Origin of the sequence: Lacisediminihabitans sp. H27-G8 (genome assembly GCF_046156175.1) — a bacterium.
Lineage (GTDB): Bacteria > Actinomycetota > Actinomycetes > Actinomycetales > Microbacteriaceae > Lacisediminihabitans.
Genome location: NZ_JAYLVL010000001.1, coordinates 112,924 through 228,266 on the forward strand (window position 1 = coordinate 112,924; position 115,343 = coordinate 228,266).

Annotated in this window: 103 protein-coding genes and 1 tRNA gene (2 of these 104 only partly in view); 26 read left to right on the plus strand and 78 right to left on the minus strand. The window is 66.5% G+C overall.

The window, feature by feature from the left end; genetic code table 11:
• Together VLI63_RS00545 and VLI63_RS00550 are read left to right on the plus strand one after the other, a co-directional pair.
• A protein-coding gene (locus VLI63_RS00545; RefSeq protein WP_409154972.1) for a DNA polymerase Y family protein crosses the window boundary here: on the plus strand, window positions 1–1,316 show its 3' portion. It extends 292 nt beyond the left edge of the window; the window shows 1,316 of its 1,608 coding nt (coding positions 293–1,608); its start codon lies beyond the left edge, outside the window; the stop codon is at window positions 1,314–1,316.
• A 175-nt stretch (window positions 1,317–1,491) separates the two neighbouring features.
• A complete protein-coding gene (locus tag VLI63_RS00550; protein ID WP_409154973.1) occupies window positions 1,492–4,971 on the plus strand; it encodes an error-prone DNA polymerase in 3,480 nt (1,159 codons plus the stop codon).
• A gap of 22 nt (window positions 4,972–4,993) precedes the next feature.
• Here the strand turns inward: VLI63_RS00550 and VLI63_RS00555 are convergent, their stop codons facing one another.
• The gene (locus VLI63_RS00555) at window positions 4,994–6,028 is read right to left on the minus strand and encodes a glycoside hydrolase family 6 protein (protein ID WP_409154974.1); all 1,035 of its coding nucleotides are present in this window, start codon (window positions 6,026–6,028) and stop codon (window positions 4,994–4,996) included.
• Between the two features lie 184 nt (window positions 6,029–6,212).
• On the opposite strand from VLI63_RS00555, the gene VLI63_RS00560 reads away from it, so the two are divergent.
• A complete protein-coding gene (locus VLI63_RS00560) occupies window positions 6,213–7,187 on the plus strand; it encodes an SDR family NAD(P)-dependent oxidoreductase (RefSeq protein ID WP_409154975.1) in 975 nt (324 codons plus the stop codon).
• Between the two features lie 9 nt (window positions 7,188–7,196).
• On the opposite strand, the gene VLI63_RS00565 is transcribed toward VLI63_RS00560, so the two are convergent.
• Together VLI63_RS00565 and VLI63_RS00570 are read right to left on the minus strand one after the other, a co-directional pair.
• The gene (locus VLI63_RS00565) at window positions 7,197–8,996 is read right to left on the minus strand and encodes a DEAD/DEAH box helicase (protein WP_409154976.1); all 1,800 of its coding nucleotides are present in this window, start codon (window positions 8,994–8,996) and stop codon (window positions 7,197–7,199) included.
• A gap of 101 nt (window positions 8,997–9,097) precedes the next feature.
• Window positions 9,098–9,367 carry a GlsB/YeaQ/YmgE family stress response membrane protein gene (locus VLI63_RS00570; RefSeq protein ID WP_409154977.1) on the minus strand — a complete coding sequence of 90 codons (270 nt, stop codon included), beginning with the start codon at window positions 9,365–9,367 and terminating at the stop codon, window positions 9,098–9,100.
• Window positions 9,368–9,527: 160 nt separating this feature from the next.
• Here VLI63_RS00570 and VLI63_RS00575 point away from each other — a divergent pair, with 160 nt between their 5' ends.
• Window positions 9,528–10,319, plus strand: coding sequence for an SGNH/GDSL hydrolase family protein (locus tag VLI63_RS00575; RefSeq protein ID WP_409154978.1), 792 nt, complete (start codon window positions 9,528–9,530; stop codon window positions 10,317–10,319).
• Here the strand turns inward: VLI63_RS00575 and VLI63_RS00580 are convergent.
• The 3 genes from VLI63_RS00580 to VLI63_RS00590 all read right to left on the minus strand — a co-directional run bounded on the left by VLI63_RS00580 (window position 10,316) and on the right by VLI63_RS00590 (window position 13,663).
• Window positions 10,316–11,413, minus strand: a complete 1,098-nt coding sequence (locus VLI63_RS00580) for a fatty acid desaturase family protein (RefSeq protein ID WP_409154979.1) — start codon at window positions 11,411–11,413, stop codon at window positions 10,316–10,318. The genes VLI63_RS00575 and VLI63_RS00580 overlap by 4 nt on opposite strands.
• 149 nt (window positions 11,414–11,562) lie before the next feature.
• Complete coding sequence (locus tag VLI63_RS00585) at window positions 11,563–12,822, minus strand: D-alanyl-D-alanine carboxypeptidase family protein (protein ID WP_409154980.1); 1,260 nt, start codon at window positions 12,820–12,822, stop codon at window positions 11,563–11,565.
• A gap of 37 nt (window positions 12,823–12,859) precedes the next feature.
• Window positions 12,860–13,663, minus strand: coding sequence for a TrmH family RNA methyltransferase (locus VLI63_RS00590; RefSeq protein ID WP_409154981.1), 804 nt, complete (start codon window positions 13,661–13,663; stop codon window positions 12,860–12,862).
• 159 nt (window positions 13,664–13,822) lie between these two features.
• On the opposite strand from VLI63_RS00590, the gene VLI63_RS00595 reads away from it, so the two are divergent.
• Together VLI63_RS00595 and VLI63_RS00600 are read left to right on the plus strand one after the other, a co-directional pair.
• The gene (locus VLI63_RS00595; protein ID WP_409154982.1) at window positions 13,823–14,674 is read left to right on the plus strand and encodes a Sir2 family NAD-dependent protein deacetylase; all 852 of its coding nucleotides are present in this window, start codon (window positions 13,823–13,825) and stop codon (window positions 14,672–14,674) included.
• 64 nt (window positions 14,675–14,738) lie between these two features.
• Entirely contained in the window at window positions 14,739–15,425 is a 687-nt protein-coding gene (locus VLI63_RS00600; RefSeq protein ID WP_409154983.1) for a histidine phosphatase family protein, read from the plus strand.
• Here the strand turns inward: VLI63_RS00600 and VLI63_RS00605 are convergent.
• Window positions 15,419–16,501, minus strand: coding sequence for a glycosyltransferase family 4 protein (locus VLI63_RS00605; RefSeq protein WP_409154984.1), 1,083 nt, complete (start codon window positions 16,499–16,501; stop codon window positions 15,419–15,421). The genes VLI63_RS00600 and VLI63_RS00605 overlap by 7 nt on opposite strands.
• A complete protein-coding gene (locus VLI63_RS00610; RefSeq protein ID WP_409154985.1) occupies window positions 16,498–17,466 on the minus strand; it encodes an alpha/beta fold hydrolase in 969 nt (322 codons plus the stop codon). The genes VLI63_RS00605 and VLI63_RS00610 overlap by 4 nt, the downstream gene beginning before the upstream one ends.
• A 118-nt stretch (window positions 17,467–17,584) precedes the next feature.
• Between VLI63_RS00610 and treS the strand changes: the two genes are divergently transcribed.
• Together treS and VLI63_RS00620 are read left to right on the plus strand one after the other, a co-directional pair.
• The gene (gene treS, locus VLI63_RS00615) at window positions 17,585–19,309 is read left to right on the plus strand and encodes a maltose alpha-D-glucosyltransferase (RefSeq protein ID WP_354575482.1); all 1,725 of its coding nucleotides are present in this window, start codon (window positions 17,585–17,587) and stop codon (window positions 19,307–19,309) included.
• Window positions 19,310–19,315: 6 nt separating this feature from the next.
• The gene (locus tag VLI63_RS00620) at window positions 19,316–20,047 is read left to right on the plus strand and encodes a 3'-5' exonuclease (RefSeq protein WP_409154986.1); all 732 of its coding nucleotides are present in this window, start codon (window positions 19,316–19,318) and stop codon (window positions 20,045–20,047) included.
• 79 nt (window positions 20,048–20,126) lie between these two features.
• Here the strand turns inward: VLI63_RS00620 and VLI63_RS00625 are convergent, their stop codons facing one another.
• The 3 genes from VLI63_RS00625 to glgA form a co-directional block, all read right to left on the minus strand.
• Window positions 20,127–20,375, minus strand: a complete 249-nt coding sequence (locus VLI63_RS00625; protein WP_185203826.1) for a type B 50S ribosomal protein L31 — start codon at window positions 20,373–20,375, stop codon at window positions 20,127–20,129.
• An 83-nt stretch (window positions 20,376–20,458) separates the two neighbouring features.
• Window positions 20,459–21,250: an ABC transporter ATP-binding protein gene (locus VLI63_RS00630; RefSeq protein ID WP_409154987.1), complete on the minus strand. Its 792-nt coding sequence runs from the start codon at window positions 21,248–21,250 to the stop codon at window positions 20,459–20,461.
• A gap of 78 nt (window positions 21,251–21,328) precedes the next feature.
• Complete coding sequence (glgA, locus tag VLI63_RS00635) at window positions 21,329–22,510, minus strand: glycogen synthase (protein ID WP_409154988.1); 1,182 nt, start codon at window positions 22,508–22,510, stop codon at window positions 21,329–21,331.
• Window positions 22,511–22,572: 62 nt separating this feature from the next.
• Between glgA and VLI63_RS00640 the strand changes: the two genes are divergently transcribed.
• Both VLI63_RS00640 and serB read left to right on the plus strand, forming a co-directional pair.
• Window positions 22,573–23,811 carry a glucose-1-phosphate adenylyltransferase gene (locus VLI63_RS00640; RefSeq protein ID WP_409154989.1) on the plus strand — a complete coding sequence of 413 codons (1,239 nt, stop codon included), beginning with the start codon at window positions 22,573–22,575 and terminating at the stop codon, window positions 23,809–23,811.
• 49 nt (window positions 23,812–23,860) lie between these two features.
• A complete protein-coding gene (gene serB, locus VLI63_RS00645) occupies window positions 23,861–24,499 on the plus strand; it encodes a phosphoserine phosphatase SerB (protein ID WP_409154990.1) in 639 nt (212 codons plus the stop codon).
• A 29-nt stretch (window positions 24,500–24,528) separates the two neighbouring features.
• Here the strand turns inward: serB and VLI63_RS00650 are convergent, their stop codons facing one another.
• On the minus strand, window positions 24,529–25,251 hold the full coding sequence (locus VLI63_RS00650; RefSeq protein ID WP_409154991.1) for a beta-ketoacyl-ACP reductase: 723 nt from the start codon (window positions 25,249–25,251) through the stop codon (window positions 24,529–24,531).
• Window positions 25,252–25,365: 114 nt separating this feature from the next.
• Between VLI63_RS00650 and VLI63_RS00655 the strand changes: the two genes are divergently transcribed.
• Genes VLI63_RS00655 through VLI63_RS00665 form a run of 3 tightly spaced genes read left to right on the plus strand, consistent with a single transcriptional unit; the run spans window position 25,366 to window position 26,821 of the window.
• Complete coding sequence (locus VLI63_RS00655; RefSeq protein ID WP_409154992.1) at window positions 25,366–25,659, plus strand: DUF3099 domain-containing protein; 294 nt, start codon at window positions 25,366–25,368, stop codon at window positions 25,657–25,659.
• A gap of 11 nt (window positions 25,660–25,670) precedes the next feature.
• Window positions 25,671–25,967, plus strand: a complete 297-nt coding sequence (locus tag VLI63_RS00660; RefSeq protein ID WP_409154993.1) for a hypothetical protein — start codon at window positions 25,671–25,673, stop codon at window positions 25,965–25,967.
• Window positions 25,964–26,821 carry an SURF1 family protein gene (locus VLI63_RS00665; RefSeq protein WP_409154994.1) on the plus strand — a complete coding sequence of 286 codons (858 nt, stop codon included), beginning with the start codon at window positions 25,964–25,966 and terminating at the stop codon, window positions 26,819–26,821. The genes VLI63_RS00660 and VLI63_RS00665 overlap by 4 nt, the downstream gene beginning before the upstream one ends.
• Before the next feature lie 24 nt (window positions 26,822–26,845).
• Here VLI63_RS00665 and VLI63_RS00670 read toward each other — a convergent pair whose 3' ends face one another.
• The gene (locus tag VLI63_RS00670; RefSeq protein ID WP_185204058.1) at window positions 26,846–28,444 is read right to left on the minus strand and encodes an ABC-F family ATP-binding cassette domain-containing protein; all 1,599 of its coding nucleotides are present in this window, start codon (window positions 28,442–28,444) and stop codon (window positions 26,846–26,848) included.
• A gap of 110 nt (window positions 28,445–28,554) precedes the next feature.
• Between VLI63_RS00670 and VLI63_RS00675 the strand changes: the two genes are divergently transcribed.
• Window positions 28,555–29,166, plus strand: a complete 612-nt coding sequence (locus VLI63_RS00675; protein ID WP_409154995.1) for a biotin transporter BioY — start codon at window positions 28,555–28,557, stop codon at window positions 29,164–29,166.
• A gap of 98 nt (window positions 29,167–29,264) precedes the next feature.
• On the opposite strand, the gene VLI63_RS00680 is transcribed toward VLI63_RS00675, so the two are convergent.
• The 7 genes from VLI63_RS00680 to VLI63_RS00710 all read right to left on the minus strand — a co-directional run bounded on the left by VLI63_RS00680 (window position 29,265) and on the right by VLI63_RS00710 (window position 35,521).
• Complete coding sequence (locus VLI63_RS00680) at window positions 29,265–29,594, minus strand: metal-sulfur cluster assembly factor (protein WP_185203835.1); 330 nt, start codon at window positions 29,592–29,594, stop codon at window positions 29,265–29,267.
• A 4-nt stretch (window positions 29,595–29,598) separates the two neighbouring features.
• Window positions 29,599–30,363 carry a Fe-S cluster assembly ATPase SufC gene (gene sufC, locus VLI63_RS00685; protein WP_409154996.1) on the minus strand — a complete coding sequence of 255 codons (765 nt, stop codon included), beginning with the start codon at window positions 30,361–30,363 and terminating at the stop codon, window positions 29,599–29,601.
• Between the two features lie 19 nt (window positions 30,364–30,382).
• Window positions 30,383–30,700 carry a non-heme iron oxygenase ferredoxin subunit gene (locus VLI63_RS00690; RefSeq protein WP_370543708.1) on the minus strand — a complete coding sequence of 106 codons (318 nt, stop codon included), beginning with the start codon at window positions 30,698–30,700 and terminating at the stop codon, window positions 30,383–30,385.
• A gap of 27 nt (window positions 30,701–30,727) precedes the next feature.
• Window positions 30,728–31,933, minus strand: a complete 1,206-nt coding sequence (gene sufD / locus VLI63_RS00695) for a Fe-S cluster assembly protein SufD (RefSeq protein ID WP_409154997.1) — start codon at window positions 31,931–31,933, stop codon at window positions 30,728–30,730.
• A 21-nt stretch (window positions 31,934–31,954) separates the two neighbouring features.
• The gene (sufB, locus tag VLI63_RS00700) at window positions 31,955–33,373 is read right to left on the minus strand and encodes a Fe-S cluster assembly protein SufB (protein WP_185203839.1); all 1,419 of its coding nucleotides are present in this window, start codon (window positions 33,371–33,373) and stop codon (window positions 31,955–31,957) included.
• Window positions 33,374–33,597: 224 nt separating this feature from the next.
• A complete protein-coding gene (locus VLI63_RS00705; RefSeq protein WP_409154998.1) occupies window positions 33,598–34,488 on the minus strand; it encodes a COX15/CtaA family protein in 891 nt (296 codons plus the stop codon).
• Window positions 34,489–34,594: 106 nt separating this feature from the next.
• Window positions 34,595–35,521, minus strand: a complete 927-nt coding sequence (locus tag VLI63_RS00710; RefSeq protein ID WP_409154999.1) for a heme o synthase — start codon at window positions 35,519–35,521, stop codon at window positions 34,595–34,597.
• A gap of 283 nt (window positions 35,522–35,804) precedes the next feature.
• On the opposite strand from VLI63_RS00710, the gene tkt reads away from it, so the two are divergent.
• Genes tkt through pgl form a run of 6 tightly spaced genes read left to right on the plus strand, consistent with a single transcriptional unit; the run spans window position 35,805 to window position 43,991 of the window.
• Window positions 35,805–37,898, plus strand: a complete 2,094-nt coding sequence (tkt, locus tag VLI63_RS00715) for a transketolase (protein WP_409155000.1) — start codon at window positions 35,805–35,807, stop codon at window positions 37,896–37,898.
• A gap of 25 nt (window positions 37,899–37,923) precedes the next feature.
• Window positions 37,924–39,051, plus strand: coding sequence for a transaldolase (tal, locus tag VLI63_RS00720; RefSeq protein WP_409155001.1), 1,128 nt, complete (start codon window positions 37,924–37,926; stop codon window positions 39,049–39,051).
• Complete coding sequence (locus VLI63_RS00725; protein WP_409155002.1) at window positions 39,048–40,646, plus strand: glucose-6-phosphate isomerase; 1,599 nt, start codon at window positions 39,048–39,050, stop codon at window positions 40,644–40,646. Before tal ends, VLI63_RS00725 begins: the two co-directional genes overlap by 4 nt.
• A gap of 39 nt (window positions 40,647–40,685) precedes the next feature.
• The gene (zwf, locus tag VLI63_RS00730; protein WP_409155003.1) at window positions 40,686–42,227 is read left to right on the plus strand and encodes a glucose-6-phosphate dehydrogenase; all 1,542 of its coding nucleotides are present in this window, start codon (window positions 40,686–40,688) and stop codon (window positions 42,225–42,227) included.
• Window positions 42,228–42,249: 22 nt separating this feature from the next.
• Window positions 42,250–43,224, plus strand: coding sequence for a glucose-6-phosphate dehydrogenase assembly protein OpcA (locus VLI63_RS00735; RefSeq protein ID WP_409155004.1), 975 nt, complete (start codon window positions 42,250–42,252; stop codon window positions 43,222–43,224).
• Window positions 43,221–43,991 (plus strand): 6-phosphogluconolactonase, encoded by a 771-nt coding sequence (gene pgl / locus VLI63_RS00740; protein WP_409155005.1) that lies wholly within the window; start codon window positions 43,221–43,223, stop codon window positions 43,989–43,991. The genes VLI63_RS00735 and pgl overlap by 4 nt, the downstream gene beginning before the upstream one ends.
• An 816-nt stretch (window positions 43,992–44,807) precedes the next feature.
• On the opposite strand, the gene VLI63_RS00745 is transcribed toward pgl, so the two are convergent.
• From VLI63_RS00745 to polA, 24 genes are all read right to left on the minus strand, one after another.
• The gene (locus VLI63_RS00745) at window positions 44,808–45,173 is read right to left on the minus strand and encodes an RNA polymerase-binding protein RbpA (RefSeq protein WP_409155006.1); all 366 of its coding nucleotides are present in this window, start codon (window positions 45,171–45,173) and stop codon (window positions 44,808–44,810) included.
• 11 nt (window positions 45,174–45,184) lie between these two features.
• Entirely contained in the window at window positions 45,185–45,436 is a 252-nt protein-coding gene (gene secG, locus VLI63_RS00750; RefSeq protein ID WP_185203850.1) for a preprotein translocase subunit SecG, read from the minus strand.
• Between the two features lie 98 nt (window positions 45,437–45,534).
• Window positions 45,535–46,320: a triose-phosphate isomerase gene (gene tpiA / locus VLI63_RS00755; RefSeq protein WP_354575455.1), complete on the minus strand. Its 786-nt coding sequence runs from the start codon at window positions 46,318–46,320 to the stop codon at window positions 45,535–45,537.
• Entirely contained in the window at window positions 46,317–47,537 is a 1,221-nt protein-coding gene (locus VLI63_RS00760) for a phosphoglycerate kinase (RefSeq protein ID WP_409155007.1), read from the minus strand. Before VLI63_RS00760 ends, tpiA begins: the two co-directional genes overlap by 4 nt.
• A gap of 9 nt (window positions 47,538–47,546) precedes the next feature.
• On the minus strand, window positions 47,547–48,554 hold the full coding sequence (gene gap, locus VLI63_RS00765; RefSeq protein ID WP_409155008.1) for a type I glyceraldehyde-3-phosphate dehydrogenase: 1,008 nt from the start codon (window positions 48,552–48,554) through the stop codon (window positions 47,547–47,549).
• 127 nt (window positions 48,555–48,681) lie between these two features.
• Window positions 48,682–49,308 carry a superoxide dismutase gene (locus VLI63_RS00770; protein WP_185203854.1) on the minus strand — a complete coding sequence of 209 codons (627 nt, stop codon included), beginning with the start codon at window positions 49,306–49,308 and terminating at the stop codon, window positions 48,682–48,684.
• Between the two features lie 157 nt (window positions 49,309–49,465).
• Window positions 49,466–50,446, minus strand: coding sequence for a DNA-binding protein WhiA (gene whiA / locus VLI63_RS00775; RefSeq protein WP_185203855.1), 981 nt, complete (start codon window positions 50,444–50,446; stop codon window positions 49,466–49,468).
• Window positions 50,447–50,553: 107 nt separating this feature from the next.
• Window positions 50,554–51,459 carry an RNase adapter RapZ gene (rapZ, locus tag VLI63_RS00780; RefSeq protein WP_409155009.1) on the minus strand — a complete coding sequence of 302 codons (906 nt, stop codon included), beginning with the start codon at window positions 51,457–51,459 and terminating at the stop codon, window positions 50,554–50,556.
• A gap of 43 nt (window positions 51,460–51,502) precedes the next feature.
• Complete coding sequence (uvrC, locus tag VLI63_RS00785) at window positions 51,503–53,428, minus strand: excinuclease ABC subunit UvrC (protein WP_409155010.1); 1,926 nt, start codon at window positions 53,426–53,428, stop codon at window positions 51,503–51,505.
• Window positions 53,429–53,437: 9 nt separating this feature from the next.
• On the minus strand, window positions 53,438–56,362 hold the full coding sequence (gene uvrA / locus VLI63_RS00790) for an excinuclease ABC subunit UvrA (RefSeq protein WP_409155011.1): 2,925 nt from the start codon (window positions 56,360–56,362) through the stop codon (window positions 53,438–53,440).
• Between the two features lie 46 nt (window positions 56,363–56,408).
• On the minus strand, window positions 56,409–58,124 hold the full coding sequence (locus tag VLI63_RS00795; RefSeq protein WP_409155012.1) for a type III PLP-dependent enzyme: 1,716 nt from the start codon (window positions 58,122–58,124) through the stop codon (window positions 56,409–56,411).
• Window positions 58,125–58,214: 90 nt separating this feature from the next.
• Window positions 58,215–60,284: an excinuclease ABC subunit UvrB gene (gene uvrB / locus VLI63_RS00800; RefSeq protein ID WP_185203859.1), complete on the minus strand. Its 2,070-nt coding sequence runs from the start codon at window positions 60,282–60,284 to the stop codon at window positions 58,215–58,217.
• Window positions 60,285–60,346: 62 nt separating this feature from the next.
• Window positions 60,347–60,958, minus strand: coding sequence for a dephospho-CoA kinase (gene coaE, locus VLI63_RS00805; RefSeq protein ID WP_409155013.1), 612 nt, complete (start codon window positions 60,956–60,958; stop codon window positions 60,347–60,349).
• 91 nt (window positions 60,959–61,049) lie between these two features.
• Window positions 61,050–62,495, minus strand: coding sequence for a 30S ribosomal protein S1 (rpsA, locus tag VLI63_RS00810; protein WP_185203865.1), 1,446 nt, complete (start codon window positions 62,493–62,495; stop codon window positions 61,050–61,052).
• 252 nt (window positions 62,496–62,747) lie between these two features.
• Window positions 62,748–63,719, minus strand: coding sequence for an epimerase (locus VLI63_RS00815; RefSeq protein ID WP_409155014.1), 972 nt, complete (start codon window positions 63,717–63,719; stop codon window positions 62,748–62,750).
• Window positions 63,720–63,886: 167 nt separating this feature from the next.
• Entirely contained in the window at window positions 63,887–65,572 is a 1,686-nt protein-coding gene (locus VLI63_RS00820; protein ID WP_409155015.1) for a DUF885 domain-containing protein, read from the minus strand.
• Between the two features lie 43 nt (window positions 65,573–65,615).
• Window positions 65,616–65,885 (minus strand): HPr family phosphocarrier protein, encoded by a 270-nt coding sequence (locus VLI63_RS00825; protein WP_354575444.1) that lies wholly within the window; start codon window positions 65,883–65,885, stop codon window positions 65,616–65,618.
• Between the two features lie 48 nt (window positions 65,886–65,933).
• Entirely contained in the window at window positions 65,934–66,974 is a 1,041-nt protein-coding gene (locus tag VLI63_RS00830; RefSeq protein ID WP_409155016.1) for a zinc-dependent dehydrogenase, read from the minus strand.
• 5 nt (window positions 66,975–66,979) lie between these two features.
• Complete coding sequence (locus VLI63_RS00835; RefSeq protein ID WP_354575442.1) at window positions 66,980–67,444, minus strand: PTS sugar transporter subunit IIA; 465 nt, start codon at window positions 67,442–67,444, stop codon at window positions 66,980–66,982.
• A gap of 3 nt (window positions 67,445–67,447) precedes the next feature.
• Entirely contained in the window at window positions 67,448–67,756 is a 309-nt protein-coding gene (locus tag VLI63_RS00840) for a PTS lactose transporter subunit IIB (RefSeq protein WP_185203871.1), read from the minus strand.
• 31 nt (window positions 67,757–67,787) lie between these two features.
• Window positions 67,788–69,020, minus strand: coding sequence for a PTS transporter subunit EIIC (locus VLI63_RS00845; RefSeq protein WP_409155017.1), 1,233 nt, complete (start codon window positions 69,018–69,020; stop codon window positions 67,788–67,790).
• Between the two features lie 62 nt (window positions 69,021–69,082).
• A complete protein-coding gene (locus tag VLI63_RS00850) occupies window positions 69,083–70,024 on the minus strand; it encodes a 1-phosphofructokinase family hexose kinase (RefSeq protein ID WP_409155018.1) in 942 nt (313 codons plus the stop codon).
• Between the two features lie 8 nt (window positions 70,025–70,032).
• The gene (locus VLI63_RS00855) at window positions 70,033–70,794 is read right to left on the minus strand and encodes a DeoR/GlpR family DNA-binding transcription regulator (RefSeq protein ID WP_185203874.1); all 762 of its coding nucleotides are present in this window, start codon (window positions 70,792–70,794) and stop codon (window positions 70,033–70,035) included.
• Window positions 70,795–71,150: 356 nt separating this feature from the next.
• Complete coding sequence (gene polA, locus VLI63_RS00860; protein WP_409155019.1) at window positions 71,151–73,829, minus strand: DNA polymerase I; 2,679 nt, start codon at window positions 73,827–73,829, stop codon at window positions 71,151–71,153.
• Between the two features lie 54 nt (window positions 73,830–73,883).
• Here polA and VLI63_RS00865 point away from each other — a divergent pair, with 54 nt between their 5' ends.
• A complete protein-coding gene (locus VLI63_RS00865; RefSeq protein WP_409155020.1) occupies window positions 73,884–74,309 on the plus strand; it encodes a hotdog fold thioesterase in 426 nt (141 codons plus the stop codon).
• Between the two features lie 3 nt (window positions 74,310–74,312).
• Here VLI63_RS00865 and VLI63_RS00870 read toward each other — a convergent pair whose 3' ends face one another.
• Window positions 74,313–74,450 carry a hypothetical protein gene (locus VLI63_RS00870; protein WP_409155021.1) on the minus strand — a complete coding sequence of 46 codons (138 nt, stop codon included), beginning with the start codon at window positions 74,448–74,450 and terminating at the stop codon, window positions 74,313–74,315.
• A 93-nt stretch (window positions 74,451–74,543) separates the two neighbouring features.
• Complete coding sequence (locus VLI63_RS00875) at window positions 74,544–75,149, minus strand: ANTAR domain-containing response regulator (protein ID WP_185203877.1); 606 nt, start codon at window positions 75,147–75,149, stop codon at window positions 74,544–74,546.
• A 39-nt stretch (window positions 75,150–75,188) separates the two neighbouring features.
• Here VLI63_RS00875 and VLI63_RS00880 point away from each other — a divergent pair.
• Window positions 75,189–75,271 (plus strand) — tRNA-Leu (locus VLI63_RS00880).
• Between the two features lie 30 nt (window positions 75,272–75,301).
• Here the strand turns inward: VLI63_RS00880 and VLI63_RS00885 are convergent.
• On the minus strand, window positions 75,302–76,102 hold the full coding sequence (locus VLI63_RS00885; RefSeq protein WP_409155022.1) for a class I SAM-dependent methyltransferase: 801 nt from the start codon (window positions 76,100–76,102) through the stop codon (window positions 75,302–75,304).
• A gap of 89 nt (window positions 76,103–76,191) precedes the next feature.
• Here VLI63_RS00885 and VLI63_RS00890 point away from each other — a divergent pair, with 89 nt between their 5' ends.
• Both VLI63_RS00890 and VLI63_RS00895 read left to right on the plus strand, forming a co-directional pair.
• Window positions 76,192–76,818 carry a DUF2510 domain-containing protein gene (locus VLI63_RS00890; protein ID WP_409155023.1) on the plus strand — a complete coding sequence of 209 codons (627 nt, stop codon included), beginning with the start codon at window positions 76,192–76,194 and terminating at the stop codon, window positions 76,816–76,818.
• 55 nt (window positions 76,819–76,873) lie between these two features.
• Window positions 76,874–77,209, plus strand: coding sequence for an ATP-dependent DNA ligase (locus VLI63_RS00895; RefSeq protein WP_409155024.1), 336 nt, complete (start codon window positions 76,874–76,876; stop codon window positions 77,207–77,209).
• Window positions 77,210–77,293: 84 nt separating this feature from the next.
• Here VLI63_RS00895 and VLI63_RS00900 read toward each other — a convergent pair whose 3' ends face one another.
• From VLI63_RS00900 to fdhD, 18 genes are all read right to left on the minus strand, one after another.
• Window positions 77,294–78,190 carry an FHA domain-containing protein gene (locus VLI63_RS00900; RefSeq protein WP_409155025.1) on the minus strand — a complete coding sequence of 299 codons (897 nt, stop codon included), beginning with the start codon at window positions 78,188–78,190 and terminating at the stop codon, window positions 77,294–77,296.
• Window positions 78,191–78,192: 2 nt separating this feature from the next.
• Window positions 78,193–78,465: a hypothetical protein gene (locus tag VLI63_RS00905; protein WP_185203882.1), complete on the minus strand. Its 273-nt coding sequence runs from the start codon at window positions 78,463–78,465 to the stop codon at window positions 78,193–78,195.
• Window positions 78,466–78,573: 108 nt separating this feature from the next.
• The gene (gene pyk / locus VLI63_RS00910; RefSeq protein WP_409155026.1) at window positions 78,574–80,019 is read right to left on the minus strand and encodes a pyruvate kinase; all 1,446 of its coding nucleotides are present in this window, start codon (window positions 80,017–80,019) and stop codon (window positions 78,574–78,576) included.
• A 53-nt stretch (window positions 80,020–80,072) separates the two neighbouring features.
• Window positions 80,073–81,527: a glutamate synthase subunit beta gene (locus VLI63_RS00915; protein ID WP_409155027.1), complete on the minus strand. Its 1,455-nt coding sequence runs from the start codon at window positions 81,525–81,527 to the stop codon at window positions 80,073–80,075.
• Window positions 81,520–86,103: a glutamate synthase large subunit gene (gltB, locus tag VLI63_RS00920; RefSeq protein WP_409155028.1), complete on the minus strand. Its 4,584-nt coding sequence runs from the start codon at window positions 86,101–86,103 to the stop codon at window positions 81,520–81,522. Before gltB ends, VLI63_RS00915 begins: the two co-directional genes overlap by 8 nt.
• 155 nt (window positions 86,104–86,258) lie before the next feature.
• Entirely contained in the window at window positions 86,259–87,320 is a 1,062-nt protein-coding gene (lgt, locus tag VLI63_RS00925; RefSeq protein ID WP_409155029.1) for a prolipoprotein diacylglyceryl transferase, read from the minus strand.
• Between the two features lie 84 nt (window positions 87,321–87,404).
• Window positions 87,405–88,217 (minus strand): tryptophan synthase subunit alpha, encoded by an 813-nt coding sequence (trpA, locus tag VLI63_RS00930; protein WP_409155030.1) that lies wholly within the window; start codon window positions 88,215–88,217, stop codon window positions 87,405–87,407.
• Window positions 88,214–89,476, minus strand: coding sequence for a tryptophan synthase subunit beta (gene trpB / locus VLI63_RS00935; RefSeq protein ID WP_409155031.1), 1,263 nt, complete (start codon window positions 89,474–89,476; stop codon window positions 88,214–88,216). Before trpB ends, trpA begins: the two co-directional genes overlap by 4 nt.
• A 27-nt stretch (window positions 89,477–89,503) precedes the next feature.
• Window positions 89,504–90,274 carry an indole-3-glycerol phosphate synthase TrpC gene (gene trpC, locus VLI63_RS00940; RefSeq protein WP_409155032.1) on the minus strand — a complete coding sequence of 257 codons (771 nt, stop codon included), beginning with the start codon at window positions 90,272–90,274 and terminating at the stop codon, window positions 89,504–89,506.
• A 5-nt stretch (window positions 90,275–90,279) separates the two neighbouring features.
• A complete protein-coding gene (locus tag VLI63_RS00945; protein WP_409155033.1) occupies window positions 90,280–90,510 on the minus strand; it encodes a DUF6704 family protein in 231 nt (76 codons plus the stop codon).
• A gap of 52 nt (window positions 90,511–90,562) precedes the next feature.
• Window positions 90,563–91,192 (minus strand): Trp biosynthesis-associated membrane protein, encoded by a 630-nt coding sequence (locus tag VLI63_RS00950; RefSeq protein ID WP_409155034.1) that lies wholly within the window; start codon window positions 91,190–91,192, stop codon window positions 90,563–90,565.
• Window positions 91,193–91,195: 3 nt separating this feature from the next.
• Window positions 91,196–92,731, minus strand: coding sequence for an anthranilate synthase component I (locus VLI63_RS00955; protein ID WP_409155035.1), 1,536 nt, complete (start codon window positions 92,729–92,731; stop codon window positions 91,196–91,198).
• Window positions 92,724–93,116: a phosphoribosyl-AMP cyclohydrolase gene (hisI, locus tag VLI63_RS00960; protein WP_409155036.1), complete on the minus strand. Its 393-nt coding sequence runs from the start codon at window positions 93,114–93,116 to the stop codon at window positions 92,724–92,726. The genes VLI63_RS00955 and hisI overlap by 8 nt, the downstream gene beginning before the upstream one ends.
• Window positions 93,117–93,166: 50 nt before the next feature.
• A complete protein-coding gene (hisF, locus tag VLI63_RS00965; protein WP_409155037.1) occupies window positions 93,167–93,931 on the minus strand; it encodes an imidazole glycerol phosphate synthase subunit HisF in 765 nt (254 codons plus the stop codon).
• A gap of 2 nt (window positions 93,932–93,933) precedes the next feature.
• Window positions 93,934–94,773 (minus strand): ATP phosphoribosyltransferase, encoded by an 840-nt coding sequence (hisG, locus tag VLI63_RS00970; RefSeq protein WP_409155038.1) that lies wholly within the window; start codon window positions 94,771–94,773, stop codon window positions 93,934–93,936.
• A 44-nt stretch (window positions 94,774–94,817) separates the two neighbouring features.
• Entirely contained in the window at window positions 94,818–95,081 is a 264-nt protein-coding gene (locus tag VLI63_RS00975; RefSeq protein WP_185200648.1) for a phosphoribosyl-ATP diphosphatase, read from the minus strand.
• A 10-nt stretch (window positions 95,082–95,091) separates the two neighbouring features.
• Complete coding sequence (locus tag VLI63_RS00980; protein ID WP_409155039.1) at window positions 95,092–97,413, minus strand: FdhF/YdeP family oxidoreductase; 2,322 nt, start codon at window positions 97,411–97,413, stop codon at window positions 95,092–95,094.
• The gene (fdhD, locus tag VLI63_RS00985) at window positions 97,410–98,282 is read right to left on the minus strand and encodes a formate dehydrogenase accessory sulfurtransferase FdhD (protein ID WP_409155040.1); all 873 of its coding nucleotides are present in this window, start codon (window positions 98,280–98,282) and stop codon (window positions 97,410–97,412) included. The genes VLI63_RS00980 and fdhD overlap by 4 nt, the downstream gene beginning before the upstream one ends.
• A gap of 98 nt (window positions 98,283–98,380) precedes the next feature.
• Between fdhD and VLI63_RS00990 the strand changes: the two genes are divergently transcribed.
• Window positions 98,381–99,301, plus strand: coding sequence for an NTP transferase domain-containing protein (locus tag VLI63_RS00990; protein ID WP_409155041.1), 921 nt, complete (start codon window positions 98,381–98,383; stop codon window positions 99,299–99,301).
• Complete coding sequence (locus VLI63_RS00995) at window positions 99,298–100,482, plus strand: molybdopterin molybdotransferase MoeA (protein ID WP_409155042.1); 1,185 nt, start codon at window positions 99,298–99,300, stop codon at window positions 100,480–100,482. The genes VLI63_RS00990 and VLI63_RS00995 overlap by 4 nt, the downstream gene beginning before the upstream one ends.
• Window positions 100,483–100,554: 72 nt before the next feature.
• Here VLI63_RS00995 and VLI63_RS01000 read toward each other — a convergent pair whose 3' ends face one another.
• The 13 genes in view from VLI63_RS01000 to VLI63_RS01060 are tightly spaced (at most 54 nt apart) and all read right to left on the minus strand, a layout consistent with a single transcriptional unit that may run on beyond the window.
• Window positions 100,555–100,929 carry an FKBP-type peptidyl-prolyl cis-trans isomerase gene (locus tag VLI63_RS01000; RefSeq protein WP_185200653.1) on the minus strand — a complete coding sequence of 125 codons (375 nt, stop codon included), beginning with the start codon at window positions 100,927–100,929 and terminating at the stop codon, window positions 100,555–100,557.
• Window positions 100,930–100,964: 35 nt separating this feature from the next.
• Window positions 100,965–101,627 (minus strand): ribulose-phosphate 3-epimerase, encoded by a 663-nt coding sequence (gene rpe / locus VLI63_RS01005; protein WP_354575418.1) that lies wholly within the window; start codon window positions 101,625–101,627, stop codon window positions 100,965–100,967.
• Between the two features lie 52 nt (window positions 101,628–101,679).
• Complete coding sequence (locus VLI63_RS01010; protein WP_409155043.1) at window positions 101,680–103,110, minus strand: RsmB/NOP family class I SAM-dependent RNA methyltransferase; 1,431 nt, start codon at window positions 103,108–103,110, stop codon at window positions 101,680–101,682.
• Window positions 103,107–104,027 carry a methionyl-tRNA formyltransferase gene (gene fmt, locus VLI63_RS01015; RefSeq protein WP_409155752.1) on the minus strand — a complete coding sequence of 307 codons (921 nt, stop codon included), beginning with the start codon at window positions 104,025–104,027 and terminating at the stop codon, window positions 103,107–103,109. The genes VLI63_RS01010 and fmt overlap by 4 nt, the downstream gene beginning before the upstream one ends.
• Window positions 104,028–104,062: 35 nt before the next feature.
• Window positions 104,063–106,084, minus strand: coding sequence for a primosomal protein N' (locus VLI63_RS01020; RefSeq protein WP_409155044.1), 2,022 nt, complete (start codon window positions 106,082–106,084; stop codon window positions 104,063–104,065).
• Window positions 106,085–106,104: 20 nt separating this feature from the next.
• The gene (metK, locus tag VLI63_RS01025) at window positions 106,105–107,313 is read right to left on the minus strand and encodes a methionine adenosyltransferase (protein WP_409155045.1); all 1,209 of its coding nucleotides are present in this window, start codon (window positions 107,311–107,313) and stop codon (window positions 106,105–106,107) included.
• A 54-nt stretch (window positions 107,314–107,367) separates the two neighbouring features.
• Window positions 107,368–108,558: a bifunctional phosphopantothenoylcysteine decarboxylase/phosphopantothenate--cysteine ligase CoaBC gene (gene coaBC, locus VLI63_RS01030; protein ID WP_409155046.1), complete on the minus strand. Its 1,191-nt coding sequence runs from the start codon at window positions 108,556–108,558 to the stop codon at window positions 107,368–107,370.
• Between the two features lie 47 nt (window positions 108,559–108,605).
• Entirely contained in the window at window positions 108,606–108,872 is a 267-nt protein-coding gene (rpoZ, locus tag VLI63_RS01035; protein ID WP_185200659.1) for a DNA-directed RNA polymerase subunit omega, read from the minus strand.
• Window positions 108,865–109,788 (minus strand): guanylate kinase, encoded by a 924-nt coding sequence (gene gmk, locus VLI63_RS01040; RefSeq protein ID WP_409155047.1) that lies wholly within the window; start codon window positions 109,786–109,788, stop codon window positions 108,865–108,867. Before gmk ends, rpoZ begins: the two co-directional genes overlap by 8 nt.
• Window positions 109,776–110,711, minus strand: coding sequence for an orotidine-5'-phosphate decarboxylase (gene pyrF, locus VLI63_RS01045; RefSeq protein ID WP_409155048.1), 936 nt, complete (start codon window positions 110,709–110,711; stop codon window positions 109,776–109,778). Before pyrF ends, gmk begins: the two co-directional genes overlap by 13 nt.
• On the minus strand, window positions 110,671–113,988 hold the full coding sequence (carB, locus tag VLI63_RS01050) for a carbamoyl-phosphate synthase large subunit (protein ID WP_409155049.1): 3,318 nt from the start codon (window positions 113,986–113,988) through the stop codon (window positions 110,671–110,673). Before carB ends, pyrF begins: the two co-directional genes overlap by 41 nt.
• Window positions 113,988–115,160: a glutamine-hydrolyzing carbamoyl-phosphate synthase small subunit gene (gene carA, locus VLI63_RS01055; RefSeq protein ID WP_409155050.1), complete on the minus strand. Its 1,173-nt coding sequence runs from the start codon at window positions 115,158–115,160 to the stop codon at window positions 113,988–113,990. The genes carB and carA overlap by 1 nt, the downstream gene beginning before the upstream one ends.
• Window positions 115,157–115,343, minus strand: the 3' end of a protein-coding gene (locus VLI63_RS01060) for a hypothetical protein (RefSeq protein ID WP_409155051.1). It continues 329 nt past the right edge of the window; the window shows 187 of its 516 coding nt (coding positions 330–516); its start codon lies off the right edge, out of view; its stop codon occupies window positions 115,157–115,159. The genes carA and VLI63_RS01060 overlap by 4 nt, the downstream gene beginning before the upstream one ends.

A 115,343-nucleotide genomic window follows, 5' to 3' on the forward strand; every position in this document is an offset into this window, starting at 1 on the left:
TCGAGCCGGTGCTCGAGGCGATCGAGGAGACGATGCCCGGAGCCCAGGTGCTGCGTCCGGGCACCTGTGCGATGCGGGCCCGCGGACCCGCCCGCTATTACGGCGGCGAGGAGGAGGCGGCGCTGTGGCTGCTCGATGCGCTCGATGCGCTCGGCATCCACGGTTCACGGGTCGGTATCGCCGATGGACCCTTCACCGCGGAGCATGCGGCCCGCAGCCCCCAGCGGCAACGCATCCGCATCGTCCCGGAGGGGGGATCCGCCGAGTTCCTCTCGGGCATGCCGGTGGGGCTGCTCGGCGAAGAGGCCCTCGCCACCCTCCTGCGACGGCTGGGCATCCGCACTCTCGGCGAGTTCGCCCTGCTCGAACCACGGGATGTCGAGCAGCGTTTCGGAGACACCGGCGCCCGGGTGCATGCGCTCGCCCGCGGTCTCGACAGTCGTCCCGTCGTGCCCCGGATCGTGCCTGAGGAACTCGACAGCGCGGTGGGGTTCGAACCGCCACTCGACCGCATCGACCAGGTGACCTTCGGCTTCCGCGCATCCGCAGATCGCTTCATCGAGCAGTTGGTGCAGGCACGGCTCGTCTGCACCTCGATCCGCATCGAGGTGGACTCGGAGTCGGGAGAGCTGTCGGAGCGCACCTGGCTGCATCCGCGTTCTTTCACGGCGGCGGATGTCGTTGACCGGGTGCGCTGGCAACTGCAGGGCAGCGGCACCATCGCCGGAAACCCATTCGGCAGTGGTCTCAGCTCCGGGATCATCCGGGTGCGGGTCGTGCCAGAGAGCGTCGACGCCATCGGCAACCACGAACAGGGGCTGTGGGGCACCGGGCATGACGAACGGATCCACCACGGGCTCTCGCGGGTGCAGAGCATGCTCGGGCATGGCGCCGTGCTCACCGCCGCGATCGGTGGCGGGCGCACCCTGCTCGACCGCCAGAGTCTCGTGGCGTGGGGGGACCGCACCGAGACGGCGAAGCCCGACGGTCTTCCCTGGCCAGGGCAACTGCCCACCCCGACGCCCGGCACGGTGTTCGAGGCGCCCCAGCCGGCGATGGTGATCGACTCCGCGGGCAGTGCCGTCGACCTGGATGAGCGCGGAGTGCTCTCGGGCGTTCCCGCCAGGTTCTCCACCGATGGCCGCACCCTGCATCCCGTTGCGGCCTGGGCCGGTCCCTGGATCATCGACGAGCGCTGGTGGGACGCCGACACCTTTCGCCGGGCGAGCCGTTTCCAGGTCGTGGACGATGCCGGGGTGGCCTGGTTGCTCGTGCTCGACAGTCGCGTGTGGTGGGCCGAAGCGAGGTACGACTGATGGGCGTGGCGTGCTGCCCGTGCCGCCCGTACTCCTCGTCCTCCCCGTGCTGCCCGTCCTCCCCGCAATCCGGGCGAATGCGGTCATTCCGGGTCGGCATGCCAGCCCGGGATGACCGCATTCGCCCGCTTTCGCGCGCAGGCCGGCGGCACGCCAGCCAGCAGGGAGGCGACTGATGGGTTGGAACAACCCGCCGATCCCCTGGTCCGAGTTCGAGAAGGCGCTGTCCGACGTTCGGCGACCCCGAGAGGTGCCGGTGGGGGCGGATGGCGGCGACAGCCCCGGTTGGTCACACAAGCGCGGCGCCTATGAGGCGCCATCCGAGACCGTGCAGGCACCGGCGGGCGATCTGGTGCCGTATGCCGAGTTGCACGCCCACTCGAGCTTCAGCTTCCTCGACGGGGCGTCCTCCCCCGAACAGTTGCTCGAGGAGTCCTCCCGGCTCGGGTTGCACGCCCTGGCGATGACGGATCACGACGGCTTCTACGGGGTGGTACGCCTGGCGGAGGCGGCAGAGCAGCATCCGCAGATCGACACGGTCTTCGGTGCCGAGCTCTCTCTCGGCCTCAGCCGACCCCAGAACGGCTCCGCCGATCCGGAGGGGAGCCACCTGCTCGTGCTCGCCCGCCGCGAGGAGGGCTACCACCAGTTGGCCGGCGCGCTCACCGCGGCCCAGCTCGCCGGGCTCGAGAAGGGGCGTCCGGTCTACGACCTCGACGAGCTCGCCGCCCGGGCGGAGGGGCACTGGGCGATCCTCACCGGGTGCCGAAAGGGCGCCGTGCGGCAGGCTCTCGAGGAGTCCCCCGCGGCCGCCACCCGGCAGATCGACCGGCTCGTCGACCTGTTCGGCCACAGCAACGTGATCGTCGAGCTCTTCGATCACGGCACCCCGCTCGCCAGCGACCACAACGATGCGCTCTTCGAGATCGCGGGGAGGCGCGGGCTTCAGGTGGTCGCCACCGGCAACGTGCACTACGCCAGGCCTGAGCAGTACCGGCTGGCGTCGGCCCTTGCGGCAGTGCGTGCCCGTCGCAGCCTCGACGACATGGATGGCTGGTTGCCGGCATCCGGAGCGGCCCATCTGCGTTCCGGCGCCGAGATGGCCGCGCGATTCGCCCGTTATCCCGGTGCCGTCGAGCACACCGTCGTGATCGCTGATGAGCTCTCGTTCCAGCTGCGGCGGGCACGTCCCAAGCTGCCGAAACAGCAGGTTCCCGAGGGGCACACCCCGATGAGCTACCTCCGCTATCTGGTCTGGGATGCCGTGCCGGTGCGCTACCCGCAGCTCGCCCCCTCGGAGCGCGACCGTATCGCCCACGAACTCGACGTGATCGAGACGAAGGACTTCCCCGGCTACTTCCTCATCGTCTGGGACATCGTGAAGTTCGCGCGGGATCGCGGCATCCTCTGCCAGGGCCGCGGATCGGCCGCGAACTCCGCGGTCTGCTACCTGCTCAACATCACCGCCGTCGACCCGATCGGCTACAAACTGCCGTTCGAGCGCTTCCTCTCGAGCATGCGGGAGGAGGAGCCCGACATCGACGTCGACTTCGACTCCAACCGGCGTGAGGAGGCGATCCAGTACGTCTACGAGAAATACGGTCGGCAGAACGCGGCACAGGTGGCCAACGTGATCCAGTACCGGCCCAAATTCGCGGTGCGGGATATGGCGAAAGCGCTCGGCGCGAGCCCGGGGCAGCAGGATGCGTGGTCGAAGCAGGTTGAGCGCCACGGTGCGCTGCTCTCGAGTGTCGACCACGACATCCCGGATGCGGTGACGAGCCTCGCCCTCGAGGCATTGAAGCTCCCGAGACACCTCGGCATCCACTCCGGCGGAATGGTGCTCACCGATCGACCCGTCGGCGAGGTCTGCCCGATCGAGCACGGTCGCATGGACGGCCGGACGGTGCTGCAGTGGGACAAGGACGACTGCGCCTGGATGGGACTGGTCAAGTTCGATCTGCTCGGCCTCGGCATGCTCAACGCCATCCAGCACACGTTCGACCTCGTGCGCGAGCATCTGGGTGAAGAGTGGGAGCTCGCCACGATCCCCAAGGAGGAGCAGGGCGTCTACGACCAGCTCTGTCGCGCTGACTCGATCGGAGTGTTCCAGGTGGAGAGCCGAGCCCAGATGGGCCTGCTCCCCCGGTTGCAGCCGCGCAAGTTCTACGACCTCGTGGTGCAGATCGCGATGGTGCGGCCGGGGCCCATCCAGGGTGGGGCGGTGCATCCCTTCGTGCGGCGCAAGCTCGGCGAGGAGGCGATCACCTACCAGCATCCGAAGCTGAAGGAGCCACTGGAGCGCACTCTCGGCATACCGGTGTTCCAGGAACAGCTGATGCAGATGGCCATGGCCGTCGGAGGCTGCAGCGCGGATGACGCGGACCTGCTGCGCCGCGCGATGGGATCCAAGCGCGGGCAGGAGAAGATCGCCTCGCTCAGGGCCACTCTCTACAAGGGCATGGCGAGCAACGGCATCGTGGGAGAGGTCGCCGACGACATCTACGCCAAGATCGAGGCCTTCGCCAACTTCGGTTTCGCCGAGAGCCACAGCCTCAGCTTCGGGCTGCTCGTGTACGCGAGCTCCTGGCTGAGACTGCACTATCCCGGGGCTTTTCTCGCATCGCTGTTGCGCGCCCAGCCGATGGGTTTCTATTCGCCGCTCTCCCTGGTGGCGGATGCCCGCAGGCACGGTGTCGAGGTGCGGCGCCCCGACATCCTGCGGTCGGGGTGGCAGCCCGGGCTCGAGGGTCTCGATACGGGCGCGGAGTGCCCTACTCGACCACCGGGCACCGCCGGTCGAGTAGCGAGCGCCAGCGAGCGTATCGAGACCCCACCACCGACCCAACCCACCGGCAGCGATTCCTGCCTAGACCCCCACCAGCCCCCGGTCGGCAGCTACGACCGCAAAGCACACTTCGACACCGACGACCACCGTCGCGACGGAGCCCTCGCGGTGCGACTCGGTCTCGCCGAGGTCACCGGCATCGGGGAGACTCTCGCGAAGAAGATCGTCGCCGATCGCGAGGAGAACGGCGACTTCACCCACCTCGCAAACCTCGTGCGCCGCGTGGGGCTCACCACCCCCCAGCTCGAGGCTCTCGCCGCTGCCGGCGCCTTCGAGTCCCTCGGTCTCAGCATGCGGGAAGCGCTCTGGGCCGCGGGAGATGCCGCGCGGGATCGGGAGGAGTTTCTCGCCGGCAGCATGGTCTCTGTTCAGCCGCCGCTGTTCTCCATGCCCAGCACCTCGGAGGTGCTTGCGTCCGACCTCTGGGCCACCGGCATCTCCCCCGACGATCATCCGCTGCGTTACCTGCGTGACTCGCTCCGGCAACGCGGGGCTCTCCGCTCCGATGACCTGAAGACGGCGGAATCCGGTCGTCGCATCGAGGTGGCCGGCGTCGTGACCCACCGGCAACGGCCCGCCACCGCGAGCGGCATCACCTTCATGAACCTCGAGGATGAGAGCGGGCTCGTCAACGTGATCTGCAGCGTCGGGGTGTGGAACCGCTACCGCCGTGTCGCCCGGGACTCCCCCGCGCTCATCGTGCGCGGCATTCTCGAGCGCTCACCCGAGGGCGTCACGAACCTGCTCGCCGACCGTCTCGAAGCGTTGCCGATGTCGACCCGCACGGCTTCCCGCGACTTCCGCTGAACACGCGAGCGACCGAGAAGCCCTAGCGGGCGCCCCGATTTCTCACGAGCGAGAGGGCGGATGCCTCGAACCAGGCGCCTGCGGCAGGACTGCCGTTGCACGATCCGTCACTCACGCCCGGGTTCTTCACCCAGAGCAGGGCGTCGAGCGCTGTCGTGCCGGCGCTCACGTGCGGATTCTGGCCGAGTGCCGCGCCGGGCGGGTTGCACCAGACGCCCTGCCAACCGGCGCCATTGCGCGAGACATCGATCACGAAATGCGTGCCACCGAGCAGCGCACTGACAGAGTCGGCGTAGCTTCGCTCGGCGTCGACCCGTGAGAAGTTGGCCACATTGGTGAAGAACCCACGGGTGTACCGCACTCCCGCCGTCGAGAGACGGGCAGCCATGACGGCAGGCGCAACCCAGTGGCTGTTCCCTCCGTCGAGGTAGACGGGCACCCCGGCGTCGAAGAAGATCTTGGCGACCTGGGCCAGCAACTGAAGCCGCGCACCGGCGACGGCGGCGCAGCGTGCGTCACCCAGCATCGCGATCGAATCGGGTTCCATGAGCACGACCGCCGGATGCCCGTGAAGGGATGCGGCGATCGTCTGGTTCCACTGCAGGTAGGCCGCATCGCCGAACCCACCCGCGGAGTAGCCTCCGCAGTCGCGATCCGGGATGGCGTACGTGACGAACACCGGGGTACTGCCGGCGGCCGCCGAAGCTGCGAGCATCCCGCGCAGTTTGGAACTGAGAAGGCTGGGGCTCCACCAGTCACCGAGCCAGGTCGCACTCGGCTGGGACGAGATCTGGCGCACGAGAGCGGCATCCGCGGTGCGACCGGAGGCGGTGAGCTGAGCGGTCGCGGCCGAAGCGAGAGTCTGCGGATTGGTCCAGAGTCCCCCCGGGAAGACCTCGGCGTTCGACGCCGAGCCCGGCCACCCGGTGGGCGTCGTGGCCGCCGTAGCGGCCGGACCGAGCCCCAAGAGGGCGCTGACGGCGGTGCACGCCGCGACGATGACCAGAACACCGCGACGGGACCACCGTCGACCGAAACGCACGTTCACTCTCGACATGCCGTGCCCCCGCACTCACGCCCGGCTCCGGACCCGATTCCGAAACACGCCAGCGGCTCCATTCTGCGCGACTGTGCCGCGGCAGGACCGCCCCAGTTCGGGGACGCATTCGCTGCCGGCGGATGGGCTGAGAGGCTCGCCAACCGGCCATGAGACGTCGAGCCTGCAGGGTTAGCATGACCTCATGAACACTGCACAGCATCCTCTTCCCTCCAGTTTCGGACCCCGGACGACAGCGGCGGAGGTCGTGGCCGGCATCGATCTGAAGGGAAAGCTGGCCATCGTCACGGGCGGGTATTCCGGGCTCGGCATCGAGACGGTCGCCGCCCTCGCCGGCGCCGGAGCCACCGTGATCGTGCCGGCTCGCCGCCCGGAGGTGGCCCGAGCCGCACTCGACGCGCGCGGCTTGGCTTGCGTCGAGGTCGCCGCGCTGGATCTCGCCGACCTCGACAGCGTGCGGGCGTTCGCCGAGGACTTCCTCTCGACCGACCGCAGCGTCGACATCCTGATCGACAATGCCGCGATCATGGCCTCCCCGGAGATGCGGGTCGGCCCCGGCTGGGAGTCGCAGTTCGCAACGAACCACCTCGGGCACTACGTGCTCGCGAACCTGCTCTGGCCCGCGCTGAAGCGTGACGGCGGCGCACGGGTGATCGCGCTCTCCTCCACCGGGCACAAGCTCTCGGGAATCCGTTTCGACGACCCGCAGTTCGAGACGGGCTACGACAAGTGGCAGGCCTACGGGCAGGCGAAGACGGCCGACAGCCTGTTCGCCATCCGACTCGATGCGCTCGGTGCCCCGTTCGGAGTGCGTGCCTTCGCCGTGCATCCCGGCGGAATCATGACGGAGCTGCAACGCCACCTCCCTCGTGAGGAGATGATCGCCTCCGGATGGATGACCGAAGACGGCACGGTGAACGATCGGTTCAAGACTCCCGAGCAGGGCGCCGCCACCTCCGTCTGGGCCGCGACATCGCCGCAGCTGGACGGCGAGGGTGGGGTGTACCTGGAGGACTGCGACATCGCCGAGCCGACCGCCGCCGGCACCCCAGAGGCCCGGGTTCGCGGAGTCGATGCTCACGCGATAGATCCGGCCGATGCCGAGCGGCTGTGGGCCCTCTCCGCCGAGCTCACCGGCGTAGACGCGTTCGCCGGATAGCGACCGACCTCAGCTGCGCAGGCCGCGACGCAACAGGTCGATGCGAGCCTGCAACTGTGACACGCTCGCCTGCGGCACTGCCGGGCCACCCGCCATCCGGCGCAACTCGGCGTGGATGATGCCGTGCGGCTCCCCGGTGCCCTTGGCCCGCATTCCCACGAGGCTGTTGAGCAGCGCGCGCTGCTCCTTGAGGTTGCGGTAGAGCGGAACGATCTCGGCCTCAGTGCCGGCCTCGTCCACCTGGCGCTGGCGATCGCCGATGCGGCGAGCCTGTCGTTGGTGCCGGTGGCGCAGGAGTTCCTTCACCTGGTCGGGTTCAAGAAGCCCCGGGATGCCGATGAAGTCGAGCTCCTCGAGGCTGTCCGGCACGGCCCCGGCGCCGAACTCGTCCCCATCGAACAGCACCCGGTCGAAGGCGGCCTCGGAGCCGAGGGCCTTGAAGTCGAACAGCAGTGCGTCGCCGGAGGCCGATTCGACCCGGTTCGCCTCGTCGGCGGCATCGTCATCGAGCAGGATCTCCTCGAGACCTTCGCCCGGATCCCGGTCGAGGGCGTGGTCGCGCTGCAGCTCCATCGCGGAGGCGAGCTCGAGCAGCGATGGCACGCTCGGCAGGAAGATCGATGCGGTCTCGCCGCGTCGCCTCGTGCGCACGAAACGGCCGATGGCCTGGGCGAAGAACAGCGGCGTCGAGGCGGAGGTCGCATAGACGCCGACGCCGAGGCGCGGGATGTCGACCCCCTCCGACACCATGCGCACCGCCACCATCCAGCGGGAGTCGGATGCCGCGAACTGGGCGATCCGGTCGCTCGCCGCCTTCTCATCGGAGAGCACGATCGTCGGCGCCTCCCCGGTCACCTTCTCGAGGATGTCGGCGTAGGCCCGTGCGGCGTAATGGTCGGTGGCGATCACGAGCCCACCGGCATCCGGGATTCCGTGGCGTACCTCGGTGAGGCGGCGATTCGCGGCCTTGAGCACCGCGGGCACCCACTCCCCCTCCGGATCGAGGGCGGTGCGCCAGGCCTGGGCCGTGATGTCTTTGGTGTCGCCCTCGCCGAGCCGCGCCTCCATCTCGTCTCCCGTGCGGGTGCGCCAGCGCATCCGGCCCGCGTAGGCGAGGAATATCACGGGGCGCACCACGCCATCGGCAAGGGCGCGGCCGTAGCCGTAGGCATAGTCGGCCTGGGAGGTGCGGATGCCGTGCTCGTCCGGGTAGTAGGTCACGAACGGGATCGGTGAGGTGTCCGACCGGAAGGGCGTGCCGGTGAGCGAGAGTCGCCGCGTCGCCGGCTCGAATGCCTCCCGGATGGCGTCTCCCCAGCTGAGCGCGTCTCCGCCGTGGTGCACCTCGTCGAGGATCACCAGGGTGCGTCCCCCTTCGGTCATCGACCGGTGGAGGCCCGCCCGTGTCGCCACCTGCGCGTAGGTGACCGCGACGCCGTGGAAGTGTTTGCCCGCCCAGCCCTGGGCGTTCTTGAATCCCGGATCGAGCCGCACCCCCACGCGGTGCGCGGCATCCGCCCACTGGCGCTTGAGATGCTCAGTCGGGGCGACGACGGTCACCCGGTCGATCTTGCGCTGCGCGAGGAGCTCCGTGACCAGGCGGAGCGCGAAGGTGGTCTTGCCGGCGCCCGGGGTCGCGGCCACGAGGAAGTCCTTCGGCTCCCGCATGAAGTACTCGGCGATCGCCTCCTGCTGCCAGGCTCGGAGCTTGTCGGCGGTTCCGCGGGCCGCCCGCTCCGGGAAGGACGGGGAGAGGTGTTCCGCTGCCGAGGTGCCCACCTGGGGTCCGAAGGGCTGCGGGTTGGTCATCAGTCGAGCTTAACCGCGACGGACGACCTCGCCGTGCTCGCGTACCACGAAAAGGTCCCCCCGCCAGAAGGCGAGGGGACCGATGCTTCTCAGCGCGGGGATTACGCGCGGCTGCGCGAGCCGCGAGTGACGAGGCCGTAGATGAGCAGGACGACGATCGCGCCGAGGATCGCGATGACCCAGGTACGGATGTCGAAGAATCCACCCATTGCTACGCCGAAAATCGCGCTGGCGAGGAAGCCGCCGAGCAGTGCGCCCACGACGCCGAGCACCAGGGTGATGAGCCAGCCGCCACCCTGCTTGCCCGGGAGGATTGCCTTGGCGATCGCGCCGGCGATGAGTCCCAGAATGATCCAACCGATGATTCCCATGGTTTTCTCTCCAAAAAGTCGTGATGTGGTCATTCGGATCTCGAATGCCGTTGGATACTCTGCCATTCCCCCTTTTGGGGGACAAGGGCCTTGACTCTCAGCAAATTCCCTGTATTGGCCCGGTTTGGCGCGCCGGGCGCACCTGATGCAGGGTAGAACCATGACTCAGCAGCATCCCTGGTCCCGCTACGTCGCGCTCGGCGATTCCTTCACCGAGGGCATCGGGGATCCGGAACCGCGCAGTCCCGGGGGTAACCGCGGGTGGGCCGACCGGGTTGCCGAAGTGCTCAGCGAGCAGACCGACGATTTCGCCTACGCAAATCTCGCGATTCGCGGTCGACTCCTGCGCCAGATCCTGGAGGAGCAGGTGGATGTCGCGCTGGCCCTCCGCCCCGACCTCATCTCGATTTCGGCCGGGGGCAACGACATCATCCGTCCCAACACCGATCCCGATCGGCTCGCGACCATCCTCGAGGCCGGGGTCGCGCGACTGCGGGCGGATGGCGCTACCGTCGTGCTTTTCGACGGGCCGGACATCGGCATGACGCCGGTGCTCAATCGGTCCCGGGGCAAGGTCGCCATCTACAACGAGAACCTGCGCGCGATCGCCCTTCGGCACGATCTCGTCGTCGCAGACATGTGGGCCCTGAGGGAATTGAAGGACCCGAGGATGTGGGCGCCGGATCGGCTGCACTTCTCCCCCGTGGGGCACACCGCCATTGCGCGGATGGTGCTGGAGGCACTCAACGTGGAGAACGACCTCCAGCCCTACAACCCCGAGCCCCTGATTCGGGTTCCCTGGCGTCAGGCCAGAGTCGAAGACATCGGCTGGGCGCGGGAGTACCTCGTGCCGTGGGTGTTGCGGCGCATCCGCCACCAGTCATCCGGAGACGGCATCACGCCCAAGCGACCGGATGCCGGTCCCTACCTCAGCGCAATGAAAACCGACTAGCGCCCGAACTGGGTGGCCGCCGGGCAGTCGAAGGGGTCGCCGCCGGCCGAGAGGCCCACGCGGTTGAGGTAGGCGATGACGATGCCGTAGGACTCGGTCAGGCTGGTCTCGGTGTAGAGGATGTTGTGCGAGTCGCAGTATTCCTTCGCGATCTCGCGAGCCTTGGCCAGGTGGGGTCGCGGCATGTTCGGGAACAGGTGGTGCTCGATCTGGTAGTTGAGGCCGCCCATGAAGGTGGTGGTACCGAGCCCGGTGATGTTGCGGGAGGTGAGCACCTGGCGGCGAAGGAAGTCGACCTTGCTGTCGTGGGGCAGGATCGGCATGCCCTTGTGGTTCGGGGCGAAGGACGCTCCCATGTACAGGCCGAAGACCCCGACCTGCACGCCGATGAAGGCGAAGGCCATTCCCACCGGAAGGAAGGCGAAGATCACGGCGACATAGAGGGCGATGCGCGGAACGAGCATGCTGATCTCGGTCCACCGACGATCGACCTTCTCGCGCCCGAAGACGGTCTTGAAGCCGAGGATGTGCAGGTTGATACCCTCGAGCAGCAGTGCGGGGAAGAAGAGGTAGCCCTGGCGGCGGGTGGCCCAGGCGTAAAGGCCCTTGGCACGAGCGGCATCCTCGGGGATGAAGGAGACGAAGTCCCGCTCGATGTCGGTGTCCTTGCCGATCACGTTCGGGTTCGCGTGGTGGCGGCTGTGCTTGGTCATCCACCAGGAGTAGCTGATGCCGACGAAGAGGTTGGCAAGGGCGCGGCCAGCGATGTCATTCGCCTTTCCGGACTCGAAGACCTGGCGGTGAGCGGCCTCGTGCGCGAGGAAGGCGTACTGGGTGAGGATGATGCCGAGGGCTCCGGCGATGAGCAGCTGGTACCAGCTGTCGCCGAGCAGGATGAAACCGGTGATCGCTCCGCCCAATGCGACGGTGATGAGGGAGAACATCATCACGTAGAAACCCGTGCGGCGGCGAAGAAGGCCGGCATCGCGAACGGTGCGTAAGAGGGAGGAGTACTCAGTGGTCGGATTAGTGCGGGAGCCGCCGGGCTTCGTCTTCGTGAAAGACACCACCGGTGCCACGGATGCATCGCTCACGATACCTCGATTCGAAATGACTTCCCAGTCGGGGTAGAACGAGCGGGTGCTCCAAAGGATGGTTTTACCCTAAGGGCAAAGCCTGTGAGAGGCGTGCATTTATGCCCAAACGAGCATACACGGCGCGTCTCGACGATCCGTCCGCTCGCTTATCGCAGCAGAAGCGTCGGGTTGCCCAGGCGCCACCAGGGCCCCGGATCGACGAGGCCGTGATCGAGAGCGAGCGGCACCCGCACGGACTGGCCGCCGGCGGTGAAGGTCACCGCGCCCGCTGATGCGGCGTTCTGCCCCACTGTTGCCGGGAGTGCGGTGATCACGGCGGTCACGGGGGTGTTGCTCCAGACCAGAACCGAGGCGGTCTTCGTGGACACGGCCCGTGCCTTCTGTGACCAGGCGGTCGTGAAGTTCGCAAAGGGCTGGCCCTTCTTGGCGAGGGTGATCACGTGGAATCCGGCCTTCACCCCGGCGAGAAGAGTGGTGACGGTGGCATCCACGGTCTGGTGGTCGGTCGCCCCCACGACCGCTCCCACCACCGTGACGCTGTGACCCGCATAGTCGTACCGGGCGGCGAAGAGGAGGTTGGACGATCCGTTGAGGGTGCCCGTCTTGATGCCGTCCACCCCGAGCCGGCCCAGCAGCGTATTCGTATTGGCAAAGGTTCCCACTCCGGCCAGGGTCATCGTCGGGGTCGAGACGATCTGGGAGATCACCGGATTGGCGAGGGCGAGCTTGCCGATCTCGACCAGGTCGGCGGCCGTGCTCACGTTGCCCGGGTTGATGCCCGTGGGCTCCACGATCGTGGTGTGGTCGAGGCCGTGTGAACCGAGCCACGCCGTCACCGCTATCTGGAATGCGCCACGCGAGCCGAAGGCCCACCCGGTGAGGGCATCCGCATAGTTGTTCGCCGAGGCCACGAGGGTGACCCGCATGAGATCGAGCTGGCTGATGGTGGAACCGGCCGCCATCGGCTTGGTCTCGCCGTTGAGTGCAACGTATTTGGCGCGGAGAGCGGCGTCCGCTGCGGTGAAGGTGATCGTGGGGCCGGAATCCCCGGGGGACAGCGGCTTCGCCTCGAGCACCACGAGGCTGGTGACGATCTTGCTGATGCTGGCGATCGGCAACGGCGCCGTACTGCCGGCGGAGGCAGATGCCTCGGGGTAGCCGATCACCCCGATGGCACTCGCTCCGTAACTGGGGAGCGCAGGAGAGGCAGCGACACGGTCGGGTGCGCTGAACGGCAGCACCCGGGCAGCGGTGGATCCGAGCGGAGCCAGCAGTGTCAGCGGCAGATAGATGCCCAGCGCGATGACAAGGGCGGACGCCGAGATGAGCACGGCTCGGCGGCGGAGCACCACACCGCGGGTGGGTCGGCGGCGAACCGGTGACGCGAGGATCTCATTCACCGACATAGGGCCATGCTACTTTTCGCCGGACGGATCTCCCTGATCACCGCACCCGGAGGGCCCACAGCGCGACCGCACTCGCCGACGCGACATTGAGGGAATCGACGCCGTGAAGCATCGGGATGGTGACGATGGTGTCGGCGTGCGACACGGCATCCCGGCTCAGCCCGTCCCCTTCGGTGCCGAGGAGCAGGGCGAGTTTCTCGGGAGGGTTCTCTGCGAGCACGTCGAGGCCGATTGCGGTGTCGGAGAGGGCGAGGGCCGCCAGGTGGAAGCCGGCGTCTTTCAGGACCTCGGCCGCCTCCGGCCATTCGGGGAGACGTGTCCAGGGCACCTGCAGGACGGTCCCCATGCTCACCCGCACGCTGCGGCGATACAGCGGATCGGCGCAGCGTGGCGTCACCAGCACGGCATCGGCGCCGAGGCCCGCTGCCGCCCGGAAGATCGCTCCGACGTTCGTGTGGTCCACGACGTCCTCGATCACGACCACTCGTCGGGCACCTTCGATGACCTCGCGCACCGGCCTCAAAGGCGGACGGTGCATTGCGGCGAGGGCACCGCGATGCAGGTTGAACCCGGTGAGTTTCTCGAGCAGCCCGGGGGCGCCGACGTAGATCGGCACGTCGAAGGGGGCCAGCAGCGCCTCCATCTCCGGCAACCACTGCTCCTGCACGAGAATGGATCGAGGCCGGTGACCGGCCGCGATGGCCCGTGTGATCACCTTCGACGATTCGGCGATGTAGAGTCCCCCGGCCGGTTCGCTCAGGCGCCGCAGCGCAACGTCGGTCAGTCCCGAATAGTCGGAGAGGCCGGGATGCTCGAGGTCGGCGATGCGAACGATGTGCATGGGACTCCTGCCGCCGAATCCGGCGTCGCGGTGGGGATTGTGGAAGAGAGGCGGCAAACACTGCCAGCAATCGGAAACATATCCGAAAACTCGATTGTTTACTCTGAGGTAGGCGCGTTTGCGCCACCGAGGTGAAACACGGCGAAAGGGGTGCTCCTGATGACCGGTGCCACCCTCCGCGATTGGCCGGTGGCCACCTCCGCCGAGCTGGATACCGCCGCCGATGCGCTCCGCGGGCGCACGGTCGCCGTGCTCACCGGCGCGGGCATGAGCACCGATTCCGGCATCCCCGACTACCGGGGCGACGGCGCTCCCCCGCGCAACCCCATGACCTTCCAGCAGTTCTTGAAGGATGCGGAATACCGCAAACGGTACTGGGCGGGAAGTCACCTCGGGTGGAAGCGATTCGATGGCGCGCTGCCGAACGACGGGCATCGCACCCTCGCCGAGCTGGAGACGGCCGGAATCGTCAATGGCATCATCACCCAGAACGTTGACGGGCTTCACCTGAGAGCCGGGTCGCAGCGGGTCGTCGACCTGCACGGCACCATGGATCGCGTGCGGTGCCTCACCTGCGGCCAGACCTTCGCCCGATCGGATGTCTCGGAGCGCATCACCCGCGCAAACGAATGGCTCGATGCTCCGGACTCCTTCGAACTCGGTCCGGACGGCGACGTGGAGTTCACCCAGATCGCGGACTTCGTCACCCCGGAATGCACGGTCTGCGGTGGCGTCCTCAAGCCGGACATCGTCTTCTTCGGGGAGTTCATCCCCACCGAGAAGTTCTCGGAGGCGAGCGCGCTCCTTCAGTCGGCCGGCGCGCTTCTGATCGCCGGATCCTCGCTCGTCGTCAATTCGGGAATCCGACTGCTCGACCAGGCATCCAAGCGCCGGCTACCCGTCGTGATCGTGAACCGAGGGGTCACCAAGGGGGATCCGCGCGCGACCGTTAAGATTGATGCGGGTACCTCGGAGACGCTCGCCGAACTCGCGCTCCGCCTCACCGCCTGACCGCGGTCGGTCGGGCCGCAGGGCCGGGCGCACGGGCCCACCGACTGCCGAAGGACCTGCGCGCATGACACTGATCTACCTCGTGCGGCACGGCGAAACCGATTGGAACCGCGCTCGTCGCATCCAGGGCAGCACCGACATCCCCCTCAACGACACGGGGCGGGCGCAGGCGGCGCGATCGGGGCGGCTTCTCGCCCGTCGGTCCTGGGACGGTATCGCCTCCAGTCCGCTCTCCCGCGCCTTCGAGACCGGAGCGATCATTGCGAACGAGGTGGGCATCGCCGCGGACGAGATCGAGGTGCTCGATGACCTCGTCGAGCGCCGCTACGGCGACGCCGAGGGGCTCGATGACCGCGAGCTCGCGCAGCTGTTCCCCGGAGACTCCCCCGTTCCCGGGCGGGAGCGTCGGGAGGATGTCGCCGCCCGTGTCATCCCCGCGCTCGTCGCCCTCGCCGAACGGTACGAACGCGATCGTTCCGACGGCTCGCCGGATGCCCGGCTCATCGTCACGACCCACGGTGGGGTCATCCGCACCGTGCTCAACCATGTCTCACCGCAGGTGAAATACCACCGCGGCATCCCGATCACCAACGGATCGGTGCACAGCTTCCGTCACGTGGACGGCGCGATCGAACTCGTACTGTTCAACGATCCGATCGACATCGAGTCGGTCGCCGATGACTGCGTGGACTTCGATGAACAGAATGCGGTCGAGTATCGCGAAGTGGACTCGGAGCCCCGCGCTCAGTGATCGACTGCGGCGCGGGCAGGGACCATCTCGCTGAGCAGCGCGAGTAGACGTCTCGCCGATTCATCCCAGCTGAAGTCCGCCGACCGGGCCCGGGAGGCCTCGCTGCGGCGTCGCCACTCCCCGGGCGCCTCGAGAGAGCGCACCGCGGCGGCAAAGGCTGCCGGATCGGAGTGCTCGAAGTAGACCGCGGCCTCGCCGCCCACCTCGTGGAACAGCGGAATGTCGCTGAGCACGAGCGGCACCCCCGCGGCCTCTCCCTCGATCAGGGGAATCCCGAATCCCTCGTCCCAGCAGGCCGTGACCATCGCCGTGGCGTCCACCAGCGCTTCGAGATACTCCTCGTCGGTCACGCCGTCGTCGAACCGGATCGACCCCTCTGGCGCAAGCGCGGCGATGCGTTCGCGATCTTCCGGGCTGATCCTGGACAGCAGGCGCAGGGTATAACCCGCAAGGTGATGCATGCCGCGGGCGAGGGTCTCCACGTTCTTGTTCGGCTGGAAGGTGCCCATGTAGACGAGCGTCTTCGAGCGGGGTTCGCCCAGTTGAGGCACTCCGGAATCGTCGACTCCCGGCCTGATCACGGTGAGGGGACGGCTCGTGAGGCGGGCTTCGATCATCTCGCGTTCGCAGTTGTAGGAGCCGGTGACCACCGCATCCGCCCGGCTGAGCACCATACGCTGCGGCCAGTAGGTCAGGTAAAAAGCCCGCCAGATGGCGCGCACATACCAGCTGTACCCGGCCGGGATCTGGGTGATGCGATAGAAGACCATGTCATGAACGGTGAGTACGAGCTTGTAGCGCCGTCCGGTCGCTCCCATCGTCTGCATCGGGCTGAAGACGATATCCGGCTTCCACTTGTTGATGGAGAGCATCCCGATGAAGGGCTCGAGCGCGCTGGTTCCCGGCCGACCCTTCACCCAGGGCAGATCGGGCAGCAGTGCGAGCTGGCGCTCGTCGCTGATCAGCATCGTGACCGGATGCAGCCGGGAGAAGGCTTCGACCAAGCCCGCCGTGTACCGGCTGATGCCATCGTGGCGCACGAACCGGGTGTAGCGGCAATCGAAGATCACCTTCACGGTGTGCTGGGTTCCGCGCCGGACTCGATGTTTCCCTGTACGGTGGTCGCCTCCGGGGGCAGGTCACCGAACAGACCCTGTTCGACGAGGAAGCTGTGGATGGCGGCGGCCGCGAGCCCCGGCACCTCGTAGTGGATGAGGTGACCGACACCCATGAGCAGTTCGAGCCGGGCATCCGCCATGCTCTCGACGAGGTCGCGGTGCGCCTGCACTGGCGTGATGTCATCCAGTTCGGCGGCGACGAGAAGCGTCGGCACCGTGATGCCGTCCGAATAGGTACTGACATCCGAGCCGACCGAGGCCTCGAACGCTTCGACGACGGAGTCGCGACTGGCGAAATTGTTGAAGTAGGTGTGGTGCTGGTAGTGGATCCAGCGGCGAAGCTCTCGGTCTTTCGTCTTAGCGAGCACCGAACTCATGAACTGAACCACGATCCATCGCTTGAGCAGGAACGCCCCGACCCGATCCGGCAGCAGTCCGGCGAGGCGGTAGAAGGCGACAGTGAGTTTCGTCGCGGTCTTGCTCGGCCCCTCGAGCCCCGAGGTGGAGATCGGATTCACCAGGATGAGGGCGGGCGTCTTCAGCCCGTCCGCGACGGCCTTCGACGAGATGATCGTGCCGAACGAGTGTCCGAGGGTCACAGCGGTGCCGCTCAGGCCGAGGGCATCCACGAAGGCGGTGAGCCACTTGGCGAAGCCGTCGATCGAATGAGGCACCTCGGTGAGGGGGGTCGACTCGCCGAAACCGGGCATGTCCGGCCCGATCCACCGGATGCCGGGAAGCTGGGCGATCACTGGCTCGAGCCCGTGATGCTCGCCGCGGTAGCCGTGCGCGATGACGATCGTGAGGGCTGCATCGACCGGTCCGTATACCCAATAGCGGGTCGTGCTGCCGAGGATCACGATCTCGTGCCGCTCGATCGGCATCCGGGCGAGTAATTCGGCGTAAGGAGAGTGAACAGACATTGTCTCGATTCTACGGATACGAAGTTACGCGGGCGTTTCACACACGCGCCTAGACTTGACGGGCTCGATAAAACTCCACGTCGATTCCGATGCCTACCCTGCTCTCGAGAGGAGCACTGTGAGCTTTACCGCCCCCATCCAACTGCCCGGACTGACCCTCGATCCGCAGTGGTATCGGCGTTCCGTCTTCTACGAGGTGATGGTCCGATCCTTCGTCGACAGCAACGGGGACGGCTCGGGAGACCTTCAGGGATTGCTCTCCAAGCTCGACTACCTGCAATGGCTCGGCATCGATGCCCTCTGGCTCCCGCCGTTCTACCAGTCGCCGCTGCGCGACGGTGGCTACGACGTGTCCGACTTCCGCGCCATCCTGCCCGAGTTCGGAACCCTCGACGAGTTCAAGGACTTGGTCACCAAGTCCCACGAGCGCAACATGCGCATCATCATCGACTACCCGCTCAACCACACCTCCGACCAGCACGAATGGTTCCAGCAGTCCCGCTCCGACCCGGAGGGGCCCTACGGCGACTACTACGTCTGGAGCGACACGGACGAGCGGTACCCGAACATCCGGGTGATCTTCGTCGACACCGAGGAGTCCAATTGGACCTTCGACCCGGTTCGACGCCAGTTCTTCTTCCACAGGTTCTTCTCCCACCAGCCGGACCTCAACTTCGAGAACCCCGCGGTTCAGGATGCCGTCATGGACGTCATGCGGTTCTGGCTCGACCTCGGCGTCGACGGCATCCGCCTCGATGCGATTCCCTACCTGTTCGAATCCGAGGAGGGCAACGGCGAGGGAGAAGCCCCGACGCACGACTACATCAAACGGGTGCGGGCGATGTTCGACGAGGAGTTCCCCGGCCGCATCATGGTGGCGGAGGCGAACCAGTGGCCCAGAGAGGTCGCCGCATTCTTCGGCACCGAAGAGGAGCCGGAATGCCACATGGCCTTCGACTTCCCGGTCATGCCGCGCATCTTCTACTCGCTCCGCTCGCAGAACGCGGCCGAGCTCACCCGGATCCTCGCCGAGACCACGGACATCCCGGAGGGCGCGGGATGGGGTGTCTTCCTCCGCAACCATGACGAACTCACCCTGGAGATGGTGTCGGAGGAATACCGCCAAGCCATGTACGGCTGGTACGCCTACGACCCGCGCATGCGATCGAATATCGGCATCCGTCGGCGCCTTGCTCCCCTGCTCGACAACTCGCGCGCCGAGCTCGAACTGGCCCACGCACTGCTCTTCAGCCTCGCTGGCAGCCCGTTCCTGTATTACGGCGACGAGATCGGCATGGGAGACAACATCTGGCTGCCGGACCGGGACGCCTCGCGCACGCCGATGCAGTGGACCCCCGACCGCAACGCCGGGTTCTCCTCGGCAGACCCGGGAAAGCTCTACCTCCCGGTCGTGCAGTCGCTGGTCTACAACTACAACCTCACGAACGTCGAGTCGCAGCTCGCACAGTCCCGGTCGCTGTTGCACTGGGTGCGCAACGTGATCCACGTGCGTAAGGCCCACCCGACCTTCGGGCTCGGGTCCCTCACGGTGCTCGAAACCAACCACGAGTCGGTGCTGGCCTTCGTGCGGTCCTACCCGGGATCCGGCACCCAGTTCGGCGATTCCGCGGAGGATGTGCTGTGCGTCTTCAGCTTCGCCCACAACCCGATCGCGGTCACCATCACCGCGGAACAGTTCGCCGGATCCGCCCTCTACGACCTCTTCGGCGGTGGGGAATTCCCCGCCTTCACCGAAAACGGCGACATCACGCTCACGCTCGGAACCCAGAGTTTCTACTGGCTTCACGTCGGGTCACCGAGCCCCGCCGGTGGTCGGCCCTAAGTGGCAATGGCGGACAGCGAAGATGACACTTCAGCGGGCGACGCGGGCGATCGTGCCGGCGCGTGGTTCGACCGCCTCGGCGTCTTCGACCTCGAGACCACGGGGATAGACACCGACACCAGTCGTATCGTCTCCGCTTACGTCGGAGTCGTGGATGCCCAGGGCGTACCCAAGGGCGTTTCCTGGCTCGCCGATCCGGGCATCGAGATCCCCGCGCAGGCAGCGGCAGTGCACGGCATCACCACCGAGAGGGCGCGAGCCGAGGGTCGGGATGCCGCTGAGGTCGTCGCCGAGATCGTCGCGGTGCTGCGCGCGCTTCTGGCCCAGGGTGTCCCCATCGTGATCTACAACGCCGCCTACGACCTGACGCTGCTCAACCGGGAGTGCCTCCGCTACGGCGTCGAACCGCTCGAGGATCCGCTGCCCATCATCGACCCCCTGGTGATCGACCGTGCGATGGATCGATACCGCAAGGGCAAACGCACCCTCGAGGTGGCTGCGGAGTACTACGGTGTCGAGCTCATGGACGCCCACGACGCGGAAGCGGATGCTGTCGCGGCCGGGCGGGTCGCCCAGGCCATCGCCCGCAAGTACTCTGACACGCTCGGGCAGGATGTGAGGCTCGTGCACACTAACCAGGTGACCTGGGCGGCGGACAGCGCCACGAGCTTCCAGGACTACATGCGCCGCACCAAAGACCCGTCCTTCATCGCCGACGGGGCCTGGCCGCAGCGCTGAAGCCGCGGTGCTCGCCTCGCACGACAGAGGGCGACCGGCCGAAGCCGATCGCCCTCTGTGACGAGTGGGGGGGTGTTCGTTACGCGCCGAAGCCCTTGTAGCGCGAGTTGAACTTCTCGACGCGTCCGGCGCTGTCCAGGATGCGCTGCTTGCCCGTGTAGAACGGGTGCGAGGCGGAGGAGATCTCCACGTCGATGACGGGGTAGGTCACGCCGTCGAGGTCGATCGTCTTGTCGCTCTTGACGGTCGAGCGCGTGAGGAAGGTCTCGCCGCTCGCGAGATCGCGGAAGACAACCGCGCTGTAGTCGGGGTGGATGTCAGTCTTCATCGTGGATTCCTAGGTGTTGAGAAGGGTGAGGGAAAAAAGTCGGCACGTGGGCCAAGGGTTTACATTACCAGAATTGGTGCGGGCTAGGAGGAATGCGCGGCGCGCGCCGTGAATCGACCATCCCGCTCTTCCACCTGGAGGTCGAGTCCGAAGGCTTCGGTCAGCTTTTCCGAGGTGATCACCTCGCCGATCGGGCCCGCCGCGGTGATGCGACCGTGGGACAGCAGCAGCGCATGGCCGAAGCCCAGGGGGATCTCCTCCACGTGGTGGGTGACCATCACGATCGCCGGAGCCTGCTCGGCTCGTGCGTAGCCGCCGAGCAACTCGAGAAGCTCCTCCCGAGCGCCGAGGTCAAGGCTGGCGGCCGGCTCGTCGAGTAGCAGGAGCTCTGGGTCTGTCATCACCGAGCGGGCGATCTGCACCCGCTTCTGCTCCCCATCGCTCAGCTGCCCGAACCGACGGTCCTCGAGGTGGTCGAGCTTCCATTCGGCAAGCACCCGCTGGGCGCGGCGTGTGTCGATGTCTTCGTAGTCTTCGTTCCAGCGGCCCGCGACGGCATAGGCGGCGGTGAGCACGACATCCAGCACCCGCTCGGTGGCGGGGATGCGTCGAGCCATCGCGGTGGAGGCGAATCCGATGCGCGGCCTCAGGTCGAACACGTCGGTGCGACCGAGCGTGACATCCAGGATCTTCACGACTCCGGAGCTGGGATGGATCATCGCCGACGCAAGCTGCAGGAGGGTGGTCTTGCCCGCGCCGTTGGGCCCGAGGATGACCCAGCGCTGGTCGTCCTCCACTGCCCAGTTGACGGAATCGAGGATGTGGTTGCCTTCTCGGACGACGGAGACGTCGGAAAGCTGGAGAACGCTGGCCATGCCTCAACCCTACCTTCGTCGCCGGACCATTCCCTGTAGCGCCACAGCCCGAGCGGTCGTGCTGCGCGCCGCGGAGGGTCAGAGCAGCGAGCGGTAGATCTCCTGGGTCCTCTTCGAGATGCGGTCCCAGCCGAAGTCGCGTTCGGCCCGGAGCCGACCGGCCTCACCCATCCGCCGGGCGGATTCGGGATCGCTCACGACCTCCGTCAGCGCCCGCGCGAGATCGGCGACGTACTGGTCGGGATCGAGCGGCGTGCCCGTGCCATCCTCCGCCTGCGCAATCGGCACCAGGCGACCCGTCACCCCGTCGTCGATGACCTCGGGGATGCCCCCGGTGGCCGTACCGACCACCGCGGCACCGCAGGCCATCGCTTCGAGGTTGACGATGCCGAGTGGCTCGTAGATGGAGGGGCAGACGAATGTCGTCGCCGCGGTGAGCACGGCCGAGAGGTCGTGGCGGCTCAGCATCTCCTCGATCCAGACGACCCCGGTGCGGGTCTGCTGAAGTTCGGCGACTCCGGCACGAACCTCGGCCATGATCTCCGCGGTGTCGGGGGCTCCGGCACACAGCACGAGCTGCACGTCCGGGGGAAGCAATGCTGCCGCGCGAAGGAGGTAGGGCAGACCCTTCTGGCGGGTGATCCGACCCACGAAGACCACGGAGGGTCGGTCGGGATCCATCCCGAGGGAACGGACCAGAGCGTCATCCTGCACCGGATGCCACGACTCGAGGTCGATGCCGTTGTGCACCACGGTGACTTTCGCCTCGTCGAGCATCGGATAGGAGCGCAGGATGTCTCGTCGCATCCCATGGCTCACGGCGATGACGGCATCGGCGGAAGTGAAGGCGTCGCGCTCGATCCAGCTCGAGACGCGATAGCCGCCGCCGAGCTGCTCGGCCTTCCAGGGGCGAAGCGGCTCGAGGCTGTGGGCGGTGACCACGTGGGGAATTCCGTGAAGCAACTGGGCGATGTGACCGGCCCCGTTGGCGTACCAGGTGTGCGAATGCACCAGGTCGGCTCCGGCGACGTCCTGGGCGATCTCGAGGTCGACACCCAGCGTGGCGAGGGTCGGATTCGCGTGGGCGAGCCCCGGGGGCACGTCGTAGGAGTAGACGTCTGCCTCTTCCCTCGGCTTGCCGAAGGCGCGCACCACGACATCGATGTCGAGACGAAGGGCCTTCACGAGCTCGGTGACGTGCACACCGGCCCCGCCGTAGATCTCCGGCGGGTATTCCCTGGTAATCAGATCGACTCTCACAGGGGAAACGCTAGCGCGGTTCGCGCACTGACGCACCGCGATCGGTCCTCTACTGTTGTCACATGGCATCGAAGAAGATCTTTGGCATTGTTCTCGCCGGCGGAGAGGGCAAGCGCCTCATGCCGCTCACCGCTGACCGCGCGAAGCCGGCAGTTCCGTTCGGCGGCAATTACCGGTTGATCGACTTCGCCCTGTCGAATCTCATCAACTCCGGTCTCCGGCAGATCGTCGTCCTCACCCAGTACAAGTCGCACAGCCTCGACCGTCACGTGTCGCAGACCTGGCGCCTCGACGGGATCACCGCATCCTATGTGGCATCCGTGCCCGCGCAGCAGCGCCTGGGCAAGCGATGGTTCGCGGGATCCGCCGACGCCATCCTGCAGAGCCTCAACCTGCTGCGCGACGAGAAGCCCGACATCGTCGTCGTCGTCGGCGCCGACCACGTCTATCGCATGGACTTCAGCCAGATGATCGAGGCGCACATCGCTTCGGGGGCCGGGGTCACCGTCGCGGCCATCCGCCAGCCGATCTCGCTCGCCGACCAGTTCGGTGTCATCGAGCTCGACCCGGAGGATCCGACCCGCATCGCGCAGTTCCTCGAGAAGCCGAAGAACGCGGTCGGCCTCGCGGACTCCCCCAACGAGGTGCTCGCCTCGATGGGCAACTACATCTTCGATGCCGACATCCTCATCGACGCGGTGCTGCGCGATGGAGAGCTCACCACCTCCAATCACGACATGGGTGGCGACATCGTGCCCGACTTCGTGTCGCGAGGCGATGCCGCCGTCTACGACCTGAATAGAAATGAAGTGCCGGGGGCGACAGACCGTGACCGCTATTACTGGCGCGATGTCGGAACGATCGAGTCATTCTTCGACGCTCACCAGGACCTGATCTCTGCGCTGCCGATCTTCAATCTCTACAACAGCGAGTGGCCGATCTTCAGCCAGCAACTCAATTCGCCTCCCGCCAAGTTCGTGCGCGACTCCAAGGGCAACCTCGGCACCACCATCGATTCGATCGTGTCCCTCGGCTCACTGCTCTCCGGGGCGCACATCGAGCGCAGCGTGCTCGGGCCCTGGGCGATCATCGAGTCGGGCGCTCAGGTGATCGATTCGATCGTCTTCGACCGGGTGCGCATCGGCCCGGATGCCGTGGTGCGCCGCGCTATCCTCGACAAGGAAGTCGTCGTCAACGCTGGCGCGACCGTCGGGGTGGATGCCGAGGCTGACCGCGCCCGCGGATTCACGGTGACGGACTCCGGCATCACCGTTGTCGGCAAGGGCGTCACTGTCAACTGACCGGCGCGGGCTCGACGGTTGCCTTCCCCCTAACGAACGGTAGTTCCCGATGCCCCGCTTTCTCGTCGTTCTCGATGTCGATTCCACCCTCATCGAAAACGAGGTGATCGAGCTCCTGGCCGATGCTGCGGGGTCCGGCGCTGCTGTCGCGCAGATCACGGCGCGCGCCATGAACGGCGAGGTCGACTTCGAGGAGAGCCTCCGCGCCCGGGTGGCGACGCTCGCGGGACTGCCAGAGTCGGTCTTCGGCGAGGTCGGCCGACTCGTGCGCATCACGCCGGGAGTGCCGGAGATGATCGCCGGCGTGCGTGCTGCGGGCGGTCGTGTCGCTGTCGTCTCGGGAGGATTCCACGAGATCATCGATCCGGTCGCGGCCCAGCTCGGTCTGGACTACTGGAGGGCGAACCGTCTCGAGGTCGTCGACGGGGTCCTCACCGGCGAATTGGTCGGACCCATCATCGATGGCACGGCGAAAGCCGACACCCTCATCGAGTGGGCCGCGGACTTCGGGGTTCCGATAGCGCACACGGTCGCCGTCGGCGACGGGGCGAATGACCTGCAGATGATGGCGATCACGGGGCTCGCCGTCGGCTTCGACGCAAAGGCGCCGGTTCGGGATGAGGCGGACGTGCTGATGGATGTGCGGGATCTCAGCCAGCTGCTTCCGCTCCTCGGATTGCGCGGCTGAACTCTGCGCGGAGCCGGGATTCAGGGCGGTCAGTGCCCCATGCCGAGGCCGCCGTCGACGGGGATGACCGCACCGGAGATGTAGCCGGAATCCTCTCCCGCGATCCAGGCCACCACCCGTGCGACCTCCTCTGGTCTGGCGAACCGGCCAGCCGGAATCGACTTCTTGTAGGCCTCCTGCTGCGCTTCCGGCAGCTCCGCCGTCATGTCGGTCTCGATGAAGCCGGGTGCGATCACGTTGGCGGTGATCCCGCGCGCGCCCAACTCGCGGGTGACGGATCGGGCCAGGCCGATCAGGCCGCTCTTGGACGCGGAGTAGTTCACCTGCCCGGCGGACCCGAGAAGCCCGACGACGCTCGAGACGAGAACGATGCGCCCGTAGCGAGCCTTGAGCATCCCCTTTGAGGCGCGCTTCACCACGCGGAATGCGCCGGAGAGGTTCGTGTCGATCACCGATGTGAAATCGTCTTCCGTCATCCGAAGCAGGAGGGTGTCCCGGGTGATCCCGGCATTGGCGACGAGGATCTCGACAGCGCCGAGGGCGGATTCGATCTCTGTGAACGCGGCATCGACCGAGGCCGAGTCCGTGACATCCGCGCGCACCGTGAGTGCGCCGACCGGGCCATCACCCGAGCGTGCGGTGACCGCGACACGGTGTCCGAGGGACACGAATTCGGCGGCGATGGCAAAGCCGATGCCCCGGTTCCCCCCGGTTACGAGCACGGTACGGGGGACGAATTCGGAGCTGGTCATCGCTCTCTCACTCTCGGTGGTTCTGCCTGGTTTGACGCTAGCCTCAACGCCCCCTGAGCGTATGCCGGGCGCAGGCAAACTCCCGCAATCTTAGCCGTAGGCTTGTCTCACACCATGGCGAAACAGCAGCAGCAGTCGATCACCTCACTCCCCCGGTCTCCTCAGGACGATCGGCGCAGCCGCATGATCCAGTACACGGTCGCGATGAGCATTCGCACCGTCTGCATCCTGCTCTGCCTCGTCGTGCCGGGCTGGTGGCGACTCCTTCCGGCTGTCGGGGCGATCGTGTTGCCCTACATCGCCGTCGTGCTCGCCAACGCGAGCATCTCGAAGCCTGCCGCCGAGGTTCTGCGACCGGGCGGTCTGGTGCGCCGCGCGCCCGACGTCCCCGGTCCCGACCCCCGGTGATCGGGGCGCCGATGATCGGTTTCGGGGGCGGATTCGACGCAGAGCTCGAGGGGCAGACCTGCTCGCGGGCGAGTTGTTCGAACCCGGCCGGGTGGAACATCAACTGGCGCAACCCGCGGATTCACGGGCCGGAGCGGGTAAAGATCTGGCTGGCGTGCGATGAGCACCGCGACTATCTGCACGACTATCTCGAAGCCCGCGACTTCCCGGTCGTCGTCACCCCGCTCGATGAGCCGCTCGACCGGCTTCCCGACGTCACACCAGGCGTTGCCCCTCCGGTAATTGCAACCGAGACCGCACTGCCATGAACCGCTGGAGATTTGCGATCAGCCGACGATGGTTCGGCTATCTCGCTCTGGCTGTGGTGTTCGCCGCGGTCTGCGTCGGGCTCTCGCAATGGCAGGTCGCCCGGCTCAACGAGACGCGTAGCGCCAACGAACTCGTCGATCGCAACTACCACAGCACCCCGGTGCCGCTCGAATCGGCCCTTCCCACCCGCAGCTCCTATTCGCCGAAGCAGCAGTGGAAGCAGGTGACGGTCACCGGGACCTATCTCGCGGACTCCCAGGTGCTCGTGCGCAATCGTCCGCTGAACGGACAGCCCGGATTCGAGGTGCTCGATCCGCTTCAGCTCCCGGACGGCACCGTCTTCGTCGTGGACCGCGGCTACGTACCGATCGGCAATAAGCAGGACCGGCCCGACAGCATCCCCTCACCGAGAAGCGGCACGGTCACCGTGGTGGTGCGGCTGCAAGCGGGCGAACCGACCCTGAGCGGCCGTTCGGACACCCGCGGCGAGCTGGCGACGATCCACCTGCCTGACGTGCAGAAGATCGTGGGCAAACCCACCTACACGGGTGCCTACGGTCTGATGGTGTCGGAGAGTCCCGCAGCGGCGACCCGGCCGACCGCGATGCCGCAGCCCGAACTCGACGAGGGACTGCACATCTCCTACGCCATCCAGTGGATCATCTTCGGAGTCATGGCGTTCTTCGGGCTCTGGTACGCGATCCGTCAGGAATATCGGATGAGGAATGCCGACGATCCGGAGGAGCAGGAGCGTGCCGAGGTGCGCGAGCGCAAGAAGCTCACCAGGCCGCGCAGCGACAGCGAGGTGGAGGACGAGATCCTGGAGACCACCGGTTCCCGTCACGGGCGCTGAGCGATCCCCCCGCGCCTCGAGGATTCAGGCGAGTGCCACCAGGTCGGCGTAGTCCCGGTTCCAGAGGTCCTCGGTGCCGTCGGGCAGGATGAGCACGCGTTCGGGGTTCAGGGCCTCGACGGCTCCCTCGTCGTGGCTCACGAGCACCACGGCGCCCGAGTAGTTCGCCAAGGCATCGAGGATCTCGAGCCGACTGGCCGGGTCGAGGTTGTTGGTCGGCTCGTCGAGGAGCAGCACGTTGGCTCCGGAGACCACGATCATCGCGAGTGCGAGGCGGGTCTTCTCGCCACCGGACAGCACCCCGGCGAGCTTGGTGGCGTCATCCCCCGAGAACAGGAAGGAGCCGAGAACGCGGCGGGCCTCGGTCTCGGTGATGTTCGGCGAGGAGGACACCATGTTCTGCAACACGGTGCGCTTCACGTCGATGGTCTCGTGCTCCTGCGCGTAGTACCCGATCCGCAGTCCGTGGCCGGGCTCGAGCTGGCCGGTATCCGGCTGGTCGACGCTGGCGAGAATGCGCAGGAGAGTGGTCTTGCCCGCGCCGTTGAAGCCGAGGATGACCACCTTGGAACCCCGGTCGATGGCCAGGTCGACCGCGGTGAAGATCTCGAGTGAGCCGTAACTCTTGGAGAGATTGGATGCCATGAGCGGCGTGCGTCCGCAGGGCGCCGGATCGGGGAAACGCAGCTTGGCGACACGGTCGACGGCACGCACCTCGTCGAGCCCCGACAGCATCTTCTCCGCGCGGCGCACCATCTGGTGGGCGGCAGCGGCCTTGGAGGCCTTCGCTCCGAACTTGGCCGCCTGCATCTGCAGAACCCCGGCCTTCTTCTCCACGTTGACGCGTTCCTTCTTGCGACGCTCTTCGTCAGCGGCACGCTGTCGCTGGTAGTTCTTCCAGTTCATGTTGTAGATGTCGATGACCTGGCGGTTCGCGTCGAGGTAGAACACGCGGTTGACGGTGTCTTCCACGAGCTCGACATCGTGGCTGATCACGATCAGTCCGCCCTGGAAGTTCTTGAGGAACTCGCGCAGCCAGGTGACCGAGTCGGCGTCGAGGTGGTTCGTCGGTTCGTCGAGAAGCATGGTGTCCGCCCCGGAGAACAGGATGCGGGCCAGTTCGATGCGGCGACGCTGGCCACCGGAGAGAGTCGACAGTGGCTGGTCGAGGATGCGGTCGGGCAGGCTGAGGTTGCTGGCGATGGAGGCGGCTTCGGCCTCTGCGGCGTATCCACCGAGCGCCATGAAGCGGTCCTGGAGCTCGCCGTACTGCTTCATCGCCTTCGCGGCGACCTTCTCGTCGGAATCGCCCATGTCGAGCGCGGTCTTCTCCATGCCGATCACCAGCTGGCCGAGGCCGCGGGCGTCGAGGATGCGGGTGCGGGCGAGATCCTCCGGGTTGCCGGATCGCGGATCCTGCGGCAGGTAGCCGATCTCACCGGTCGAATCGATGGTGCCGCCGGTGGCGAGTTCCTCGCCGGCGAGCACCTTCGTCAGCGTCGTCTTGCCCGCTCCGTTTCGGCCGACCAGGCCGATCTTGTCTCCGCGTTCGACTCTGAAGGTGACGTCCTCCATGAGCATGCGTGCGCCAACACGCAGTTCGAGGTCGTGCACGCTGAGCACAGGCAAAGTCCAATTGTTTGAGTCATCTCGCGACGACGTGAGGGAGGGGGTGGCCTCTAGTATAAATCGTGGGCCTGTCGGTCTATTCCCCCTGCATTCAAGGAGAACATATGAGCACCCTCACGTTGGCGCCCGGACGGCCCACTCTCGCGGACCGAATTTTCACCCACAGCCTCGCGACGGATGTCGTGCTCGTCGCCGCCGGAGCCGCACTCACCGCGGTCGCCGCCCAGCTGACAGTGCCGCTCTGGCCGGTTCCGATCACCGGGCAGACCCTTGCCGTGCTGATCGTCGGAAGCACCCTCGGTGCCGTGCGCGGCTCATTGTCCATGGCGCTCTACGCGGTACTCGGAGTCATCGGTCTCCCCGTGTTCAGTGACGCGAGCCACGGATTCGGTGTCATCGCGGGACCGACCGGTGGCTACATCGTCGGCTTCATCTTCGCGGCGGCTCTCACCGGATGGCTCGCCCAGCGCTCGTGGGACCACAAGATCCTCGGGGCAATCGCCTCCTTCTCCGCCGGCACCGTCGTCACATTCGCCTTCGGGCTGCCGTGGCTGTCGGCATCCCTCGGCCTGAACCTCGAGCAGACGCTCGCAGCGGGACTGTACCCGTTCATCGTCGGCGGAATCGTCAAGGCGCTGCTTGCCGCCGGGTTTATCCGCCTCGCCTGGTTCGGCATCAACCGCAAGGACGACCGACGCGCACCACTGTCCGAGTAGGGCAACCGTCACGGAGCATCTCAGGCGTGGTGCCCCGGTCGGTCGGACCGGGTGCACCCGCTGTGGCATGTGGAGAGCGGCGCTGCTGATACAGCGGTCTACATCGAGAAGCCGAGGGCCCTCATCATGTCGCGACCGTCGTCCGTGATCTTCTCTGGGCCCCACGGCGGCATCCAGATCCAGTTGATGCGGAACTGCTCCACTACCCCGTCGAGGGACTGCGCAGTCTGCTCCTCGATCACATCGGTGAGAGGACAGCCGGCCGAGGTGAGGGTCATGCTGATGATGAGCGCGTCGTTCTCGTCGTCCCAGGTGAGGTCGTAGATGAGTCCGAGGTCGACGATGTTTACCCCGAGCTCGGGGTCCATGACATCCTTGAGCGCCTCTTCCACCTGGTCGAAGAGAGCGGGAGCGAGTGCAACAGCCATGGCTCTAGCCTAGGCTCGCGGGGGCCAGGAAGCGATCGTAGCCCTCATTTTCGAGGCGATCGGCCAGCTCGGCGCCGCCCACTTCCGCAACCCGTCCATCGACGAAGACGTGCACGAAGTCGGGGGTGATGTAGCGCAGGATCCGCGTGTAGTGGGTGATCAGGAGGAGGCCGAGACCGGTATTCTCCTTGGCCCGGTTCACACCCTCCGAGACGATCTTGAGCGCGTCGACGTCGAGGCCGGAGTCGGTCTCATCGAGGATGGCGAACTTCGGCTTGAGCAGCTCGAGTTGAAGGATCTCGTGGCGCTTCTTCTCGCCGCCGGAGAAACCCTCGTTGACGTTGCGGTCCTTGAATGAGGCATCCATCCGCAGGTCCTTCATCGCCTGGGTGACCTCTTTGGTCCAGGTGCGGATGGAGGGCTGCACACCATCGATCGCCGTCTTGGCAGTGCGCAGGAAGTTCGTGACGGCGACTCCGGGGATCTCCACCGGGTACTGCATCGCGAGGAAGAGGCCGGCGCGGGCGCGGGCATCAACGGACATGGCGAGGAGGTCCTGGCCGTCGAGGGTGACGGATCCGCTCTCCACGTGATATTTCGGGTGACCGGCGATCGTGTAGGCGAGCGTGGACTTTCCCGAGCCGTTGGGGCCCATGATCGCGTGGATCTCGCCCTCGTTGACGATGAGGTCGACGCCCTTCAGGATCTGCTTGGTGCCCTGTTCGGTTTCGACACTCACGTGGAGGTCGGTGACTTCGAGTACTGACATGGTGTGAATTCCTTGGAGGTTAGGAGGCGACCACGGGGGTCGGATCGATGAAGACGTCGCCGTCCACGATGGAGACCGCGAAGACGGGCACCGCTTCGTAGGCCGGGAGAGTGATCGGCTTGCCGGTGATCAGCGAGAACTTCGAACCGTGCGCCCAGCACTCGAGGGTGTCGTCTTCGACGAAACCCTCGGCGAGGGAGATATCACCGTGCGTGCAGGTGTCACCGATGGCATGCACCGCGCCGGCGGAATCGCGAACGACGGCGATGGGGGTGCCGTCGATCACGACGCGCACTGCGGAGCCGAGTTCGATGTCGCTTTCGGCACAGATCTTGATGGTCACTGCAGGCTCTTCCATTCGGGGTCAGGCTTCGTTTACGGTGAGTTCGGCTTCGATGGCGTCTTGGAGTCGTTCTTCGAGGTCGGGCAGACCGATCTTCTGCACGATCTCGGAGAGGAAGCCGCGCACGACGAGGCGCCGCGCTTCGTCTTCGCGGATGCCGCGGGCCTGGAGGTAGAAGAGCTGCTCGTCGTCGAACCGTCCAGAGGCACTCGCATGGCCAGCGCCGGCGATGTCGCCGGTCTCGATCTCGAGGTTCGGGATGCTGTCGGCTCGCGCGCCATCCGTCAGCAACAGGTTGCGGTTCTGCTCGTAGCTGTCGGTTCCGGCGGCGGTCGGTCGGATGAGCACGTCACCGATCCAGACGGTGTGGGCGCCGGCACCCTGAAGCGCGCCCTTGTAGCTGACGCGTGACTTGGTATTCGGCGCGTCGTGGTTGACGAAGACCTGCTGTTCGAGGTGCTGGCCCGTGTCGGCGAAATACACGCCGTAGAGCTCGACATCCCCGCCCTCGCTGGAGAGATGCGTCGAGGGATTGATCCGCACGACGGATCCGCCGAGCGAGACGACGACGTGCTTGAGCCTCGCGTCGCGACCGATCTCCGAGAAGTGGCTCGCAAGGTGGACGGCGGTGGGCTCCCACTGCTGCACGGTGACGACCGTCAGTTGGGCGCCCTCGTCGAGGATGATCTCGACGTTCTCGCTGAGAAGAGCGTCACCGCTGTTATGCAAAACGACAGTGCCGACGCTGTGGTGCGTGGCGTGGATCACGGTATGGGCGGCCCGGGCCGTGGCTCCGAGGGCGGACCGGGTCACGGTCACCTCGGAGGAGTGCTCTCCCGTGACGGTGACGACGAGTGCCGACTCGAACGAGCTCCAGGCATTGGCTGACGCCCGTTCCTCCGGCTTGCCGGCGCGACCGATGCGGGAGTCGTCGCGCGAAACCCACTCGATCAGCGCGGCGTCGCCCGAGGCGGTGACACCGGTGAGGGGCTGGATGTCCGGATCGAGGGCGCCATCGATCAGTGGCTGCACCCGGGCGATCGGGGTGTGCTTCCACTCCGCCTCCTGGCCGGTGACAGCCTCGAAGTCGGCGACGTCGAAGGATGCGAAGCGCGCGGAACGCACCTGCACGGGCACGAGACCCCAGCCGCCATCGCTGTGCTGCTTCGAGCCGAGGCGGGAGTGATCGGGCGCTGAAGCAGAACCCGTGGTGACCGTTTCGGGCACGGTTTGAGTAGGAACAGACACCTAGCCGACGCTGCCTTCCATGCCCATTTCGATGAGCTTGTTGAGTTCGAGGGCGTACTCCATGGGGAGTTCGCGGGCGATCGGTTCGATGAAACCGCGCACGATCATCGCCATGGCCTCGTCCTCCGGCATCCCGCGCGACTGGAGGTAGAAGAGCTGCTCCGCGCTGACCCGGGAGACTGTCGCCTCATGGCCCATCTGCACGTCGTCCTCGCGGACATCCGTCGTGGGGTACGTGTCGGAACGCGAGATGGCATCGACGAGCAATGCGTCGCAGCGCACCGTGTTCGCGGAGTGGTGGGCGCCCTCGGCGATCCGCACCTCGCCGCGGTAACCGGTGCGGCCACCGCCACGGGCGATCGACTTGGAGACGATGGATGACTGGGTGTACGGAGCCATGTGGATCATCTTGGCGCCGGCATCCTGGTGCTGTCCGGGTCCGGCGAAAGCGACGGACAGGGTCTCGCCCTTCGCGTGCTCCCCGACGAGGTAGATCGACGGGTACTTCATGGTGACCTTCGAACCGATGTTGCCGTCGATCCACTCCATGGTCGCGCCCTCGTGGGCGATCGCCCGCTTCGTGACCAGGTTGTAGACGTTGTTCGACCAGTTCTGGATCGTCGTGTAGCGAACGCGGGCGTTCTTCTTCACAATGATCTCGACCACGGCGGAGTGGAGGGAGTCCGACTTGTAGATCGGAGCGGTGCAGCCCTCGATATAGTGCACGTAGGAGCCCTCGTCGGCGATGATCAGCGTGCGCTCGAACTGGCCCATGTTCTCGGTGTTGATGCGGAAGTAGGCCTGGAGCGGGATCTGCACGTGCACGCCCTTCGGCACGTAGACGAACGAGCCGCCCGACCACACCGAGGTGTTCAGCGCGGCGAACTTGTTGTCGCCGGCGGGGATGACCGTGCCGAAGTACTCCTTGAAGAGCTCCGGGTACTCCTTGAGGGCAGTGTCGGTGTCCATGAAGATGACACCCTGCTCTTCGAGGTCCTTGTTGATCGTGTGGTAGACCACCTCGGACTCGTACTGGGCGGCGACCCCGGAGACGAGGCGCTGTCGCTCGGCCTCTGGAATTCCCAGCTTCTCGTAGGTGCTCTTGATGTCGTCGGGCAGATCGTCCCAGGTCTGGGCCTGCTTCTCGGTGGAGCGCACGAAGTACTTGATGTTGTCGAAGTCGATACCGGAGAGGTCCGCACCCCAGGCGGGCATGGGCTTCTTGTAGAAGAGCGCGAGCGCCTTCAGGCGGTTCTTCAGCATCCATTCGGGTTCGCTCTTGAGGCCCGAGATGTCGGCCACCACCTCTGGAGAGATGCCGCGTTTGGCGGATGCTCCGGCAACGTCGGAGTCGGACCAGCCGAACTCGTAGATACCGAGGCTTTCCAGTTCGGGACGGTCGATCAGGATGTCCGACATAGTTTCCCACTTCCTTTGACAAAACCTCTGGTGCATAAATCCTTGGTATTACTCCTGCCCCTGTGTCAACCGGAGGAGGAGCGAGGGCATTCCCCCGCACGCCCACCGGCGGCGGATCCCCACCGGCACGCTATCTGCCGAGCGAAGACGCCTCGCGTATCGACGCCGACACGGTGGCCCAAGTACTTACTGCGTAGCCGATTCTACAGGCAGCGGGTTGCGAATCAGCGGAGAGTCGCAGTCATCGGGGTCGCGAGCACCTGCGGCCGTACCGTGCGGAACAGTCCGGGGTTCACATCCAGCAGCACCCGCAGCACGCCGACCCACACCAGCGCGGAACCGAGGACGTGGATGGCCACCAGCGCGGCGGGCACTCCGATATTCGCCTGCAGCAGTCCGAGAGCGGCCTGCGCCACCGTCACCACGACGAATGCGATCACCCGGCGTCGTGCCAGGGACGTGTCCGATCTCGTCCGCAGGGACGCGTAAAGCGCGAGAGCGAGCAGGATGACCGCTGTTCCGAGCACCCCGTGCACGATCGCGACCTGTTCCCAGACGAAGCCCATGCGCGGCACATCCGCAGAATCACCCGAGTGCTGTCCGGAGCCGGTCACCAGAGTTCCGACCGCGATGAGCACGAAGGTGACCGCGACCAGCACGCCGCTGAGGGTGCCGGATGCGCGCCCCGCTGCCGCGGCGGGGACGTCGCTCGGCGCGATGGCCTGCCGCGCGCGGTGCCAGGTGAGTGACGTCGTCGTGAGAAGAGCGATCGCCAGGACGAAGTGCATCGCGACGACGTAGGGGTTGAGTCCGGTGAGCACGGAGATGCCGCCCGCGATCGAGTTGGCGATGACCAGCCAGAACTGCGACCAGGCCAGGCGGGTGAGGGTGCGGTTGCGGGGTTTCTGCAGCCGTGCCGCCACGATGGCCCAGCCGACGGCGATGATCAGGATTCCGGTGAGAGCCCGATTCGCGAACTCGATGAAGCCATGGATGCCCAGCTCCGGTGTGGTGGTGAACGACCCGGATTCGCAGGCGGGCCAGGTGGGGCAGCCGAGTCCGGATCCGGTGACGCGCACCACTCCGCCGGTGAGCACGATGAAGACGCTGACCACGAGTGCGGCCGTCGTGCCCCAGCGCAGTGCACGGGGGCCGAGGCTGTACCGGCTGGCCAGCCAGCTGAATGGGGTGACGATGGGTCGGTCCTCCGGAGGATGGGGGTCAGCGCACGAGAGCGAGCAGAGGGTCGATCCCGACAGCGAGGAAGAGCAGCGTGAGGTAGCTGATCGAGCTGTGGAAGACCCGCATCGGTTTGACGGTGTCGTGGCGGATCGCCATGGCGTAAAGGCGATGCGACTCGAACACGAACCATCCGCCGGCCAGGACAGCGACGACGGAATACAGGATCCCCATGTGCGCAACCGGGATGAGGAGGAGCGAGCAGGCCACTGTCGCCCACGCGTAGAGCACCACCTGCAGGCCGACGACCGTTCGACCGCGCACCACGGCGAGCATCGGCACGTTCACGGAGGCGTAATCGGCGCGATAGCGCATGGACAGCGGCCAGTAGTGGGGTGGCGTCCAGAGGAACACGATTCCGAAGAGGATGACCGGAGTCCAGCTGAGCGAACCGGTGACCGCGGCCCAGCCGATGAGCACGGGCATGCAGCCGGCAGCCCCACCCCACACGATGTTCTGCGGGGTGCGGCGCTTGAGCACGAGGGTGTAGACGAGCACGTAGAACAGGATGGCGACGAGCGACAGTGCTGCGGCGAGCCAATTGACGAGCAACCCGAGCACCGCGATCGATGCGGCCCCGATGACCCACGCGAAGACGAAGGCCTCCCGGTCGCTCAGTTCCCCGGTGACCAGTGGACGCTTGCTCGTGCGCTTCATGACCCGATCTATATCGCGATCGATGTAGCAGTTGAATGCTCCGGCGGATCCGGCGCTCAGGGCGCCCCCGACCAGCGTCCACAGCACGAGCCAGAGGTTGGGGATGCCGCCTTGCGCCAGGATCATCACCGGCGCTGTCGTCACGAGGAGCAGCTCGATCACCCGCGGCTTGGTGAGGGCGAAATATGCCTTCGACTTGCGGGCAAGACCGATGCGCTCGCTCGGTTCCCGAGTCTCTACCGCTACGTCCATTGCTCCTCTAACACCCGATCACATCCGCTAATTAGTGTAGGCGCCCCGGCTGGGAGCTCCTGTCAACCCCCCGGCCGCGCAGGGACGCATTCGAACGCTCGCTCACGGCTTTCTCTATACTTGACAGTGCCCGCACGCCGTGCCCCCAGCCCCCGCCGACCTCATTCGTCGCTTCGGTCTGCCCACAGCTCTGCCGATGTCGTCAGGCGAGCAAGTGTATTTACCTCAGGCGGTGTGACCCACCCGGGACAGACATCGTACGCAACAGAAGGGTCGAATTCTCGTGGCAGCTCTCCAATGGGATCCCATTGACAACACCGCCGTAGACACCGCTCGAATCCTGGCGGCGGACGCCGTCGAGAAGGTCGGGAACGGACATCCCGGCACCGCGATGAGCCTCGCCCCCGCCGCCTACCTCCTCTTCCAGAAGGTCATGCGCCGCGACCCGACCGACAGCACCTGGATCGGGCGCGACCGTTTCATCCTCTCGGTCGGGCACTCCTCTCTCACCCAGTACGTGCAGTTCTACTTCGGCGGCTACGGCCTCGAGCTCGACGACCTGAAGGCGCTCCGCACCTGGGGTTCGAAGACGCCCGGCCACCCCGAGTACGGTCACACCGACGGAATCGAGATCACCACCGGCCCGCTGGGCCAGGGCCTGTCGTCGGCCGTCGGATTCGCCTACGCCTCCCGCTTCGAGCGCGGTCTCTTCGACCCGGACGCCGCAGAGGGCACCAGCCCCTTCGACCACTACGTCTATGCGATCGCCGGTGACGGCGACATGCAGGAGGGCGTCACGAGCGAGGCATCATCTCTCGCCGGCCACCAGGAGCTCGGCAACCTGATCGCGATCTACGACAGCAACCAGATCTCGATCGAGGACGACACCAACATCGCCTTCACCGAAGACGTCAAGGCCCGCTATGAGGCCTACCACTGGCACGTGCAGGTGGTCGACTGGAAGAAGACCGGGCAGTACGTCGAGGACATCGCCGCGCTCAACGATGCCATCGAGGCGGCGAAGGGTGAGACCTCCAAGCCCTCCCTCATCATCCTCAAGACGATCATCGGCTGGCCGAGCCCGAAGAAGCAGAACTCGGGCAAGATCCATGGATCGGCGCTCGGCGCCGAGGAGCTCGCCGCCGTCAAGGAGGTGCTCGGTTTCGACCCGGAGAAGACCTTCGAGGTCGACCCAGCAGTTCTCGCCCACACCCGCAAGGCCATCGACCGCGGCAAGGCCGCCCACGCCGAGTGGAACACCCAGTTCGACGCCTGGGCTGTGGCCAACCCGGACCGCAAGGTGCTTCTCGACCGCATCCTCTCTGGCGACCTGCCGGAGGGCGTCGAAGAGGCCCTGCCCGTGTTCGAGGCCGGTAAAGAGGTCTCCACGCGTGCGGCCTCCGGCAAGGTGCTCAACGCACTCGGTCCGGTGATCCCGGAACTGTGGGGTGGCTCCGCCGACCTCGCGGAGTCGAACAACACCACCATCGAGGGCGCGCAGTCCTTCGTGCCCGCCGAGCACTCCACCCACGAATGGACCGGCAACAAGTACGGCCGTGTCTTGCACTTCGGGATCCGCGAGCACGCCATGGGGGCCATCCTCAACGGCATCGTCCTTCATGGAAACACCCGCCCGTTCGGCGGAACCTTCCTGATCTTCAGCGACTACATGCGTCCGGCCGTGCGCCTCGCCGCGCTGATGAAGGCGCCGACCATCTACGTCTGGACCCACGACTCGGTCGCGCTGGGTGAAGACGGACCCACGCATCAGCCCATCGAGCAGCTCGCGGCGCTCCGTGCCATCCCGGATCTCGACATCGTGCGACCCGGAGATGCCAATGAGACCGCGTGGGCGTGGAAGACGATCCTCGAACGTCGCAAGGGACCCGCAGGAATCGCGCTCACCCGGCAGAACATCCCTGTGTTCGAGCGAGGAGACGATGTCGCCAGCGGCGAGACCTTCGCTGCGGCGAAACATGTGGCCAAGGGTGCCTACGTGCTGGCAGAGGCACCGAACGGCACTCCCGACGTGATCTTCATCGCGACCGGCTCAGAGGTGCAGATCGCCGTTGATGCCCGCGAGCAGCTCAAGGCCCAGGGCATCAATGCTCGGGTCGTCTCGGCACCGTGCCTCGAATGGTTCGAGGAGCAGTCCGACGAATACCGCGAGTCCGTGCTCCCGAAGAGCGTGAGAGCGCGGGTCTCCATCGAAGCGGGACGCGACCTCACCTGGCGTTCCTACGTCGGCGATGCCGGCCGCAGCGTCTCGATCGAGCACTTCGGCGCATCCGCCGACTACAAGACGCTGTTCCGTGAGTTCGGGATGACCACCGAGCACGCCATCTCCGCCGCCAAGGACTCGATCGCCGCCGTCTAGGCGTCGAAAGATAAGGAAAACGATCATGACTGAGAACACCCCCACCGCCGCTCTCTCCGCCATCGGTACGAGCATCTGGCTCGATGACCTCTCACGCGAGAGGATCAACTCCGGCGGCCTGCAGAAGCTGATCGCCGACCGCAACGTGGTCGGCGTGACAACGAACCCGACGATCTTCGCCAGTGCGCTCGCCAAGGGCGAGGCCTACGATGCCCAGGTCGCCGAACTCGCCGCCGCGGGCAAGACCGTCACCGAAGCCGTCTTCGAGATCACCACCGATGACGTCGCCAGTGCCAGCGACATCTTCCGCTCGGTCTACGATTCGACCGCGGGCCGCGACGGACGCGTCTCGATCGAGGTCGAACCGGGCTTCGCGCACGACGCAGCCGCGACCTCCGACCAGGCCAAGCAGCTCTGGGCGAAGGTCGCCCGACCGAACGCCATGATCAAGATCCCCGCGACGATCGAGGGCCTCGAGGCGATCACCGAGACCATCGGATCGGGTATCAGCGTGAACGTCACCCTGATCTTCAGCCTCGAGCGCCACCGCGAGGTCATCAATGCCTACCTCACCGGCCTCGAGAAGGCCAAGGCGGCCGGACATGACCTGTCGACCATCCATTCGGTCGCGTCGTTCTTCGTCTCGCGTGTCGACACCGAGATCAACAACCGCCTCGACGCCATCGGCACTCCGGAAGCCGTCGCGCTGAAGAGCAAGGCGGGCATCGCGAATGCGCGCCTCGCCTACCAGGTATTCGAGCAGGCCTTCGACAGCGAGCGGGCCAAGGGCCTCATCGCTGCAGGCGCGAACGTGCAGCGACCGCTCTGGGCCTCCACCGGCGTGAAAGACCCGACGCTGCCCGACACGCTGTACGTCACCGAGCTGGCCGTCGCGAACGTCGTGAACACCATGCCCGAGAAGACCCTCGAGGCCACCTTCGACCACGGCGTGATCGACGGAGACCAGGTCACCGGCAACTACGACGACGCGAACGCCGTGCTCGACTCGCTCGACGCGCTGGGCATTTCGTATGAGGAGGTCACGGCACTGCTCGAGAAGGAGGGCGTCGAGAAGTTCATCGTCTCCTGGAACGAACTCCTCGACACGGTGACCGCGGCTCTCGAGTCGGCGAACGCCGAGGTGGCGAAGTGAGCTTCGACATCGCGGTGAGCGGCGCCGCAGCGGAAGCCGTCGACCGCATCGTGCCGCAACTGGTCAGCGACCTCGTCGCTTCCCGCATCGCCGACCAGGACCCCACGCTGTGGGGGACGGATGCAGAGGCAGAGGCCGGCAAGCGTCTCGGCTGGACCGAGGCTGTCGTCATCTCCGAGCCGTTGATCGATGACATCATCGCGCTCCGTGACAAGCTCCACGCCTCAGGCGTCAACCACATCGTGCTCGGCGGGATGGGCGGATCCTCGCTCGCCCCTGAGGTCATCACCCGAACGGCCGGGGTTGAACTGACCATTCTCGACTCCACAGATCCGGGACAGATCCTGGCAGCTCTCGCCGACCGCCTCGACACGACCGCCGTCGTCATCTCCTCGAAGTCCGGCTCGACGCTCGAGACGGCCAGCCAGCGCAAGTCCTACGAAGAGGCCTTCCACGGCATCGGTATCGACCCGGCCGAGCGGATCATCGTCGTCACCGACCCGGGCTCACCGCTGGATGCCTCCGCCCGCGCGGCCGGCTACCGAGTGTTCAATGCCGACCCGAACGTCGGCGGTCGCTACTCGGCCCTCACCGCCTTCGGTCTCGTGCCGTCTGGCCTCGCCGGTGTCGACATCCGCGCGCTTCTGGCGGAAGCGTCAGCCGTCACCGGCCAGCTGATGGTCGACCGGGTGGACAACCCCGGACTCGTTCTCGGTGCCGCCATCGCGGGGACCGTCCCGCTCAAGGACAAGGTCGGTATCGTCGCCGACGGAACCTACATCGTCGGGTTCGGCGACTGGGTCGAGCAACTGATCGCGGAATCCACCGGCAAGAGCGGCAAAGGCCTGCTCCCGGTCGTGCTCGACCTGCACTCCCCCGAGCTCACCGAGAACCTCGCCGATGTGCAGATCGTGCGCCTGGTCGAGAGCGCCCGCGCCACCAAAGAGGTGCGCGACGGGGAGATCGAGATCAGTGGAACCCTCGGCGCGCAGATGCTCGTCTGGGAATATGCGGTCGCTGTCGCCGGTCGACTCCTCGGAATCGATCCCTTCGACCAGCCGGACGTCGAGTCCGCCAAGATCGCAACACGCGCCCTGCTGGACTCGCGCCCCGAACCTGTCGCGCCCGCGTTCACCGCCGACGGCATCGAGGTGCGTGGATCGACCGAGTTGCTCGGTGGCGCGGATTCCGTGTCCGCAGCGATCGATGCGCTTCTCGCGCAGATCGGTGCCGATGGCTACCTTGCGGTGCAGGCCTACGTCGACCGCCACGCGAACCACGGGCTTGCGAAGCTCCGCGACATCCTCGCCGAGAAGACCGGTCGCCCGGTGACCTTCGGTTGGGGTCCGCGCTTCCTCCACTCGACCGGCCAGTACCACAAGGGCGGGCCGGCGATGGGTGTCTTCCTTCAGATCACCGCGACGGCTCCGGCCGACCTGGAGATCCCGGACAGCCCCTTCTCCTACGGCTATCTCATCCAGGCGCAAGCTGCCGGTGATGCCAGCGTGCTCGCCGACCACGGTCGTCCGGTACTCACCCTGACCCTCACGGACCCGGCACGGGATCTCGCGGCGCTCTTCAGCTCCATCGCCTGAACCCCAGCCGACCCTCGATACGAACTCGCTAGGAGTCGAATGTCCCCGGTGGAAATCACGCCGGAGTTCAACCCGCTGAGGTTGCCCTCCGACCGCCGTCTCAACAGGATCGCCGGGCCGAGCGCCCTGATCATCTTCGGAGTGACGGGCGACCTCGCCCGCAAGAAGCTGATGCCGGCGGTCTACGACCTCGCAAACCGCGGCCTGCTCCCCCCGGGCTTCGCGCTGGTTGGGTTCGCGCGTCGGGACTGGGTCGACCAGGACTTCGCCAAGGTCGTGCACGACGCGGTCGAGCAGTATGCGCGTACCCCCTTCGATGAGGACGTGTGGAAGCAGCTGGCCGAGGGCATCCGTTTCGTCCAGGGCGAGTTCGATGACGACAAGGCCTTCGCCGAGCTCAAGAACACCCTCGAGGAGCTCGACAAGACGCGCGGCACGATGGGCAACCACGCCTTCTATCTCTCGATCCCGCCCAAGTCGTTCCCGCAGGTCACCGAGCAGCTGCGTCGCTCGGGACTCGCCGACGAGGTGGATGGCGCGTGGCGCCGTGTCGTGATCGAGAAGCCCTTCGGCAGCGACCTCAAGACCGCCCGCGAACTCAACGATGTCGTCGAATCGGTGTTCCCCGCGGACTCAGTGTTCCGCATCGACCACTACCTCGGCAAGGAGACCGTCCAGAACATCCTGGCGCTCCGCTTCGCGAACCAGCTGTACGAACCCATCTGGAATGCCAACTACGTCGACCACGTGCAGATCACCATGGCCGAGGACATCGGCGTCGGTGGTCGGGCGGGCTACTACGACGGTATCGGCGCCGCGCGCGACGTCATTCAGAATCACCTCCTGCAGCTCCTGGCACTCACGGCCATGGAAGAGCCCGTCTCGTTCGCGGCGAAGGACCTCCGCGCCGAGAAGGAGAAGGTGCTCTCGGCCATCCGCCTGCCGAAGGACCTCTCTCAATCGACAGCCCGCGGCCAATACGCCAGCGGTTGGCAGGGCGGCGAGAAAGTTGTCGGATTCCTCGAGGAAGACGGCATGAATCCGCAGTCCCTCACCGAGACCTTCGCGGCCATCCGGCTGGATATCGGCACGCGCCGCTGGGCGGGAGTTCCCTTCTACCTTCGCGCCGGCAAACGCCTCGGGCGTCGGGTCACCGAGATCGCGGTGGTCTTCAAACGCGCGCCGCAATACCTGTTCGCCGAGAGCCAGACCTCTGCGCTCGGCCAGAACGCCCTCGTCATCCGTGTACAGCCGGATGAAGGGGTGACGATCCGCTTCGGATCGAAGGTACCCGGCGCCGGAATGCAGGTACGCGACGTCACCATGGACTTCGGCTACGGCCACGCCTTCACCGAGGCGAGCCCTGAGGCCTACGAGCGTCTGATCCTCGACGTCCTGCTCGGCGACCCGCCGCTGTTCCCCCGCCACCAGGAGGTGGAGCTCAGCTGGATGATCCTCGACCCGATCGAGGAGTTCTGGGCCACCCAGGGCCAGCCGGAGCAGTACCGCCCCGGCACCTGGGGTCCGAAGTCAGCCGACGACCTTCTCGCCCGCGACGGCCGCGTCTGGCGACGCCCGTGATCATCACAGTCTGGAGTCGTTCATGATCGTCGACCTTCCCAACACCACCACGAGCCAGATCTCGAAGACACTCGTCAAGATCCGAGAAGAAGGTGGCGCTGTCGCCCTCGGGCGTGTGCTCACCCTGGTGATCTCCACCAATCTCGGACACGAGGAGGAGGCGATCGAGGCCGCGAACGATGCTTCCCGCGAGCATCCGATGCGCGTCATCGTCATCTCGACGGGTCCCGACGGTGCCGCGGTGTCGGATGCACCACGGCTCGACGCCCAGATCCGTGTCGGTGGTGACGCCGGAGCGAGCGAGGTCGTCGTACTCAAGGCCTACGGCGACACCGCCTCGGACGAGGAGGGTCTCGTTACGGGACTCCTGCTTCCCGACGCGCCCGTCGTGGCCTGGTGGCCGGGTGAGGCTCCGAAGATCGCCTCCAAGTCGCCCCTGGGGCGCATCGCCCAGCGTCGAATCACGGATGCCGCAGCGCAGAGCGACCCGCGCGGATTCTTGAATCACCTCTCGCGCACCTACAGCCCGGGCGACACCGACTTCTCGTGGACCCGCCTCACGCTCTGGCGCGCCCAGCTCGCCGCCGTGCTCGACCAGCCGCCCTATGAGCCCATCACCGGCGTCGAGGTGCATGGCGCACCGGACTCCCCCTCGACCGGACTGCTCGCGGCGTGGTTGCAGATGCAGCTCGAGGTTCCCGCCCGTCATGAACTCGTGACGCCTTCGCACGGCTCGAGCGGGATCCAGGGGGTGCGGCTTCACCGGGCCTCGGGAGTGATCGAGCTCGAACGCACGCACACGAACATCGTCACGCTCGTTCAGCCCAACCAGCCCATCCATGACATCTCTCTTATCCGTCGCAGCCTGCGCGACTGTCTGGCCGAGGAATTGCGCCGACTCGACCCGGACGACCTGTTCGGGGCGGTGATCCAGCACGGACTGGCGGAGCTGGATGCCCCGACGATCACCGGATCCATCACGGTGCCGGAAGCATGAGCAACGCCCGACGCGTGCTTGTCCACGCGGACAAGAAGGCTCTCGCCGGATCGGTCGCGGCCCGCTTCATCACCAAGGTGGTCGATCTGCTCGACCAGCAGCCCCGCGTGAACATCGCCCTCACGGGCGGCACTGTAGGCAGCGCGGTTCTCGAGGCGATCAGCGAATCTCCCGCACGGGACAGCATCGACTGGTCGCGGGTGGTGCTCTGGTGGAGTGACGAGCGCTGGCTGCCCCGGGGGGATGCCGAACGCAACGACACGCAGGCGCGCGCGGCTCTTCTCGACCACGTCGCGCTCCGTCCGCAGAACATCCACTGGTGCGCCGCATCGGATTCGGGCCTCAGCCTCGAGGATGCCGCGACCGCCTACGCCGCGGAGCTCGCGGCTGCCGCGGAAGACGGCAAGGAGACGCCTCGATTCGACATCCTGTTCCTCGGGGTCGGACCGGACGGGCACGTCGCGTCGCTGTTCCCGGATGCCCCGGGCATCCGCGTCACCGAAGGCTCGGTCATCGCCGTCCGCAACTCCCCCAAGCCGCCGCCGGAGCGCCTCAGCCTCACCCTGCCCGTGATCAACGGCGCGGACCGAATCTGGCTCGCGCTGTCCGGCCCGGACAAGGCCTCTGCCCTCGGACTCGCCCTCGCCGGAGCGAGCACGTGGGAGGTGCCCGTCGCCGGTGTCGAAGGACGCTTGCGCACGGTCTTCTTCGTCGACCGGGAGGCGGCCGCCGAAGTGCCGGAAGACCTCATCGCGGCCGAGTACTGACGGCAGCCCTGGCGCCGGTGGCGTAGCGCCTGCCACGCGGGGTTGTTCGCGGGAGTCCTCCGAGACGGCGTCGTCCGCCGACGCCGGTCGGGGCGTCATCCGTCGCAAACTGTCCCGCTGGGTGCCCCTCGCGACGGATAGTGACGGCTCGGTCGCGCTTCGTCGTCGAACAGGGTCGCCGCGCAGTCGTCATCCGTCGCAAACTGTCCTGCGGGGTGCCCCTCTCGACAGATAGTGACGGCTCGGCCGCGTCGCCGGCGCTCTCCTGACGAGCTGCCATCGGTGAGAGGAGGTCATCTCGGGGCCTGTTCCCGGCGGTCCGTTCCGAGTTGGCCATCGCTGGATCCCGCGACGAGGGGGAGGAATTCGTCGGAAACTCCTCTGAGGGCAAGCTCGAGGTACATAGTGACGGGCGAGCCGAGGATGTCGCTGTGGCCAGTTCCCGAGCGCACCTCGAAGTTTCGCCATCTGTCGCAAACGATCCTGAAGCGGGCTGTTCGCGACACTTTTCGACACAGAGCCATCCCGGCGACGCCGCGCACTCTCGAGGCGCGGAAGTCATCCGTCGCAATCGGTCGCCTCGAGGCCCGCTCGCGACCATTTGTGACGGTCGCCGTGAAAAACCGGGTCCTCGCGACCGCCAGTCGCCGTCCAGCCAGTCACCGACCAGCCAGTCACCGTGCGGTAAGTCACCGACCAGCCAGTCACCGTGCGGTAAGTCACCGACCGGTAAGTCACCCACCAGCCAGTCGCCGACCGGTGCGTCGCCGCCCGAAACTCAGCAGCCCGCTCGTTCCGTCGGACTATGTGCGCGCGCTACTGGGGCGTGAGACGACCGCGACGTGCGCGGAGCTGTTCAAGCGCCTCGTCGAGGAGCGTTGCCGCTTCCTCTTCCGTGCGACGCTCTTTCACGTAGGCGAGATGGGTCTTGTAGGGCTCGACCTTGACCACCGACGGAGGATTCTCCTTGTCGCGACCCGCGGGAAGGCCGCAGTTCGGGCAGTCCAGGGTGGTGGGGATCTCGTCGGGCTCGATCGTCGCGAGAAAGTGGGGGCTCAGCTCGTGACCGTTCGCACACCAGTAGAAGACCTGGAGGCGTTCGGCGTGGAATCCACGGTCCTGCTCACCCATCGGACCGGCTCCCACGCGGGAACCACGAATAGCGCTGCCACCTGAAGCCATGGGTACGTCTCCTAGCCGGTTACGTCGAACTTGGTGATCAGACCGAGCACGATGATCGATGCGACCCAGATCAGCGCGAGAATCAGCGTGATGCGGTTGAGGTTTCGTTCCGCGACTCCGGATGCTCCGAGGTTGCTGGTCACTCCGCCACCGAACATGTCGGACAACCCGCCGCCGCGACCGCGGTGCAGCAGGATGAGGAGGGTCAGCAGAAGGCTCGTAATACCGAGCACCACCTGCAGGATGACCTGAAGAATTTCCACGAACAGCCTTTCTGGGGCGCGCCGATGAGGTCTATCGGGCGCGGTTCAGTATAACTTGCCGAGACGCTCGGCGACGAAACCGCCGAGCCGAGGCCGGCTCAGGTGCCGACGTGCTTCTGGAACTGCGCGATGCTCGAGAACTCAGCGAGGTCGAGACTCGCTCCACCGACCAGCGCGCCATCCACATTGGGCTCACGCATGAAGCCAGCTATGTTCGATGCCTTGACGGAACCACCATAGAGAATGCGAGTGGCGGATGCCGCCTCCTCGCCGATCAGCTCGGCGAGAGTCGCCCGCAGCTGGGCTGCGACCTGCTCCGCCTGCGCGGGAGTCGCCGCCTGCCCTGAGCCGATCGCCCAGACCGGCTCGTACGCCACGACGATGTTCGCTCCGGTCTTCACCGACGCGAGTGCCGCCCGCAGCTGGGCGACGGGAACCGCGCTCGGCCCGTGCTTCTCGAGGTCTTCCGCGGTCTCGCCGACGCACAGCACGGGAACGAGCCCGTGGGTAATCGCCGCGGCGACCTTCGCCGCGAGCTCCTCATCGGTCTCGTGATGGAGCGTCCGTCGCTCGGAGTGCCCGATGATCACGTACTCGCAATCGAGTGCCTTCAGAAAGGCTCCCGAGATCTCGCCGGTATAGGCACCGGAGTCGTGAGCCGACACATCCTGCCCACCGAACTTGAGGGAGAGCTTGTCGGCCGAAATGAGAGTCTGCACCGAGCGCAGGTCGGTGAACGGCGGGAAAATGGCGACCTCGACGGTGCCGTAGTCGAGCTTGGCGTCCTTGAGGCTCCAGGCGAGCTTCTGCACGAAGGCGATGGACTGCAAGTGGTCGAGGTTCATCTTCCAGTTGCCGGCGATGAAGGGGGTGCGAGTGGTCATGCTGCTGTCCATCCCAATACTTCGAGGCCCGGAAGGCTCTTGCCCTCCAGGAATTCCAGGCTCGCGCCTCCGCCGGTGGAGATGTGGCCGAACTGGTCGTCGGTGAACCCGAGCGCCCGCACCGCTGCGGCGGAGTCGCCCCCGCCCACGACCGACAGCCCGTCCACCTCGGTCAACGCCTGCGCGACGGTCTTGGTACCTGCGGCGAACGGCGCGAGCTCGAAGACTCCCATCGGACCATTCCAAAACACCGTCTTCGAAGCGCGGATGACTTCCGCGAAGCGGGCAGCCGTGTCCGGGCCGATATCCAGCCCGAGACCGGACTCGGCCCAGGGCGAGCCTTCGATGTCGTCGGCCGGCCGCACCTGATGTTCCGCGTCGGCGCCGAACTTCGATGCCACCACCACGTCCGTCGGGAGCACTATCTCGACACCGAGTTCTTCGGCCTTCGCCAGGTAGCCCTGCACGATCTCCAGCTGGTCGATCTCGAGCAGACTCGCGCCGACCTTGTGCCCCTGGGCTGCAAGGAAGGTGAAGAGCATTCCTCCACCGATGAGAAGGGAGTCGACCCGAGGGAGCAGATGCGCGATGACACCGAGCTTGTCCGACACTTTGGAGCCGCCGAGCACCACCGCATAGGGCTTGCTCGGGTTCTCGGTAAGGCGATCGAGCACGTCGAGTTCGGTGGCGATAAGGGTCCCCGCAGCGCTGGGAAGGAGTTCGGCGAGTTCGTAGACGCTCGCCTGCTTACGGTGGACGACTCCGAATCCGTCGGACACGAACGCGTCGCCGAAAGCAGCGAGCTTGCTCGCGAACTCGCGGCGGTCATCTGCGCTCTTGGCCGTCTCGCCCGCGTTGAAGCGCAGGTTCTCGAGAAGCGCGACGTCTCCGTCGGCCAGGCCCGCAACGGCCTCCGCCGCGGAACTTCCCACGGTATCCGACGCGAAGGTGACGGGCTTGCCGAGAAGCTCACTGAGCCGCTGGCCCACTGGAGCGAGACTGTACTTCGCGTCCGGTGCACCCTCGGGGCGACCCAGATGGGACACCACGACCACACGAGCACCGGCGTGGATGAGCAGGTTCAGTGTGGGCAGCGAGGCACGGATACGGCCATCGTCCGTGATCTGGGTGCCCTTGAGGGGCACGTTCAGATCACAACGGACGATGACCGTCCTGCCCGCAAGCGAACCGAGTGAATCGATCGTGCGGAGCGTCATCCGTCAGCCTTACAGGCGCTCTGCGACGTACTCGGTGAAGTCGACGAGGCGGTTCGAGTAGCCCCACTCGTTGTCGTACCAGCCGGCGATCTTCACCTGGTTGCCGATCACCTTGGTGAGTCCGGCGTCGAAGATGCAGGAGTGAGGGTCGCCCTGGATGTCGCTCGAGACGATCGGGTCCTCGGTGTAGCTGAGGAATCCCTTGAGCGCGCCGCTCTCGGACGCAGCCTTGTACGCCGCGTTGACCTCGGCGACGGTGACGTTGCGTCCGGCTTCGACGGTGAGGTCCGTGATGGAACCGGTGGGCACTGGCACGCGGAGCGCGTAGCCATCGAGCTTGCCGACGAGTTCCGGCACGACCAGGCCGAGGGCCTTGGCGGCACCGGTCGAGGTCGGGATGATGTTGAGGGCCGCGGCACGGGCACGGCGAAGGTCGCTGTGTGGGCCATCCTGCAGGTTCTGGTCAGCGGTGTAGGCGTGCACGGTGGTCATGAGGCCACGCTCGATGCCGAAGGCCTCCATGAAGACCTTTGCCAGGGGCGCGAGGCAGTTCGTGGTGCACGACGCGTTGGAGAGGATGTGCTGGGTCGCGGCATCGTAGAGGTGCTCGTTGACACCCATCACGAAGGTGCCGTCGTCGTCGGTCGCGGGCGCGGAGATGATGACCTTCTTCGCACCGGCCTCGATGTGCTTGGCTGCGTCCTTCGCGTTCGTGAAGCGACCGGTCGACTCGATGACGATGTCGACTCCGAGGTCGCCCCAGCCCAGGTTGGCGGGGTCACGCTCGGCGAGAACCTTGATGCGCTTGCCTCCGACGACGATGAACTCGCCATCGACCGAAACGTCCTCAGACAGGCGGCCGGCGACGGAGTCGTACTTCAGAAGGTGCGCGAGCGACTTGGGGTCGGTGAGGTCGTTGACGGCGACGACCTCGAGGTCTGCGCCCTGCGCGAGAGCCGCGCGGAGGTAGTTGCGACCAATGCGGCCGAAGCCGTTGATACCGATCTTGACAGTCAAGAGAACTCCTGTTGCTGAGGCGCGGTGACCGCGACTTTGTTGGGGGTGTTGTGCACTACGGGTGGGATCAGGGGTGCGGCCGGGATGACCGGCCACACCGCCCCGATTGCTGGACGAGCCAGATTTGCTATGACAGTACCAGCAGGCCGTTCGTCTTTTCGCGAGCAACATCGAAACGCTGCTGCACGTTCGCCCAGTTGGCGATGTTCCAGAAGGCCTTGACGTAGTCCGCGCGCACGTTCTTGTAGTCGAGGTAGTAGGCGTGCTCCCAGACATCCAGCATGAGAACCGGGACGGTGCCCGCGGCGAAGTTCGACTGCTGGTCGAAGAACTGGCTGATGAGCAGCTTCTCGCCGATCGAATCCCAGACGAGGGCCGCCCAGCCGGAGCCCTGCACGCCGAGCGCGGCGGCGGTGAAGTGTGCGGTGAACTTGTCGAACGATCCGAAGTTGTCGTCGATCGCAGACGCGAGCTCCCCGACCGGCTTGTCGCCGCCGTCCGGAGAGAGGTTGGTCCAGAAGATGGAGTGGTTCACGTGGCCGCCGAGGTTGAACGCGAGGTCCTTCTCGAGCTTGTTGACGTTGGCGAGGTCACCAGAGTCGCGAGCGGCCGCGAGAGCCGCGACGGCGGCGTTGGCCCCGGTCACGTAGGCCTGGTGATGCTTGGAGTGGTGAAGCTCCATGATGGCGCCGCTGATGCTCGGAGCGAGTGCTCCGTAGTCGTATCCCAGTTCGGGCAGAGTGTAATCGGCCATAGTGTGATCTCCTTTTCTTAGTCCCGTCGGCGCTTGAGATTCGCGGCGATCCGGGTCTGTTTTCAGTCTACCCGGCAAGGCGGAGGCACCCATCGGATGCTTGCCTCCCGGTCAGGTCGCGTTCAGAACCTGTTCAGGAGGCAGCCGCGCCCCGCGCTCACGCGTCTTCGTAGTCCGGGGGCAGGTTCGCGTCGGTGCCGGGGATCCCCAGATCGACGGCACGCTTGTCGGCCATGGCTAGTAGGCGACGGATGCGCCCGGCCACTGCATCCTTCGTCATCGGCGGATCCGCGTGGTGTCCGAGCTCGTCGAGGCTGGAGTCACGGAACCGCAACCGAAGGTCGCCCGCGTACCGCAGGTGCTCCGGCACGTTGCCGTCGAGGATCTCCAGTGCACGCTCCACGCGCGCGCAGGCCGCAACCGCAGCCTGGGCGGACCGACGCAGATTCGCATCGTCGAAGTTCACGAGACGGTTGGCGGTCGCGCGCACCTCACGGCGCTGACGCAACTCCTCCCAGTTGAGCACGGTCGAATGCGCGCCCATGTGCACGAGCATCGCGCTGATGGCCTCGCCGTCGCGGATGACCACCCGATGCACCCCGCGCACCTCGCGTGCCTTCGCCGCGATCTTCAGCCGTCCCGCGGCGCCGACGAGAGCCATGGCGGACTCGTTGCCCGGGCAGGTGATCTCGAGAGCAGCCGAGCGACCCGGATCGGTGAGTGATCCATGCGCGAGGAACGCACCGCGCCAGACGGCGGCGAGCTCTTCACGGCTGCCGGTGGTGAGTTTGTTGGGAAGACCGCGGATCGGCCTGCGACGGGCATCCAGCAGTCCGGTCTGGCGCGCCAGTGTCTCTCCCCCGTCGAGCACGCGCACGAGATAGTGACTCGTGCGGCGCAGTCCGGAAGCGGAGATCACAGAGATCTCGCTCTTCACGCCATAGAGCTCGGCGAGGTCCTTCCGCACGCGTCGGGCGAGCTGGGCGGTGTCGAGTTCCGACTCGACCGCGATGCGACCCGAGATCAGGTGCAGCCCTCCGGAGAACCGCAGGATGGTCGCCAGTTCCGCGGCGCGAACCGTGGTCTTGCTGACTTCGATGCGGGCGAGTTCGTCTTTAACGTCGGCGGTGAGAGCCAATCCGATTTCCTTTGCTTTCCGTTATTCGAGGATGGCGTGTTCGGGTCCCGCGGGATTCAGCCGGGTCCGGAGCCATCGAAGTCGTGATGGGAGCTCGCGCCCGAGGGCTATTCGCGTCCGAGGTCGCGATGCTTGATGCTGACGGCCACTCCCGGTTGTTCGCGCAGCAGCGCAGCCAGGCGCTGAACGACGGCCACCGACCGGTGCTTTCCCCCCGTGCATCCAATGGCGATCGTAGCGTGTCTCTTGTTCTCGCGCTGATAGCCGGCGAGCACCGGGGCGAGCGCGAGCACGTATTGTTCGATGAATTCCTGCGCGCCCTCTTGGGAGAGCACATAGTCGCTCACTTGGGCGTCGAGCCCGCTGAGAGCGCGAAGGGCCGGAACCCAGAACGGGTTCGGCAGGAACCGCATGTCGGCCACGAGATCGGCGTCTGTCGGCAGCCCGTACTTGTAACCGAAGCTCAGCACGGTCAGCTGAAGCCCCGGAGTGTCGGCGCTCGAGAAGGTGTCCGAGATCTTGGTCGCGAGCTGGTGGATGTTGAGATCGGAGGTGTCGACGATGATGTCGCTCGACTCGCGGAGTCCGAGCATCCGTTGGCGCTCCGCACCGATTCCGTCGAGCAGAGTGCCATCACCCTGCAGCGGGTGCGGGCGCCGCACCTGCTCGAACCGACGCACGAGCGCGGCATCCGTCGCCTCGAGGAACAGGACTCGAACGGGAGTCGCCTCGCGAAGTGCTTCGACGGTTTCTTCCAGGTCGGCGAAGAGCTTGCCTCCCCGCACGTCGACGATAGCGGCGACCTTGGGGAGATTGTTGCCGGCCTTGCCCGCGAGTTCGACCAGCGGACGCAACATCTGCGGTGGCAGATTGTCCACGACGTACCAGCCGAGGTCCTCGAGCGCATTCCCCACTGTCGAGCGGCCGGCACCGGACATGCCGGTGACGATGAGCACCTCCTGGTGCTGCTCGGCTCGGCGGTAGCTGTCCCCGGTCATCGCGTGGTCACGCATTCACTCCTGTGCGGTTGCCTGAGGGTCAAGCCTACCGACCAACTCACTCCCGGAGTTTTTCGAAGATCGTCTGGGCGATCACAGTGCCGACCCCCTTGACCTCGGAGATGGCCTCCGGCTGGGCGGCGCGAAGCTGGGTCACGGAACCGAAGTGTCGTAGCAGTTCCTTGACCCGGGCCGGGCCGAGCCCGGGAATCTCGGACAGCACCGAGCCGACGTCACGCTTGCGCCGCTGACGTTGGTAGGTGATTGCGAAGCGGTGTGCCTCGTCGCGGATCCGCTGGATCAGGAAGAGGGCGTCGCTGTTGCGCGGCAGGATCACCGGGTAATCGCTGCCCGGCAGCCAGATCTCCTCGAGCCTCTTGGCGATGCCGCACAGCGCGATTCCGGTGATCCCCGCGTCTTCGAGGGCGCGGGCGGCGGCGGCGACCTGCGGTTGCCCGCCATCCACGATGAGCAGGTTCGGGCGGTAGGCGAAACGCGGACGGGCCGGGTTTGCACCGGCCTCTGCGCTCTCCACGGTCACTCCGCTCTCGGCCTGACTCAGGGCCTCGGCCACGGCGGCAGCCGGATCGTCGTCGAGGTGCGCGAGCCGACGGGACAGGGTCTGGTAGATCGATTCCGTGTCGTCGGTGGACTCCGGGATGCTGAAGCGGCGGTACTGGTCTTTGCGCGGCAGCCCGTCTTCGAAGACGACCATGGAGGCGACGATGTTGGTGCCGCTCAAATGGGAGACGTCGTAACATTCCATGCGCAGTGGCGCATCGTCCATCCCCAGCGCCTGCTGGATGTCGGCCAGGGCCTGCGACCGGGCTACGAAGTCGCCGCTTCGACGCGTCTTGTAGAGGATCAGGGCGTTGCGGGCGTTGGTGGCGACGGTGAGGGCGAGTGCAGCGAGCTCGCCGCGCTGGGCCACACGGATGACCACCTTGCCACTGCCGACACCCCGTTCCGAGCGCAGTTCGGTGAGCCAGGTCTCGAGCTCTGCCACATCATCCGGCAATTCCGGCACCACGACGAGCCGCGGCGGATCCAGTTCGTCGTAGGCGTTGTGCACGACGGTCTCGACGAGTTCGTCCAGCTCGAGATCCAACTCCTTGTCCACGACCCAACTGCGCACACCTCGGATGCGGCCTCCCCGCACGGTGAACTGCTGCACCGCAGCGGCGAGCTCGTCGTGCGCGATGCCGAAGATGTCGGCATCCACATCTTCGGACAGCACGACGGTGTTCTTCGAGAGGGCCGTCTCCAGTGCGCCGAGCTGGTCGCGGAATTTGGCTGCCGACTCGTAATCCTGCACTGCCGCTGCGGCTTTCATCTTGCGAGAGACCTCGCCGACGAACTTGGAGTCGTTGCCGGCCATGAATGAGGCGAAGTCCAGGGCGATGGACTTGTGCTCCTCCTTCGACACTCGACCGACGCACGGAGCCGCGCATTTGCCGATGTCCCCGAGCAGGCATGGGCGTCCGGTCTGCTCCGCGCGCTTATAGGTGGATTCCGAACAGCTGCGCATGGGGAAGGCCTTGAGCATGAGGTCGACGGTCTCCCGGATCGCCCACACCTTCGTATACGGCCCGAAGTACCGGGCACCCTTGAGGTTGCGGTTGCGGGTGACCAGTACCCGCGGCACATCCTCGCCGAGCGTGATCGCCAGGTACGGATACGACTTGTCGTCGCGGAACTGCACGTTGAACGGCGGATCGAATTCCTTGATCCAGGTGAATTCGAGCTGCAAGGCCTCGAACTCGGTGCCGACGACGGTCCACTCGACGGATGCCGCGCTCAGCACCATGCGCCGGGTGCGCTCGTGCAGGCTCGCCAAGGGCGCGAAGTAGTTGCTCAGTCGAGCGCGGAGATTCTTCGCCTTGCCGACGTAGAGCACCCGCTGGGCGGCGTCACGGAAGCGATAGACCCCCGGCTGTTGAGGGATCTCGCCCGCCTTCGGGCGCCAAACGACGGTGTCGGACACAGCGGGCTGCTACGTCGTTGCGAGGGCTTTGGCACGGGACGGGGACTTCTTGCGACGCACCGGCTCCGGAGCCACCGGAAGGATCTCCCTGAGGAAGGTTCCCGTGAAGCTCGCTTCGACCGTGGCGAGATGCTCCGGCGTGCCGACCGCCAGGATCTGCCCTCCCCCGGCGCCACCCTCGGGACCCAGGTCGATGAGCCAGTCCGCGGACTTGATCACATCGAGGTTGTGCTCGATCACGATCACCGTGTTGCCCTTGTCGACGAGGCCGTTGAGCACGAGAAGGAGCTTGCGCACGTCTTCGAAGTGCAGGCCGGTCGTCGGCTCGTCGAGAACATAGATGCTGCGTCCCATCGATCGCTTCTGCAGCTCGGTGGCGAGTTTCACGCGCTGCGCCTCGCCTCCGGAGAGGGTCGTGGCGCTCTGGCCGAGTCGCACATAACCCAGTCCGACGTCGACGAGCGTCTTGAGGAATCGGCTGATCGACGAGATCGCCTCGAAGAAGTCCGCGGCCTCGCTGATCGGCATGTCGAGCACCTCGGCGATGCTCTTGCCTTTGTAGTGCACCGCGAGGGTCTCGCGGTTGTAGCGGGCCCCATTGCAGACCTCGCAGACCACGTAGACATCGGGAAGGAAGTTCATCTCGATCTTGATCGTGCCGTCGCCGGAGCAGTTCTCGCAACGGCCGCCCTTGACATTGAAGCTGAACCGACCGGGAAGATAGCCGCGGGCTTTGGCGTCCTGTGTCTCGCTGAACAGGGTGCGGATCTTGTCGAAGACGCCCGTGTAGGTGGCCGGGTTCGACCGCGGGGTGCGCCCGATCGGGGCCTGGTCGACGTGAACGACCTTGTCGAGGTTGTCGAGGCCCGTGACCCGCGTGTGCTTTCCGGGGATCTGCCGCGCGCCGTTGAGCTCGTTCGCGAGCACCTTGTAGAGGATGTCATTGATCAGGCTGGATTTGCCCGATCCGCTGACCCCCGTCACCGCGGTGAAGGTACCGAGCGGGAACTCCGCGGTGACATTCCGCAGGTTGTTGGCGCGCGCGCCCTCGACTGTGAGCATGCGCTTCTTGTCGATCGGACGCCGGGACGTGGGAGTCGCAATGGTGCGTCGGCCGGAGAGGTAATCACCGGTCATCGATCCCGTATTGGCGAGGAGCGCCTCGTAGGAGCCAGAGTGCACGACCTCTCCCCCGTGTTCGCCCGCGCCGGGCCCGATGTCCACGATCCAGTCCGCGGTGCGGATCGTGTCTTCGTCGTGTTCGACCACGATGAGGGTGTTGCCGAGGTTCTTGAGCTTCACGAGGGTCTCGATCAGCCGGCGATTGTCACGTTGGTGCAGGCCGATGCTCGGCTCGTCGAGCACGTACAGAACTCCGGTGAGACCCGATCCGATCTGGGTCGCGAGCCGGATGCGCTGGGCCTCGCCACCGGAGAGGGATCCGGCCGAGCGGGCGAGGTTGAGGTAGCTCAGCCCCACCTCGATGAGGAATTCGAGCCGAAGCCGGATCTCGCGCAACACCTGGGCAGCGATCTTGGCGTCCCTGGCGGAGAGCTCGAGGCGCTGCATGAAGTCGAACGCGTCCAGCAGGCTGAGCTCCGCGACATCCGCGATGTTGTAGTCGTGCACGGTCACCGCGAGCACCTCGGGCTTCAGACGCTTGCCGTCGCAAACCGGGCAGTTGATCTCCCGGAGGTAGGCCGAGTAACGCTGGCGGGCCGAGTCGGTCTCCGCTTCGAGGAACTTGCGCTCGATGTAGGGCATGACGCCCTCGAAGCCGGTCGAATACTTCATTTCACGCCCGAAGCGGTTCTTCCACTTGACGGTGACCTGGAAGTCGTTGCCCTTGAGGATGGCGCTCTGGATGTCGGCGTCGAGATCGCGCCACGGAGTCTTGAGGGAGAAGTCGAGATCGGCGGCGAGGCCCTCGAGCAGGCGCTGGAAGTAGTTGAAGAGGCCCTTACCCGATTGGGTCCACGGGAGGATCACACCGTCGGCGAGACTCAAGGCGGGGTCTCCGAGAAGCAGTTCGGAGTCGACCGACATCTTGGTGCCGAGCCCGGAGCACTCCGGGCAGGCACCGAACGGCGCATTGAACGAGAAGGTGCGCGGCTCGATCTCGGTGAGCTGAACGGGATGACCGTTGGGGCACGACAGCTTCTCGCTGAAGTTGCGCCAGGCGTCCGGGCCGGTGGCATCGACGTAGTTCACACTGACGAGCCCGTCGGTGAGCCGCAGGGCGGTCTCCAGCGAGTCCGTGAGCCGGGTGAGGATGTCGTCGGCGGCGACGAGGCGATCCACGACGACGGAGATGTCGTGCTTGTACTGCTTCTTCAGGATCGGGGGTTCGCTCAGCTGCACCTGCTCGCCATCCACGATCGCACGGGAGTATCCGCTCGCGGCCAGTTCCTTGAAGAGATCGACGAACTCGCCCTTCTTCTGGGAGATGACCGGGCTCACGATCTGGTACCGCACCCCGGTTTCGAGAGTCATGAGCTGGTCAGCGATCTGCTGCACAGTCTGGCGCTCGATCTTCTCGCCGCAGACCGCGCAGTGAGGCACACCGATCCGGGCCCAGAGAAGGCGCATGTAGTCGTAGATCTCGGTGATCGTTCCGACGGTGGACCGCGGGTTGCGGTTTGTCGACTTCTGGTCGATCGAGACTGCGGGACTCAGCCCGTCGATGAAATCGACGTCGGGCCGGTCCACCTGCCCGAGGAATTGGCGGGCGTACGCCGACAGGGACTCCACATAGCGGCGCTGCCCTTCCGCGAAGATCGTGTCGAACGCGAGCGACGACTTGCCCGAACCCGAGAGCCCGGTGAATACGACGAGTGAATCACGCGGAATCTCGAGGTCGACACCCTTGAGATTGTGCACTCGTGCACCATGGACAGAGAGCTTCGAACCGGACTCGACGCGGGAAATAGACACTCTATAGATTCTATGCAGGCCACCGACATTGAACCTCGGGGTTCGCTCAGTGCGTAGAGGCGAGTAGTGCCGGATCGGAGTGCCCCGGAATCTCCGGCCGGTATCGCACGACCACCTTCGCCGGTCGTCGGCCGTTGAACGTCGTCGCCGTCACCGCCGTGTAGGCCCCCATGGCCGGACTCAGCAACAGGTCACCCTCCTCCAGCCGGGGCAACGGATAATGGCGTGCCACCACATCCGCGCTGTCACAGGTCGGACCGCCGAGGGTGGTGGGGCGCAGCTCGGTCGGGCCGCCCGCCAACTCTGCGCGGGCCACGATCACCGGGTGCACGCCCTCCGCGATCACATTCGAATAGCTGCCGTAGACGCCGTCGTCGATGAAACACCAGGTCTCCGACTCACGCTCCCGCACGCCCGTCACCCGGCTCACCACCGTTGCGGCCTCGGCGACGAGGATGCGCCCGGGTTCCGCCAGGATGCGCAGACGGGATGATCGGGGCTCGAGCAGGGGACGGATCGCGGCCGCGATCTCCTCGATGCCCGCGACATCCGTGCGGTAGCCGACCGGGAATCCCCCGCCGATGTCGAGCATCGTGAATTCGATGTCCCACTGTCGTTCGAGGCGATCCATCAGTTCGAGGGTGTCGGCCGTCGCGGCAGCGAAGGCGGCGATGCTGTCGAGCTGGCTTCCGACGTGGAAGCTGAATCCCGCGATACGACTCCCCTGGGCGATCGCCCGGGAGAGGAGCACCTCCGCCTCGACGGCGGATACCCCGAACTTGCTCGACAGGTCGCTCTTGGCCTCCGGGTTCGCATACGACAGTCGGATGAGGAGGTTCACGTTGCCGGGAACATGGCGGAACTTCGCGAGCTCGCCCAGGCTGTCGATCACGAAGGTGCGGATGCCGAGCACGTAGGCACGGGTGATCTCGGTCGCGGACTTGACGGGCTGGGTGTGGATGATGCGGTCCGGGCTCACATGCTGGCCGGCCACCAGGTCGATCTCTCCATCACTCGCCACGTCGAATGACCCGCCGAGGGAAGCGATGGTCTCGATGACCTCCGGATGAGACAGGGCCTTCACCGCGTAGTGCCAGTGGACGAAGGGAAGTGCGGAACGGAGGCGGCCGTATTGTGAAGCCACGGTGCCCAGATCGAGCAGCATGAGCGGGCTGCCGTGGGTCGTCACCAGGGCGTCGAGATCGATTCCCGAGAGCGAGCGGCGGATCGTGTCGAGGCGCAGGGCCCTGATCTGCGGGGTGAGGACCGTGTCGTCGGCCGGCGGTGTCCCTGCCTGCCTCCTGGCGTCATCCCAGCGTCGACCGAGCACATAGCCGAAGCCCGCGATGCCGTAGAAGACGAGGTCCGCACCGATCTTTCCGGCGATCCACCCCGCTGCGGGAAGTCCGATGAGCACGGGAGCGAGCCAGAGCAACAGCGGGCGGACGGCAAGCGTGTCGATCAGCTCGGCCGGACCGAATTCGACCGCCGAGAGCCATGCGGTGCGAGCGATCGCCGATCGCCGTCGCGCGCCGGGATCCCCGCGCGAATCGCGCCATTGCTCGGCGAAGTTGCGGGCACCGGCGACCCCGTAGAAGCCGAGGTTCTCACCGATAGTGCCCGCGATCGCCGCGACGAAGAGCGACCCGCTCAGTCGGTAGGAGATCGCGGCGGCGGCGAGGGCGGTCGCGGTGCCCGCGATCTCACTCGGAAGGTACCGTCGGATCCAGAATCCGACGCCTCGCGCATTCCCAGCCGACACGACATCCGCTCTCCCGAGGCCACGGGGGCGACCTCATTACCGACTAGGAGGCAGGCGAGGGCGCGCTGATACAGCTCGCGTCCCGTGAATTCAGGAGATGTGTCCGGCGGCTTCCATCTGGCGAAGTTCCTTCTTGAGGTCGGAGACCTCGTCCCGCAGCCGTCCGGCGAGTTCGAACTTGAGCTCGCCCGCCGCCTGGAGCATCTGGTCGTTGAGGTCCCGGATGATCGACTCGAGATCGTTCGCCCCGCTGGCCGCGAGGCCACCATGACGCTTGAGATTCGGCGTGGGAGATCGCTTGCGCCCGTCCCGGCTGGAGAGCAGCTCCGCTGTGTCCGCGCCCTCGCGGTTGAGCGACTCGGTGATGTCGGCGATCTTCTTGCGCAGCGGCTGCGGATCGACGCCTCGCTCGAGGTTGTAGGCGACCTGGAGTTCGCGTCGTCGGGTTGTCTCGGAGATCGCGAGCTTCATCGAGTCGGTCATCACGTCGGCGTACATGTGCACGGCCCCGGAGACGTTGCGTGCGGCGCGACCGATCGTCTGGATCAGTGAGGTCGACGACCGCAGGAAGCCCTCCTTGTCGGCATCGAGGATCGCGACGAGCGAGACCTCCGGCAGGTCGAGGCCCTCTCTCAGCAGGTTGATCCCCACCAGCACGTCATAGACGCCCTGGCGGAGTTCGGTGAGCAACTCCACCCGGCGAAGCGTGTCGACATCCGAGTGGAGGTAGCGAACGCGAACACCCGCCTCCCCGAGGAACTCGGTGAGCTCTTCGGCCATCTTCTTGGTGAGCGTCGTCACCAACACACGTTCGTTCGCGGCCGTGCGCTTGCGGATCTCCTCGAGCAGGTCGTCGATCTGGCCCTTCGAAGGCTTCACCACGATCTCCGGGTCGATGAGACCGGTCGGGCGGATGATCTGCTCCACCACACTGTCGGTGATGCCCATCTCGTACTTGCCCGGGGTCGCGGAGAGGTAGACCTTCTGGCCGACCCGGTCGAGGAACTCGTTGAATTTGAGCGGGCGGTTGTCGAGCGCACTCGGCAGTCGGAAACCGTGATCGACGAGAGTGCGCTTGCGCGAGGCATCCCCTTCGTACATCGCACCGATCTGAGGAACGGTGACGTGCGATTCGTCGATCACCACGAGGAAGTCGTCGGGGAAGTAGTCGATCAGGCAGTGCGGTGCTTCACCCGGCTGGCGCTGGTCGATGTGGCGCGAGTAGTTCTCGATCCCGCTGCAGAATCCGATCTGCTCCATCATCTCGATATCGAAGGTCGTGCGCATGCGCAATCGCTGAGCCTCGAGCAGCTTGCCCTCCCGTTCGAGCTGCTTCAAGCGATCCTCGAGCTCGACCTTGATGGTCTTGATCGCGGCATGCATGCGTTCCTGGCCGGCCACATAGTGAGACCCGGGAAAGACCGAAACCGCGTCGAGCTTCTGCACCACGTCTCCCGTGAGGGGATGAAGGCTGTACAGCCCTTCGATCTCATCGCCGAACATCTCGATCCGGATCGCGAGTTCCTCGTACATGGGGATGATCTCGATGGTGTCTCCGCGCACACGGAAGTTGCCGCGGGAGAAGTCGACGTCGTTGCGCTGATACTGCATCGACACGAACTTGCGGATGAGCGTCTCCCGGTTGATCGACATGCCCACCTGGAGCGCCATCATGGCCTCCAGATACTCCTCGGACGAACCCAGCCCGTAGATGCAGGAGACCGTGGAGACGACGATCACGTCGCGACGACTGAGCAGGGCGTTGGTGGTCGAATGACGCAGTCGCTCCACCTCGGCGTTCACCGAGGAGTCCTTCTCGATGAAGGTGTCGGTCTGTGGCACATAGGCCTCTGGCTGGTAGTAGTCGTAATACGACACGAAGTATTCGACGGCGTTGTTCGGCATGAGCTCGCGGAACTCGTTGGCGAGCTGCGCCGCGAGGGTCTTGTTGTGCGCGAGCACGAGAGTGGGCCGCTGCACGGCCTCGATGAGCCAGGCCGTCGTCGCGGACTTGCCGGTTCCGGTGGCGCCGAGCAGCACAATGTCCGTCTCGCCCGCATTGATCCGCGAAGTCAGTTCCGCGATCGCCGCGGGCTGATCGCCGCTCGGCGTGTATTCGCTGATGACCTCGAACGGGCGCACTGAACGTGTCGGTTCCATGATCCCAGCTTAGATATCACCACCGACAGTCCGGACCGATATCTCCGTGGGCGCAATGAGGCTCAGGCGATGCGGGGAAGGCTCTCCCAAAGCGCCTCCGCCTGTGCGATCGTCTCGTCGAGACTGCCGTTGCTGTCGATCACGACGTCGGCGATCACCAGACGCTCGGTATCGGTCGCCTGGGAGTTGAGCCGGTGGCGCGCCTCCTCGCGGGTGAGCCCACGGAGTTCGACCAGTCGCCGCAGCCTCGTATCGGCGCTCGCATTGACTACCACCACGAGGTCGAAGTCGTGATACCCCGGCTCCCGGGACGCCTCCACCAGGAGCGGCACGTCATAGACGACCACCGCGTTCGGATCGGCCCGGTCCGCAGCGGCGAAGAGCTCGGCGCTGAGGCGACGGATGGCCGGATGAGTGATCGCGTTGAGCGCGAGCCGGGCATCCGGGTCCTGGAAGATCAGCGCGCCGAGCGCCGGACGGTCGAGGGACCCATCGGTCGCGATGACGCCGGGACCGAAACGCTCCGCTATCTCGGCGAGGCCGGGCGTGTTCGGTGCGACGACATCCCGGGCGAGCTTGTCTGCATCCACCACGGTCGCGCCGAGCTGCTCGAGGCGATTCGCGACGACTGTCTTGCCGGAGGCGATGCCGCCGGTCAGTCCGATGAGATACACGCGGACAATGCTAGTGGCCTCGCGACGACGCACCCTGGCTTAACGACGGAACGGCCGGACCCGTGGGCCCGGCCGTTCCGAAAGGGACTGCTTAGGAGTTGGAGCTCAGCTTCTCGCGAAGAGCCGCGAGTGCCTCGTCGTCCGCCAGCGTTCCGGCGGAGTCGGCGTCGTTCGAGAACGAGGAGCCTCCGGCGACCGGTGCGTCGCTGATCTCGTCGGCGGTCGCAACCTGCTTCTTGTGGGCTTCCCAGCGAGCCTGGGCTGCAGCGTAGTCCTGCTCCCACTTCTCGCGCTGGGACTCGAAGCCCTCTTTCCACTCGTTGGTCTCCGGGTCGAAGCCGTCCGGGTACTTGTAGTTGCCCGCCTCGTCGTACTCGGTGAGCATTCCGTAGAGCGCCGGGTCGAACTCGGTGCCTTCGGGGTCGACGCCCTCGTTCGCCTGCTTCAGCGAGAGGGAGATGCGGCGACGCTCGAGGTCGATGTCGATGACCTTGACGAAGACCTCGTCGCCGACCGAAACGACCTGCTCGGCGAGCTCGACATGCTTGCCCGAGAGCTCCGAGATGTGCACGAGGCCCTCGATGCCCTCTGCAACGCGAACGAACGCGCCGAAGGGGACGAGCTTCGTGACCTTTCCGGGAGCAACCTGGCCGATGGCGTGGGTGCGGGCGAATACCTGCCACGGGTCTTCCTGCGTCGCCTTGAGCGACAGAGAGACGCGCTCGCGCTCGAGGTCGACCTCAAGGATCTCGACGGTGACCTCCTGGCCAACCTCGACGACCTCTGAGGCGTGCTCGATGTGCTTCCAGCTGAGTTCGGAGACGTGGACGAGACCGTCGACGCCACCGAGGTCGACGAACGCACCGAAGTTGACGATCGACGAGACGACACCCTTACGGACCTGGCCCTTGGCGAGGTTGTTGAGGAACGTCGTGCGGCTTTCGGACTGGGTCTGCTCGAGGAGCGCGCGGCGAGAAAGCACAACGTTGTTGCGGTTCTTGTCGAGCTCGAGGATCTTGGCCTCGATCTCCTGGCCGAGGTACGGCGTGAGGTCGCGCACGCGGCGCAGCTCGATGAGCGAGGCCGGGAGGAATCCGCGGAGTCCGATGTCGACGATGAGACCGCCCTTGACGACCTCGATGACCGAACCGGTGACGACGCCGTCCGCATCCTTGATCTTCTCCACATCGCCCCACGCACGCTCGTACTGAGCGCGCTTCTTGGAGAGGATGAGCCGGCCTTCTTTGTCTTCCTTCTGGAGGACGAGGGCTTCGACCACATCGCCGACCTGGACGACCTCGGTGGGGTCCACGTCGTGCTTGATGGAGAGTTCACGGGAGGGGATTACACCCTCGGTCTTGTAACCGACGTCGAGGAGGACCTCGTCACGATCGATCTTGACGACGGTGCCCTCGATGAGGTCTCCGTCGTTGAAGAATTTGAGAGTCTTTTCGACCGCGGCGAGAAAGTCTTCAGCAGATCCGATGTCGTTGATTGCGACCTGCTTGGGCGCCTTGTCGGTCGTTACGATTGTCATGTAGTAGTTGCTCCAGGATGGACATTTATTTGGGCCTGCCGCAGGGACGTGCTGTCTTGCGAAGTATTTCGTGTGTTTTCCGCGACTGGCAGGCGGATGGATTGCCACAGAATTGCGACATTTCAGTCTATAGCCCCCCAATGACCCGCGCCACCCGGCCCGATCCGCGCGTTGCACCCGTCCCTTTCTGCTCCCTGGCGCTACCCGGTCAGCACTTATCGACGGATCGGCGCGCTCTGGTGACCCACGGGGTCACTGGCGCGCGGCGACTATTGCGCGCAGGGCGGGCCGCAGCTCGGGATATTCGAAGGTGTAGCCGGCCCTGGTGAGCCGCTCGGGAAGCACCCAGCGACTCTTGAGCACCAACTCGGTCTCGGACCTGATGACGGCCGAACCGATCTCGAGCATCCAGCGTGCCGCCGGAAGCCCGAACGGCATCCCCACGACATCCCGGATGGTCTGCATCACGGTGCGGTTATCGCTCGGGTGTGGAGAGCTCAGGTTGACGGCACCGTCGATGTCGGGATGTCCCCGAAGAAAACGGATGATGCCGAGCACGTCGGCCAGGTGAATCCAGCTGAACTTCTGGCGGCCCTCACTCCCCTGGTTCTCGTGGAACGTGCCGGCCGCGCGTCGGGCGGGACTCGCGAACCAGTGACCATCCAACTGTGCTCCCCCGAGGCCCAGCCGCGCCAGCGCGATGAGCGGGCGCAGGGCGCTGCCGTCACCGAGCACGATCGCCATCCGAAGCGCGACTCGCCGCGTGCCCGGCAACTCGCCCTCGAAGAACTCCTGCTCCCATGCCCGTGCAACGTCCACCGAGAAGCCCTCGCCGAGCTCGCCGGTCGACTCGGTCATCGGTCGGTCTTCGGCATGCCGGTAGATCGTCGCGGTCGATGAATTGATCCAGAGCGAGGGCGGATTCTGGCACCCGCGAATCGCCTCGGCGAGCTCCCGCGTCGTCTGCACCCGGGAGCGCAGGATCTCGGCCCGGTTGGCCGCGGTGTAGCGGCAGTTGACGCTCTTCCCTGCGAGGTTGATGAGCAGGTCGGCCCCGTCGATCAGGTCGACGATGGCGGCGGTGTCTCCCCACGTGGCGTCCGCGCCGTCACGTCCGATGACCCGCACCGATGCGCCGGCGGCACGGAACGAATCGGCGAGATAGCGTCCGATGAACCCGGATGCCCCGGCGATCACGATCCGGTCGGCAAAGGTCTCGGTCATGGGATTTCTCGATCCTGTGTTGGTCTGAGGAGAAGGGTCGTCGAACTCCCGCGCGGCGGCGGGTCGCCGATCGAGCCGTCCAGAAAGAACTGCTCGATCGGCGACATCACCGCCACCTGAATCCGCGGAACGCCGGGCGACACCCGACCTTGCCGACGGTGGGGATGCTACGCGAGCAGAGCCGCCTTCAGCGTGTCGAGGCCGACACCGCCGATGTCGAGGGCCTTCTTGTGGAACGCCTTGATGTCGAAGGCCGCTCCCTCGCGACGGGCATATTCGTCGCGAAGCTGTTCCCATATCCGCTGCCCGATCTTGTAGGAGGGCGCCTGTCCGGGCCAGCCGAGGTAGCGGTTGACTTCGAACCGCACGAACTCCGGGCTCATGTTGACGTTCTCGCCGAGGAATCCGAAGGCATATTCGCCGGTCCAGGGGCCCGAGCCGTCGGGAAGCGTCTTTTCCAGGTGCACCCCGATGTCGAGCACCACCCGGGCAGCGCGCATCCGCTGTCCATCGAGCATGCCGAGCCGGTCGGCGGGGTCATCGAGGTATCCGAGCTGCTCCATCAGGCGTTCCGCGTAGAGCGCCCAGCCCTCGGCGTGCCCCGACGTTCCGGCATTGCGACGCCAGGTATTGAGCAGTGCCTTGTTGTAGACGGCCTGGCCGATCTGCAGGTGATGCCCTGGCACTCCCTCGTGGTACACGGTCGTGAGCTCGCGCCAGGTGTCGAATTCGGTGACGCCTTCCGGAACGCTCCACCACATACGTCCCGCCCGGGAGAAATCGTCGGTGGGAGGCGTGTAGTAGATGCCGCCCTCCTGGGTCGGGGCGATCATGCATTCGAGCCGACGAACCTCGGCGGGGATGTCGAAGTGCACCCGCGAGAGCTCCTCCACGGCGCGGTCGCTGGTCTCCTGCATCCATTTCTGCAGGGCATCCGTGCCATGCAGCTTGCGACTCGCATCCTGGTCGAGGAAGGCGATCGCCTCCAATACGGTCGCGCCGGGCTTGATCTCGCGGGCGATCGACTCCTGCTCCGCCGTCATCCGGGCGAGTTCCTCGATGCCCCATTCGTAGGTCTCGTCGAGGTCGACGACGGCGCCGAGGAAGTCACGCGAGGCGAGCGTATAGATGTCGCGGCCTACGGCATCGCGTTCCGGTGCGTGCGGGGCGAGCTCGTTCTGGAGAAAGTCGGAGAGGCTCGCGTAGGCGCCGGCGGAGTCGCGTGCCGCTGCCGCGAGATCGCCGCGCAATGACACGGGAAGATCGCTGTCTCCCGCCCGCGCTCCCTCGGCGAGCCGATAGAAGAAACCGGTATCGGCCACCTGCTTGGCCGCCTGCGCCAGGACCTCCCGCACCTGGCGGATGGCCGGCACATTTCCAGCGGCGATACCGGTTCGCAGGGTACGGATGTAGCCGTCCATGGCGGCCGGGAGGTTACGCATCCGCGTGGCGACGTGCGACCAGTCTTCTTCCGTGTCGGTCGGCATCAGGTCGAAGATGTCTCGGAGGCTCTGCGGTGCGGACGCGATGACGTTGAGATCACGCTGGCCGAATCCGGCCTCGTGCTTGTCGATCTGGAGTTGGAGTTCACGGCTGAGGTCCATCTTGGTGACCTCATCGACCGCATCCACGGCAGTGGCGGCCTGGATGCTCGCGAGGGTCTTCCTGACCTCCGAGATCACCCGCTCGGCGCCCTCCGGCGAGTAGTCGGCGTACTCGCCCTCGTGTCCTTCGCGGCCGAGGTACACGCGATACTCCGGGAAGAGATCGAGCTCGGTATCGACCCAGGTCTCGGCTATCGCATCGATGGGGGTGGTGGGACGGGCCTCGTGGGCCTGGTCTGCATCAGTCATTCCCCGAGCCTAGAACAGTCGGTCCCTCCTGATCAGAGCGACGTCACTCTTTGTCGAGATCGGTGTTCAGAAGCTCGGCGAGTGAATCGAGGGCCGTCTCGGCCTCGTCACCGTCAGCCTTGAGGGTGACCACCTCACCGTGTCCGATTCCGAGCGAAAGCACACCGAGGATGCTGGCCGCATTCACCGTCTTACCGGCGGCGCTCGTGAGGGTGACCGGCACCCCGACCTTCGCGGCGGCCTGGCTGAAAAGCGATGCGGGGCGGGCGTGGAGTCCGACGCTGGAGGCGACGGTGACGGTACGTTCAGGCATTTCTGGCTCCTTGGTGTTCAGTGCTGCGAGAGGTCGACAGTGGATGGTTCAGGGTTCGATCGTGACTTTGATGCCGTCGCCGCGAGCGACGATTTCGATGGCCTCGAGCACCTCGTCGAGGGGCAGGCGATGGGTGATGAGATCGGTCACCGGCACGGCTCCGGACGCGATCAATTCCAGGGCCTGCTTGTTGTGGGCGGGACTCGACCCGTTCACACCCACGATCGTGAGTTCACGGTAGTGCACGAGGTTCGAATCGACGGTGATGGTGGGATGGTCCTTCGGGAGTCCGCCGAACAGGCTGAGGCGCCCACGGCGTGCGAGCATCAACAGCCCCTGCTCCTGCGCGGCTCCGGATGCGGCCGCGGTGATCACGACATCCGCTCCCCGGCCGCCGGTTGCGTCGAGTACCGCCGCGACGGGGTCCGTCGATTCCGAGGCGATCGCGAGGTCTGGTTTCACGAGATCGGCGGCCTTCTTCAACCGGGCGGCGTTCAGATCGACGAGGATCACCTGAGCGGCGCCGCGCGCCCGCGCGAGTCGCACGTGCAGGCAACCGATCGGGCCGGATCCGATGACGACGACCACATCGCCGGCTCCGACCCTGGCGAGTTCCTGGCCGTTGAGCACGCAGGCCAGGGGTTCGGCGAGGCTGGCCTCGGCGAAGCCGAGACCCTCGGGGATGCGGTTGAGCCCGTCCACTCGCAAGACCTCACGAGGCACGATCATGAACTCCGCGAAACCACCGGGGAACTGGTAGCCCATCGACAACTGGTGTGGGCAGACGGTCTGGCGACCGGCCAGGCAGTCGGGGCAGGTGCCATCCGGGATCGCCGCGATGACCTGCACGCGGTCTCCCGCGGCCCAGCCCTCGACGCCGTCCCCGACATCCACGATCTCACCGGCGATCTCATGCCCCATCACTTGCGGCGGGGTCATGTTGGGATGACCTGAACGGGATATCTTGACGTCAGTGCCGCAGGTCGAGCAGTTGCGCACCCGGATCTTCACTTCACCCGCAGAGACCTGCGGTTCGGCTAATTCTTCCAGCCGGATGTCGCCGGGTGCGTAGAACCTCGCTACCTTCACGCGTCCTACTCGTCTTCCGGGTCGGGCTTCAGAAGCTCATAGACCTCGGAACTCGTGGTGGCCGCTCGGAGCGCCGCGGCCTTGTCCGGGTCGAGAAGCACGGTGGCGAGCTGGGACAGCAGGGCGATGTGCCCGTTGCCGCGGGCGGCGATGCCGACGCAGACCCGCACATCGTTGCCGTCCCAGTCCACGCCATCCGGAAAGCGGAGAACGACGAGTGCATCGTTCTTCACCGAGTCCTTGCCGGCGAGGGTGCCGTGAGGAATCGCGACACCCTCCCCGACGAAGGTGGAAACCGACCGCTCGCGTTCGAGCATGGCCTCGATGTAGGAGGCGTCGATCGCGCCGGCCTCCAGCAGGGCTGCTCCGGTCTGCCTGATCGCGTCTTCCTGGTTCTTCGCTGACTGGTCGAGTCGAATGGACGACTCGGCCAGCAGCGTCGACAGGGCGGGAGCGGTTTCGTCTGTCATCTTCTACGCCTCGAAGGTCTCGCCGTTTTGAATGGCCTTGACGATCTTGGCGACGGCAGGGTCACCCAGGAACAGCTGGAACGGCACGACCGGAACATCCGGCACGGTGTGCCGTGCCCTGTCGGCCAGTCCCGTGTGGGTGAACACCAGGTCGGCGTCGCTCGGAATCGACGCGACGGGGGAATGCTCCACCGTCACTCCGTTCTTCGCGAGTTGCTTCTTCAGCGTCGAGGCCAGCATCACGCTGCTGCCCATTCCCGCGTCGCACGCAACGATGAGCTTCTTGATGCTCGATCCGTCGATTGTTGCCATGGGTGATTCTCCTTGAGTCTTGTACTGCGGGTCAGGCGACGGGGGCGGTCGCCGGCTTGTTCTTGTTGCGCGCGCTCTGCTCCTTGGCGGCCTCGAGGTCGAGTCCGCTGTTCTGGTTGCGACCGAAGCCGAGCAATGCGGCTCCCACGATGAACGCTACGCCCGCAGACACGAGGATTCCGAGAAGGATGGTCGGAAGATCACCCGGGTAGGCCACGAGGATGTAGGCGAAGATGCTTCCCGGCGACGCCGGAGCGAGCAGTCCGTCGTTGAACAGGCTGAACATGAGCACACCGGAGGCTCCACCCGCGATGGCGGCGATGAGCAGGATCGGCTTCATGAGCACATAGGGGAAGTAGATCTCGTGGATGCCGCCGAGGAACTGCACGACGATCGCCGCCGGCACGGTCGCGCGGATGGCGATCGGTCCGAAGAGCATCATCGCGACGAGGATGCCGAGGCCGGGGCCGGGGTTCGACTCGAGCATGAACAGGATGGACTTGCCATCCGGTCCGGCCGCCTGCTTCGCCGCGAGCGGAACGAGCACGCCGTTACCGATCGCGTTGTTGAGGAACAGGATCTTCGCCGGTTCGATGATGATCGAGGCGAGGGGAAGCAGCTTCGCGTTGATGAGGGCGTCCACGAAGTTCGCGAACACGGTGGTCAGCCAGAACACGGCCGGGCCGAGGGCGAACACGCCGACGAGCGCGGAGAAGCCTCCGACGATTCCCGAGGTGAAGTTATCCACCAGCATCTCGAAACCGCCCCGGAGCTTTCCGTCGATCATGCTGTCGATCCACTTGAGCAGCAGGGCTGCGAGCGGGCCGATGATGAGTGCCCCGAGGAACTGGGGACCGAGGTCGGCGATCGACTTCGGCGGAGTGGCCCCTGCCGCAGCCAGACCGAGCGCGAGCGGCGACACGATGACACCGATCGTCGCGATCGCGCCGACGACGGCACCTCGCTGGCCGTGAACCGTGCGACCACCGGTGTAACCGATGAGGATCGGAAGCAGGAACACGATGATCGGGCCGACGATGGTCGATGCCTGGCTGGCGAACGGCACGACGCCATCCTTCGCGACCGCACCGGTCGCACGGGCGATTTCGTTGACCCAGCCATTCGGGATGAAGAGGGCAGTGACGAGGCCCCAGGCGATGAACGCACCGAGGTTCGGCATGATCATTCCGGCGAGGAATGCACCACCCCGCTGGATGCGTGCGCGGGCGCCGGTACCGGCGGCCACGGGAGTGTAATCGGACATTTCTAGTGGTACTCCTTTGTACGGATCAGGACTGTACGGATGGGTGGGGGTTCGGCGGGTAATCAGGTGGCCACGAGTGGCCGATCCAAATCCGGCTGCCACACCAGATGGACGTTTGAGTAGGCGATGTCGCCCGGACCGGGAACGGAGGTGCCCGGAAGACCGACTGCGGCCGCACCCCAGGCGAGAGCCTCGACCAGAGCCGATTCCTCATCCGATTCGTCGGCGCAGAATATGGAAAGGAAACCGGCGAGGAAGCAGTCGCCGGCTCCGACGGTGCTGCGGTGCTCGAGCACTGTCGATTCACCGACGATCGCCCCGTGCTCACCGACAAGGACGGCGCCATCGGCACCGAGACTCACCAGAACGCGCTCTACGCCGAGTGAACGAAGCTCTTCCGCTGCGACGATCACTTCGGAAATGGAGCCCAGCTCACGCCCGACCGCCTCCGCGAGTTCGGCACGGTTGGGCTTGATCACCCGTGGCCGGGCCGAAATCGAGGCGGTGAGGGCATCGCCGCTGGTGTCGACGGCGAGGGATGCTCCGAGGTCCGTGACGGACGTCATGAGCGCTACGAGCTGGTCGGCGGAGCACTCCGGAGGGATGCTCCCGGAGAAGACCACCCAGTCGCGTGGCGAAACCAGCCCGGCTAGCACGGTGGCGAGCACGGAGAAATCGGCGGTGGAGAGCGGGGTACCCGGCTCGTTCAACTTGGTCGCGGTGCCATCGGGCTCTGACACGGTGAGGTTGGACCGGGTGCGACCGTGCACCGGCACGAGCCGGGTTGCCACTCCTGCAGCATCCAACAGAGCGCTCAGCTCGGCGCCCTCCGGACCACCGACCGGCAGCACCGCGATGCTGTCGATGCCGTTACGCGAGAGTGCCCTGGTGAGGTTGACGCCCTTTCCGCCGGGTTCCAGCGTCGGTGCGGAGGTGCGGAGAACAGCACCGCGCTCGAGACGATCCACCTCGACCGTGCGGTCGAGGCTCGGATTCAGGGTCACGGAGACGATCACACGATCACCACCGTCGGGCCGGCACTCTCGATGTCCTCGGCGAACTCCACATCCAGACCGACATCCGTGATGATGGTGTCCACCACACTGAGTGGCGCAACACGAGCGAAGTCCTCGCGGCCGAACTTGGTGTGGTCGGCGAGCACGACGACGCGTCGGGACGCCTCGATCAAGGCGCGCTTGATGGTGGCCTCGGCGATATCGGGCGTGGTGAGCCCTCGTTCCACGCTGATCCCGTTGGTGCCCATGAAGGCGACATCCGCGAAGACATCGACGATCTGCGCCTTGGTCCACTCCCCTACCGCGGCCAGCGTTCGAGGGCGGACGACACCGCCGAGAAGGTGCAGGTTGATGTTGGATCGTCCCGTGAGGATCGCTGCGACGGGGATCGAGTGGGTGACGACGGTGAGCTCCCTGTCGGTGGGAAGCAGTTGCGCGAGACGCACCGTCGTCGTTCCGGCGTCCAAAATGATCGAGCCGCCGTCGGGGAGCTCTTCGAGGGCCGCGCGGGCGATGCGTTCCTTCTGCCCGGTGGAGTGAGCCTCGCGGTCCGCGACATCCGGTTCGTTACCGAAACGTTCGACCGGGATCGCGCCCCCGTGTACCCGACGGAGAACCCCGCGGCGCTCGAGGGCTGTGAGATCACGGCGCACGGTCTCCGGTGTCACCGCGAGGTCACGCGCGAGTCCGGCGACCTCGACGCGGCCGAAGGACCGCGCAGTCTCCAGGATCTGCTTGTGTCGCTCAGGAGCGTACATCGGACCTCTTTGTCGTGGACATAACAACATCGGAAATGTTGTTCTGCGTTTATATAAGTCCGTTTGTGTCCGCTTGTCAACTCACATGCCATTCACAGGCGCGGCGTGTCGCGAATCGCCGGGGCCATGACGTCACTCCACCGAGGGTGCGCCATCGAGTGACACCCGCACCCGAACGCGAAGGCGCGACTGTCACACCGGAGCGCGAAGAGGGGATGCTGAAGTCTCGCGGAGCTCGACGCGCGAAGTTGGACGCGAGACGGCTGCTCCAGAGCCATCAGTGGGCGGAGGCCTCGGTGGGCTGGCCGTCAGCGGGCGGAGCCCTCAGCGGGCGGGGAGGTCAGCGGGCTGGGCCCTCAGTGAGCGGCGGCGTCCCAGTTCGCCCCGAGGCCGATCTGCACCTCGAGCGGCACCGCGAGATCTGCGGCGTGCCCCATTCGATCGGTGACGACCGCGGTGAGCACATCGAGCTCGCCCGGGGCCACCTCGAAGACCAGTTCGTCGTGAACCTGGAGCAGCAGCCGTGACTCGAGCCCCCGCTCGTCGAGGTCCGAGGCCACCCCGAGCATCGCGATCTTGAGGATGTCAGCGGCCGATCCCTGGATCGGCGCGTTGAGTGCGGCGCGCTCCGCGTTCTGCTTGAGAACCCGGTTGTTGGATGCGAGGTCGGGAAACGGGCGGCGACGACCGAAGATCGTCTCGGTGTAGCCGTCTTCGCGCGCCTGGTCCACGACACTCCGCAGGTAGTCGCGCACGGCGCCGAAGCGCTCGAAGTAGTCGGTCATCAACTGCTTCGCCTCGGAGTTCTCGATACGCAGCTGCTTGCTCAGCCCGAAAGCGCTGAGGCCGTAGGCGAGTCCGTACGACATCGCCTTGACCTTGGTGCGCATCGCTGAGCTCACGTCCGCCGGGTCGACGCCGAAGATGCGGGAGCCGACGAAACGGTGGAGGTCCTCGCCGGAGTTGAAAGCTTCGATGAGTCCGGCGTCCCCGGAGAGGTGTGCCATGATCCGCATCTCGATCTGCGAGTAGTCGGCGGTGAGCAGTGTCGTGAACTCCGGCCCGCACTCGAAGGCGGTGCGGATCTCACGGCCCACCGACGTGCGCACCGGGATGTTCTGCAGGTTCGGGTCGGTCGAGGAGATGCGGCCCGTGCTCGTGCCGGTCTGGTCGTAGCGCGTGTGCACCCGGTGGTCGTCCGCGATGGCCTTCTCCAGCGTGTCGACGATCTGTCGAAGCTTGGTGGCGTCCCGATGCTGCAGCAGCAGGTCGAGGAAGGGATGTGGATTCTGCTCCTGGAGGTCGGCGAGGGAGGCGGCATCCGTCGAATACCCGGTCTTGTTTGCCCGGGTCTTGGGCATCTGCAGGTCCTCGAAAAGCACCTGCTGCAGCTGCTTGGGTGACCCGAGGTTGATCTCCCGGCCGCCGATCTCCGCGTAGGCGCGCGAGGCCAGATCCGCCGCCGTCTCTCCGAGCTCGCGATTGAGCCGCTCGAGGATGCCCGGATTCACCGTGATGCCCGTCGACTCCATCGCCGAGACGACGGGGACGAGAGGCAGCTCGATCTCGCGAAGCACGCGCAGCGATCCCTCGTCGAGCCGTTCGGTCAGGTACTCCGAGAGCCGCAAGACGTACCAGGCCTGGGTTGCCGCACTCACCGCATCCGTTTCCGGCACGAGCTGGTTGGGATCCGGTTCGGCCAGGTGCTCGCCGAGGTGCGTGTAGACCTGTTCCGCGAGGGGCTGGTCGTGACCGCCGGGCTTCAGCAGCCACGCGGCAAGGGTCGTGTCGAAGGCGACGCCGTCGAGGGAGAGGCCGGCCTTCTGAAGGCGCTTGAGGGCCGGCTTGTAGTCGAACAGGTACTTCGGAGCGGGGGACGCGAGCCACGCGGCGAGGGCGTCATAGTCCGGGCGACCCGCAGCCCACGGCACATACGCGGAGTCGTCCGCCGTCGCCAGCCCGAATCCGGTGATGCCCTCTTGACCGATGTCGAGGTGGAGGCCGAGTGCGCGGGTTCCCTTCGCCGTCACCGTCGCGATCCAGTGGCCGAGTTCTTCGTCGATCATCGTGCGCACGCCAGGGATCTCCGATACCGGGGCAGCGGAACCCTCGCCGGTGGACTCCAATGAGACCGGGTCACCTGCCGCCGCGGCGATCTTCAGCACGCGGTCGAGCAGCGTTCGGAACTGCAGCTTGTCGAAGACCTCGCGCACGGCCGCTTCGTCGATCGGCCGCCGATCGAGATCGTGGGGGCCGACAGGCAATTCGACATCGGTCAGCAGGTGATTGAGCTTTCGGTTGCGGATGGCACGGTCCTGCTGCTCACGGAGCTTCTCCCCGACGACGCCCTTGATCTCATCCGCGTGGGCGAGCACCTCGTCGAGCCCGCCGTACTGGGTGATCCACTTGACGGCGGTCTTCTCCCCCACCTTGTCGATGCCGATGAGATTGTCGCTGGTCTCGCCGACGAGGGCGGCGACATCCGGGTACTGGTGCGGTTCGATGCCGTACCGCTCGAACACGGCATCCCGGTCGTAACGCTTGAGCTCCGACACCCCGCGGGCGTTCGGGTAGAGCAGGGTCACGTCGTCGTTCACCATCTGGATCGCGTCCCGGTCGCCGGAGACGATGAGCACGCGGAATCCCTCCTGGGCTCCCTTCGAGGCGAGGGTGGCGAGGATGTCGTCGGCCTCGTAGTCCTCCTTCGAGATCGTGGTGATGCCCATCGCGTGGAGCGCCTCTTCGAGGAGGGGGATCTGGCCGATGAATTCCGCCGGAGTCTCGCCCCTGGTGCCCTTGTATTCGGGGTATTCGCGGGTGCGGAACGAGTAGCGCGAGATGTCGAAAGCCACCGCGAGATGGGTCGGCTTCTCCTTCTGCAGCAGGTTCAGCATCATCGAGATGAACCCGTGGATCGCGTTGGTGTGCTGCCCCTCCCGGTTCTGGAAACTGTCGACGGGCAGGGCGTAGAACGCCCGGAAGGCAAGCGAATGCCCGTCGATAACGAGGAGGGTAGGCTTTTCGTTGTCCGGCACGAAGCCAGCCTATCCGCGGCCGCCGACACCCCGCAGCCCGCCAGGAAGAAGACGATGACCATCATCCCCGACGATCTCGACCCGGAACTGGTTGAGCGGCTGGTGAACTCCGGCGGCGGTGCGCTCGCCCAGAAGATGGGCTTCGAATTCCTCGAACTCTCGGCCGAACGGTCCGTCGCGACCATGCCCGTCGAAGGCAACACGCAGGTCGTCGGGCTCCTTCACGGCGGCGCGCATGTCGTACTCGCCGAGACTCTCGGATCCGTGTCATCCGCGATCCATGCCGGCCCAGGTCGCATCGCGGTCGGCATCGAGATCAACGCGACCCACAGTCGCTCCATCACGTCCGGAATCGTCACCGGCACGTGCGTCGCGCTCAATCTGGGTCGCACCCTCGCCACACACGAAATCGTGATGCGGGACGAGCAGGGTCGACGACTGTCGACCGTGCGCATGACGAACTTCCTGCGCGACGCCTGAGACTCACGGGGCGGGGCCGGCTTCGGCGGCGTCCACCGCGTCGGTGCTGAGGTTTCGCGGCTTCTGGTCAATGGTGCCTGCGGCGAGGATGCCCCACAGCGGAACCCCGCGCAGCCACGCCGCGCAGCAGGCGGCAGGCACGGCGTGTCGTCCGGGATCTCCGCTCTGGGCATCACCGGCAACGAAAAAAGCTGCCCGCGCAGAAGCGCGCGTCGACGCCGGCGGAGGTGCGCGCTACTTCTTGGCGGAGAGCTGCTCGATGATCGCCTGTGCGACATCGTGCATGGTGAGGCGACGATCCATCGACGCCTTCTGGATCCAGCGGAAGGCCTCCGGCTCGGTGAGGCCCATCTTCTCGTTGAGGAGGCCCTTGGCGCGATCCACGAGCTTGCGGGTCTCGAAGCGTTCGACGAGGTCGGTGACCTCGGCCTCGAGGGTGATGATCTGCGCGTAGCGCGCAAGGGCGATCTCGATCGCCGGAAGCAGGTCGTTGGGCGTGAACGGCTTGACGACGTAGGCGAGGGCGCCGGCCTCGGTCGCCCGCTCGACGAGCTCCTTCTGGCTGAAGGCGGTGAGCAGGACGACGGGTGCGATGTGGTTCTTGGTGAGACGCTCGGCGGCGGAGATCCCGTCGAGGAGCGGCATCTTCACGTCCATGATCACGAGATCCGGTCGCAGCTCCGTGGCCAGGGCGACGGCGGTCTCCCCGTCGCCGGCCTCACCGACGACCTCGAAGCCGTTGTCTCGAAGCGTTTCGACGATGTCGAGGCGGATGAGCGACTCATCCTCGGCCACCACCACACGGCGGGGGGTCTGAGTAGCGTTTTCCTGGTCTGGCACGATCACAACCCTACGGTATTCTTGGGCTCGGTATCGTGCGCCGGTGTGGCGGAATGGCAGACGCGGAGCACTCAAAATGCTTTGCTCGAAAGGGCGTGTGGGTTCGAGTCCCACCACCGGCACGATGGGGCACGACCGCAGGGCGCCGTCGGTCAGGCCGTAGCCGTCGCGACGAACGCGGTGACGAGCGGATGCGGCGAGGCCGTCATCCAGTCCCTCAGCGCCGACACCGCGTGATCGCGTCGCTCGGGCATGAGTGCGGAGAGCACCGGTCCGTAGGGTGTACCGAAGATGCCGTTGACCGCATCGTCGACACTCGGCCAATCGAGGCGCAACGAGGTGGTCTCGATCGTGGTGCTCTCGAACCCCGCGAGTATTTTCACGAGCTTCGCCCGGGTCATCTTGAATGAGTCGAAGTCCCAGGCCCGGGTGAACGGCTCGTCGATGCCCTCGTCTCGCAGGGCGTCTCCGTAGCTGTCGAAGGGCTCCAGGCGCATGGCGGCGACCCACACGACGATGCCGAGGCTGCCGCCCGGACGAAGCACCCGCTTCATCTCGGCGAGGGCGGCCGCCTGGTCGCGCACGAAGGGGAGGCCGTGCTGGCAGAGGACCATGTCCACCGAGTCGTCCTCGAGCGGAATGGCTGTCGCCGGTGCCTCCAGAGTCTCGATCGGCGCGCCTTCCGGATCTGCGCCGCGAGACACTTCGGCGAGCATTCCAGGGCTGATATCGCTCGCGATCACCCGGCCGGTCGGTCCCACCGCCGTCGCAGCGGCCCGGGCGACCGCCCCGGTGCCCGAGGCGACATCGAGCACGGTCAGGCCCGGCCGGGGCGCGACGGTCTCCACCAGGTGTCGCGCCCACGGCTCGAAGACCGTCGGCAGGAGATAGTGGCGGTAGTTTTCGGCGATCGAATCCGATTGGAACAGGCTCGATCGGGCATCCTCAGTCATTTTTCGCTCCTCGTTGGTCGGCCTTGAACTGCGGGGCGTGGCTAGGCTGGTGCTCGCCCACTACCCGTGACGACACCGCTGGAGAACTCGTGACCGACCTGCCAACACCTTCTCCACCGGTCCAGAACACGCCCGCCGGCTGGTACCCGGACCATACCGGTGCCCCCCAGTTGCGCTGGTGGGACGGTGCGGCCTGGACAGAACGGGTGAGCCCCGGCACGCCGGCATCCGGAGTCGCACCGTATTCGCTCCGACCGGCACCGCTGACCGTGCCCGCCAACACTCCGGTGTATAACGTGTTCATCTGGGTCATCGCCCTGCTTCCGTTACTCGGCATCGTGACTCTACTCACGATCAACCTGTCCGCTCTAGTGGCATCCTCCTCGGACCCACTCGCGATGTACCGGGACCCGGGATACATCACGAGCCTCGTGCTCGGCTGGATCGTCTACGGCGGCGCGGTGGTGCTCGCCTACTTCGACCGGAAGCGACTGTTGCGTGACGGCTACGATCGTCCATTCCATTGGGCCTGGACCTTCTTCAGCGGAGGGGTCTACGTGATCGGGCGTTCCGTGATCGTCGGTCGACGCGCGGGTCACGGCAGGGCCCCGCTCTGGGTCTGGGTCGCCATCACGGTGTTCGTCATCGTGATCAACGTGGTGAAATTCAGCATGTTCGTGGCCGACCTGGTCGGTACGACCCCGCTCTCGAGCTGAGAACATTCGCGTTGTTCAAACAGCGCTAGGGTTGCCAAAACTTTGGAGCACCCTCATGGGTAGTCTGCTGTACGGCAATTCGGGCACGGAGATCGGTTTCGACGACCGGTCGCTCATGCATCTGCAGGTGGTCATCACGGCCAAACTCCGGCGGCGAGAGAGCTTCCTCTTCACCTGGACCAACTCTGCCGAGAGCGGCAGCGGTCGCAGCTCGATCTGGTTCGCCCAGGGCAGCGCCATCGTCTATCGATTCGCCGGGAGCAGAGCCCCGTCCCTCAACCGGGACTGGATCGAAACGCTCATGCTTTCCGCCAACAGTGCCGGGGGCCTGCAGTTCTCGAGCGAGCCGATCGCCGAAAGCACTGCATTGCCCGGCTTGCGTCCGACCTAGCTCCAGCGCTGACCCGGCTTGCGTCCGACCTGGCGCCCGCGTAGACCCGGCTTCCGCGTCGAGCTGGCTACCGCGTCGAGCTGGCTACCGCGTGGAGGATCGCCCCGGCCGAGGGTCTGCCTGCGGCTTCTGCCGGGCGAGTTCTCCGCCGACACGCCCTCCGTAGGGTCGGCCGTGGTCCGCGAACTCCTCCCGGAAATACGCCATCTTCCACTTTCCGAGCTCGATCCGGGTGCCGGTGCGGAGAACCTGCCCACCATCCTTCCGCCCGCCCGCGTCGGCGAGACGTGAACTTCCGCTCAGCTCGCCGATGGGATAGAGCACGTACTCGTCGTCTTTCGTGTGGCGAATCTCCGCGTGCACGGGACTCAGGCCCTCGAGTTGGAGGTCGGCCTCGGCTCCGGAGCCGATGGTCGTGCCGTCGGGAAGCAGATCGAACTCCCGCGGCATCTGGCCGTTCCAGTTCTTCGAGCCGATGACGAAGATCAGCCGAGGTCGACCGGAACCCGGCAGGTAGTGCGTGGTGGTGACCGTGCGTCGAATGCGACGGCTCACCGTGGGCACCAGCGGGAACAGGGTAGCCGGAGGGAGGGGTACTGCGGGCGCGGCGTTGCCGCGCCGCCGAAGCAGCGGAGCGACCGCCGCCGCGCTCCCGAGCCTGATGTGCGGTGAGCCGGTCACGACACGCTGCACCACCGGGGCATTCACATCGCCGATCCGCGCGATGACCCCATCGGGTCCGGTCAGGGTGATGGACAGGCCGTACCCCGCGATCTCCTGAGCGAGCGTGCGGATGTCGGCGAGCTTGACACTGCGCCCCTGCATCAGCATTTCGGGGTGATTCGCGAAGATCTGGATATCGGTGCCTGCCGCCGTGACCGTGCCCTCGAGGGCGTGAGCGGCATCCGCGCCCGTGCCGTCGACGTGCGGCTCATCCAGCGAGAAGCTGAGGTCGATCTCCAGCCGGGGAACGGCCACCATGATCAGTTGCGGTGCTGGTCTGCGCCGGCGGCCTGGTCGTCACTCGTGGTGACCCGCAGCGTGCCGTTGAGCTTCCAGGTGGCGCGCGGGGCGTCAGGACCGATGTCCCGGGGCACCTCGACGGTCATGTCGATGAAGCTGTAGTTGACCGCTGCACCACGACCGGTGAGGTACGACCACATCTCCCGTCCGAGATCCGTCCAGTCGCTGATACTACGACCCTCCGGTCCCGCTGAGTCGTCGAATGGGCCCGAAACCTGCTGTGAGTCAGTCACGATGAAATCCTTCCCGAGTGGTTGGTTTCACCGTACCGAGACGGTGAGGCTGGCCACGGATTTCACAGCCGACAGCCAGCCTCATCCCCGACTACGGGGCGCTCGAAGTCACTCTGCGGCGTAAGCCGGCGCTACCGCGTTGTGGGCATCGCCGACTCGGTGTACCCGCATATCGTTGGTGCCTCCGGAGATTCCGGGAGGGGACCCGGCGATGACCACGACCTTTTCGCCGACGACGGCACGGTTGTGACCGATCAGGATGTCATCGACCTGGCCGAACAGCTCATCGGTGTGGGTCTTGCGCTCCACACGATAGGTCTCCGTGCCCCACACCCACGCGAGGCGATTGCGGATGCGCTCCTCCGGCGTGAAGGCGATGATGGGGATGCGATTGCGCAGCCGGGACATCCGTCGCACCGAATCCCCGGACTCGGTGAACACGCAGAGGAACTTGGCCCCGACGAACTCCGCTACCTCGGCAGCGGCGAGGGTGATCGCTCCGCCCTGGGTGCGCGGCTTGGTACCGAGCTGCGCGATGCGCTCGAGCCCGTGCTCCTCGGTGGAGGTGATGATGCGCGCCATGGTCTGCACGGTGATCACGGGGTACTCCCCCACGCTGGTCTCGCCGCTCAGCATCACGGCGTCTGCTCCGTCGAGCACGGCATTCGCGACATCCGATGTCTCTGCGCGGGTCGGGATCGGGCTCGAGATCATGGATTCGAGCATCTGGGTTGCGACGATGACCGGCTTAGCCATGCGACGCGAGAGCTCGACCGCGCGCTTCTGAACGATCGGGACCGCCTCGAGCGGTAGTTCCACTCCGAGGTCTCCACGCGCGACCATGATGCCGTCGAAGGCGTCGATGATGGCTTCGAGGTTGTCAACGGCCTGCGGCTTCTCGACCTTGGCGATCACCGGCACCTTGACGCCCTCTTCGGCCATGATCTCGTGCACGCGCACGATGTCGTCGGCGTTGCGCACGAAGGAGAGCGCGATGAGATCCGCGCCGAGCTTCAGGCCCCAGCGGAGATCCGCCTCGTCCTTCTCGGACAGCGCGGGAACGTTCACAGCGACACCGGGCAGGTTGATGCCCTTGTTGTTCGACACCGCTCCGCCGACGACGACCTCGGTGGTGACGACGGTGCCGTCGGTCGAGATGACCTTGAGCTTGACCTTGCCGTCATCGATGAGAAGGGGGTCGCCCGGCTTTACGTCGTTGGGCAGGCCCTTGAAGGTGGTGCCCGAGAGCTCCTTGGTACCGAGCACGTCTTCGATGGTGATCTTGAAGATGTCGCCGACGGCGAGATCGTGGGGCCCGTTCGCGAACTTGCCGAGGCGGATCTTCGGGCCCTGCAGGTCGACGAGCACGGCGACGGCACGTCCGGAGTCGGCACTCGCCTTGCGGATGTTCGCGTAGACCTCCTCATGCACGTCGTAGCTGCCGTGGCTGAGGTTCATCCGGGCGACATCAACTCCGGCATCCACGATGGCACGGATGTTTTCATAGCTGGCCGTTGCCGGACCGAGGGTTGCGACGATTTTTGCGCGTCTCATGTGTTTCTTTCTGTTGTGGGAAGAACTCGTGAAGAGTGAGAGGAAGGGGAGCCCTAGATCGCGATGGCGCGGTCGGTCGGGGCGACAGGGGACGGGAGCTCGGTGTCGCCCTCGAGGAAGCGGTCCACGGCGGCGGCGGCGGCTCGCCCCTCCGCAATGGCCCAGACGATGAGGGACTGGCCCCGGCCCGCGTCGCCGGCGACGAACACGCCGGATTCGCTCGTTTGGTAATCGGCATCGCGCTCAACGTTTCCACGCTCGAGAGGGAGGCGCAACTGGGACTCCAGCGCATCGCTCTCCGTTCCCGTGAATCCGAGAGCGAGAAGGACGAGATCCGCCGGGATCTCCCGCGCGGTGCCCGCCTTCGGAACTCGACGACCGTCGAGGTATTCGGTCTCCGCGACGCGGATGGCGCGAACCTCTCCGGCGTCGTTGGAGAGGAATTCCACCGTGGACGCGAGGTAGACCCGCTCGCCGCCCTCTTCGTGCGCACTCGACACCTCGAAAAGGGTCGGGGACATCGGCCAGGGCTGGTGCTCCGGGCGTTCGTGGGGCGGCTGAAGTCCGATGGCCAGGTTGGTGACGGAGAGCGCCTGCTGGCGGTGCGCCGTGCCGATGCAGTCCGCTCCGGTATCGCCGCCACCGAGCACGACGACATGCTTGCCATCCGCGGTGAGCTGATCGACGATCACGTCGCCCGCGCCCACCCGGTTCTGCTGCACGAGGTAGTCCATCGCGAAGTGCACGCCGGAGAGGTCGCGCCCGGGGATGGGGAGGTCGCGCGGCTTGAGGGCTCCGGTGGCGACCACCACCGCGTCGTAGCGCGCCCTCAGGTCGTCCCAGGGAATGTCGACGCCGATATTCACGCCCGCCCGGAAACGGGTGCCCTCGGCCTGCATCTGCTTCAGCCGCAGCTCGATGTGACGCTTCTCCATTTTGAAGTCCGGGATGCCGTAGCGGAGGAGACCGCCGATGCGGTCGTCCCGCTCGAACACCGCGACGGTGTGACCGGCACGGGTGAGCTGCTGGGCCGCGGCGAGGCCGGCGGGGCCGGAGCCGACGACCGCGACCGTCTTGCCGGTGAGGCGTTCGGGGGGATGCGGCTCCACCCAGTCGTTGGCGAAGGCCTGGTCGATGATCGCGACTTCGACGTTCTTGATGGTCACGGCGGGCTGGTTGATGGCGAGGACGCACGACGACTCGCACGGGGCGGGACACAGCCGACCGGTGAACTCGGGGAAGTTGTTGGTGGCATGCAGACGCTCGATGGCCTGTCGGCCCTCCCCACGCCAGGTGAGGTCGTTCCACTCGGGAATGAGGTTGCCGAGCGGGCAGCCATGGTGGCAGAAGGGGATGCCGCAGTCCATGCAGCGACCCGCCTGCTTGCGCACGGTTGCGGCATCACCCTGCTCGTAGACCTCTTTCCAGTCCATCAGCCGCAGCGCGACCGGGCGCCGCGCGGGCAGCTCCCGCTCACGCGTCTTCAGGAATCCCTTGGGATCAGCCACCGGTTACCTCCATGATCCGAGACCAGACAACATCCCCGTCGGGGTCGAGCCCCTCTTCGACCGCGGTCGCGCGCGTCGCGATGACCGCGGCGTAGTCGCGGGGCAGAACCTTGACGAACCGGGCCATCGACTCGTCGAGGTTCTCGAGCATCCGGGCCGCGACTGCCGAATCCGTCTGTGCGAGGTGCTGCTGGAGCAGGTCTGTGACGATCTCGACATCGCCCGCGCCCAGCGGCAGCAGTTCGAGCTCGCCCGAGGCGAGGGCATCGCGGTTGACCCGCTCGGGAGCGAGGTCGAAGACGTAGGCGGTGCCACCGGACATACCGGCGCCGAGGTTACGCCCGGTGCCGCCGAGGATCACGGCAAGCCCGCCGGTCATATATTCGAGGGCATGATCGCCGACCCCCTCGACGACCGCGGTCGCCCCGGAGTTACGCACGAGGAAGCGTTCCCCCACGATGCCGCGAAGGAACAGGCTGCCCTGCGTCGCACCGTAGCCGATCACATTGCCGGCGATCACATTGCGCTCCGCCGGGAAGCTGCTGTTGCGATCGGGGCGCACGATGATCTGGCCGCCACAGAGACCCTTGCCGACGTAGTCGTTGCTGTCCCCCTCCAGTCGCAGGGTGATGCCGCTCGGCACGAACGCACCGAAGGACTGACCAGCGGTTCCGCGCAGGGTGATGTCGATGGTGCCGGTTGGCAGGCCGTTCTCCCCGTGACGAAGGGTGACCTCGTGCCCGAGCATCGTGCCGACGGCACGCTCCGTGTTGCGGATGGGGAGGGAGATGGCCACGGGCTCGCCACTCTGCAGCGCGCCCGCGCTCTGCCGGATCAGCTCCACATCGAAGTGCTTATCGAGCTCGTGCTCCTGCTGGGAGACGTTGGATCGCGGTTCGTCCGCACCGAAGACCGGGCCGTCGAGGATCGGCGCGAGGTTCAATCCATCGGCCTTCCAATGGTCGATCGCGCGGTTGACGTCGAGAAGCTCGGAGTGCCCGACCGCCTCTTCGATCGACCGGAACCCGAGCTCGGCGAGATACTCCCGCACCTCCTGCGCGAGGAACTCGAAGAAGTTCACGACGAACTCCGGCTTTCCGGTGAAGCGTTTGCGCAACTCGGGGTTCTGGGTCGCGACGCCGACCGGGCAGGTGTCCAGGTGACACACGCGCATGAGGATGCACCCGGAGACCACGAGGGGAGCGGTCGCGAAGCCGTATTCTTCGGCTCCGAGCAGAGCGGCGACGATCACGTCACGTCCGGTCTTCATCTGGCCGTCCACCTGCACGACGACGCGTCCGCGCATGCCATTGAGCATCAGCGTCTGCTGGGTTTCGGCGAGGCCGAGCTCCCAGGGCGTTCCCGCGTGCTTCAACGAGTTGAGCGGGCTCGCGCCGGTGCCCCCATCGTGACCGGAGACCAGCACGACGTCCGCGAGGGCCTTCGTGACGCCGGCGGCGACGGCTCCGATGCCCGACTGACTCACCAGTTTGACGTGCACCCGGGCATCCGGATTCGCTCGCTTGAGGTCGAAGATCAGCTGCTTGAGATCTTCGATCGAGTAGATGTCGTGATGCGGCGGGGGGCTGATGAGGCCGACACCGGCGGTTGCGTGACGGGTCTTCGCGATCCAGGGGTAGACCTTGTTCGACGGCAGCTGGCCGCCCTCGCCGGGCTTCGCCCCCTGTGCCATCTTGATCTGGATGTCGGTGGCATGGGTGAGATACATGCTGGTGACACCGAATCGACCGGACGCGACCTGCTTGATCGCGCTGCGGCGCTCCGGGTCGAGGAGACGCGCGGTGTCTTCGCCGCCCTCCCCCGTGTTGCTCTTCGCTCCGAGGCTGTTCATGGCGATGGCCAGGGTCTCATGCGCCTCGCCGCTGATCGAGCCGTAGCTCATGGCACCGGTGGAGAACCGGGTGACGATGGAGGCCACTGACTCCACCTCGTCGATGGGTACGGCGGGCCGCACACCATCGCGCAGCGAGAACAGCCCGCGGAGTGTCATGAGGTGGGTGGCCTGCTCATCCACGAGTTTCGTGTACTGGCGGAAGATGTCGTAACGCCGTGACCGGGTCGCGTGCTGCAGCTTGAAGACCGTGTCCGGGTTGAAGAGGTGGGGCGGGCCTTCACGGCGCCACTGGTACTCCCCGCCGATGGCGAGCCGTTCGTGCGCGTTGATCGCGCCGTCTTCCGGGTAGGCGGCCAGGTGGCGTGACGCACTCTCCGCGGCGATCACGTCGATGCCGATCCCGCCGAGCAGGCTCGAGGTTCCGGTGAAGTACTGGTCGACGAATGCCTGGTCGAGTCCGACCGCCTCGAAGGCCTGCGCACCGGCATAAGAGCCGACGACGGAGATGCCCATCTTCGACATGATCTTGAGCACGCCCTTGCCGAGGGCCTTGATCAGATTCTTGACGGCCTTCTGCGCGTCGATGCTGGAGATCATGCCACTGCGCACGAGCTCCTCGGCGGACTCCATGGCGAGGTAGGGATTGATCGCCGACGCGCCATAGCCGATCAGGAGCGCGACGTGATGCACCTCCCGCACGTCCCCGGCCTCGACGATGAGCCCGACCTTCATGCGGTTCTCGGCCCGGATGAGGTGATGATGTACCGCCGCGAGCATGAGCAGCGACGGCACCGGGGCGAAGTCCTTGTTGGAGTCGCGATCCGACAGCACGATGAACAGGGCCCCGTCGGCGATGGCGGTATCGACCTCTTCGCACATAGCGGCGATGCGCTGCTCCATGGCTTTCGGGCCCTGGTCGACGCGGTAGAGCCCCTTGATCGTGCGGGTGGGGTTGAAGGCCTGGCGAGAGGACTTGGGCGCGATGTGCTGAATCTTGGCCAGTTCATCGTTGTCGATCACCGGAAAGTCGAGGATCACCTGGCGAGCGTGCTCCGGAGTGGCATCCAGGAGGTTTCGCTCGGGGCCGAGACCCAGCTTGAGCGAGGTGACGACCTCCTCGCGGATGCTGTCGAGGGGCGGGTTCGTCACCTGGGCGAACTGCTGGGTGAAGTAGTCGAAAAGCAGTCGGGGTCGCTTCGACAACACGGCGATCGGGGTGTCGGAGCCCATGGCCCCGAGGGGTTCCGCGCCGTTCTCCGCCATCGGCTTCAGCAGGATCCGCACCTCCTCCTCGGTGTATCCGAAGGTGCGCTGGCGACGGGTGACCGAGGCGGGGGTGTGAACGATGTGTTCGCGCTCCGGCAGGTCTTTGAGGTTGATGCGACCGCCATCCAGCCAGGCACCCCAGGGCTCGGATGCCGCAAGCTCGCTCTTGATCTCGTCGTCTTCGATGAGGCGGCCGGCCTCCGTGTCGACGAGGAACATCTTGCCCGGGCGCAACCGACCCTTTCGCACGACCCGCTCGGGGGCGATGTCGAGAACACCGATCTCACTCGCGAGCACGACGAGACCGTCGTCGGTGACGAGGTAGCGGCCGGGGCGCAGTCCGTTGCGGTCGAGCGTGGCGCCGACGAGTGACCCATCGGTGAAGACGAGGGCGGCCGGGCCGTCCCACGGCTCCATGAGCATCGAGTGGTACTCGTAGAAGTCGCGACGGGCTGGATCGATGTCCAGCTGGTTCTCGTAGGCTTCCGGCACCATCATCATCATCGCGTGCGGCAGCGACCTGCCACCGAGGTTCAGCAGTTCGACGACCTCGTCGAAGGACGCGGAGTCGCTTGCGCCCGGCGTGACGATGGGCAGGATCGGCGCCAGGTCACCGAGCAGCTCTGACTCCAGTTGCGACTGCCGTGCGCGCATCCAGTTGCGGTTTCCCTGCACCGTGTTGATCTCGCCGTTGTGGGCGATCATGCGGAAGGGCTGGGCGAGCGGCCACGACGGGAAGGTGTTGGTCGAGTACCGGGAGTGCACGAGGGCGAGTTTCGACGCGAACCGCTCGTCGGAGAGGTCGGGGTAGAAGGGCTCGAGCTGAAGGGTCGTGACCATGCCCTTGTAGACGATGGTGCGGCAGCTCAGTGAGGGGAAGTAGGCATTGAGTTCGCGCTCGGCCCGCTTGCGGAGCCGGAAAGACTGGCGGTCGAGAGCGATGCCCCGTACCGGTGCGCCCACGGAGCCGAGCGTGCTCGCGACGAAGACCTGCTCGAAGAAGGGCATCGCCTCACGAGCGAGGTTGCCGAGCCCATCCGGACGCACCGGAACCTCACGCCAGCCCAACACCGTGAGGTGCTCCTGCTCGGCGAGGGCGGCGAATGCCTGCTTGATCGAGGCGCGTTCGTCGTCGTCGACGGGCAGGAAGGCCGTGCCGGCGATGTACTCACCGACGGGCGGGAGCGAGATGCCGGAGACCGCGCGGAAGAAGGCATCCGGAATCTGCGTAACGATGCCCGCGCCATCGCCCGTGCCTGCGTCCGACCCGATGGCACCGCGGTGCTCGAGGTTGCGCAGGGCACCGAGGGCCAGGTCGATGATGTCGTGCCCGGCGGTACCACGCAGGGTCGCGACCATCGCGAGGCCACAGGCATCCTTTTCGCGGCGCGGGTCGTACATTCCGGTCGCGGCGGGAGTGGTGCTGAAGCGGGAAAAAGCTGGCGTGAGTGCCATGGTGAAACCGTCCTCACGAAGTTACGTCGGCAGGTGGGACGGCGGCGGCCCGAAGAGTTGAAGCCCGAGATGATTGCGATACTCAGACGCTGGGGTGCGGCGCCCGACCTTCGATGCCGTACTTCACGGCATTTTTCCGGTGAGACTTCAGGGTATTACGACTTCAGGCGGGTGCCGCTTGTGACGGACTTCCCCCTTGGTGCGGCGCCGCCCTGAGGAGCGGATGCCGTTGCCGATTCGGAGTGCGAGTTGCTGTCGAGATCGGCATCGTTGTCGGTCTCATCGTATTCCGAGTAGGTGTCCGCAGAGTCTACCGCAGGCGTCGGTGACCACTGCCGACCGGGCACATAGGCGCTCGGCTCGAGGCCGGGGTGACGACGCGATTGCACGACGAAGATGATGACACCGATGAGGATCGCCGCCCAGGCCGCCCAGATGTTCGTGCGCACCCCCAGGAAGATCAGGCTCGGGTCGATGCGGATCGACTCGAAGTAGCTGCGGCCGAGGCCGTACCAGATCAGGTAGATCGAGAGGGTCTTGCCCCACTGCAAGGTGAACTTCTTCGAGAGGTAGAGGATCACCAACACCCCCGCGACGTCCCAGATCACTTCGAAGAGGAAGGTCGGCTGGAAGAGCGTTCCCGCCGGAAGCCCCGCGGGGAAGGCCGGGTTCGACTTCTCGATCTCGAGGCCCCACCAGGCGTTCGTGGGCACGCCGTACAACTCGTGGTTGAAGTAGTTGCCGAACCGGCCGAAGGCCTGGGCGAGCAGGAGGCCGGGCGCGAGGGCATCCGCGAAGGTCCAGAACCGCACGCCGGTCATGCGGCAACCGATGTAGACACCGACCGCACCACCGATGAGCGATCCGAAGATCGCGATGCCACCCTCCCAGATGTAGAGGATGTGCAGCATCTTCTCGGCGGAGCCGAAATAGTCGTCCGGATGGGTGACGACGTGGAAGATGCGGGCGCCGATGATGCCGAGCGGCACCGCCCACAGCGCGATGTCGAGCACGACACCGGACTCCGCGCCGCGCGCTTTGAGACGCTGGTTGGTGAGAATGGTCGCGGCGATGATGCCGACGAGGATGCAGATGGCGTAGGTACGAATACTGAGATTCGGGGAGACGAAGGTCAGGCCGAGGCTGTTGAGCCATTCGCCGAGGTGGATCGCCTGCCAGGCTTCGCTCGGGCTGGGGATGCTCAGGGGAATAACCACTTTTCGAGGGTGCCTTTCGTACTGACGCTGGTGTGCTGCGTGAGTGTGGTGCTGGAGTCTCCGGCCTCGACCGCGGGGGAAGACCTAGCTAAGCGTACCGGTCGCGAGGTGCGCGGCTGTCGCGGCGACGGCGGACACACCACCATCGGCGAGAGCCTTCACCAGGGCGGAACCGACGATGGCCCCATCCGCGTACTGGATGACCTCGCGCACCTGCTCCGGGGAGGAGATGCCGAGACCGACGCAGGTGGAGGTCGCGCCTGCAGCACGGAGGCGGGCGACAAGGGTCTTCGCCGCGACATCCACGTCGCTGCGGGCGCCGGTGATCCCCATCGTCGACACGGCGTAGACGAAGCCCCTGCTGCGCTCGACGGCCTGCTCGAGTCGGGTCTCGGTGGAGGAGGGCGCTGCGAGGAACACACGGTCGAGTCCGGTGCGGCTGGATGCCGCCAGCCAGTCCCGTGCTTCGTCGGGAATCAGGTCGGGGGTGATCAGTCCGGCACCCCCGGCGGCGACGAGGTCGTCGGCGAACCGCTCGACGCCGTACTGCACCACGGGGTTCCAGTAGGTCATCAGCAGCACCGGCACATTCGTGCGCGCCGTGATCTCCGCGATCGCCTCGAATCCGTGGCGCAGTTTGAAACCGGAATTGATGGCCGTGAGAGTGGCGGCCTGGATGACCGGTCCATCCATCACCGGATCGGAGTACGGCAGGCCGAGTTCGATCACGTCGACCCCGTTCTCGGCCAGGGCGACAGCGGCCTCGATGCTCGTCCGCAGGTCGGGGAATCCCACGGGGAGGTAACCCACCAGCGCGCCGCTTCCGGCCGCCTTCCGCGCGGCGATGACCGCTTCGACGGTGCTCACGCCGGCGGGACTCGCGGTCGCGGTGCTCACGCGTTGTCCCCGGTCGAGCCGGCCTGCATGGCCAGCTCCCCCGCGGCCTCGGCCGTGAGCGCCTCGGTGTCGAGGATGTCGAAGTACTTGCCGGCGGTCTCCATGTCTTTGTCCCCGCGACCACTCAGGTTCACCAGGATCGTCGCATCGGGGCCGAGCTCCAGCCCGAGCTTGATCGTGCCGGCGAGGGCATGCGCCGACTCGATGGCCGGAATGATCCCCTCGGTCATGGAGAGCAGCCGCATCGCCGACATCGCCTCGTCGTCGGTGATCGGCAGGTATGACGCGCGACCGATGTCGTTGAGCCAGGAGTGTTCCGGTCCGACGCCCGGGTAGTCGAGGCCGGCGGAGATCGAATGGGACTCGACGGTCTGGCCGTCCTCGTCCTGCAGGAGGTAGGTGCGGGTGCCGTGCAGCACTCCGGGGCGACCGCGGGTGATGGTTGCGGCGTGCCGTTCGGTGAGGTGGCCCTCTCCGGCAGCCTCGTAGCCGTACAGGGCGACGCCGGGGTCGTCGAGGAAGGCGTGGAAGATCCCCATCGCGTTGGAGCCCCCGCCGACGCAGGCGGTGACGGCATCCGGAAGCGCGCCGGTGAGCTCGAGCACCTGGGCCCTGGCCTCTTCGCCGATGATCTTGTGGAAGTCGCGCACCATGACGGGGAAGGGATGCGGCCCCGCGACGGTACCGAGCAGGTAGTGGGTGTTCTCGACGTTGGCGACCCAGTCGCGCAGTGCCTCGTTGATGGCGTCCTTCAGCGTGCGGGAGCCCGCGGTCACCGGGATGACCTCGGCGCCGAGCAGGCGCATCCGTGCGACGTTGAGCGCCTGGCGCTCGGTGTCCACCTCACCCATGTAGACGACGCAGTCCATGCCGAACAGCGCGGCCGCCGTCGCGGTCGCGACCCCGTGCTGGCCGGCGCCGGTCTCCGCGATCAGGCGGGTCTTGCCGAGCCGACGGGCGAGGAGAGCCTGCCCGAGCACATTGTTGATCTTGTGCGAGCCGGTGTGGTTGAGGTCTTCGCGCTTGAGGATGATCCGCGCGCCGCCCGCGTGGGCTCCGAAACGGGGCGCCTCGGTGATGATGGAGGGGCGACCGGTGTAGGTGCGGTGGAGCTCGGCCAGCTCCTCCTGGAACAACGGGTCGGTCTTTGCAGCCGTGTAGGCGGCATCCAACTCGTCGAGAGCCGCGATGAGCGATTCCGGGACGAAACGCCCGCCATACTCGCCGAAATACGGGCCGAGTTCATCACGCAGTGCCATGGATCTATAACCCTTGCTCGAGATTGACTAGTTACCGAGGAATTCTGCCAGTGTTCGCACCGGATCTCCTGTGACCAGCGCTTCGCCCACGAGCACGACGTCTGCACCGGCTTCCCGGTAGTGGGCGACATCCGCTGCGGACTTCACCGCGGACTCGGCGACCCGGATCACACCGGAGGGGATCTGCCCGGCCAGCGTGCCGAAGAGGTTCTGGTCGAGCTCGAAGGTGGAGAGGTCTCGCGCGTTGACCCCGACGAGGCCGGCACCGATGTCGAGCGCCCGGGATACCTCGTCGGCACTGTGGGTCTCCACCAGCACGGCCATGCCGAGCTGGCGGGTGAGATCGAACAGTTCCGTGAGCGTCACCTGGTCGAGCGCCGCGACGATCAGCAGCACCATGTCCGCTCCCGCTGCGCGGGCTTCGAACACCTGATAGGGCTCGGCGATGAAATCCTTGCGAAGAACGGGCACCGTCACCGCGGCCCGCACCGCCTCGAGATCGGCGAGGGAACCGCCGAACTTGCGTCCCTCGGTGAGCACACTGATCGCGCTAGCCCCTCCGGTCTCATAGGACACGGCGAGAGCGGCGGGGTCGGGGATGTCGGCGAGGGAACCACGGGACGGGCTTGCCCGCTTCACCTCGGCGATGATGCGAACGCGGGATGCCGGGGCGAGCGCCGCGAGGGCATCGATCGCCGCTGGGCGGGCGAGGGCGGCGGCTTCGACTTCGGCGAGGGTGCGCAGGGCACGACGCTCCGAAGCATCTTGGACGGCCCCGGAAACGAGATCGGCGAGCACCTGAGTCAGTGGCCCTTCGGGGTGTATTTGGCGCCGTAGACGCCGTACCCCATGCGCTTCATCACGAAACCGACGATGATGCCGACGAGGAGGAGACCTACAGAGGCCCAGACCATGAACTGCACGTTGAAGAAGAACGCGATCGTGCCGATGCTGAATGCGACAAGCATGATGATCACGGCAGTCCAGGCAGCCGGGGAATTGCCTTCGCCCGGCTCGGGGAATTCGTCGCTCACAGGTCTCCTTCGTGGGTGTTCAGCACACAGTCTATCGCGAGGGGCGATGCCTCTACCGCGAGGTCGGGTCGCTTCCGCCGCTCAGCGTGTCCCAGTCCGAGACGGCGTGCGCCGCGGCATCCTCCGGCCCGGAATCGTCGCTTCCGGTGGCCGCTTCGGGATCCTCGAGAACGACGGGCTGGCGATAACGCCCCGATGATCCGGGCCAGCGCCGGCCGGTCACCAGCACGACCACTCCGAGCATTGCCGTGAGGATGCCGACGGCGATGGCGATCCCGGGGTAGGCGGACTGCGACACCGCCGTGACGAGTGCGGCGATCGACTTCGAGCCGCCGACGCCGGTGACCGCGGAGATGGCAGCCTCCGACGCGTGCACCGGATTCGACACCGCGAGGATCGCGGAGAGGGTGACGGTGAACCCGATGACGACCTGCAGCACACCGAGCACGACCCGGAAGAAGGGGCCGGAGATGGCGAGAGCTGCCACGAGGGCGAGGCTGGCGAGGGCGAGGGCGATGAGCGCCGGGGCCGCGACATCGCCGGTTACGCTGAGCACGGGATGGCCGGTGGCCGTCTCGCGCAGGGTGAGCGAGAACCATTCACCGGTCCAGGTGAGCAGGGTGAGACCGCTCAGCACGATCGCCGCGAGCAGCGTGGTGTTCTTCAGCCGACGGGGTGTCATGGGCTACTGCACCCGCCGCATCGCGTTGGCGATGGCGACCGCCCGAAGCGGGGCGGCAGCCTTGTTCTGGGACTCGAGGTATTCGCTCTGCGGATCGGAATCCGCGACGAGGCCGGCGCCGGCCTGCACCCGCGCGATCCCTCCCGAAATCGTGGTGGTGCGGATGGCGATGGCGAGATCGAGATCACCCGCGAATCCGAAGTAGCCGACCACTCCCCCGTACAGCCCGCGCTGGGCGACCTCGAGCTCGTCGATGATCTCCAGTGCCCGCGGCTTCGGCGCACCGGACAGCGTGCCGGCCGGGAAGGTCGCACGGAACACGTCGATCGAATTCGCCGCCGGCCTCAGGTCGCCCTCGACGGAGGACACGAGATGCATGATGTGACTGAAACGCTCGACCTGCATGAATTCACTCACCTCGACGGTGCCCGGGATGCAGACCTTGAGCAGGTCATTGCGCGCGAGGTCGACCAGCATCAGGTGCTCCGCCCGTTCCTTCGGGTCGGCGAGCAGTTCGTCCGCGAGGGCGAGATCCTCTTCCGGTCCGATCCCCCGCGGGCGGGATCCGGCGATGGGGTGCATGTACACCCGCGAGTTCTCCACCTTCACGAGCGCCTCCGGGGAGGAACCCACGATGGAATAGGGCTCACCCTCCGCCGTCACCAGGGACAACAGGTACATGTAGGGACTCGGGTTGAGGGTGCGCAGCACCCGGTAGACATCGATCGGGTCGGCGGTGATCTCGTGGTCGAAGCGCTGGGAGATCACGACCTGGAAGACATCTCCGTCGCGGATGAATCGCTTCGACTTCTCGATCGCCTCATGGAAGACCGGGGCATCGATGCGCGGCACAGCTGCCGCCGGTGTCGACAGGTCGACTTCCGCCAGCCAGGCCTCCGCGGGCTGCGCGATCCCGGCCTGCATTCGATCGAGCCGGGACTGGGCGACGGACCACAGCTCGTCGCCGGCATCCACCCCGTCGTTCAGCACCGTGGCGATGAGCAGCACCGTGCCGGTGCGGTGATCGACGACCACGAGTTCTGAAACAAAGCTCAGTGCCTGCCCGGGGAAATCGAAATCGGCCGGGGGCCGGTTGGGCAGACGCTCGATCTGACGGATCGCCTCCCACCCGATGAAGCCGACGAGGCCACCCGTGAGGGGAGGATGACCAGGAACGTGGGGGGTCCCCCACCGTTCGTAGAGGTGCGCGAGAGCCGCGAGCGGACCCCTGGGGCAGTCACTACCGAGTGCGCGCTCGGCCGACAGCCCGTAGTCGAGCCAGACCGCGACATCCTCCCCTGACTCATCGATGGACTGGGTGAGCACTCCGAAACTGGACACCCCGATGAAGGAGAACCGCGACCAGATGCCACCCTGCTCGGCCGATTCGAGCAGGAAGCTGCCCGGTTCGCCCTTCGCGAGCTTGCGGTAGATGCCCACCGGCGTCTCGCCGTCGGCGAAGAGCTCGCGGATCACCGGCACGACACGATGACCGTCGAGCAGCGATTCGAACTGTTCGCGGCTGGTGGTTTCACTCATGCGCAGCACCTTCCGTCGCTTCAAGCACCAGCGGGTGAAGGGGATCGACATCGAAGCAGGCGTGCGCTCCCGTGTGGCAGGCGGCCCCCACCTGCTCCACCTGCACCAGCAGGGTGTCGGAGTCACAGTCGAGAGCGGCGCCCCGCACATACTGCCGGTGGCCCGAGGTGTCCCCCTTGCGCCAATACTCCTGGCGCGAACGCGACCAGAAGGTCACGCGCCCCTCGGTCAGCGTGCGGCGCAGCGCTTCCGCATCCATGTAGCCCAGCATGAGCACCTCGCGGCTGTCCCATTGCTGGATGATCGCGGGCAGCAGGCCATTGCTGTCGAAACTCGCTCTGGCGAGCACGGCGTCGATCGAGGGGTCGAGAGGCGCGGCGCCCATCGATGCGCTCTCCCTTGATGCTGTGTCAATCGGTGGAGTGTCCATAGGGCTCAATTCCTCACCAGGATGCCGGCCTCGGCGAGTCCCTGCTTCACGTCGCCGACGGTCAATTCTCCGTTGTGGAAGACGGATGCCGCGAGCACGGCATCCGCGCCGGCCGCGATCGCCGGTGCGAAGTGTTCGATCGACCCGGCTCCGCCGCTGGCGATCACGGGCACGCGGCTGATCTCACGCATGGCGGCGATCAGCGGGAGGTCGAAGCCGTTCTTCGTGCCATCCGCGTCGATGGAGTTCACCAGCAACTCACCGGCACCCCGTTCGATCGCCTCGATCGCCCACGTCAGCGCGTCGATGTCGGTCTCGGTGCGGCCACCGTGAGTGGTGACCACCCATCCACTCGCCCCGCGCGCGGAACGCTTCACGTCGAGGGAGAGAACAAGGGCCTGGGCTCCGAAGCGGTCGGCGATCTCGCCGAGAAGCGCCGGACGCGCGATCGCAGCGCTGTTCACGCCGATCTTGTCCGCCCCGTGACCCTGAAGGCGAGCGACGTCGTCGACGGTCCGCACCCCTCCGCCCACTGTCAGCGGGATGAAGACCTGCTCGGCCGTCGCCTGCACGACGTCGTACATCGTCGCGCGGTCGTCGACAGTGGCGGTGACGTCGAGGAAGGTGATCTCGTCGGCACCCTGCTCGTAGTAGCGGCGCGCGAGCTCGACGGGATCGCCGGCGTCACGCAGGTCGAGGAAGTTGACGCCCTTGACGACCCGGCCGGCCGCGACATCAAGACACGGGATCACACGAACCGCGACAGGCACGGTCAGATCCGGGCCGCGTGGATGGGGCTGACCAGGATGGCGCGCGCTCCGAGCTCGTAGAGCCGGTCCATGACCTGGTTGGTATCTTCGCGCGGCACCATCACCCGCACCGCGACCCACTCGCGATCCCGCAACGGCGAGACCGTCGGGGACTCGAGACCCGGGGTGATGGCCGAGGCCGCTTCGATCAGGGCGACGGGGAGGTCGTAGTCCATCAGGACGTACTGGCGGGCGACGAGCACGCCCTGCAGGCGGCGCTGGAGCGTGGTGATCCCGGCCATCCCGCTCTTCGCGCTGATCAGCACGGCGGAGGATTCGAGGATGACCGGACCGAAGATCTCCAGACCCTGGGCACGCAGTGTCGAACCGGTCGAGACGACGTCCGCGACGGCATCAGCGACCCCGAGCTTCACGGCCGATTCGACCGCGCCGTCTAGCTTGACGAGGACGGCGTTCACACCCTGGCGGGAGAGGAAGTCGCCGACCAGTCCGGGGTAGCTGGTCGCGACCCGCACCCCCTCGAGGTCCTCGAGGGTCGAGAAACGCCCGGCCGTCCCGGCGAAGCGAAAGGTGGATGCCCCGAAGTCGAGGCTGGCGATCTCTACAGCGGTCGACCCGGAGTCGAGAAGCAGGTCGCGTCCGGTGATCCCGACATCGAGTGCGCCGGATCCGACGTAGGTGGCGATGTCACGGGGACGCAGGAAGAAGAACTCGACGTCGTTTCGGGGGTCGGACAGGTTGAGCGCGCGCGGATCGCGACGGCCGGCGTATCCGGCTTCGGACAGCATCTCGGCGGCGGTCTCGCTCAGGGAGCCCTTGTTGGGCACTGCGATTCGCAACATGGTGGTCTCTTCAGGTGAGGGTGGCGGTGGAGGGAGGGCAGGACTCACAGATGTCGGTAGACATCCGCCGTGGTCAGGCCCTTCGAGATCATGAGCACCTGAAGGTGGTAGATCAGCTGGGAGATCTCCTCCGCCGTCTCGTCGAGAGACTGGAATTCCGCCGCCATCCACACCTCGGCGGCTTCTTCGACGATCTTCTTGCCGATGGCGTGCACTCCGGCGTCGAGCTCGGCAACGGTGCCCGAACCCTCGGGGCGCGACACCGACTTCTCGCTGAGCTCAGCAAACAGGTCGTCGAACGATTTCACACCTGCAAGGCTACCGGGTGCTGGCGGATGCCACGGGCTCGAGCCGCACGATGACGGCCTTCGACACCGGGGTGTTGCTGCCGATCGCCGCACTGGCCAGCGGAACCAGCACGTTGGCCTCGGGAAAGTACGCGGCCGCACAACCCTTCGCGGTCGGGTAGGACACGACCCGGTAGTTGCGAAGATACCGGTCGGGCTCCCCCGCCCACTCGCTGACGATATCCACCCGCTGGCCATCCTCGAGCCCCAGTTCGGTGAGGTCTTCGGAGTTGACGAACACGACATCCCGGCCGTTCTTGATGCCGCGATAGCGGTCGTTCAGGCTGTAGATGGTGGTGTTGAACTGGTCGTGCGAACGGAGCGTCTGCAGGATGAGTCGGCCTTCCGGGCGCTCGAGCGGCTCGAGCGCGTTGACCGTGATCATGGCCTTGCCGGTCTCGGTGTCGAAGCTGCGGGTGTCCCGCGGCCCGTTCGGCAGGATGAATCCGCTCGAGCGACGGACTTTCTCATTGAAGTCTTCGAAGCCCGGCACCACCCGGGAGATGTGCTCACGGATGAGGTCGTAGTCCGCCTCCATCCCGTTCCAGTCGATCGGTCCGGAGTCGCCGAGCGCAGCGACCGCCATCCGGGTGACGATCGACACCTCGGACAGCAAGCCCGGCGCGACGGGAGGCACGCTCCCATGGGTGGCGTGCACCGCGCACACCGTGTCTTCGACGGAGAGGAATTGCGGTCCGGACTTCTGCAGGTCGAACTCGGTGCGGCCGAGGGTCGGCAGGATCAGCGCCTCCGACCCGATCACCGCGTGAGACCGATTGAGTTTGGTCGACACCTGCACCGTGAGATCGCACCCCCGCATCGCAGCCTCGGTCGCCTCGGTGTCGGACAGTGCCGCGACGAAGTTGCCGCCGAGCGCGAAGAAGACAGAGACCTCTCCCTTCTGCATCGCGGCGATCGACTTCAGCGCATCCATCCCGTGCGGCCGCGGGGGTGAGAATCCGAACTCCGCCTCGATCGCATCGAGGAATGCCGGCGTCACCTGCTCCCAGATGCCCATGGTGCGGTCCCCCTGCACATTGCTGTGGCCGCGGATGGGGGATGCCCCGGCACCGGGCTTGCCGATGTTTCCGCGCAGCAGCAGCAGGTTGATGACCTCTTTGAGAGTGGCGACGGAGTTGCGATGCTGGGTCAGCCCCATCGCCCAGGAGATGATCACCCGGTCGGAGGCGAGATAGCGTTCGGCGAGTTCGTCGATCTCAACGGCGTCGAGCCCGGTCGCCGCGAGGACCTCCGCCTCATCCAGCCCGGCGAGATGCGCGGTGAATTCGGCCAGGCCGGAGCTGTGCTTCGCGAGGAAGTCGTGGTCGAGCACCGTGCCCGGGTTCGCCGCCTCGGCGTCCAGCACGCGCTTCGACAGGGCCTGCAGCAGTGCCATGTCCCCTCCCGATCGGATCTGCAGGAATTGGTCGGCGAGAGTGGTACCCCGACCAACGATTCCGCGCACCTTCTGAGGGTTCTTGTAGCGCATGAGCCCGGCCTCTGGCAGCGGGTTCACCGCAACGATCTTCGCGCCGTTCTTCTTCGCATCCTCCAGGGCGGTGAGCATCCGCGGATGATTCGTGCCCGGATTCTGGCCGAGGATGATGATCAGGTCGGCGCGTTCGAAATCGTCGTAGGCGATCGTCGACTTGCCGATCCCGATCACCTCGCCGAGAGCGAGGCTCGTCGACTCGTGGCACATGTTCGAGCAGTCCGGCAGATTGTTGGTTCCATAGGCGCGCGCGAAGAGCTGGTAGACGAATGCCGTTTCGTTGGCGGTGCGCCCGCTCGTGTAGAACACGGCCTTGTCGGGGGAATCGAGTCCCCGCAGCCGCTCGCCGAGCAGGGAGAATGCCTTGTCCCACGAGATCGGCTCGTAGTGATCGGATCCCGCCGGCTTGTAGACGGGTTCGGTGAGTCGCCCCTGCATCCCGAGCCAATACTCCGATTTGGTCAGAAGGTCCGACACGGAGTTCTCCGCCCAGAAGCTGGTGGGAACGGTCACCGGAGTCGCCTCCCAGGTGACAGCGCGGGCGCCGTTCTCGCAGAATTCGAGCGCCTTGCGCTTGTCTGGATCCGGCCAGGCGCAACTCATGCAGTCGAACCCGTCTTTCTGGTTCATCGAAGTCATGAGCTTCGCGGTGCGCGTGAGGCCGAGTTGCACGATGGCCGGCTCCATCGAGTGGTAGATCGCGGGGAGCCCGACGGCCCAGTCCTCGGGAGGGGAGACCTCGAGATCCGGATAGTCGTGGCCCGGGTTCAGGGATTCCTTGGACTCTGTCTTCTTCGTCATTTCGCTGCTACCGTCTCATCGAGTTTCGTGGCTGGGGTGTCGGTGCCGAGCCTGTGCTCGCCGCTGTAAACGACCATTGACCGTCCTCGCAGGAAGCCGACGACGGTCATCCCCACCTCGCTCGCGAGCTCGACGGCGAGGGATGACGGCGCAGACACCGCGGCAAGCACCGGGATCCCCGCCATCGACGCCTTCTGCGTGAGTTCGAAACTCGCTCGCCCGGAGACCATCAGCACCATGCCTCGCAGCGGCAAGAGGTTCTGGGTGAGCGCCCAACCCACCACCTTGTCGACCGCATTGTGCCGACCGACGTCTTCGCGGAGCACCAGCATCTCGCCGGTGACACCGTCGAACAGCGCCGCCGCATGAAGCCCCCCGGTCTTGTCGAAGACATCCTGCCCGGCGCGCAGGCGGTCGGGGAACGTCGCGAGCAGCTCGGCATCCACCACGAGAGCGTCCTCGGAGACGGCGAAGGCCGAGAGGGTTCTCACGGCATCGATGCTCGCCTTCCCGCACAGGCCACAGGAGCTGGTGGTGTAGAAATTGCGTTCGAGGCTGGGATCTGGCGCCGGAACGCCCTCACCGAGCGTGACATCCAGCACGTTGTAGGTGTTCTCGCGGTCGACTGTCGCCCCCGCGCAGTAGCGGGCTGCGGCGAAGTGGTCTCCGTTCGAGACGACCCCTTCGGACACGAGGAATCCCGCCGCCAGGTCGAAATCGTGCCCGGGGGTACGCATGGTGATGGCGAGTGCCTTGCCTCCCACCCGGATCTCCAGAGGCTCCTCGACGGCGAGCACATCTTCGCGCCGCACCGCCCCCTCTCCCACCGTGATGCGTGTGACCCTGCGCCTGACCGTGATTCTGCCCATACTCTCGAGTATCCACCCGTCTGCCGGACGCGCTGTGATCCACACGGGAATTGCAGGTACCGACCGAGCCGCGGTGCCTGCGACCTAGAGTTGAACGCATGATCTTCGACGCCATCGTGCTCGCCGGTGGGCGGGCATCCCGACTGGACGGCGTCTCGAAACCAGAGTTGGAGGTCGACGGCAGGTCCTTGCTCTCCCGCGCCCTCGACGCGGCATCCGGTGCCCGCCACAGCGTCGTCGTCGGCACGCCCTCGGTAGTGCCGGCCGGTGTCCTCGTCACCCGGGAAGATCCGGCCTACGGCGGGCCGGCCGCGGCGATCGGAGCCGGCATACTGGCCCTCGGCCCGGAATCGCCGGGCCCAGAATCTCGTCGCGCGGCTTCCCCCGACTACCTGCTGGTGCTCGCGAGCGACCTGCCGAACAGCGCGAAGGCCGTGGCCGAATTGCTCACTCACGCCTCCGAAGGCACGGATGGTGTGCTCGCGATCGACTCCGGAGGTCGCCGTCAACCCCTGCTCGGCCTGTACCGGTACGGGCCGCTCAGCGCGGCGGTGCACGGGCGGGACCTCACCGGCCTCTCGGTTCGCGCCCTGCTCGCCTCGCTCGATCTCGCCGAGATCCCGATGCCGGAGGGGTCGACCGACGACATCGACACGTGGGCGGATGCCGCGGGCTTCGGCATCCCGCAGCCCGCGGCGACAGCGCGACCCACCACAACGAAAGGACAGCCCATGAGCGACCGGGACGATGAGGCGATGCGCGTTGCACTGTCAGAGTGGAGCGATCGACTCACCGAGGCGCTCGGCCTCGAAGCGGTGGATGTCGACATCGACGCCGTACTCGCCCTCGCCGGAACCGCCGCCCACGCGGTCTTGCGCCCGGCAGCGCCACTCACGACCTACCTGGTCGGCTACGCCGCCGGGATCGCCGCAGCCTCGACGGGGCCGGCGGGCGCGACCGCCGCCTTCGGCCAGGCAGTGGCGATAGCGACGCAGCTCGCGAAATCCGAGAAACGGTGATCGGAGGCCTCCCCGGTGCGCAGCCCGGACCCCCGCTCGCCCATGACTGGCATGCGGCACGCCTCGTCGCGGCGGCCGCGGCATCCGTGCTCCCCTCCGAGACGGTGCCGCTAGAGGACGGAATCGGGCGCATTCTCACCAGGGACCTTCTGGCGTTGAGCGATGTGCCGCACTATTCCTCCTCGGCGATGGACGGCTGGGCGGTCAGCGGCGCCGGTCCGTGGCACCTCACCAGCGAATCGAGGCTCGAACCCGGATTCGCGGCGGCGATCGTCACCGGCGGCCTGGTGCCGCCGGGCGCCGATGCCGTGCTCCGCAGCGAGAGCGGCACCATCGCCGGCGCGGTGCTCCAGTCGACCTCCTCCAGCGGCGAACCCCATCCCGGCCAGCACATCCGGGTCCCGGGGCGCGAGGCCCGCTGCGGCGAGATCGTCGTTTCGGCAGGGACCCTGCTCAATCCGGCACACGTCGCGCTGGCCGCGGGATGCGGGCACGACGACCTCGATGTGATCCGACGCCCGCGGGTGCTCCTCCTTCTCACGGGCGACGAGGTCGACGAGCACGGAATCCCCGGTCCGGGGCGCGTGCGCGACAGTTTCGGTCCGCAGCTGCCCGGCGTGCTGGGGATGCTGGGCGCCGCGGTCGTTTCACAGCGGCGCGTGCGCGATGACTTCGCCGCGACCGTGGAGGCGCTTCAGGGGCACTCCGGTTCCGTCGACCTCATCGTCACCACCGGCGGCACCGGCGACTCCGCGTCCGATCACCTGCGTTCCGCCCTGCGGTTCCTCGACGCCGAGTTCCTGGTGCACCGGGTCGCCATGCGCCCGGGAGGACCGACGATGCTCGCCCGGATGCCCGACGGCCGCCTGGTCGTGGGTCTTCCGGGCAACCCGCTTGCCGCGATGATGGGCTTCCTCACCCTCGCGGTACCGCTCCTGGCCGGATTCCACGGGCGCGTCTCCGAGGTCGGCCGCGTGGTGTCTGCGGACCCCCTCGAGGGTCGCGGCGCCTCGAGCATCCTCGTGCCATTCCGAATCGTGGACGGACGGGGCGTGGCAAACCCATGGCTCGGCTCCGGCATGATGCGAGGGCTCGCGGATGCCGAGGGGGTACTCGTCGTCCCCCCGGGTGGCGCCGGCGCCGGCGAGCAGGTCGAGACCGTCGCGCTGCCCTGGCAGTGACGGGCGGCCGGCTGCCCCATCGCGCCGGGGGCATCCGCCCTGCCCGCTAGGCAGGGCGGGATGCCAAAGGGTCTAGCTGACGCCGAGCAGGTCGATCACGAAGATCAGAGTGCGGCCGGAGAGCCGGTGGCCGGACCCCGCTGCGCCGTAAGCGAGGGCGGGAGGCACGATCAGCTGGCGGCGACCGCCGACCTTCATGCCGGGGATGCCCTCCTGCCAGCCGGCGATGAGGGAGCGCAGCGGAAAGTCCACGGACTGTCCGCGGCTCCAGGAGGAGTCGAACTCCTCACCGGATTCGAAGTCGACGCCGAGGTAGTGCACGTCGACCTTGTCGCCGGTCTTGGCCTCGTCCCCGGTACCGACCTCGATGTCGATGGACACCAGTTCGGCGGGCGCGTCACCCTCGTAGAACTCGATTTCTGGCTTGGTCTTGTTGAACTCAGTCATGGGTCAATTCAAGCAGAGTCGGCGAGCCCGCCCGTTCAGTGGGAGTGTGCGGACGCTGCCGCTCGCAGGAGCGCGATCTGTTCGACCGGCTCCCCCACGTTGAACACACTCGAGCCGGCGACGAAGGTATCGGCTCCGGCCTCCGCGGCGATCTCGATCGTGCTCACGGTGATCCCGCCATCCACCTGCAGCCAGACGTCGAGACCGGATGCCGCCACGGCGGCGCGAAGCGCGACGAGTTTCGGCATCGTCTCGCCCATGAACGACTGCCCGCCGAAGCCCGGCTCGACGGTCATCACGAGCACCTGGTCGAACTCGGGCAGCAGCTCGAGATAGGGCTCGATCGCTGTGCCGGGCTTGACCGCGATCCCGGCCCGGGCGCCGATGGCGCGCAGGCGCCGCGCGAGGCCGACGGCATCCGCCGCAGCCTCGGCATGGAAGGTGACCGAGTAGGCACCCACCTCGGCGTAGCCTGGAGCCCAGCGGTCGGGGTCGTCGATCATCAGGTGGATGTCGAGCGGCAGGGGCGAGACCCGTTGCAGGGATTCCACCATGCGTGGTCCGAAGGTGAGATTCGGCACGAAATGGTTGTCCATGACGTCGACGTGCACCAGGTCGGCAGTCGCGATACGACCGAGCTCGTGCTCGAGGTTCGCGAAGTCAGCGGTCAGGATGCTCGGATTGATTCGTACAGTCACCTGCGTCAGCCTAGACGGCGCGCTGTGGCGCCGGGGATCTCCGCGAGGCGCTTCACGGCTCGACGGGTGCGGCCTTTTCCAGCAGACAGATGAACATGGCGTCCGTGCCGTGTCGATGGGGCCAGAGTTGCACGTGCCCGTCGTCCGCGGAGTCGCCCAGGTCGAGTTCGCGCTTGGTGACAGCCGCGAGCACCGCGACGGTGTCGATTCGAGAGACGCCGGGGCTGCGGCGCAGAACCGTCTCCACCACGACCTTCGTCTCGGCCAGGTGCGGAGAGCAGGTGACGTAGGCGAGGATCCCGCCGGGTTTCAGAGCGGCGAGCCCGGACTCGAGAAGCCCGATCTGCAGCCCGGTGAGGTCCGCGACATCGCTCGGCTGCTTGCGCCAGCGCGCTTCCGGGCGGCGACGGAGCGCACCGAGCCCGGTGCAGGGAGCGTCGAGCAGGATGCGGTCGAACTGCTGCGGCATCCGGTCGCCGAACAGCGTGCCATCCTGCACCAGCACCTGCGGAGGATCGGGGAACACGGCAAGCGCCTTGCGCACCAGCTCCGCGCGCGCGGGCGTGATCTCGTTCGCGACGAGAATCGCCCCGCCCTCACGGGCTTCGGCGGCCAGAAGTGCGGCCTTGCCTCCCGGCCCCGCGCACAGGTCGAGCCAGCGCTCGCCGGTGACCACCGGACGGGCACGGCTGAGCGCGAGGGCTGCGAGTTGCGATCCCTCGTCTTGCACGCGGGCGCGCCCCTCGTGCACCGCCGGCCAGAGGGCGGGGTCTCCCCCGTCACTCACCGCTGCGAGAGGCGAGTATTTCGCCTTCTGGGTTCCCCTGATCTCGGAGATGGTCGCGAGTCCCGGCAGCGCGACCAACGACACGCGCGGAGCGAAGTTGTCGGCGATCAGCAGGTCTTCCAGCTCATCCTCCCGGCCCTCCGCCGCAAGCGCCTGGCGGAACGCGCGCACGATCCAGAGCGGATGAGAGTGCTCGAGCGAAAGTCGTTCGTCGTCATTGCGCGGCTTCGCCATCACCCGGTCGTGCCAGGCCGAAGGCTCGCTTCGTGTGATGGTGCGCAAGACTCCGTTGACGAAGCCGGCGGCCGACCGGGATCCGACCTCCTTGGCGAGGGAGACGGCCTCATCCACCGCAGCATGCTGCGCCACGCGCATCGACAGCAGCTGGTGCGTTCCGAGCCGAAGCACATCGAGAATGGGCGAATCTATCTCCTCGGTCGAGCGCCCGGCGGCGAGCTCGATCACCGCGTCGTAGTATCCCTGCTGGCGCAGCGTGCCGTAGGTGAGCTCTGTCGCGAGGGCGGCATCCTGCGGGTTCAGTCGAGCACGCTCGAGCTTCACCGGCAGCAGGAGGTTGGCGTAGGCATCCGTCTCGCGCACCGCCATGATCACGTCGAGGGCGATTCGCCGGGCGGGCTGCACGCGGGACGGGGGTTCGGGCGTGCGGGTGCCGCGAGCCGGGCGACGGTCGCTCATCGCGCCACCGTTCCGGCTCCGGCCGGCCGGCCGCGCCACCAGTCGGCAGCCCTCATCGGCTTCTTCCCGGCCGGATGCACCGACACCAGCTCGAGCGGGTCGCTCGCGGTGCCCACCAGCACCCGTCCGTCGCGGAGTTCGAGCTGACCGGGGGCAAGGGGCGGCTGATCGCGCACGATCGCCGCCTCGAGGACCTTGACGCGCACATCGTCGACCTGGGTGAATGCCCCGGGCTCCGGAGTGACCCCGCGCAGGCGATCGAACACGGTGGAGGCATGCTCGGCGAAGTCCAGCCGGGCGTCGGCGAGCTCGAGTTTAGGCGCGAGAGTCACGTCTCCGCGCTGGGGCTCGGCCCGCGCGATGCCGTCTGCGATCGCATCAACCACCCGCACCAGCAGCTCCGCGCCGCTCACCGCCAGCGAGTCGAGCAGGTGCCCGGCTGTCTCGTGGGCGCCTATCGCCTGGGTGAATTGGCCGAACACGTCACCGGCATCGAGTTCGGGCACCAGCTGAAAGACGGAGGCGCCGGTCATCTCATCTCCGGCGATGATCGCCCGTTGCACCGGCGCCGCTCCGCGCCACCGCGGCAGCAGCGAGAAGTGCAGGTTGATCCATCCGAGCCGAGGCACGGAGAGCAGCGGCTCGCGAACGAGACCGCCGTAGGCGACGATCACTCCGAGGTCGGGTCGCAGCGCAGTGATCTCCGCGGTCGCCGGTCCCGCAAGCCGGTTGGCCCGGATGATCGGCAGACCGAGTTCCCCGGCGGCAGAGGCGACCGCGGTCGGGGTGAGTTCGCGACGACGCCCCCGGGGCGAGTCATCACGGGTCAGCACGGCGGCGACATCGTGGCGACTCGCCGTGAGGGCCTGAAGGCTCGGCACAGCGGCCGCCGGGCTTCCGGCGAAGACGATGACCAGATCGGACATGGAGGAACTCGTTCGTTGAAGGGTGGCTACTCTGAGCTGTCGAAGGACAGTGCGTCGTCGAAACGCACTCTCAGTGTAGGCAGGGCGACCCTCCCCGTCGCGCCGCCGGCGCGCTTGCGGCGGGACGTCGCCGCCCGGATCACCTCCGCGCGGAGTCCAGAGGCGACGGCAGCGCCCTCGCCGTAATCGAATCGCACGATGGCCCGGACACCGCCGTCCGGCGTTTCCACCGGGCCGAGCACATCCACCCGGTCGATGTCGTGGATGGCGTCGACCGCGGCCTGCACCGTCTCCGGGGTTCCGGTGACGGTAGCCACCCGAACCGCGGGAGGGAACCGGAGAGTGCGCCGGTCACCGAGTTCGGACCGGAGGTAGTCCGCACGCCTCCAGGTCGCGAGGGCGGACGCCAGTGCCCCGCCCACACCCACCAGCACCGTCGTCGCCCCCGGTGCCGCAAGGGCGATCGCGTTCGCCCACCAGCGGAGGCAATCCTCACCGACCCGCAGGCTCTCCCGCGCCACCATCCGCTCGCCATCGAGCAGCAGGACCGCCCGGTAGCCGCCGGCGGCGATCGGTTCGGCTCCGCGGGTGGCGATGACGAGAGCGGGCTCGGCGTCGACGGAGAGGATCGGTCGGTCCCCGTCGGCGATGATGATCCGGACGCCGGGAAAGGCGCGGCCGAGATCCTCGGCGGTACGCCCCGTCCCCTGCCCGACCATTCGGAATGCCGTGCCCGCACAGTTCGCGCAGCTCCAGTCCGTGGCGAGTTTCCCACACCAGGAACACGAGGGGGTGGAGCGAGCCGTCTTGAGGCGCAGCGGGCCCTCGCAGCGCTGGCAACGGGCGGTATTGCCGCAGCTCGCACAGGCGAGGCGCGGGGCGTAACCGGGGCGGGCCACTTGCACGAGCACTGGTCCGTGTTCGAGCGCGGCCCGCGCCTCCCGCCAGGCGGAGGAGGGAATGCGAGCCTGTGCGGCCAGGCGATCCTGGGACTGCTGCTGCGCCGTGGGAAGCACCTTCGGTGGAACCGCACGAACGGCGGTGAGCTCGTCGAGCCAACCCACCTCGACCAGCCGCTCCACCTCGGTGCTGCGCGCATGGGAGAGGAAGAAGAGCGCGGAGCCCTGTAACTCCTGCCGCACCAGGGCGATGTCGCGAGCATGGACGTAGGGACTCAGCGGCTCGTTGTGAAGCGGATCGCCCTCGTCCCAGACGGCCATCAGACCGAGTCTTGCCGCCGGGGCGTACAGCACCGAACGGTTGCCGACGATGGCGAGCGGCGTGTCACCGAGGCAGGCCAGCAGCGCGCGATAACGATCGGGGTTGGACTGCCGGGCATCCAGATGCACGATCCGGTCTGCGGGCAGCACCGCCCGCAGTGCGGTCACCAGTTGCTCCTGGTCCCGGTAGTCGGGCACGGCGAGGATCGCGGATCCGCCTGCCGCCAGCGCCCGCGTGGCGCTGGCGGCCATCGTGGTCGCCCAGTATCCCACCCAGCGCGGTGCCCCGCCTCCGACTGCGGGCACTTCGACCACCCGGGGCACGGCATCCACCGCGAGGCGTCCGCCCGTGGCGAGCGCGAGATCGATTCGGTCGGTATCGAAGCCCGGCACAGGTAGGGCCACTACGGCACCGGATGGCTCGGCTTCGGCTTCGGCTTCGGCTTCGAGCAGCCAGGCCTTCTCGACGCGCACCTGCCTCTTCGGCACGGCGAGCCTCACGATGTCGCTTGCGCTCCCCGCGGCACGGTCGGCGAGGCGGCGGGCGAGCATCCATACCTCCGGCGACAAGACCCTCGCGGTGGAGACCACTGCCTCCAACTCACTCAGCGTGCCGGCGAACTCCCCCGCCCCCGTCACCTCCACGATGAATCCGTCGGCGATGCGTCCCATCGAGCGCAGGGGAACCCGCACCCGCACGCCGGGTCGAGCCTCCGCGACCATCGCGGCCGGGATGCTGTAGTCGAAGAGCCTGTCGAGTTGCGGCAACGGCGAGTCGATGAGCACCCGCGCGACCCGCGGGGTGTTCACGCCCGGCACCTCGTCCACGGCGAGGACGGTGCCCGCTTCTACAGGCCGGCCAGGCTGCGCAGAGCGTCGACCCGGTCCAGCTTCTCCCACGTGAATTCGGGCAGTTCGCGCCCGAAATGGCCGTAGGTCGAGGTGGCGGCGTAGATGGGGCGGAGCAGGTCGAGATCCCGGATGATCGCGGCCGGCCGCAGGTCGAAGACCTGGCGGATCGCCTCGATGATCGTTGCCTCGTCGACATGGGCGGTGCCGAAGGATTCGACGTACAGTCCCACCGGCGCGGCCTTGCCGATGGCGTAGGCGACCTGCACCTCGAGGCGGTCGGCGAGACCAGCGGCGACGACGTTCTTCGCCACCCACCGCATGGCGTAAGCCGCCGAGCGGTCGACCTTCGAGGGGTCCTTACCGCTGAAGGCGCCCCCGCCGTGCCTGCTCGCTCCCCCGTACGTGTCCACGATGATCTTGCGCCCGGTGAGTCCGGCGTCGCCCTGCGGCCCCCCGATCTCGAACCGACCGGTGGGATTGATCAGCACGCGAGCGTCCAGGCTGTCGAGTCCTGCCCGCTCGAGTACCGGTCGGATGACGAGCTCCTCGATCTCCGCACGCAACATCTCGGTGCTGACCTTGGGCGAATGCTGTGTGGAGAGCACGACGGTCTCGACGGTGCGCGGAACGATTCCGTCGTACCCGACGGTCACCTGGGTCTTACCGTCCGGGCGGAGGTAGTCGACCATGCCGGACTTGCGCACCTCGGCGAGACGCTCGGCGAGGCGGTGGGCAAGCCAGATGGGCACGGGCATGAATTCGGGTGTCTCGGTGGTCGCGTAGCCGAACATGATGCCCTGGTCCCCCGCACCCTGCCGGTCGAGGTCGTCGATGCTCGACTCCTCGCGGCTCTCGAAGGCGTCATCGACGCCCTGCGCGATGTCGGGCGACTGGCCACCGATCGACACGGAGACGCCGCAGGACCGACCGTCGAACCAGACATCGGACGAGTTGTAGCCGATGTTCCAGATGCGGTCCCGCACGATCGAGGGGATGTCGACGTAGCCGGAGGTGGTGACCTCGCCGGCGACATGCACGAGGCCGGTGGTCACGAGGGTTTCGACCGCGACGCGGCTGTTCGGATCCACCGTCAGCAGGGCGTCGAGGATGCTGTCCGAGATCTGGTCGCAGATCTTGTCGGGGTGGCCCTCCGTCACCGATTCGGAGGTGAACAGGCGGAGTGGCGTTGTGGATGCTGCGCTCATGGTGTTCCCAGCGTGGAGGTCGTTCGGGGGGCGAGTGACGGCCTCGGGCCGAGATCAGGCGAAGCGCGCGACGACGGCATCGAGGATGCGATCGGCCACCGTCTGCTTGCTCCCGGAGGCCTCCATCACTATATCTCCGCGCCTGTCGAGAACGACGACGGTATTGCCGTCTGTGCCGAAACCCTCAGTCCAGCCGACCCTGTTGAGGACGAGAAGGTCGCTGCCCTTCCTCGCGATCTTCGCCCGGCCGAGCGCGAGCAGCGCTTCCCGGTCCTGCTCCGTCTCCGCCGCGAAACCGACGATGATCTGCCCGGGAGCCCGGGTCTCGGCCAACCCCGCGAGAATGTCGGGATTCTTCACCAGTTCGAGAGTGAGCCGGTCACCGGCGATCTCTTTCTTGATCTTCGCCTCGGCCACGGATTCGGGACGATAGTCCGCCACCGCCGCAGCCATGATCACCACATCGACGTCGGGGGCGGCAGCCTGCACCGCGGCCGCGAGCTCCAGCGTCGAACCGACGTGCACCACCCGCATGGACGCGGGCGTCTGCACCTCGAGGTTCGCTCCGACGAGAGTCACTTCCGCACCGCGCGCAACTGCGGCGAGGGCGAGGGCGAGTCCCTGCTTCCCGCTCGACCGGTTACCGAGGTAGCGCACCGGGTCGAGCGCCTCCCGGGTTCCTCCCGCGGAGACGAGGATGCGCCGGCCCACGAGATCCTTCGGCTCCAGCACGGCGAGGGCCGCCCGCACGATCTCGTCGGGCTCCTCGAGACGACCGGGCCCGGAGTCGGCGCCGGTGAGTTGACCGACGGCGGGCCCGACGACGGTCACGCCCCGCGAGCGGAGCACGCCGATGTTGTGCACGGTCGCCGGATGCTGCCACATCTCGGTGTGCATCGCCGGAGCGATGACCACGGGCGCGCGACTCGCGAGCACAGTGTTACCGAGCAGGTCGTCGGCGAGACCCGTGGCGAGTTTCGCGATGGTGTTGGCGGTCGCCGGGGCGATCACGATGAGGTCGGCGGCCTGTCCGATCGCCACGTGCCGAACCTCGGCCACACCCTCGTAGAGGTCGGTGTGCACGATGTTCCGGCTGATGGCCTCGAGCGTCGGCTTTCCGACGAAGCGCAGTGCCGCATCGGTTGCGACGACGTGCACATCGTGACCCGCGAGAACCAGCCCACGGATGACGTTCACCGCTTTATAGGCGGCAATGCCACCGGTGACACCGACGACGATATTCACCTGGCCACCCCTCCGACAGGTTCGAGCACCAGAAGAGACTGCGGAAGTTACTCGACGGGCTCGGCGAGGGCCTTGACGACGAGCTTGTCCTCGTTGATCTCGTGCATCGCGACGGAGAGCGGCTTGTCGTCGATGGTGGAGTCGACCAGCGGCCCGACGTTGTCGAAGAGGCTGCCTTCGTGAAGGTCGGCGTAGTAGTCGTTGATCTGGCGAGCACGCTTGGAAGCGAAGATCACCAGTGCATACTTCGAGTCGACCTTCGACAGCAGTTCGTCGATCGGCGGATCGATGATGCCTTTGGCGCGTTCAACCATGCGTAAAACTCCTGTTGTTTTTGGGGATTGCCATCAAGTCTACGACTTCGCGGGCTGCGGCGCTCACTTCGGAGTTGACGACGCGGTGATCGAACTCGTCCTGGGCGGCCAATTCCACCTTCGCGGTCTCGAGTCGCCGCTGCTGTTCCGCCGAGTCCTCGGTGCCCCGACCGATGAGACGACGCACGAGTTCATCCCAGGTGGGAGGGAGGAGGAAGACGAGCACCGCCTCTGGCATGACCTCTCGAACGGACCGCGCCCCCTGCAGGTCGATCTCGAGCAGCACGCTCTTTCCCGCGGCGAGGGCTTCGTCGATCGGCGCCCGGGGGGTTCCGTAGCGGAACGCGTTGTGCACGGTCGCCGTCTCGAGCATCTGGCCGGTGTCGATGAGCCGGTCGAAGTCGGCATCGCTCACGAAGTAGTAGTTGACACCATGCACCTCGCCCGCGCGCGGCGCGCGCGTGGTCGCGGAGACCGAGAGGTGCACATCCGGGTAGTTCTCCCTGATGTACGTGGAGACGGTGCCCTTGCCCACGGCTGTCGGTCCGGCGAGAACCACGAGACGAGCGAGATCCGGGCCGTCCCGGTGCTCGCGATGGGCCAGCCATTCCACGAGTTTGCGGCGCTGGCGCACACCGAGACCGCCGACCCGCTTGGACTCGGCGATGCCGAGCTGGTCCATCGCCTTCGCGGCGCGGGTCGGGCCGAGAGTTGGGATACTGGTGAGCAGTTCACGCACGCGGAGGCTCGCCTCCGCGGTGGCCGAGGGGTCTGCCCAGGCGGCTTCGACGACATCCACCGCACTGCGCACCCGGTCGTGGACGGCGAGCTTGACGGATGCCCGGGCGCGGCGGGCGGCGACGGCCGCGTGGGCCGCTGCGACCCGATCGACCTCTGGCGGGGCTACGCGCGGCACTCGAACACCTCCGCGGCCTGCACCCGGATCGCTTCGGCGATGCCATCGGGACCGGCTTCGAGGATGCTGCGGGAGGCGCTCACGATCGTGACCGGTGCGGCGGCACCGTACAGCCGGGCGAGATCGCCGAACTTCGCACCCTGGTGACCGAAGCCCGGTGCGAGCACCGGGGATGAGGGCACGGCGGCGATGGAGTCCAGGTCGAGATCGAACTCGGTGAAGTCGACGGTGGCACCGAGCACGAGGCCGATCGAACCGACCCCTCGCACCGGCGCGTCAACCACGGTCGTGCCCGTTCCCCCTGAAGAATTCCACTCGCCCACCCCAGTGACGATACTGGACGCGACCGTCTGACCGGCATGGGATCCGGAAGAAATCCGGGCGGTCTGCAGGGAATGCGCCTCGGGATTGGAGGTCGCGGCGAGCACGAACACTCCCTTTCCGCGCTTCACCGCGAGGGACATCGGGGCCTCGATCGAGCCGAGCCCCATGTAGGCGGTCAGGGTGAGGGCATCCACCTCGAGTGGGCTCCCCTCCGAGAACCAGGCCTGGCCGTAGGCCTCGACGCTGGTGCCGAGATCACCGCGTTTCGCATCCGCGATCACCAGGAGGCCCGCCTCGCGGGCAGATTGGAGAATGCTCTCCAGCGCCGCGAATCCCACCGACCCGTGCCTCTCGAAGAACGCGACCTGGGGCTTGATGATGCCAACAGTGCCGGCAGCGGCCTCGACCACGCGCAGTCCGAATCGGCGGAGGCCGGCGGCGTCGTCCCCGAGTCCCCACCGTTCCAGCAGGTACGGATGCGGATCGATCCCCACGCACAGCTGTCCGTAGCGATCGAAGGCGTCGACCAGCCGGTCGCCGAAGGACGCTGTCGGCAGATCAGACAAGGGCGGCCAGCCGCTCTGCCCGTTCGCTCGCATAGTCCTGAAGGGACTTGACGTCGAACCCGTCGCGGATCGACTCGATCGACGCGACCGCCGCGCCGAGCTGGGCGATCGTCGTGAAGAGCGGAAGGTCCGCGGCAACGGCGGCCGCACGAATCTCGTAGCCGTCGACCCGGGCACTCCGGCCGCTGGGCGTGTTGATCACGATGTCCACCTGCGAGCGGTTGATCAGGTCGACGATCGAGGGTTCCCCCTCGACCGACACATCGCCCTGGTCGTATTTGCGAACGACCCCGGCGGTGATGCCGTTGCGCGCCAGGATCTCCGCCGTGCCGATCGTCGCCAGGATGGTGAAACCGAGCTGCTGGAGTCGCAGCACGGGCAGGATGATCGCGCGCTTGTCACGATCCGCCACCGAGACGAAGACGCTCCCGCTGGTCGGGAGCCCGCCATAGGCCGCCTCCTGGCTCTTCGCGAAGGCCTTGGGGAAGTTCGAGTCGATGCCCATGACCTCTCCGGTGGACCGCATCTCCGGGCCGAGGACCGAGTCGACGATGAGTCCCTCCGCTGTGCGGAACCGCTTGAACGGAAGCACGGCTTCCTTCACCGCCACCGGCGAGTCCATCGGAACGACCGAGCCGTCGGCCGCGGGAAGCATGCCCGATTCGACCAGAGAGCGGATGCTCTGCCCCACCATGATCAGCGAGGCCGCCTTCGCGATCGGCAGGCCGAGCGCCTTCGCGACGAAGGGAACCGTGCGGCTGGCCCGCGGGTTCGCCTCGAGCACGTAGAGCACTCCGGCACCGATCGCGAACTGCACGTTGATGAGCCCGCGCACCCCGATGCCCCGGGCGATGGCATGGGTCGCCTCGACGACCCGCTCGATCTGGTCGCGCCCGAGGGTGACCGGCGGCAGCGTGCAACTCGAGTCCCCCGAGTGGATGCCGGCCTCCTCGATGTGCTCCATCACGCCGCCGACGTACAGTTGCTCACCGTCGTAGAGGGCATCGATGTCGATCTCCACGGCGTCGTCGAGGAACCTGTCCACCAGCAGCGGATGGTCCGGGCCGACGATGCCCTGTCCGGCGACCCGTTCGAAATAGTCGGCGAGCGAGGGGCTGTCGTAGACGATCTCCATTCCGCGACCGCCGAGCACATAAGAGGGCCGCACGAGCACCGGATAGCCGATCTCCTCGGCGACGGCCACTGCGCCGCGGTAGTCGTAGGCCGTGCCGTTCCGGGGAGAGACGAGCCCCGCGGCATCCAGGATGCCCTGGAACAGTCCGCGTTCCTCGGCGAGGTCGATGGCTTCCGGGGTGGTTCCGAGGATCGTCACTCCATTGGCCTTCAGTCCCTTGGCGAGGCCGAGTGCGGTCTGGCCGCCGAGCTGTACGACGACCCCGACGAGTTCGCCGCTCTGGCTCTCGGCGTGGATCACTTCGAGCACGTCCTCGAGGGTGAGCGGTTCGAAGTAGAGCCGGTCACTGGTGTCGTAGTCGGTCGAGACCGTCTCCGGGTTGCAGTTGATCATGATCGTCTCGTAGCCGGCATCGGACAGCGCGAAGGAGGCGTGCACGCAGGAGTAGTCGAACTCGACGCCCTGGCCGATGCGGTTCGGGCCGGATCCGAGGATGACGACCTTGCGGCGTCCGCTCGGCCGAACCTCGGTCTCCTGGTCGTAGCTCGAGTAGTGGTACGGGGTGAGGGCGGGGAATTCGCCGGCGCAGGTGTCCACGGTCTTGAAGACGGGGCGGACCCCGAAGGCGTGGCGGATGGTGCGCACCTCGTCCTCGGTCATCCCGCGCAGTGCGGCGATCTGGATGTCGCTGAAACCGTGGTCCTTCGCGAGGCGGAAGAGCGACGCATCCAGAGCCCGGAAGGAGCCGATCTCGCCCGCAATTTCAATCGCCACCTCATTGATGAGCACGATCTGGTCGATGAACCAGGGGTCGATCTTGGTCGACTCGAAGACCTCCTCGATCGTCGCTCCGGCCCGCAGAGCCTGCTGAACCGTGACGATCCGACCGTCGGTCGGCACTGCCGCGATCGCCAGGAGGGCATCCTTGTCGCCGGGCTCGCCGTCCCAGTGGAAGCTGCCCCCGCTCTTCTCGAGCGAACGGAGGGCCTTCTGCAAAGCGGTCGAGTAGTTGCGCCCGATGGCCATGGCCTCACCGACGGACTTCATGGTGGTGGTGAGAGTCGCATCCGCGGCGGGGAACTTCTCGAACGCGAATCGCGGCACCTTGACGACCACGTAGTCGAGGGTCGGCTCGAAGGAGGCCGGGGTCACCTTCGTGATGTCGTTGGGGATCTCGTCGAGGCGGTAGCCGATGGCGAGCTTGGCCGCGATCTTCGCGATCGGGAATCCGGTGGCCTTCGAGGCGAGCGCGCTCGAACGGGAGACCCGAGGGTTCATCTCGATCACGATGACACGCCCGTTGGCCGGGTCGATGGCGAACTGGATGTTGCATCCGCCGGTGTCGACGCCGACGGCCCGGATGATGTCGATGCCGATGTCGCGCAGATTCTGGTACTCGCGGTCGGTGAGGGTGAGAGCCGGAGCCACGGTGATCGAGTCGCCGGTGTGCACACCGACCGGGTCGACGTTCTCGATCGAACACACCACTACCGTGTTGTCGGCGGTGTCCCGCATCAACTCGAGCTCGTATTCCTTCCAGCCGAGGATCGACTCCTCGAGCAGCACCTCGGTCGTCGGGCTCTGGTGCAGGCCGTCGCCGACGATGCGCACGAGTTCGGCCTCGGTGTAGGCGAACCCGGAGCCGAGACCGCCCATCGTGAAGGACGGCCGCACGACGAGCGGATAGCCGAGGTCCTTCGCGAACTCGATGGCCTCATCGACCGTGTGCGCGATGTGCGAGCGCGCGACGTCGGCGCCACACTCCAGCACCAGCTGCTTGAAGATCTGGCGGTCCTCGCCCTTGTTGATGGCCTCGAAGTTCGCGCCGATCAACTCGACGTCGTACTTCTCGAGGATGCCGTGATGGTGCAGGTCGATGGCCGCATTGAGCGCGGTCTGGCCGCCCAGGGTCGGCAGGATCGCATCCGGACGCTCCTTGGCGATGATCGTCTCGATGACCTGCCAGGTGATGGGCTCGACGTAGGTCGCATCGGCGAAGTCGGGGTCGGTCATGATCGTGGCGGGGTTGGAGTTGATCAGGATGACCCGCACCCCCTCCTCGCGCAGAACACGGCAGGCCTGGGTGCCGGAGTAGTCGAACTCGCAGGCCTGGCCGATCACGATCGGGCCGGAGCCGATCACGAGCACCGAATTGATGTCGTCGCGCTTGGGCATTAGTTGCTCTCCGTCTGGTCGGTGGCGGGGCTGGAGGTCTCGTGCAGGTGGTCGACCACGAGATCGCGGAACCGGTCGAAGAGGTAGTTGGCGTCGTGCGGACCGGCCGCGGCCTCGGGGTGGTATTGCACCGAGAAGGCGGGGATGTCGAGGGCGTTGAGTCCCTCCACCACGTTGTCGTTGAGGTTGACGTGACTCACCTCGACCCGTCCGAATCCGGCGGGAGACTCGAAGGCTCCGGTGAGGGGGGCATCGACCGCGAATCCGTGGTTGTGCGAGGTGATCTCCACCCGACCGGTGGCACGGTCGACCACCGGTTGATTGATGCCGCGGTGACCGAACGGCAGCTTGTAGGTGCCGAGCCCGAGGGCACGACCGAGCAGCTGGTTGCCGAAGCAGATGCCGAAGAACGGCAGTCCCTCGCGCAGCACGGCCTGCAGCAGCGCGACATGGCTTTCGGATGCGGCGGGGTCGCCCGGTCCGTTGGAATAGAAGACGGCGTTGGGTTCGAGGGCGAGGAGCTCGTCGATCGTCACGTCCTGGGGAAGCACATGCACCTCGAGACCGCGGGCGGAGAGGTATCCCAGCGTCGCGTTCTTCACTCCGAGGTCGAGCACCGCGACCGATCCGATCCGCTCCCCCTCGGCGGGGATCGTGACCCGCTCGGTCACCGAGACCTGGGCGGAGAGGTTGAGGCCGGACATCTCGGCTCCCCCGCGCACGATCGCCAGCTGCTCGTCGGGATCGAGGGCGGCATCCGCTCCCGAGAAGATGCCGGAGCGCATGGCTCCGGAGTCGCGCAGGTGCAGGGTCGCGGCGCGGGTATCGATTCCGCTGATGCCGACGATCCCCTCGGAGACGAGCTGGTCGTCGAGGCTTCCGTCGGCGCGGTAGTTGGAGACGACGCGGGAGGGGTCCCGGACGGCGAACCCGGCCACCCAGATGCGACGCGATTCCGGATCCTCGTCATTCACCCCGGTGTTGCCGATGTGGGGGGCCGTCATGAGCACGATCTGCCCGGCGTAGGAGGGATCGGTGATCGTCTCCTGGTAGCCGGTCATGCCCGTGGCGAAGACCGCTTCGCCCAGGGTGGTGCCGTGGGCGCCATAGGCGTGCCCGCTATAGCGGGTGCCATCTTCGAGAACGAGTACTGCGGGGTCGAAACGCTTCACGTGGCGTCGCCTTCCAGGGGAACGGGAGTGGGGAGTAGGGGGGTGACGACGTCGATGAGCGCGGCGGCATCCGCCGGATCGGTGAGTCGGAGGTAGCTGTCAACCGGGGTCGCGCCGAGCGTCCAGGCGAGTCGCACGAGTCCGCCCTTCTCGACGACACGGTCGATCGTGTAGGTGGCGCGG

Excerpts from the sequence above, each read along its gene's own strand:
- rpoZ (WP_185200659.1), bottom strand. The coding sequence starts at position 108,872 with ATGGTTGAACGCGCCAAAGGCATCATCGATCCGCCGATCGACGAACTG.
- VLI63_RS00710 (WP_409154999.1), bottom strand. The coding sequence starts at position 35,521 with ATGGACGTAGCGGTAGAGACTCGGGAACCGAGCGAGCGCATCGGTCTT.
- pyrF (WP_409155048.1), bottom strand. The coding sequence starts at position 110,711 with ATGCGAGCGAACGGGCAGAGCGGCTGGCCGCCCTTGTCTGATCTGCCG.
- VLI63_RS00885 (WP_409155022.1), bottom strand. The coding sequence starts at position 76,102 with ATGACTGAGGATGCCCGATCGAGCCTGTTCCAATCGGATTCGATCGCC.
- gltB (WP_409155028.1), bottom strand. The coding sequence starts at position 86,103 with ATGGCACTCACGCCAGCTTTTTCCCGCTTCAGCACCACTCCCGCCGCG.
- VLI63_RS00840 (WP_185203871.1), bottom strand. The coding sequence starts at position 67,756 with ATGGCAACAATCGACGGATCGAGCATCAAGAAGCTCATCGTTGCGTGC.
- VLI63_RS00815 (WP_409155014.1), bottom strand. The coding sequence starts at position 63,719 with ATGACCGAGACCTTTGCCGACCGGATCGTGATCGCCGGGGCATCCGGG.
- sufC (WP_409154996.1), bottom strand. The coding sequence starts at position 30,363 with ATGTCAGTACTCGAAGTCACCGACCTCCACGTGAGTGTCGAAACCGAA.
- carB (WP_409155049.1), bottom strand. The coding sequence starts at position 113,988 with ATGCCCAAGCGCGACGACATCAATTCGGTGCTCGTGATCGGCTCCGGC.
- VLI63_RS00660 (WP_409154993.1), top strand. The coding sequence starts at position 25,671 with ATGATCGGTTTCGGGGGCGGATTCGACGCAGAGCTCGAGGGGCAGACC.
- VLI63_RS00745 (WP_409155006.1), bottom strand. The coding sequence starts at position 45,173 with ATGGCTTCAGGTGGCAGCGCTATTCGTGGTTCCCGCGTGGGAGCCGGT.
- VLI63_RS00630 (WP_409154987.1), bottom strand. The coding sequence starts at position 21,250 with ATGGCCAGCGTTCTCCAGCTTTCCGACGTCTCCGTCGTCCGAGAAGGC.
- VLI63_RS00950 (WP_409155034.1), bottom strand. The coding sequence starts at position 91,192 with ATGACACCCCGTCGGCTGAAGAACACCACGCTGCTCGCGGCGATCGTG.
- VLI63_RS00590 (WP_409154981.1), bottom strand. The coding sequence starts at position 13,663 with ATGCACATCGTTCGCATCGCCGACCTCGAGCATCCCGGCCTCTCCGAC.
- zwf (WP_409155003.1), top strand. The coding sequence starts at position 40,686 with ATGTCCCCGGTGGAAATCACGCCGGAGTTCAACCCGCTGAGGTTGCCC.
- VLI63_RS00575 (WP_409154978.1), top strand. The coding sequence starts at position 9,528 with ATGACTCAGCAGCATCCCTGGTCCCGCTACGTCGCGCTCGGCGATTCC.
- VLI63_RS00655 (WP_409154992.1), top strand. The coding sequence starts at position 25,366 with ATGGCGAAACAGCAGCAGCAGTCGATCACCTCACTCCCCCGGTCTCCT.
- VLI63_RS00620 (WP_409154986.1), top strand. The coding sequence starts at position 19,316 with ATGGCGGACAGCGAAGATGACACTTCAGCGGGCGACGCGGGCGATCGT.
- VLI63_RS01010 (WP_409155043.1), bottom strand. The coding sequence starts at position 103,110 with ATGAGCGACCGTCGCCCGGCTCGCGGCACCCGCACGCCCGAACCCCCG.
- hisI (WP_409155036.1), bottom strand. The coding sequence starts at position 93,116 with ATGGGCGCCGCGCCTCTCGACCCCTCGATCGACGCCGTGCTCGCCAGA.
- VLI63_RS01000 (WP_185200653.1), bottom strand. The coding sequence starts at position 100,929 with ATGACTGAGTTCAACAAGACCAAGCCAGAAATCGAGTTCTACGAGGGT.
- VLI63_RS00625 (WP_185203826.1), bottom strand. The coding sequence starts at position 20,375 with ATGAAGACTGACATCCACCCCGACTACAGCGCGGTTGTCTTCCGCGAT.
- VLI63_RS00600 (WP_409154983.1), top strand. The coding sequence starts at position 14,739 with ATGACACTGATCTACCTCGTGCGGCACGGCGAAACCGATTGGAACCGC.
- tpiA (WP_354575455.1), bottom strand. The coding sequence starts at position 46,320 with ATGACCACTCGCACCCCCTTCATCGCCGGCAACTGGAAGATGAACCTC.
- VLI63_RS00820 (WP_409155015.1), bottom strand. The coding sequence starts at position 65,572 with ATGACTGATGCAGACCAGGCCCACGAGGCCCGTCCCACCACCCCCATC.
- fdhD (WP_409155040.1), bottom strand. The coding sequence starts at position 98,282 with ATGGGCAGAATCACGGTCAGGCGCAGGGTCACACGCATCACGGTGGGA.
- VLI63_RS00555 (WP_409154974.1), bottom strand. The coding sequence starts at position 6,028 with ATGTCGAGAGTGAACGTGCGTTTCGGTCGACGGTGGTCCCGTCGCGGT.
- VLI63_RS00895 (WP_409155024.1), top strand. The coding sequence starts at position 76,874 with ATGGGTAGTCTGCTGTACGGCAATTCGGGCACGGAGATCGGTTTCGAC.
- VLI63_RS00610 (WP_409154985.1), bottom strand. The coding sequence starts at position 17,466 with ATGTCTGTTCACTCTCCTTACGCCGAATTACTCGCCCGGATGCCGATC.
- VLI63_RS00770 (WP_185203854.1), bottom strand. The coding sequence starts at position 49,308 with ATGGCCGATTACACTCTGCCCGAACTGGGATACGACTACGGAGCACTC.
- VLI63_RS00855 (WP_185203874.1), bottom strand. The coding sequence starts at position 70,794 with ATGTACGCTCCTGAGCGACACAAGCAGATCCTGGAGACTGCGCGGTCC.
- VLI63_RS00980 (WP_409155039.1), bottom strand. The coding sequence starts at position 97,413 with ATGACGAAGAAGACAGAGTCCAAGGAATCCCTGAACCCGGGCCACGAC.
- VLI63_RS00955 (WP_409155035.1), bottom strand. The coding sequence starts at position 92,731 with ATGAGTGAAACCACCAGCCGCGAACAGTTCGAATCGCTGCTCGACGGT.
- VLI63_RS00760 (WP_409155007.1), bottom strand. The coding sequence starts at position 47,537 with ATGACGCTCCGCACGATCGATTCACTCGGTTCGCTTGCGGGCAGGACG.
- VLI63_RS00845 (WP_409155017.1), bottom strand. The coding sequence starts at position 69,020 with ATGTCCGATTACACTCCCGTGGCCGCCGGTACCGGCGCCCGCGCACGC.
- VLI63_RS00585 (WP_409154980.1), bottom strand. The coding sequence starts at position 12,822 with ATGTCGGTGAATGAGATCCTCGCGTCACCGGTTCGCCGCCGACCCACC.
- metK (WP_409155045.1), bottom strand. The coding sequence starts at position 107,313 with ATGAGCGCAGCATCCACAACGCCACTCCGCCTGTTCACCTCCGAATCG.
- rpsA (WP_185203865.1), bottom strand. The coding sequence starts at position 62,495 with ATGACAATCGTAACGACCGACAAGGCGCCCAAGCAGGTCGCAATCAAC.
- VLI63_RS00680 (WP_185203835.1), bottom strand. The coding sequence starts at position 29,594 with ATGGCTGTTGCACTCGCTCCCGCTCTCTTCGACCAGGTGGAAGAGGCG.
- VLI63_RS00675 (WP_409154995.1), top strand. The coding sequence starts at position 28,555 with ATGAGCACCCTCACGTTGGCGCCCGGACGGCCCACTCTCGCGGACCGA.
- VLI63_RS00595 (WP_409154982.1), top strand. The coding sequence starts at position 13,823 with ATGACCGGTGCCACCCTCCGCGATTGGCCGGTGGCCACCTCCGCCGAG.
- VLI63_RS00565 (WP_409154976.1), bottom strand. The coding sequence starts at position 8,996 with ATGACCAACCCGCAGCCCTTCGGACCCCAGGTGGGCACCTCGGCAGCG.
- tal (WP_409155001.1), top strand. The coding sequence starts at position 37,924 with ATGACTGAGAACACCCCCACCGCCGCTCTCTCCGCCATCGGTACGAGC.
- pyk (WP_409155026.1), bottom strand. The coding sequence starts at position 80,019 with ATGAGACGCGCAAAAATCGTCGCAACCCTCGGTCCGGCAACGGCCAGC.
- uvrB (WP_185203859.1), bottom strand. The coding sequence starts at position 60,284 with ATGGAACCGACACGTTCAGTGCGCCCGTTCGAGGTCATCAGCGAATAC.
- VLI63_RS00650 (WP_409154991.1), bottom strand. The coding sequence starts at position 25,251 with ATGACCAGCTCCGAATTCGTCCCCCGTACCGTGCTCGTAACCGGGGGG.
- hisG (WP_409155038.1), bottom strand. The coding sequence starts at position 94,773 with ATGTTGCGAATCGCAGTGCCCAACAAGGGCTCCCTGAGCGAGACCGCC.
- VLI63_RS00835 (WP_354575442.1), bottom strand. The coding sequence starts at position 67,444 with ATGACAGACGAAACCGCTCCCGCCCTGTCGACGCTGCTGGCCGAGTCG.
- trpB (WP_409155031.1), bottom strand. The coding sequence starts at position 89,476 with ATGGCACTGCGTGATGAACTCGGCCCGTATTTCGGCGAGTATGGCGGG.
- serB (WP_409154990.1), top strand. The coding sequence starts at position 23,861 with ATGCCCCGCTTTCTCGTCGTTCTCGATGTCGATTCCACCCTCATCGAA.
- VLI63_RS00900 (WP_409155025.1), bottom strand. The coding sequence starts at position 78,190 with ATGGTGGCCGTTCCCCGGCTGGAGATCGACCTCAGCTTCTCGCTGGAT.
- VLI63_RS00825 (WP_354575444.1), bottom strand. The coding sequence starts at position 65,885 with ATGCCTGAACGTACCGTCACCGTCGCCTCCAGCGTCGGACTCCACGCC.
- VLI63_RS00990 (WP_409155041.1), top strand. The coding sequence starts at position 98,381 with ATGATCTTCGACGCCATCGTGCTCGCCGGTGGGCGGGCATCCCGACTG.
- VLI63_RS00550 (WP_409154973.1), top strand. The coding sequence starts at position 1,492 with ATGGGTTGGAACAACCCGCCGATCCCCTGGTCCGAGTTCGAGAAGGCG.
- VLI63_RS00865 (WP_409155020.1), top strand. The coding sequence starts at position 73,884 with ATGACCATCATCCCCGACGATCTCGACCCGGAACTGGTTGAGCGGCTG.
- VLI63_RS00665 (WP_409154994.1), top strand. The coding sequence starts at position 25,964 with ATGAACCGCTGGAGATTTGCGATCAGCCGACGATGGTTCGGCTATCTC.
- rapZ (WP_409155009.1), bottom strand. The coding sequence starts at position 51,459 with ATGCGTGACCACGCGATGACCGGGGACAGCTACCGCCGAGCCGAGCAG.
- VLI63_RS00560 (WP_409154975.1), top strand. The coding sequence starts at position 6,213 with ATGAACACTGCACAGCATCCTCTTCCCTCCAGTTTCGGACCCCGGACG.
- pgl (WP_409155005.1), top strand. The coding sequence starts at position 43,221 with ATGAGCAACGCCCGACGCGTGCTTGTCCACGCGGACAAGAAGGCTCTC.
- VLI63_RS00570 (WP_409154977.1), bottom strand. The coding sequence starts at position 9,367 with ATGGGAATCATCGGTTGGATCATTCTGGGACTCATCGCCGGCGCGATC.
- sufB (WP_185203839.1), bottom strand. The coding sequence starts at position 33,373 with ATGTCGGACATCCTGATCGACCGTCCCGAACTGGAAAGCCTCGGTATC.
- VLI63_RS00640 (WP_409154989.1), top strand. The coding sequence starts at position 22,573 with ATGGCATCGAAGAAGATCTTTGGCATTGTTCTCGCCGGCGGAGAGGGC.
- VLI63_RS00735 (WP_409155004.1), top strand. The coding sequence starts at position 42,250 with ATGATCGTCGACCTTCCCAACACCACCACGAGCCAGATCTCGAAGACA.